The 115,343-nt window shown below is 62.5% G+C and carries 102 protein-coding genes and 4 tRNA genes (1 of these 106 only partly in view); 60 read left to right on the top strand and 46 right to left on the bottom strand.

Features of this window, described 5'->3' with window-relative positions:
* Together CPA56_RS08710 and CPA56_RS08705 are read left to right on the top strand one after the other, a co-directional pair.
* Positions 1-1,087 carry the 3' portion of an L-serine ammonia-lyase gene (locus tag CPA56_RS08710; RefSeq protein WP_182041612.1) on the top strand. It extends 290 nt beyond the left edge of the window, so the window shows 1,087 of its 1,377 coding nt (coding positions 291-1,377); its start codon lies beyond the left edge, outside the window; the stop codon is at positions 1,085-1,087.
* Positions 1,088-1,172: 85 nt separating this feature from the next.
* On the top strand, positions 1,173-1,856 hold the full coding sequence (locus CPA56_RS08705) for a hypothetical protein (RefSeq protein WP_182041611.1): 684 nt from the start codon (positions 1,173-1,175) through the stop codon (positions 1,854-1,856).
* Between the two features lie 6 nt (positions 1,857-1,862).
* Here CPA56_RS08705 and alkB read toward each other — a convergent pair whose 3' ends face one another.
* Entirely contained in the window at positions 1,863-2,501 is a 639-nt protein-coding gene (gene alkB, locus CPA56_RS08700) for a DNA oxidative demethylase AlkB (RefSeq protein ID WP_182041610.1), read from the bottom strand.
* Positions 2,502-2,507: 6 nt separating this feature from the next.
* A complete protein-coding gene (locus CPA56_RS08695; protein ID WP_182041609.1) occupies positions 2,508-2,816 on the bottom strand; it encodes a putative quinol monooxygenase in 309 nt (102 codons plus the stop codon).
* A gap of 207 nt (positions 2,817-3,023) precedes the next feature.
* Here CPA56_RS08695 and CPA56_RS08690 point away from each other — a divergent pair, with 207 nt between their 5' ends.
* From CPA56_RS08690 to CPA56_RS08665, 6 genes are all read left to right on the top strand, one after another.
* On the top strand, positions 3,024-3,506 hold the full coding sequence (locus CPA56_RS08690) for an aminoacyl-tRNA deacylase (protein ID WP_182041608.1): 483 nt from the start codon (positions 3,024-3,026) through the stop codon (positions 3,504-3,506).
* A 113-nt stretch (positions 3,507-3,619) separates the two neighbouring features.
* Complete coding sequence (locus CPA56_RS08685; RefSeq protein WP_182041607.1) at positions 3,620-4,102, top strand: hypothetical protein; 483 nt, start codon at positions 3,620-3,622, stop codon at positions 4,100-4,102.
* Between the two features lie 158 nt (positions 4,103-4,260).
* On the top strand, positions 4,261-7,575 hold the full coding sequence (locus tag CPA56_RS08680; RefSeq protein ID WP_182041606.1) for an efflux RND transporter permease subunit: 3,315 nt from the start codon (positions 4,261-4,263) through the stop codon (positions 7,573-7,575).
* Between the two features lie 97 nt (positions 7,576-7,672).
* The gene (petA, locus tag CPA56_RS08675) at positions 7,673-8,347 is read left to right on the top strand and encodes a ubiquinol-cytochrome c reductase iron-sulfur subunit (protein WP_182041605.1); all 675 of its coding nucleotides are present in this window, start codon (positions 7,673-7,675) and stop codon (positions 8,345-8,347) included.
* A gap of 11 nt (positions 8,348-8,358) precedes the next feature.
* Positions 8,359-9,555, top strand: a complete 1,197-nt coding sequence (locus tag CPA56_RS08670) for a cytochrome b (RefSeq protein ID WP_182041604.1) — start codon at positions 8,359-8,361, stop codon at positions 9,553-9,555.
* Entirely contained in the window at positions 9,552-10,271 is a 720-nt protein-coding gene (locus CPA56_RS08665) for a cytochrome c1 (protein WP_182041603.1), read from the top strand. Before CPA56_RS08670 ends, CPA56_RS08665 begins: the two co-directional genes overlap by 4 nt.
* A gap of 59 nt (positions 10,272-10,330) precedes the next feature.
* On the opposite strand, the gene CPA56_RS08660 is transcribed toward CPA56_RS08665, so the two are convergent.
* Positions 10,331-11,380 carry an NADP(H)-dependent aldo-keto reductase gene (locus tag CPA56_RS08660; RefSeq protein ID WP_182041640.1) on the bottom strand — a complete coding sequence of 350 codons (1,050 nt, stop codon included), beginning with the start codon at positions 11,378-11,380 and terminating at the stop codon, positions 10,331-10,333.
* A gap of 164 nt (positions 11,381-11,544) precedes the next feature.
* Between CPA56_RS08660 and CPA56_RS08655 the strand changes: the two genes are divergently transcribed.
* The 4 genes from CPA56_RS08655 to CPA56_RS08640 all read left to right on the top strand — a co-directional run bounded on the left by CPA56_RS08655 (position 11,545) and on the right by CPA56_RS08640 (position 14,999).
* Positions 11,545-12,231, top strand: coding sequence for a response regulator transcription factor (locus CPA56_RS08655; RefSeq protein WP_182041602.1), 687 nt, complete (start codon positions 11,545-11,547; stop codon positions 12,229-12,231).
* A 24-nt stretch (positions 12,232-12,255) separates the two neighbouring features.
* Complete coding sequence (locus tag CPA56_RS08650; RefSeq protein ID WP_182041601.1) at positions 12,256-13,770, top strand: sensor histidine kinase; 1,515 nt, start codon at positions 12,256-12,258, stop codon at positions 13,768-13,770.
* 78 nt (positions 13,771-13,848) lie between these two features.
* Positions 13,849-14,196: a hypothetical protein gene (locus CPA56_RS08645; protein ID WP_182041600.1), complete on the top strand. Its 348-nt coding sequence runs from the start codon at positions 13,849-13,851 to the stop codon at positions 14,194-14,196.
* The gene (locus CPA56_RS08640; protein WP_182041599.1) at positions 14,193-14,999 is read left to right on the top strand and encodes an SIMPL domain-containing protein; all 807 of its coding nucleotides are present in this window, start codon (positions 14,193-14,195) and stop codon (positions 14,997-14,999) included. The genes CPA56_RS08645 and CPA56_RS08640 overlap by 4 nt, the downstream gene beginning before the upstream one ends.
* Positions 15,000-15,007: 8 nt before the next feature.
* Here the strand turns inward: CPA56_RS08640 and CPA56_RS08635 are convergent, their stop codons facing one another.
* On the bottom strand, positions 15,008-16,279 hold the full coding sequence (locus tag CPA56_RS08635) for a S1C family serine protease (RefSeq protein ID WP_229707564.1): 1,272 nt from the start codon (positions 16,277-16,279) through the stop codon (positions 15,008-15,010).
* A gap of 358 nt (positions 16,280-16,637) precedes the next feature.
* Here CPA56_RS08635 and CPA56_RS08630 point away from each other — a divergent pair, with 358 nt between their 5' ends.
* The gene (locus CPA56_RS08630) at positions 16,638-17,705 is read left to right on the top strand and encodes a glycosyltransferase family 32 protein (protein ID WP_182041597.1); all 1,068 of its coding nucleotides are present in this window, start codon (positions 16,638-16,640) and stop codon (positions 17,703-17,705) included.
* A 48-nt stretch (positions 17,706-17,753) separates the two neighbouring features.
* On the opposite strand, the gene hrpB is transcribed toward CPA56_RS08630, so the two are convergent.
* The 5 genes from hrpB to CPA56_RS08605 all read right to left on the bottom strand — a co-directional run bounded on the left by hrpB (position 17,754) and on the right by CPA56_RS08605 (position 23,436).
* Positions 17,754-20,240, bottom strand: coding sequence for an ATP-dependent helicase HrpB (gene hrpB, locus CPA56_RS08625; protein ID WP_182041639.1), 2,487 nt, complete (start codon positions 20,238-20,240; stop codon positions 17,754-17,756).
* A gap of 30 nt (positions 20,241-20,270) precedes the next feature.
* Positions 20,271-20,810 carry an adenine phosphoribosyltransferase gene (locus tag CPA56_RS08620; RefSeq protein ID WP_182041596.1) on the bottom strand — a complete coding sequence of 180 codons (540 nt, stop codon included), beginning with the start codon at positions 20,808-20,810 and terminating at the stop codon, positions 20,271-20,273.
* Between the two features lie 95 nt (positions 20,811-20,905).
* Entirely contained in the window at positions 20,906-22,168 is a 1,263-nt protein-coding gene (locus CPA56_RS08615) for a multidrug effflux MFS transporter (protein WP_182041595.1), read from the bottom strand.
* Positions 22,169-22,174: 6 nt separating this feature from the next.
* A complete protein-coding gene (locus CPA56_RS08610; RefSeq protein ID WP_182041594.1) occupies positions 22,175-22,714 on the bottom strand; it encodes a TVP38/TMEM64 family protein in 540 nt (179 codons plus the stop codon).
* A gap of 146 nt (positions 22,715-22,860) precedes the next feature.
* The gene (locus tag CPA56_RS08605) at positions 22,861-23,436 is read right to left on the bottom strand and encodes an NUDIX domain-containing protein (protein ID WP_182041593.1); all 576 of its coding nucleotides are present in this window, start codon (positions 23,434-23,436) and stop codon (positions 22,861-22,863) included.
* Between the two features lie 275 nt (positions 23,437-23,711).
* Here CPA56_RS08605 and CPA56_RS08600 point away from each other — a divergent pair, with 275 nt between their 5' ends.
* Complete coding sequence (locus CPA56_RS08600) at positions 23,712-24,953, top strand: MFS transporter (protein ID WP_182041592.1); 1,242 nt, start codon at positions 23,712-23,714, stop codon at positions 24,951-24,953.
* 118 nt (positions 24,954-25,071) lie between these two features.
* The gene (locus CPA56_RS08595) at positions 25,072-25,626 is read left to right on the top strand and encodes an LOG family protein (RefSeq protein ID WP_182041591.1); all 555 of its coding nucleotides are present in this window, start codon (positions 25,072-25,074) and stop codon (positions 25,624-25,626) included.
* On the opposite strand, the gene murA is transcribed toward CPA56_RS08595, so the two are convergent.
* The 7 genes from murA to CPA56_RS08560 form a co-directional block, all read right to left on the bottom strand.
* Positions 25,595-26,866 carry a UDP-N-acetylglucosamine 1-carboxyvinyltransferase gene (murA, locus tag CPA56_RS08590; protein ID WP_182041590.1) on the bottom strand — a complete coding sequence of 424 codons (1,272 nt, stop codon included), beginning with the start codon at positions 26,864-26,866 and terminating at the stop codon, positions 25,595-25,597. The genes CPA56_RS08595 and murA overlap by 32 nt on opposite strands.
* Positions 26,867-26,937: 71 nt before the next feature.
* A complete protein-coding gene (dcd, locus tag CPA56_RS08585) occupies positions 26,938-27,489 on the bottom strand; it encodes a dCTP deaminase (RefSeq protein WP_182041589.1) in 552 nt (183 codons plus the stop codon).
* Positions 27,431-27,598, bottom strand: coding sequence for a hypothetical protein (locus CPA56_RS08580; protein ID WP_182041588.1), 168 nt, complete (start codon positions 27,596-27,598; stop codon positions 27,431-27,433). The genes dcd and CPA56_RS08580 overlap by 59 nt, the downstream gene beginning before the upstream one ends.
* 29 nt (positions 27,599-27,627) lie before the next feature.
* Entirely contained in the window at positions 27,628-28,617 is a 990-nt protein-coding gene (locus CPA56_RS08575) for a DMT family transporter (RefSeq protein ID WP_326831321.1), read from the bottom strand.
* A complete protein-coding gene (locus CPA56_RS08570; RefSeq protein ID WP_182041587.1) occupies positions 28,618-28,797 on the bottom strand; it encodes a hypothetical protein in 180 nt (59 codons plus the stop codon). It lies immediately after the preceding gene.
* A complete protein-coding gene (locus CPA56_RS08565) occupies positions 28,794-29,996 on the bottom strand; it encodes a glycosyltransferase family 4 protein (RefSeq protein ID WP_182041586.1) in 1,203 nt (400 codons plus the stop codon). The genes CPA56_RS08570 and CPA56_RS08565 overlap by 4 nt, the downstream gene beginning before the upstream one ends.
* Before the next feature lie 40 nt (positions 29,997-30,036).
* On the bottom strand, positions 30,037-31,062 hold the full coding sequence (locus CPA56_RS08560; protein WP_407645675.1) for a hypothetical protein: 1,026 nt from the start codon (positions 31,060-31,062) through the stop codon (positions 30,037-30,039).
* A 475-nt stretch (positions 31,063-31,537) separates the two neighbouring features.
* Here CPA56_RS08560 and dnaK point away from each other — a divergent pair, with 475 nt between their 5' ends.
* The 10 genes from dnaK (at position 31,538) to CPA56_RS08510 (ending at position 42,140) form a co-directional block, all read left to right on the top strand.
* Positions 31,538-33,436 carry a molecular chaperone DnaK gene (gene dnaK, locus CPA56_RS08555; protein ID WP_182041585.1) on the top strand — a complete coding sequence of 633 codons (1,899 nt, stop codon included), beginning with the start codon at positions 31,538-31,540 and terminating at the stop codon, positions 33,434-33,436.
* A 191-nt stretch (positions 33,437-33,627) separates the two neighbouring features.
* Positions 33,628-34,770, top strand: a complete 1,143-nt coding sequence (gene dnaJ, locus CPA56_RS08550) for a molecular chaperone DnaJ (RefSeq protein WP_182041584.1) — start codon at positions 33,628-33,630, stop codon at positions 34,768-34,770.
* A 12-nt stretch (positions 34,771-34,782) separates the two neighbouring features.
* Positions 34,783-35,535: a 4-hydroxy-tetrahydrodipicolinate reductase gene (dapB, locus tag CPA56_RS08545; protein ID WP_182041583.1), complete on the top strand. Its 753-nt coding sequence runs from the start codon at positions 34,783-34,785 to the stop codon at positions 35,533-35,535.
* Between the two features lie 247 nt (positions 35,536-35,782).
* On the top strand, positions 35,783-36,967 hold the full coding sequence (gene metK, locus CPA56_RS08540; RefSeq protein WP_182041582.1) for a methionine adenosyltransferase: 1,185 nt from the start codon (positions 35,783-35,785) through the stop codon (positions 36,965-36,967).
* Positions 36,968-37,086: 119 nt separating this feature from the next.
* The gene (trmB, locus tag CPA56_RS08535) at positions 37,087-37,782 is read left to right on the top strand and encodes a tRNA (guanine(46)-N(7))-methyltransferase TrmB (protein WP_182041581.1); all 696 of its coding nucleotides are present in this window, start codon (positions 37,087-37,089) and stop codon (positions 37,780-37,782) included.
* A 48-nt stretch (positions 37,783-37,830) separates the two neighbouring features.
* Positions 37,831-39,480: an electron transfer flavoprotein-ubiquinone oxidoreductase gene (locus CPA56_RS08530; RefSeq protein WP_229707561.1), complete on the top strand. Its 1,650-nt coding sequence runs from the start codon at positions 37,831-37,833 to the stop codon at positions 39,478-39,480.
* 69 nt (positions 39,481-39,549) lie between these two features.
* Positions 39,550-40,299 carry an electron transfer flavoprotein subunit beta/FixA family protein gene (locus CPA56_RS08525; protein ID WP_182041580.1) on the top strand — a complete coding sequence of 250 codons (750 nt, stop codon included), beginning with the start codon at positions 39,550-39,552 and terminating at the stop codon, positions 40,297-40,299.
* Positions 40,299-41,213, top strand: coding sequence for an FAD-binding protein (locus tag CPA56_RS08520; RefSeq protein ID WP_182041579.1), 915 nt, complete (start codon positions 40,299-40,301; stop codon positions 41,211-41,213). The genes CPA56_RS08525 and CPA56_RS08520 overlap by 1 nt, the downstream gene beginning before the upstream one ends.
* A gap of 160 nt (positions 41,214-41,373) precedes the next feature.
* Positions 41,374-41,450, top strand: a tRNA-Pro gene (locus tag CPA56_RS08515).
* A gap of 324 nt (positions 41,451-41,774) precedes the next feature.
* A complete protein-coding gene (locus CPA56_RS08510; RefSeq protein WP_182041635.1) occupies positions 41,775-42,140 on the top strand; it encodes a hypothetical protein in 366 nt (121 codons plus the stop codon).
* An 86-nt stretch (positions 42,141-42,226) separates the two neighbouring features.
* Here the strand turns inward: CPA56_RS08510 and hemH are convergent, their stop codons facing one another.
* The 3 genes from hemH to CPA56_RS08495 all read right to left on the bottom strand — a co-directional run bounded on the left by hemH (position 42,227) and on the right by CPA56_RS08495 (position 45,170).
* The gene (gene hemH, locus CPA56_RS08505) at positions 42,227-43,258 is read right to left on the bottom strand and encodes a ferrochelatase (protein WP_182041578.1); all 1,032 of its coding nucleotides are present in this window, start codon (positions 43,256-43,258) and stop codon (positions 42,227-42,229) included.
* A gap of 124 nt (positions 43,259-43,382) precedes the next feature.
* Entirely contained in the window at positions 43,383-44,447 is a 1,065-nt protein-coding gene (locus tag CPA56_RS08500; RefSeq protein WP_182041577.1) for an aspartate-semialdehyde dehydrogenase, read from the bottom strand.
* A gap of 84 nt (positions 44,448-44,531) precedes the next feature.
* On the bottom strand, positions 44,532-45,170 hold the full coding sequence (locus CPA56_RS08495) for a 2OG-Fe(II) oxygenase (protein ID WP_182041576.1): 639 nt from the start codon (positions 45,168-45,170) through the stop codon (positions 44,532-44,534).
* A 141-nt stretch (positions 45,171-45,311) separates the two neighbouring features.
* Between CPA56_RS08495 and CPA56_RS08490 the strand changes: the two genes are divergently transcribed.
* From CPA56_RS08490 to trpA, 3 genes are read left to right on the top strand one after another with little or no spacing between them, the layout of a single operon-like run.
* Complete coding sequence (locus tag CPA56_RS08490; RefSeq protein WP_182041575.1) at positions 45,312-48,014, top strand: 2-oxoglutarate dehydrogenase E1 component; 2,703 nt, start codon at positions 45,312-45,314, stop codon at positions 48,012-48,014.
* A 30-nt stretch (positions 48,015-48,044) separates the two neighbouring features.
* Positions 48,045-49,277: a tryptophan synthase subunit beta gene (gene trpB, locus CPA56_RS08485; RefSeq protein ID WP_182041574.1), complete on the top strand. Its 1,233-nt coding sequence runs from the start codon at positions 48,045-48,047 to the stop codon at positions 49,275-49,277.
* A gap of 11 nt (positions 49,278-49,288) precedes the next feature.
* Entirely contained in the window at positions 49,289-50,104 is an 816-nt protein-coding gene (gene trpA, locus CPA56_RS08480) for a tryptophan synthase subunit alpha (RefSeq protein ID WP_182041573.1), read from the top strand.
* An 87-nt stretch (positions 50,105-50,191) separates the two neighbouring features.
* Here the strand turns inward: trpA and CPA56_RS08475 are convergent, their stop codons facing one another.
* On the bottom strand, positions 50,192-50,551 hold the full coding sequence (locus CPA56_RS08475) for a hypothetical protein (protein ID WP_182041572.1): 360 nt from the start codon (positions 50,549-50,551) through the stop codon (positions 50,192-50,194).
* 277 nt (positions 50,552-50,828) lie between these two features.
* Here CPA56_RS08475 and CPA56_RS08470 point away from each other — a divergent pair, with 277 nt between their 5' ends.
* The gene (locus CPA56_RS08470; RefSeq protein ID WP_182041571.1) at positions 50,829-53,303 is read left to right on the top strand and encodes a heavy metal translocating P-type ATPase; all 2,475 of its coding nucleotides are present in this window, start codon (positions 50,829-50,831) and stop codon (positions 53,301-53,303) included.
* Between the two features lie 53 nt (positions 53,304-53,356).
* Here the strand turns inward: CPA56_RS08470 and CPA56_RS08465 are convergent, their stop codons facing one another.
* Positions 53,357-54,559 carry an amino acid aminotransferase gene (locus CPA56_RS08465; RefSeq protein WP_182041570.1) on the bottom strand — a complete coding sequence of 401 codons (1,203 nt, stop codon included), beginning with the start codon at positions 54,557-54,559 and terminating at the stop codon, positions 53,357-53,359.
* Between the two features lie 8 nt (positions 54,560-54,567).
* Positions 54,568-56,259: an alpha-keto acid decarboxylase family protein gene (locus CPA56_RS08460; RefSeq protein ID WP_182041569.1), complete on the bottom strand. Its 1,692-nt coding sequence runs from the start codon at positions 56,257-56,259 to the stop codon at positions 54,568-54,570.
* Between the two features lie 173 nt (positions 56,260-56,432).
* Between CPA56_RS08460 and CPA56_RS08455 the strand changes: the two genes are divergently transcribed.
* The 4 genes from CPA56_RS08455 to CPA56_RS08440 all read left to right on the top strand — a co-directional run bounded on the left by CPA56_RS08455 (position 56,433) and on the right by CPA56_RS08440 (position 61,120).
* Positions 56,433-56,894: an Lrp/AsnC family transcriptional regulator gene (locus CPA56_RS08455; RefSeq protein ID WP_182041568.1), complete on the top strand. Its 462-nt coding sequence runs from the start codon at positions 56,433-56,435 to the stop codon at positions 56,892-56,894.
* 170 nt (positions 56,895-57,064) lie between these two features.
* A complete protein-coding gene (gene accD / locus CPA56_RS08450; protein ID WP_182041634.1) occupies positions 57,065-57,952 on the top strand; it encodes an acetyl-CoA carboxylase, carboxyltransferase subunit beta in 888 nt (295 codons plus the stop codon).
* A 92-nt stretch (positions 57,953-58,044) separates the two neighbouring features.
* Positions 58,045-59,382, top strand: coding sequence for a bifunctional folylpolyglutamate synthase/dihydrofolate synthase (locus CPA56_RS08445; RefSeq protein ID WP_182041567.1), 1,338 nt, complete (start codon positions 58,045-58,047; stop codon positions 59,380-59,382).
* Between the two features lie 109 nt (positions 59,383-59,491).
* Positions 59,492-61,120: a replicative DNA helicase gene (locus CPA56_RS08440; protein ID WP_182041566.1), complete on the top strand. Its 1,629-nt coding sequence runs from the start codon at positions 59,492-59,494 to the stop codon at positions 61,118-61,120.
* Positions 61,121-61,129: 9 nt separating this feature from the next.
* On the opposite strand, the gene CPA56_RS08435 is transcribed toward CPA56_RS08440, so the two are convergent.
* The 8 genes from CPA56_RS08435 to CPA56_RS08400 form a co-directional block, all read right to left on the bottom strand.
* A complete protein-coding gene (locus CPA56_RS08435) occupies positions 61,130-62,107 on the bottom strand; it encodes a DMT family transporter (RefSeq protein WP_182041565.1) in 978 nt (325 codons plus the stop codon).
* A gap of 118 nt (positions 62,108-62,225) precedes the next feature.
* Positions 62,226-64,364, bottom strand: a complete 2,139-nt coding sequence (locus CPA56_RS08430; protein ID WP_229707576.1) for a TonB-dependent receptor — start codon at positions 64,362-64,364, stop codon at positions 62,226-62,228.
* Between the two features lie 246 nt (positions 64,365-64,610).
* Positions 64,611-65,375, bottom strand: a complete 765-nt coding sequence (locus CPA56_RS08425; RefSeq protein ID WP_182041564.1) for a sulfite exporter TauE/SafE family protein — start codon at positions 65,373-65,375, stop codon at positions 64,611-64,613.
* Positions 65,376-65,520: 145 nt separating this feature from the next.
* The gene (gene cysC / locus CPA56_RS08420) at positions 65,521-67,392 is read right to left on the bottom strand and encodes an adenylyl-sulfate kinase (RefSeq protein WP_182041563.1); all 1,872 of its coding nucleotides are present in this window, start codon (positions 67,390-67,392) and stop codon (positions 65,521-65,523) included.
* Positions 67,393-67,405: 13 nt separating this feature from the next.
* Positions 67,406-68,200, bottom strand: a complete 795-nt coding sequence (cysD, locus tag CPA56_RS08415; RefSeq protein ID WP_182041632.1) for a sulfate adenylyltransferase subunit CysD — start codon at positions 68,198-68,200, stop codon at positions 67,406-67,408.
* Positions 68,201-68,265: 65 nt separating this feature from the next.
* Entirely contained in the window at positions 68,266-69,039 is a 774-nt protein-coding gene (locus CPA56_RS08410) for a phosphoadenylyl-sulfate reductase (RefSeq protein ID WP_182041562.1), read from the bottom strand.
* A gap of 224 nt (positions 69,040-69,263) precedes the next feature.
* The gene (locus CPA56_RS08405; protein WP_182041561.1) at positions 69,264-70,979 is read right to left on the bottom strand and encodes an alginate export family protein; all 1,716 of its coding nucleotides are present in this window, start codon (positions 70,977-70,979) and stop codon (positions 69,264-69,266) included.
* Between the two features lie 306 nt (positions 70,980-71,285).
* A complete protein-coding gene (locus tag CPA56_RS08400) occupies positions 71,286-71,531 on the bottom strand; it encodes a hypothetical protein (protein WP_182041560.1) in 246 nt (81 codons plus the stop codon).
* Positions 71,532-71,655: 124 nt separating this feature from the next.
* Here CPA56_RS08400 and repC point away from each other — a divergent pair, with 124 nt between their 5' ends.
* Both repC and CPA56_RS08390 read left to right on the top strand, forming a co-directional pair.
* Positions 71,656-72,048, top strand: coding sequence for a replication initiation protein RepC (gene repC / locus CPA56_RS08395; protein ID WP_229707559.1), 393 nt, complete (start codon positions 71,656-71,658; stop codon positions 72,046-72,048).
* Positions 72,045-72,791 (top strand): hypothetical protein, encoded by a 747-nt coding sequence (locus tag CPA56_RS08390; protein WP_182041558.1) that lies wholly within the window; start codon positions 72,045-72,047, stop codon positions 72,789-72,791. The genes repC and CPA56_RS08390 overlap by 4 nt, the downstream gene beginning before the upstream one ends.
* A 350-nt stretch (positions 72,792-73,141) precedes the next feature.
* On the opposite strand, the gene CPA56_RS08385 is transcribed toward CPA56_RS08390, so the two are convergent.
* The 3 genes from CPA56_RS08385 to rph form a co-directional block, all read right to left on the bottom strand.
* On the bottom strand, positions 73,142-73,585 hold the full coding sequence (locus CPA56_RS08385) for a type I restriction-modification system subunit M N-terminal domain-containing protein (RefSeq protein ID WP_326831320.1): 444 nt from the start codon (positions 73,583-73,585) through the stop codon (positions 73,142-73,144).
* Between the two features lie 199 nt (positions 73,586-73,784).
* Positions 73,785-74,405 carry an RdgB/HAM1 family non-canonical purine NTP pyrophosphatase gene (gene rdgB / locus CPA56_RS08380; RefSeq protein WP_182041631.1) on the bottom strand — a complete coding sequence of 207 codons (621 nt, stop codon included), beginning with the start codon at positions 74,403-74,405 and terminating at the stop codon, positions 73,785-73,787.
* The gene (rph, locus tag CPA56_RS08375) at positions 74,405-75,127 is read right to left on the bottom strand and encodes a ribonuclease PH (RefSeq protein ID WP_182041557.1); all 723 of its coding nucleotides are present in this window, start codon (positions 75,125-75,127) and stop codon (positions 74,405-74,407) included. The genes rdgB and rph overlap by 1 nt, the downstream gene beginning before the upstream one ends.
* 174 nt (positions 75,128-75,301) lie before the next feature.
* On the opposite strand from rph, the gene CPA56_RS08370 reads away from it, so the two are divergent.
* From CPA56_RS08370 to CPA56_RS08335, 8 genes are all read left to right on the top strand, one after another.
* Positions 75,302-77,830 (top strand): penicillin-binding protein 1A, encoded by a 2,529-nt coding sequence (locus CPA56_RS08370; protein WP_182041556.1) that lies wholly within the window; start codon positions 75,302-75,304, stop codon positions 77,828-77,830.
* Positions 77,831-77,870: 40 nt separating this feature from the next.
* A protein-coding gene (gene prfB / locus CPA56_RS08365; RefSeq protein ID WP_182041555.1) for a peptide chain release factor 2 occupies positions 77,871-79,002 on the top strand; the annotation gives its coding sequence in 2 pieces (ribosomal slippage) (positions 77,871-77,939 and positions 77,941-79,002; 1,131 coding nt in all).
* 597 nt (positions 79,003-79,599) lie between these two features.
* Complete coding sequence (locus CPA56_RS08360) at positions 79,600-80,286, top strand: energy transducer TonB (RefSeq protein WP_182041554.1); 687 nt, start codon at positions 79,600-79,602, stop codon at positions 80,284-80,286.
* Between the two features lie 197 nt (positions 80,287-80,483).
* Positions 80,484-81,506 (top strand): MotA/TolQ/ExbB proton channel family protein, encoded by a 1,023-nt coding sequence (locus CPA56_RS08355; RefSeq protein ID WP_182041553.1) that lies wholly within the window; start codon positions 80,484-80,486, stop codon positions 81,504-81,506.
* Positions 81,507-81,510: 4 nt separating this feature from the next.
* Positions 81,511-81,933: an ExbD/TolR family protein gene (locus CPA56_RS08350; RefSeq protein ID WP_182041552.1), complete on the top strand. Its 423-nt coding sequence runs from the start codon at positions 81,511-81,513 to the stop codon at positions 81,931-81,933.
* 101 nt (positions 81,934-82,034) lie between these two features.
* Positions 82,035-82,475, top strand: coding sequence for an ExbD/TolR family protein (locus CPA56_RS08345; RefSeq protein WP_182041551.1), 441 nt, complete (start codon positions 82,035-82,037; stop codon positions 82,473-82,475).
* A 3-nt stretch (positions 82,476-82,478) separates the two neighbouring features.
* Positions 82,479-83,759, top strand: coding sequence for an outer membrane protein assembly factor BamD (locus CPA56_RS08340; RefSeq protein WP_182041550.1), 1,281 nt, complete (start codon positions 82,479-82,481; stop codon positions 83,757-83,759).
* A gap of 265 nt (positions 83,760-84,024) precedes the next feature.
* Positions 84,025-86,448, top strand: a complete 2,424-nt coding sequence (locus tag CPA56_RS08335; protein WP_182041549.1) for a mechanosensitive ion channel family protein — start codon at positions 84,025-84,027, stop codon at positions 86,446-86,448.
* 111 nt (positions 86,449-86,559) lie between these two features.
* Here CPA56_RS08335 and CPA56_RS08330 read toward each other — a convergent pair whose 3' ends face one another.
* Positions 86,560-86,724 carry a YqaE/Pmp3 family membrane protein gene (locus CPA56_RS08330; protein WP_182041630.1) on the bottom strand — a complete coding sequence of 55 codons (165 nt, stop codon included), beginning with the start codon at positions 86,722-86,724 and terminating at the stop codon, positions 86,560-86,562.
* 200 nt (positions 86,725-86,924) lie between these two features.
* Between CPA56_RS08330 and CPA56_RS08325 the strand changes: the two genes are divergently transcribed.
* The 6 genes from CPA56_RS08325 to CPA56_RS08300 all read left to right on the top strand — a co-directional run bounded on the left by CPA56_RS08325 (position 86,925) and on the right by CPA56_RS08300 (position 92,156).
* Positions 86,925-87,212: a YciI family protein gene (locus CPA56_RS08325; protein ID WP_182041548.1), complete on the top strand. Its 288-nt coding sequence runs from the start codon at positions 86,925-86,927 to the stop codon at positions 87,210-87,212.
* Between the two features lie 405 nt (positions 87,213-87,617).
* Complete coding sequence (locus tag CPA56_RS08320) at positions 87,618-88,490, top strand: 3-hydroxyacyl-CoA dehydrogenase family protein (RefSeq protein WP_182041547.1); 873 nt, start codon at positions 87,618-87,620, stop codon at positions 88,488-88,490.
* The gene (locus tag CPA56_RS08315) at positions 88,487-89,374 is read left to right on the top strand and encodes a hypothetical protein (RefSeq protein WP_182041546.1); all 888 of its coding nucleotides are present in this window, start codon (positions 88,487-88,489) and stop codon (positions 89,372-89,374) included. Before CPA56_RS08320 ends, CPA56_RS08315 begins: the two co-directional genes overlap by 4 nt.
* 322 nt (positions 89,375-89,696) lie before the next feature.
* Entirely contained in the window at positions 89,697-90,491 is a 795-nt protein-coding gene (locus CPA56_RS08310; protein WP_229707557.1) for a MetQ/NlpA family ABC transporter substrate-binding protein, read from the top strand.
* The gene (locus CPA56_RS08305) at positions 90,488-91,525 is read left to right on the top strand and encodes a methionine ABC transporter ATP-binding protein (protein ID WP_182041544.1); all 1,038 of its coding nucleotides are present in this window, start codon (positions 90,488-90,490) and stop codon (positions 91,523-91,525) included. The genes CPA56_RS08310 and CPA56_RS08305 overlap by 4 nt, the downstream gene beginning before the upstream one ends.
* Positions 91,506-92,156 (top strand): methionine ABC transporter permease, encoded by a 651-nt coding sequence (locus CPA56_RS08300; protein WP_182041543.1) that lies wholly within the window; start codon positions 91,506-91,508, stop codon positions 92,154-92,156. Before CPA56_RS08305 ends, CPA56_RS08300 begins: the two co-directional genes overlap by 20 nt.
* Positions 92,157-92,243: 87 nt before the next feature.
* On the opposite strand, the gene CPA56_RS08295 is transcribed toward CPA56_RS08300, so the two are convergent.
* The 9 genes from CPA56_RS08295 to gyrA all read right to left on the bottom strand — a co-directional run bounded on the left by CPA56_RS08295 (position 92,244) and on the right by gyrA (position 101,923).
* The gene (locus CPA56_RS08295) at positions 92,244-93,527 is read right to left on the bottom strand and encodes a cystathionine gamma-synthase family protein (RefSeq protein ID WP_182041542.1); all 1,284 of its coding nucleotides are present in this window, start codon (positions 93,525-93,527) and stop codon (positions 92,244-92,246) included.
* 255 nt (positions 93,528-93,782) lie between these two features.
* The gene (locus CPA56_RS08290) at positions 93,783-94,367 is read right to left on the bottom strand and encodes a cytochrome b (protein WP_182041541.1); all 585 of its coding nucleotides are present in this window, start codon (positions 94,365-94,367) and stop codon (positions 93,783-93,785) included.
* A 114-nt stretch (positions 94,368-94,481) separates the two neighbouring features.
* Positions 94,482-94,925, bottom strand: a complete 444-nt coding sequence (locus tag CPA56_RS08285) for a pseudoazurin (protein WP_195805142.1) — start codon at positions 94,923-94,925, stop codon at positions 94,482-94,484.
* Between the two features lie 85 nt (positions 94,926-95,010).
* The gene (gene katG, locus CPA56_RS08280; protein WP_182041539.1) at positions 95,011-97,251 is read right to left on the bottom strand and encodes a catalase/peroxidase HPI; all 2,241 of its coding nucleotides are present in this window, start codon (positions 97,249-97,251) and stop codon (positions 95,011-95,013) included.
* 478 nt (positions 97,252-97,729) lie between these two features.
* Positions 97,730-97,816 (bottom strand) — tRNA-Leu (locus CPA56_RS08275).
* A 17-nt stretch (positions 97,817-97,833) separates the two neighbouring features.
* Positions 97,834-97,909, bottom strand: a tRNA-Lys gene (locus CPA56_RS08270).
* Positions 97,910-98,050: 141 nt separating this feature from the next.
* Complete coding sequence (locus CPA56_RS08265) at positions 98,051-98,530, bottom strand: peptidylprolyl isomerase (RefSeq protein ID WP_086441575.1); 480 nt, start codon at positions 98,528-98,530, stop codon at positions 98,051-98,053.
* 116 nt (positions 98,531-98,646) lie between these two features.
* Positions 98,647-99,153 (bottom strand): pantetheine-phosphate adenylyltransferase, encoded by a 507-nt coding sequence (gene coaD, locus CPA56_RS08260; protein WP_373364577.1) that lies wholly within the window; start codon positions 99,151-99,153, stop codon positions 98,647-98,649.
* Positions 99,146-101,923, bottom strand: coding sequence for a DNA gyrase subunit A (gene gyrA / locus CPA56_RS08255; RefSeq protein WP_229707572.1), 2,778 nt, complete (start codon positions 101,921-101,923; stop codon positions 99,146-99,148). Before gyrA ends, coaD begins: the two co-directional genes overlap by 8 nt.
* A gap of 184 nt (positions 101,924-102,107) precedes the next feature.
* On the opposite strand from gyrA, the gene CPA56_RS08250 reads away from it, so the two are divergent.
* The 3 genes from CPA56_RS08250 to CPA56_RS08240 are packed head-to-tail and all read left to right on the top strand — an operon-like array spanning position 102,108 to position 106,482.
* Positions 102,108-103,460 carry an anthranilate synthase component I family protein gene (locus CPA56_RS08250; RefSeq protein WP_182041537.1) on the top strand — a complete coding sequence of 451 codons (1,353 nt, stop codon included), beginning with the start codon at positions 102,108-102,110 and terminating at the stop codon, positions 103,458-103,460.
* Positions 103,461-103,463: 3 nt separating this feature from the next.
* The gene (locus tag CPA56_RS08245) at positions 103,464-104,288 is read left to right on the top strand and encodes an aminotransferase class IV (RefSeq protein WP_182041536.1); all 825 of its coding nucleotides are present in this window, start codon (positions 103,464-103,466) and stop codon (positions 104,286-104,288) included.
* A 52-nt stretch (positions 104,289-104,340) separates the two neighbouring features.
* The gene (locus CPA56_RS08240; protein ID WP_182041535.1) at positions 104,341-106,482 is read left to right on the top strand and encodes a S9 family peptidase; all 2,142 of its coding nucleotides are present in this window, start codon (positions 104,341-104,343) and stop codon (positions 106,480-106,482) included.
* 66 nt (positions 106,483-106,548) lie between these two features.
* On the opposite strand, the gene CPA56_RS08235 is transcribed toward CPA56_RS08240, so the two are convergent.
* The gene (locus CPA56_RS08235) at positions 106,549-107,010 is read right to left on the bottom strand and encodes a hypothetical protein (RefSeq protein ID WP_182041534.1); all 462 of its coding nucleotides are present in this window, start codon (positions 107,008-107,010) and stop codon (positions 106,549-106,551) included.
* Positions 107,011-107,196: 186 nt separating this feature from the next.
* Here CPA56_RS08235 and ykgO point away from each other — a divergent pair, with 186 nt between their 5' ends.
* Both ykgO and CPA56_RS08225 read left to right on the top strand, forming a co-directional pair.
* A complete protein-coding gene (gene ykgO, locus CPA56_RS08230; RefSeq protein ID WP_043561915.1) occupies positions 107,197-107,322 on the top strand; it encodes a type B 50S ribosomal protein L36 in 126 nt (41 codons plus the stop codon).
* 27 nt (positions 107,323-107,349) lie between these two features.
* A complete protein-coding gene (locus tag CPA56_RS08225; protein ID WP_182041533.1) occupies positions 107,350-108,090 on the top strand; it encodes a tetratricopeptide repeat protein in 741 nt (246 codons plus the stop codon).
* Positions 108,091-108,100: 10 nt separating this feature from the next.
* On the opposite strand, the gene CPA56_RS08220 is transcribed toward CPA56_RS08225, so the two are convergent.
* On the bottom strand, positions 108,101-110,350 hold the full coding sequence (locus CPA56_RS08220; RefSeq protein WP_182041532.1) for a primosomal protein N': 2,250 nt from the start codon (positions 110,348-110,350) through the stop codon (positions 108,101-108,103).
* Between the two features lie 34 nt (positions 110,351-110,384).
* Between CPA56_RS08220 and CPA56_RS08215 the strand changes: the two genes are divergently transcribed.
* The 6 genes from CPA56_RS08215 to CPA56_RS08190 all read left to right on the top strand — a co-directional run bounded on the left by CPA56_RS08215 (position 110,385) and on the right by CPA56_RS08190 (position 114,678).
* Positions 110,385-111,389, top strand: a complete 1,005-nt coding sequence (locus CPA56_RS08215) for a tyrosine recombinase XerC (RefSeq protein ID WP_229707556.1) — start codon at positions 110,385-110,387, stop codon at positions 111,387-111,389.
* A 64-nt stretch (positions 111,390-111,453) separates the two neighbouring features.
* Complete coding sequence (locus tag CPA56_RS08210) at positions 111,454-112,404, top strand: retroviral-like aspartic protease family protein (RefSeq protein WP_182041531.1); 951 nt, start codon at positions 111,454-111,456, stop codon at positions 112,402-112,404.
* A gap of 121 nt (positions 112,405-112,525) precedes the next feature.
* Positions 112,526-112,602, top strand: a tRNA-Asp gene (locus tag CPA56_RS08205).
* A gap of 107 nt (positions 112,603-112,709) precedes the next feature.
* A complete protein-coding gene (gene queE, locus CPA56_RS08200; RefSeq protein WP_182041530.1) occupies positions 112,710-113,387 on the top strand; it encodes a 7-carboxy-7-deazaguanine synthase in 678 nt (225 codons plus the stop codon).
* Positions 113,387-114,127 (top strand): 7-cyano-7-deazaguanine synthase QueC, encoded by a 741-nt coding sequence (gene queC, locus CPA56_RS08195; protein ID WP_182041529.1) that lies wholly within the window; start codon positions 113,387-113,389, stop codon positions 114,125-114,127. Before queE ends, queC begins: the two co-directional genes overlap by 1 nt.
* Complete coding sequence (locus tag CPA56_RS08190; protein WP_182041528.1) at positions 114,124-114,678, top strand: 6-pyruvoyl trahydropterin synthase family protein; 555 nt, start codon at positions 114,124-114,126, stop codon at positions 114,676-114,678. The genes queC and CPA56_RS08190 overlap by 4 nt, the downstream gene beginning before the upstream one ends.
* A 20-nt stretch (positions 114,679-114,698) precedes the next feature.
* Here the strand turns inward: CPA56_RS08190 and folE are convergent, their stop codons facing one another.
* Positions 114,699-115,340, bottom strand: coding sequence for a GTP cyclohydrolase I FolE (gene folE, locus CPA56_RS08185; RefSeq protein WP_182041527.1), 642 nt, complete (start codon positions 115,338-115,340; stop codon positions 114,699-114,701).
* Between the last annotated feature and the right edge of the window lie 3 nt (positions 115,341-115,343).

Here is a 115,343-nt window from a genome sequence, read left to right as displayed (position 1 = left end):
CCTGCTGAACCTCAACGGGACGAGCTTCTCCTTCGACCATCAGAACGACATCTGCCTGGACACGGCCACGATCCCCCCCATCCACCCCAACACCATGCAGTTCGAGGCCTTCGGGCGGGATGGAACCCTCATCACACGCCAGCGTTTCTGCTCCGTGGGCGGCGGCTTCATCACGCCGGAGGAACAGGCCCGGACGATGTCCTATTCCCTGCCCGATGTTCCTTTCCCCTTCCGCAGCGGAGAAGAACTTCTGGCCCATACGAAACGGCAGAACACGGACATCGCCTCCATCATGATGGCCAACGAGACGGCTACACGCCCCCTCTGGGACGTGGAGCGGGGCATGGACCGCATTGCCGACACGATGCTGGCCTGCATCGAGGCCGGACTGCGCAATACGGACACCCTCCCCGGCCCTCTGAAGGTGCAGAGACGGGCCGCCAAGCTCCATGCCCGCCTTCAGGCCAAGACCAATGCCGCCCCGTCCCCTCACGGGGTGATGAACTGGATCAGCCTCTTCGCCATCGCCGTGAATGAAGAAAATGCCGCAGGCGGGCGGGTCGTGACCGCCCCGACGAACGGAGCCGCAGGCGTCATTCCTGCCGTCATGCGCTATTACCGGGATTTCTGCCCCGAATACACGAAGGACGGCCTGCGCACCTTTCTGCTGACGGCTGCCGCCATTGGCGGGCTGTTCAAGCTCAATGCGTCCATTTCCGGGGCCGAGGTGGGATGCCAGGGAGAGGTGGGCGTGGCGTCCTCCATGGCCGCTGCCGGGCTGACCGCCGCACTGGGCGGCACGCCGGAACAGTGCGAACATGCCGCAGAAATCGCCATGGAGCACCATCTTGGCATGACCTGCGACCCCGTCGCCGGTCTCGTGCAGATTCCCTGCATCGAACGGAACGCCTTCGGGGCGGTCAAGGCCATCAACGCCTCATCCCTGGCGATGAGCGATGACAGCGGGGCGCATTACGTCTCGCTGGACCATGTCATCAAGACGATGGCCGAAACCGGACGGGACATGAACCACCGTTACAAGGAAACCGCCCTGGGCGGACTCGCCGTCAACGTCCCCGCCTGCTGATGGGGACAGGCTTGCCTGCCATCACGTGACGGTCCATACGACATTGTGAGTCCGTTTCCACATCACGCTGCGATAGTCTCGCTCCATGACCTTTCCTCATCTGCCCGCCCTGCTGCTTGCCCTGCCCATGCTGGCCATGATGCCCGGCTCCGCCCGGGCGGAGCCGGGAGACCCCCTGCCAACCTCGGAGCGTCCCCCTGCACCGGAGCTGCTCGTCCCCACCCTGCCCTGCCAGAAACTGGCCGGAGCACCCCTCACCTACGCCTCGACAGGCAGTGACGACTCGCTGCATGTCCGGGTGAAATGTTCGATGGAAAAGGGGCAGGACGGGCTGTGGCGGGCACAGTCCTGCACATATGATTCCAGATGGAATGGCCTCTACATGCCACGCCCTCACAGGGCCCGCCCCTACAGGGAAGCCGTGGAACAGTACATGACCCATGCCTGCTTCACGGACGGGCAGCTCACGCCCTATTTCTCCGATGAGCAGACGGACCAGCCGGATGCCGTCTCCCGTGAGGATGCCTGGTCGGCCCGGCTCATCACACCGTGGCGGGAGACCCAGCTGGCCCACGGCATCAGCCCGGCGCAGGATGGAACGGTCGGCAACGTCTTCCTGCACAACCGGACCGCCCATGTGACGCTCAGCTTCACCCACCAGCCTCCCGTCACGGCGGAAGAGACTGATCTGGACAGGGCCGCCCACTCCAGCCGCCGCTTCCAGCCCGCACCCAGCCTCATCAATCTGGATGCCGTCTCCGCCCCCTGAGGCGGGTCAGTCCACGGCCCGGAAGGTCAGGTTATAACGGCAGTCCAGCCCTTCCACCGGCGGAGCCGGCCTGACGGGCAGGACTCCATGAAAGCGGCACCGGCTGGACCCACCCCATACCACCACATCCCCATGATGCAGCGGCACCCTGAGACAGCTGTCACGCCGGTCCATCCCGCCCCACAGGAACAGGGCTGACAGGCCCAGCGACACCGAAACGACCGGTGCCTCCATGTTGCGCTCGTCACGATCCTGATGAAGCCCCATGCCAGCCCCCGGCATGTAACGATTGATCAGCCCGCACTGGGGCACGAACCTTCCATGCCCGGCGGCCTGCGCCGCCCGCCCCGCCAGTGCGACGAAGGCGTCAGGCAGTTCAGGCCAGGGACGGCCCGTCAGCGGGTCGATCCGCACGTAACGGTAACCGTGCCTGTCGCTTACCCAGCCATAGGGGCCGCAGGCCGTCATGCCAGCAGCCATCACGCCGCCGCCCGCCGTTCCATACTGACGGAACGGAGCCTGCCGCACCACGTCCTCCACGGCACGCAGAAGCGTCTGGGCCTCGGCCTTGGCAAAGCCGCCCAGAAGGACGGCACCGGACGCCAGCACCAGCCGTTCCCGGGTCTCCGGGAAGAGATCATCCATCAGATGTCAGCCATCCACCTGCTGCCGATGGAAAAAACGTATCTGTCTCGTGACGATGCCCAGCTCCTCCAGTGCCCGGGAGAACTCGGCAAAATGTGGAGCCGCCTCATGGGCCTGGAAGGCGGCCCGGTCCCTGTAGACCTCATGCAGCACCACGAGGGTGGGAGTCTCCTCACCACACTGGATGGTGAATTCCAGACAGCCCGGCTCATCCGCTTTCGAGCGGAGGGCATCCTGATGGCAGGCCTCGAGAAAAGCCTCCACCGTTTCTTCTCTGGCTTCAAACTCCGCCAGCACGACAAGTGGACCAGACATGGGACGGTCTCCTTCCATGACGGACTCCGGCGGCAACATGCCGCCGCTCCCCGTCCTGGGAGGATGGCCTCTGGGGAAGGTGGATGCAACCGGGCCGCAATGCCTCCCTGTCGGGAGAGGGCTGTGCCTGCCGCACTTGCCAGACTCCGGCGGCCACGGTTTCATGGAGCCTGTCTCCCCCCTTCACGAAGAGAGGACCCCCGCCCGATGACCCACCAGCCCGAAACCGCCGCCACCATCTTTCTGGACGGAACCGGCGTCCCCTACGAGACACGCCGGTATGACTATGCCCCCCGGAAGGGTCATATCGGTGAGCAGGCCGCCAGTGCCATCGGTGCGGCACCTTCCGCCGTCTTCAAGACGCTGGCCGTCAAGATCGACCGGAAACGGGCCGCCTTTGCCGTCATTCCGGTGGACAGGCGTGTCAACTTCAGGGCACTGGCCGTCGCCCTCGGCGGCAGAAACGCCAAGATGATGCAGCCGGACGAAGCCCACGAACGCACCGGTTTCGTCTCCGGTGGGACGACGCCCTTCGGCTCCCGCGAGGTGCTGCCGACCGTGATCGACCTCAGTGCGCAGGACCACGACGCCATGTGGATCAACGCCGGAGAGCGGGGGCTGCTGGCCCGCCTCACCCCGCAGGACGTGCGGGACGTGACAGGGGGCATCTTTGCCAGCATTGCCGAATGACGGTGCCGCCATACCGGAACATGGCCGTTTCGTGACGTTAATTTCACTAACATTTTACCTTCCCGCCCCCTATATCCTGTCGCCACGGTACCACCACATTGGGGAAACGGACCGTGCCTGATGATGCAGGAACAAGGGAGAACAAGATGATCCATGTCCCCACGATGCTGAAACGGATGACCTTCGGTGCGAGCCTAGCCGTTCTGGCCTGCGGGCTAGCCGCAGCTCCGGCGGAAGCGCATCACCATCACAGTTTTGGCCACAGCTTCGCCCGGGGGCTGGGTTATGGCGTCGGGACCGGTGTCGGTTACAACGTGGTCGACCGTGTGTTCAATGGCGCATTCGGTGACGGCGGCTACCGTGGCGGCTATGCGACGCCGTATGTGGTCCAGAGCTATGCGCCGCCGCCGCCCCCTCCAAGCACGAACGTCGTCGTCATCCAGCAGCCTGCGGCTCCTCCGCCTGTTCCGGGTTATCCCTATCCCATCCCCGGCTACACCCATTACCAACCCGGACAGGGCTACGTGGCCCAGACGACCACCTACGTCCAGGGGTATGGTTACGTGCCCGCACAGCCCCAGTCCATCGTGCCCTGACCGGCGTGATGCCGGGGCTGTTCCCCCTGCGGCCCCCTCCCCTCCAGAGGCCGGCCAAACTGAACAGCCAGTAAAAACAGGTTGATTCAGGGCGGGAAATATCTTTATGGAGGCACAGGTTTTTTAATAACACGACAAGAAAGAGTTGATAGTCAGGGATGGTCTTCTGTCGTCTTTTCATCGACCGCCCCGTAGCAACGACGCTGCTGGCTCTCGCCATTTTCCTGTCCGGGCTGATCGCCCTGCCCTTCCTGCCCATCGCCACCATGCCGGACATGACGGCGACCTCCATCATGGTGGTCGCCAACCAGCCCGGGGCGGACCCCCAGCAGATGGCCACCTCCGTCTCCACACCGCTGGAGCGGCGTCTCGCCTCCATCGCTGACATACAGACGCTGGAATCCGTCACCACCAGCGGAAAGACCTCCATCTTTCTGGACTTCTCCTCCTCCCGCAACATTGACGGTGCCCTGCGGGACGTGCAGGCGGCCCTGCGTGCGGCCCGGAGCGACCTGCCGACCGGCACGCTGGATTCCGACCCGCAGGCCTTCAAGCTGGACGGGGACAGGCCGATCTATCTCCTCCATCTGACATCGGACCAGCTGCCCCGGCCCAAGCTGTATGACCTCGCCACCATCCGGGTGCGCCCCGTGCTGGCCCAGGTGCCCGGCGTGGGCCGCATCGAGATATTCGGGGCCTCGAATCCCGCCGTCCGGGTGGAGCTGAACCCCTATCCCCTGTACCGCTGGGGCCTCAACCCCGAGGACATACGCTCGGCCCTGGCCTCGGCCAATGCCTTCACCCCGAAGGGCTTCATCAGCACGGGTGACCAGCGCATCCAGCTCCAGACGAACGACCAGGCCATTGATGCCGCCCATTACAGGGACCTCATCGTGGCCTACCGTAACGGGAAGAACCCCATCTACCTGCGGGACATCGCCACCGTTCGGGACGACGTGCAGGACGTCTATCAGGGCAGCACGCTGAACGGGCAGACGGCCGTCACGATCGCCGTCATTCCGCAGCCTCATGCCAATGCGGTGGAAATCGTCGATGACATCCTGAAACGCCTCCCCCGGCTCCGGCAGGCCCTGCCCGCCAGCACCCAGCTCCGCACCGGGCTGGACCTCTCCATGACCATCCGGGCCTCCCTGGTCGATGCAAAGGAGACGCTCGTCATCTCCATCGCCCTGGTCGTGCTGGTCGTCGCCCTTTTCTTCCGCCATTTCACCAGTACGCTCATCCCGACCATCACCATCCCCGTCGCCCTCTCCGGCACGCTGACGGCCATGGCGTGGTTCAATTTCTCGCTGGACATCCTCTCCCTCATGGCCCTGACGATTGCGGTCGGGTTCGTCATCGACGACGCCATCGTGGTGCTGGAGAACATCGCCCGCCACATGGAAGACGGGATGGACCGCCATCAGGCCAGCATCATCGGCACCTCGGAGATCGCCTTCACCATCGTCTCCATCAGCCTGTCGCTCATCGCCGTTTTCATCCCGCTTCTCTACATTCCCGGCACGCTCGGCTCCGCCCTCCAGGAATTCGCACTGACGATGGCCGCCACGATCATCATTTCGATGATCCTGTCGCTGACCCTGACCCCCATGCTCTGCGCCCATTTCCTGACGATCGAGCCACCCAGCCATGCGCCAGAACAGCCGGCTCATCCCCGGCAGTCCTTCATCAGGAAGCCCCTGCCCTGGCTCTCATACGGGCTGCTGAAAACCGTCAGGAGTCTGGAGAGCGGCCTGTACCGGCTCACCTCCATCTATGAACGGTCGATACACTGGAGCCTGCGCCACCCGCTCCTCATCGGGCTGACCCTGCCGGGCAGCTTCATCCTCATGCTCGGCGGCATCGCCCTCATGCCCAAGACCGCCATACCGGACATGGACCTCGCCATCCTTCAGGGCAGCATCAACGGGGAACCGAGCCTCTCCTTCAAGGCCCTGACCCGCAGGCTCCATCAGGTGGAAAACATCGTCAAGAATGACCCCGCCGTGCAGACGGTCGTCACCTTCAACCGCAACAGCCATACGGGGCGTTTCTTCGTCACGCTGAAGGACAAGAGCGTGAGGGACGCCATTCCTGCCATCCTGGCCCGGCTGCGCAAGGCCATCCCCCAGCAGGCCGGGGCGGAGGCCTTCTTCTGGGCACTGGACAACAACCGCAAGGGCGGCGGCGACAGCAACACGACCGGCAATTACCGCTATGTCCTCCAGAGCGACAACAGCGGCCCCCTCTATGCCACCATGCCGCAGCTGCTGGCGAAACTGCGAAGCAGCGGGAAGTTCCGCAACCTCACCACCGATGCGGAGGAGCTGAGCTTTGCCGCCAATGTCGTCATCAACCGTGACCTTGAAGCCCGCTACAACATCACCCCCCAGCTGGTGCAGAACGCCCTGTTCGACGCCTACGGCCAGAGCATCGTGTCCACCATCCATCTCCCCCTGACGGAACACAGGGTCGTCATGGTGGTGGCGGAACCGTTCCGTGAATATCCCAACATGCTGCACCATCTGTGGCTTTCCACCTCGGCCGGGACGGCCGCCGGGGGCATCGCCTCCAACCTCATCCGTGTCCGCACCAATGCGACGCTCAGCTCACAGGCGTCCATCTCCCGGGATTCCGTCACGAACTCGCTGGCCAACAAGCTGTCCGGCAACAACTCCAACGGGGCGGCCGTGTCCTCCTCGCAGGAGACCATGATCCCGCTGGACAACGTGGCCGACATCGTCAACACCCCCATGCCGCTGCGCATCTCCCACCATAACGGCTATTATGCCACGACCCTTTCCTTCGACCTGACGGAAGGGGCCAGCTATGACGACGCCATCGCCCTGATCAACAATGCGCTGGCCAGCCTCCATGCCTCGGACAGCATTCACGGGGAATTCACGGGGACGACCGGGGAGACGAGCGCACTCATGGTCAATGCGCTGCTGGCCTTCCTGGCCGCCATCGCCGTCATGTACATCACCCTCGGCATCCTGTACGAAAGCCTCATCCATCCGGTCACCATCCTGTCCACCCTGCCATCGGCAGGCATCGGTGGCATTCTGGGCCTCTGGCTCACCGGCGAGAAATTCAGCCTCATCGCCATCATCGGCGTCATCCTGCTGACCGGCCTCGTGAAGAAGAACGCCATTCTGGTGATCGACTTCGCCCTGCACATTCACCACCACCACCCGGACATGACAGCGGAAGAGGCCATCCGCCATGCCTCGGTCACACGTTTCCGTCCCATCCTCATGACGACGCTGGCGGCCGCCCTGGGAGGCATCCCCCTGCTCATGAGCCGGGGCTATGGCTGCGAGCTGCGCCATCCGCTCGGCATCGCCATACTGGGCGGCATGGCCGTCAGTCAGCTGCTGACCTTCTACACCACCCCGGCCGTCTATCTGCTGATGGAAGGACTGAAACGCCGCTGCTTGAACCTTGGTGGGCGGATACGGGCAGCCCTGTAAGCCCGACAGGAAAAAACGGTCATCCTCTTCCGTCCGCCCCGATTGCACCACCCTGCCGCTGTTCCTATAAATGGGCCCCTGACGAGGAAACCCGCCCATGACCCAGAAACACGATGCCAGCGTCCCCCATCCTTCCCTCGGTGAGGAAGGGTCCCTTCTGCCCCGCCCCACACGCCGCACGGTCCTGACGGCAGGCTCGGCCGTTCTGGGGGGAGCCGGAGCCTGCACGCTGGCCGTACCGTTCCTCGACAGTCTCCGCCGCACGCAGGCCAGCTCGGCCGCCAGCACGCAGGAAGAGGCGGTCATGGACGTTTCCGTGCAGGACCTCGACCCCGGTGCCCACAAGATCGTCGTCTGGCAGGGGCTGCCTGTGGCCATCCAGCACCGCACGCCAGAGATGATCCGTGCCCTGGAGGACCCGGCCCTGCTCGCCCAGCTGGCCGACCCGCAGTCCCACACGACCCAGCAGCCCCGTGAGGCCGAAAACCCCCACCGGTCCCTCCGGGCAGAGTACGGCGTGTATGTCACCATCTGCACCCATCTGGGCTGCGTGCCGAACTACAGGAACATCCAGAGCCTGCCTGCCTCTGGCGGCTTCTTCTGCCCCTGTCATGGTTCACAGTTCGACGGGGCCGGAAGGGTCCTCCGCAACATGCCCGCCCCTTACAATCTTCCCGTTCCCCCGCTCCATTTCGTGGATGACCATACGATCCGGCTGGGAGAAAGCACGATCTCGCCCCACTACAGCATGAACAGCATCCAGCAGCTCTGAGGGACGACCGCATGACAGACGACACCTCCACCCCCGCCACGGGCTGGCTCGACACCCGCCTGCCTTTCCTGCGTCCCTTCTGTCGGCACATGGCCCGCTTCCCCATGCCGCCCGTCAATCTGTTCTGGACGCTGGGAGCCTGCCTGCTGGTCGCCTTCGGGCTGATGTTCGTCAGCGGGCTGTTCCTCTCCCTGCATTATCAGCCTGACCTTGCCCGGGCCTTCGACAGCGTGGAGGCGATAGAACGGCGTGTTCCCTCCGGCTGGCTCATCCGCAGCCTCCACACGGGCGGGGTCAGCATGCTGTTCGCCGCCCTGTACCTGCATGTCGGGCGTGGCCTCTGGTACGGGTCCTACAAGGCCCCACGGGAACTTGTCTGGCTCTCCGGCCTGTTCATGATGCTGCTGTTCATGACGACCGCCTTTGCAGGGTACGTCCTGCCATGGGGGCAGATGTCCTACTGGGGGGCCACCGTCATCACCCATGCCGTGGAGGCCATACCCGGCATCGGTCACGGGCTGCTCGTCTATCTGCTCGGAGAAGATACGCTGGGCGGCATTGCCCTGCACCGTTTCTTCATCCTCCATTTCACGCTCGGTTTCATCATCGCTGCGGTGATCGGGCTGCACGTGCTCTGCCTGCACGGTACCGGCTCCAGCAATCCCACGCTGGACGGCCCCCGCCCGGACCGCACGACCCGGCCTTTCGCCCCGTTCCATATGGTGAAGGACTGTCTGGCCGTCTGCGTGTTTCTGGCCCTCTTTGCCGTGCTGGTCTTTTTCCTGCCGGAGCTTCTGGGCGAGCTGGACAACGTCATTCCGGCCAATCCGCTCAAGACACCGGCGGACATCACGCCGGAATGGTATCTGGCCCCGTGGTTTGCCATGCTGCGGGCCATCCCGTCCCGTCTGGGGGGACTGGCCGCCGCCGCAGCCAGCTTGCTCGTCCTGTTCATCCTGCCGTGGCTGGACCGTTCTCCCTGCCACAACGCCACCTTCCGCCCGCTGGTCCGGGTCGGCATGGGGCTGTTCTTCGTCGCCTTCTTCACCCTCATCCTGGCCGGTCTGCATGGGGCCACCCCTCTCTGGGTCTGGCTCAGCAGGCTGGCCATGCTGGTCTGGTTCCTTGTCTTTCTGGTCGTCCTGCCCCTCAGTGCCTACAGGGAGCGAAAGAAAGCCGGTTCATCCTCACGGGGAGAGACACCATGAAAAAGCTGCACGCTCTCCTGACATGTACCGCCCTGATGATGGCCATGTGTCCGCCCTCCCTGGCCGACACGGACGAACCCATCACCCCCATACAGAAATCTCCTCCACCGGCCGAACCGCCACCACCCATGCGCCCGGAAGAACGGGGGCTGATGATCTTCCAGCAGGTATGCAGCTCCTGCCACAGCATGGAACGTGCCCATTACGGGGACATGATCACCCTCCAGCCATCCGTCACGGCCCTGCAGCACTGGGCACAGCAGCGTCACGCAGGGCTGGAAAGCCCCATCGCCTCCCCCTATCCCAGCGTGGCCGTGGGCAAGGCCAATAATGGCGGGGACTATCCACCTGACCTTTCCCACATTGCCCGTACCATCCGGGGCGGGCCGGATTACATCCGCCAGATGCTGGCAGGGTACCGTCCCGTACCGCCCGGCGTCACGCTGGCCCCGCATACCTACTACAATCCCGTCGCCCTGACGCATCATCACAGGTTCAAGATGCGGCCACCACTGCATGAGGGCATGATCACCTTCCCGGATGGCACGCAGGCCACCATTCCCCAGATGGCCAGCGACGTGACGGCCTTTCTCCAGTGGGCTGACGATGCCCACCGCAGCACCCGCCGCTTCATCGGTACGGCTGTCCTGCTCTATCTCGCCCTGCTGGGCGGAATGCTGATCGCCCTCTGGCGGCTGCTGAAAAAAGAAGCCTGAAACGGAAAAGCCCCGCCCCCGAAACCGGGGCGGGGCCTACCTCAAGGCAACATCCGGCCTCAGGGAGCCGGGTTGGCGTTCAGCTGGTGGATGGCGTTGATCTTCTCTTCCAGCTCCGGCGTGATCTCCACCTTGATGGAGGTCAGGGCCGTCTCCAGCTGTTCCAGCGTCGTGGCACCGATGATGTTGGACGTCACGAACGGACGTGACGTGACGAACGCAATGGCCATCTGGGCGAAATCAAGCCCGGATTCCTTCGCCAGAGCCTGATAGGCCCGGATGGCATCATCCACGCCCGGCTTTTCATAACGCTGGCCACGGTTGAACAGGGTCGTCCGTGCTCCCGGCGGGCGGGCACCATCCAGATACTTGCCGGTCAGATAGCCCTGCGCCAGAGGGGAATAGGCCAGCAGGCCGACATCTTCCCGCAGCCCCATCTCGGCCAGACCGATCTCATAGGTCCGGTTCAGCAGATTGTAGGCATTCTGGATGGAGGCGATGCGAGGCTGCTTCTCCTCCCGTGAAACACGCAGGAACTCGGACACCCCCCATGCGGTCTCGTTGGACAGGCCGACATGACGGACCTTTCCTTCCTTCACGAGTTCGCCCAGTGCCCCCAGTGTCTCGGCGATCGGCACCTCATCGGCATCGGAGAGCGTGCGGAAGGTCGTGCCGCCCTCACCAAAGATGTTCACCACACGGTCAGGCCAGTGCAGCTGGTACAGGTCCAGATAATCGGTGTTCAGCCGCTTCAGGGACCCCTCGATGGCATAGCGTATCTGTGCCGGTGTCAGGCGTGGTTTTTCACCATCGGGACGGAACCAGTCATTCTGGCTGCGCCCCACCACCTTGCTGGCAAGGATGACCTTCTCCCGGTTGCCACGGGCCTTCAGCCAGCTTCCCACGATCCGCTCGGTCGAACCCTGCGTTTCCGCCCGTGGCGGAATAGAATAAAGTTCGGCCGTGTCGATGAAATTTACGCCATGTTCAAGAGCCATGTCGAGCTGGGCATGACCCTCGGCCTCGGTATTCTGCTGGCCGAACGTCATGGTCCCAAGGCATAGTTCACTTACCTTCAGGCCTGTCCGCCCCAGTTTCCTGTACTGCATGGCCATCTCTCCCTGCCAATGATTGTCGGCTGCCAGACATTCTGACATATCTGTAATGAAAGTGAGGGCCGCCCGGCCAGGAGCACGCTTCCCTTTCACCCCGGCTTGCCGCTATCCTTCCCCACAGAATGCACCGCAGCATATCAGGAAAACAGGCAGGACCAATGCGTATTCTACTGGTTGAGGATGACCCGACCGTCCGCTCCTTTGTCCTCAAGGGGCTGAAAGAAGCCGGACATAACGTGGACCAGGCCGACAACGGCAAGGATGGCCTGTATCTGGCCATCGGGGAAAAATATGACATCATCATCCTGGACCGGATGCTGCCCGGCGGCATTGACGGACTGAACATTCTCGAGACCCTCCGTGGGCAGAAGAACAACACCCCCGTCCTCCTGCTCTCCGCCCTTTCTGAAGTCGATGACCGGGTGGACGGCCTCCGTGCCGGCGGGGATGACTATGTCACCAAGCCATTCGCCTTCTCCGAACTTCTGGCCCGGGTGGAGGCCCTGGGACGCCGAGGCCACAACGACTCCGCCCCGGAAACATCCCTGACCGTGGGAGACCTGTCGCTTGACCTCCTCTCCCGTGAGGTGCGTCGTGGAGGTCAGAAGATCGACCTCCAGCCACGGGAGTTCCGCCTTCTGGAATTCCTGGTCCGCCACGCCGGACAGGTCGTCACCCGGACGATGCTTCTGGAAAAGGTGTGGGACTACCATTTCGATCCTCAGACGAACGTGATCGACGTGCATGTTTCCCGCCTGCGCCAGAAGGTGGACAAGCCTTTCGAGACGGCCATCATTCATACCGTCCGCAATGCGGGCTACATCCTCCGCCCCACGCAGGACTGAGAAACGGGAAGTGCGGGCGCGATCATGACAGAGGACAGGAGCCTCCCACGCCGCCGCCGGTTCCGCTGGCGGCCAGGACGGCCGGGTGGAAAGCGTGGACGCTGGCCCATCCGCTCCGCCGGCATCAATTTTGCTCTCGGCTATGGTGTCCTCTTCCTCATTTCCGCCACGCTCTTCCTCTCCTTCATCTGGTGGAGCAGCACCAACCTGCTCAACCAGCATGTCCGTGCCTTCATCGAGACCGATGCCCAGGAACTCCAGAAACGCTGGACCTATGGGGGCGCACCGGCTCTCGGAGATGCCATCACGGACAGGCTGGAACAGAACATTGATGACGACGCCCTCTACCTGCTGACTGACCGCCACGGCCGCAGGCTGGCCGGGAACCTGCCGGGCTGGCCGGTGGCCATCAAGAGGATGGACCACTTCTACGAGCTGACCATCCGCCGCTACACCTTCACCACCCCGGCGGAGTTCAAGGCCTACAACCTCCCCCACGGTTTCCGGCTGATCGTCGGGCACGACATACGGGGGCGGACGCTGCTCAGCACCGTCATCACCCGCACGGTCATCTGGTGTGCCGTCATGATCGCCCTTCTGGCCGTGGGGGGGGCACTGGTGGTGCGGGACCTCTTCCGCCGGATGGTCGGTTCCATCGCCCGTACGGCCTCCGCCGTGGCCAGTGGCGACCTGAACCACCGCATAACCCTGACCGGCAGCGAGACCGACCTCGTGGCCGAGACGGTCAACACCATGCTGGACAGGATAAACCGGCTCATGGAGGGTGTCAGGCAGGTCTCCAACGCCATCGCCCATGACCTGCGGACACCGATCACCCGTGCCCGCAACCAGCTCGAGGAAGCCCTCTTCTCCGCCACCTCGCCCGACGAGCTGCGGACGGCAGTGGACAGGGCCATCGGTGATCTGGACCACATCACCGGCATCTTCGAGGCCCTTCTCCGCATCGCCCAGATCGAGGCAGGCTCCCGCCGCTCGGCCTTCACGATGGTGGACCTAAACCAGCTCCTGACCAACATGGCTGAACTGTACGAGGCCTCCGCCGAGGATGCCGGGCTGAGGCTGCATCTGGACACCAGGCCGTTGCCACCCCTGCATGGGGATGAGCGCATGCTCCAGCAGGCACTGGCCAACCTGCTGGACAATGCCATCAAGTTCTCTCCACCCGACAGCACCCTGACCCTGAAAGCCCATCCCGTTCCCTCCATCGCCCCGTCCGGGCACCCGGCCCCGGAGAATGGCCCGGCCGGCGTGGAGATCAGCGTGCGGGATCAGGGACCGGGCATGAATGATGCGGACATACTCCGTGCCCACGAGCGTTTCTTCCGGGCCGAGAGTGCCCGCAACACGCCCGGCTCCGGTCTTGGCCTCTCCCTGGTGCAGGCCGTCACCAGCCTGCATCACGGCCGCCTCACGCTCACCCAGGCCCATCCGGGCCTGAAAGTCACGCTCTTCCTTCCCCTCACGCAGGAGGCGGAGCAGGCTTCCAGAAGCGTATCCCTCACGGAAGGCTCATCATGACCGCCCCTCTTCCATCATCACCGTTACCAAATATTCATACCTTGCCCATCTTCCGGGCATGTTGGCTGTGATATCCCCATGACCATGCGCACCGTATTCTTCCTTACTGTCATCCTTCTGCTGGCCCAGATGCCGTCACGGCCAGGGCTGGCCTGGGGATCGCTGCTGCACGGTGATGAAACGCCTGCTCCCTCGCAGGACCTCGTCATCACCAGCGACAGTCAGGCCTACTGTGCCCAGCTGAGCGCACATCTGGCCGAGAAGATGCGCATGCCCCACGACGTTCCCGTCGGTGCCATGGAAGACGCACGGCATCTGCAGGAGCAGGGGCAGGAGCTGTGCCAACAGAACCACATACGGGCAGGCATTGGCCGCCTGCGGCGCGCACTCGTGTTACTGAAACATCAGGAAGAGCTTCATCAATGAGCCTACGTCACCCCCTGAACCGCCTCTGCCTGACGGCACTGGCCACCGGCTGCCTGCTGGGTGGTGCCATCATTTCCGCCGCTCCGGCCCATGCCGTGCCCGATGGTGGGGCCGTCGTTGCGTCACCACCGCCACCGCCGCACCCGCATGGTACCCTTCTGGCCTTTTCCGTCTCTGATGAGGCCCGGGCCAAGCCAGACACGCTGTCCATCCGCTTCTCCGCCAGAACGGAAGGGCCATCGCCCACCGGCACCCAGCAGCAGCTCAACCAGCTCGTCAGCAGTGCCATGGCCGTCCTGAAGGACCAGTCCGACGTGAAGAGCACGGCCGACAGCTATACCGTGGGAGAAGAATACGGCCCCCACAACAGGAAAAGCTGGGTCGCCCGCCAGAGCCTGACCCTGAGCAGCCAAAACCGTGACACCCTGCTTTCCGTCGCCGAAAAGCTCCAGAAGCTGGGGCTAGGCATTGAGGACATGCAGTGGACCCTGAACCCTGAAACACGGGAAAAGCTGGAGCAGCAGGCCCGCCTCGGTGCCCTGAAGAAACTCCGTCAGCAAGCCGAGGAAGATGCGGCAGCCCTCGGCCAGACACTCCTTGGCCTGGAGCGGGTCCGCATTGGCGGGCACGGCCCCGGTGGCGGCTTCGAGCCACACCCGCCGCTGGGTGCCCCGCCCATGCTCATGATGGCCGAAGCCCGCAGTGCCGCACCGCCACCTGAAAGCACGGCGGACATGCAGAGCGTCCGTGTGACGGTCAGCGCAATGGCCCGTCTGGCCGACCGGGATGCTCCGTCACCCTGATACGGCTGCTAGAAGTCTGCCGTCGGGCGTCTGCCCAGAGCAACCGGGAGGGTCATGACCTTGCCCTCCCGGCGTATGGTGAAATTGAAAATGGTCCCCGGATGGGCTGCCGCCACGCTGCGCAGCACCGTCCGGGCATCATGGACGGGAATCTCCCCGATCGCCAGGATGGCATCCTTTTTCCGCAGGCCACCCCGCCAGGCGGCCCCGTGCGGGTCCACATCCTCCACCCACATGGGAGAGCTGGCGTCATTGAGCGTCACACCCAGCCAGCCATGCTCCACATGCCCCGTCTTGCGGATGGACTCTACGACGGGAGCGACAATTTCTGACGGAATGCCGAACCCGATCCCCACGGACCCGTCACTGGGGGAAGCGATGGCCGCATTCATCGCCACGACCTGACCCTGAAGATTGAAGGCAGGCCCACCGGAATTGCCCGGATTGATGGGAGCATCCAGCTGCATGAAGTCGTCCAGTGCGCCACTGCCCAGATCACGTCCCACGGCAGACACGATCCCGGCCGTGACGGATGACCCGAAACCGAACGGATTTCCGGCGACGAGAATCCAGTCCCCGATTTCCACCTGCCGGCTGTCGCCCCAAGCAACACAGGGCAGCGGCGTCGCACTCTCCACCTTGATGACGGCAATATCCGTCATGGGGTCATCGCCCAGACTGTGGGCAGGCAGGGAACGTCCGTCAGACAGCGACACCATGATCCTCGTGGCATGACCGATGACGTGCCGGTTGGTCACGATGATTCCCGAGGCGTCCACAACAAAACCGGACCCCGCCCCCGTCAGCTCATCATCCGCCGGGTGCAGCACATGATGCCCCCTGTTTCCGGCATTGTGATGCCGGGTATGCCGCTTCCGTTTCGGCTGTGAGGGGGAAGATGGCTCCCTGCCGGACGCTCCGGCGGTCTCACCCTCATCATCGTCATCATCATCTGACGAAGCGGACCCGTGCGAGATCGAAATGTTGACCACGGCCGGAATAACCTGATGCACCAGCGGTGCAAAGCTGGGCAGATTCAGCGCATCCCGCACGGCTGCCGTCTCGTGGGACTGGCTGGCAGGACCGGAGGCAACCGGCAGGGCCACAGGTGGCAGCACGAGCGGGGACGACACCGGAACGGACGGCTTGTGCACCGCCCTGTACAGGCTCGTATTCCTGATAGGCTCAGGCAGCTTCTCCCCACCGGGCACCCACCACAGGCATATGCCTGCGGCCATCGTGCCCCCCACAGCTGCCGGCAGCAGGACAGACCATATCAAGTGCCTCATAACCGGCTGCATGAACATTACGCTCCCTTCACTGTGGCACGCCTGCCGCAATGCTTCGACTTTTTTCCTCCCTACCACACTCCATCCCGTTTGAAAGCATCTTCCTGATCTCCACAATAGGACGGCCGTCTATTCTACCCGACAAGACACGTCCTTTCCGCCATCATGCAAAATACTTGCACAACACCATCCAGCGTGGCAGGTTACCTGCCTGCAACTCTGAGGGTAGATCATGAAACGGCCATCTTATTTACTTCAATAAATGGAGCGCACCGTGCCGAAGTGAATACATGCCTTTTCATATGGAATCAAAAAAACAATACTTCCAAGCTTCGCAGAGGACACCCTAATGCATCATTACGGCGAAAATAATACAATCAATCTGGATCACCCGATTTTCCTGACATATTTCTGCACTGTCCTCATAATCCAGAATGACGAGATCAGACATGTCGATTTCTGTGACATCAGGGAATACAGGGACTACCTTCCCACATATGAACAGCTGAATGCACGTGGCATCACGGTCCTGAATCCCCGCGACGACATTTTCCTTCTGCTGCAACATAACAGGTTCCTGTCCGCCCGCCCCGAGGGCACGTTCGGGCTGGCCACCAAGGCGAACTGGTGGGAAGAATTCAGAAGGATATCGACCGTCCCCTTCAGGTTCATCCAGGAAAAGACCTACTCACCACGCATCCCGCACATCATCCACCAGACCGACAATGCGCTCCGCCCCCAGGACTGCTATCTTGAGAACATAGACTCCCTTCGATCACTGAACGAAGGCTGGGACTACAAATATTACTCGGAGAAGGACCGTCTTGATTTCATCTATGCCTATTTTGGCTGGGATGCCCTGAGTGCCTATCTGAGACTGAACCGCCTGTATGGTGCCGCCCAGGCCGATTTTTTCCGCTATCTCTGCCTGTATCAGCATGGTGGCGTCTATCTGGACATGAAATCAGGGAGCAGCCAGCCTCTTTCATCCGTGCTGCGTGAGGATGACCACTTCGTCATCTCGCAGTGGGACTGGAGCATCCCCCAGTATTTCGAGTGGGGCAAGAAGGCTGAAATCTCCCATATCGAAGGTGGAGAATACCCCATATGGTGCCTCATCTGTGCGCCGGGACACCCGCTGATGGCCAAGGTCATCAACCAGATGATCGCCAGCATCTTTTTCTACACGCCCAACCTGCATGGCACGGGCAGCGTCGCCACGCTGAAGGTGACCGGCCCCATCATGTTCACGAGGGTCGTGTTCAACAACCTGAACAAATTCGACATCAGGCAGGAGAACATTCTGGCGAAGGGCTTCAACCCTCACATGGTGAAGAACGTCTACCGCAGGGACCAGTATCACGAACAGGTCCTGCCCCTCGTGATACAGTCCGCCCGCATCGGTGACACGGAATGACCTTTCACACACGGGGCACTCCACCCCGTCAGCCATATCGGCTCTGAATCAGGCTTCCTCGGCAGGATTTTCAGGCCATTTATGTCTGGGATATCGCCCCCTCATGTCCCGCCGCATGTCCCGCCAGCCTGACGTCCAGAACTGGGCAAGGTCCGCCGTCACGGCCTGTGGCCGTCCGGCAGGGGACAGCAGGGTGGCATGAAGCGGCACCCGTCCACCGGCCAGCTTCGGCAGGGCCGTGGTGCCATAAAAGTCCTGCGCCCGGGCAGAAAGGGACGGCACGACCGTCGTATAGTCAATACGCCTGCGCCCGACCTTTAGGGCCACGTGAGATGGAAGCTGGCGATCAAGCTCCTGCCTGTCCTCATAGGACAGACAACTGGCCAGAATAGCCGCAAGGTCCAGCTCCTGAACCTGTGTGAGCCGGTCCAGCCCCGCAAGCCACGGTTCCAGCCATTCCATGTCCTCGGCCAGAACCTCGTCAGACAGATCAGGCAGATGGGGCGCATAATGCGTCCGGGCCAAAGCGACACGGGCCTGAAACTGACGGGCCGCCGCCGACCAGTCCAGATGCCGGGCCAGATCAGACCGCACCTTCGCCAGAAGGGCCGCCATGATGTCTTCCGCCTCGGGGGGGACATTACGGTCCTTCAGCACCAGATTGCCCAGCCGCAGCCTCTGCCGGACAACAACCTTGCCCGATGTACCGTCAAGGGCCGGTTCCCGCTGCTCCTTCAGGCTGGCCTGCACGGCATCGGGCAGGGTCTCCAGCGTGACCGGAGCCGCAAGGGTCATGTCCGTCCCCTTGCGGACATGGAAGGCCGCCCCGGCCAGAAGGTCCTCCTGCACCAGCGGGTCCGTCGACCCCAGACGGGCACTGCCACCTCCTGCCAGACGGTACCGTCCATCGGCACTGGTCCGCTGGGCCAGACGGTCAGGGAACCCCGCCGCCACCAGACGCCCTGCGACGTGACCCGTCAGTCCATCGCTCACGAGGTCCGCAAGACCATCCTGCCCTGTCCCCTGCCCGGCCCGGTGCAGGAACCGCCCCGCAGCATGGCGGAGCTGCCGCAGCACATGTCTGGGGACACGGGCATCATCCTGCATGAAGAGTTTCAGGCGCAGCCGGAGATCAGCGGAGGCCTCTCCTCCCCGGCCACCATGCCCTCCCAGCGGGTCACGTTCTTCCAGAAGGGCCGCCAGACAGGCCGCCACAGCCATCTCCTCCGCCGTCCGGGCAGCGCAGAGCATCGCAGCCAGCCGTGGATGCGTGCCAAACCCGACCATCCGCTGCCCCAGAGCCGTCAGCTCCCGCTCACCATCCAGGGCCCCCAGAAACTGGAGAAGGGACTGCGCTGCGGTCAGTCCCCCCTCCGGGGCTGGCTCGATGAGCGGCAGGGCCGCCGGGGCCGTGCCCATCGCCTGCTGCCAGGCTGCCGTCACGAGGGCAAAATCACACAGGTCCGCCTCCCTTATGGCGGGGACTTCCTGCACGATCAGGCTGCGCTGGGTCATTTCAGACCAGAGACGGATGGCAATACCGGGGGCCTGACGCCCCGCACGGCCAGCCCTCTGTTCCGCCGTTGTCCGGGAAATGCGCCGTGTATGAAGGCGGGACAGGCCCGTACCGGCATCACGCTGGGGCAGACGCCGCCAGCCACCATCCACCACCACACGCACACCGGGAACCGTCACGGACGTTTCGGCAATGGATGTCGCCAGCACGATGCGCCGCCCAGACTCCGGGGCCAGCGCACGGGCCTGATCCTCCACCGACTGCTCCCCGTAAAGAGGATAGACGGGCACATGGTCCCCAAGAAGTCCCTGAAGACTGGCCTGCGCCCTGCGGATTTCTCCCACCCCGGGCAGGAATGCCAGAATGGAGCCTTCTTCCTCCCGCCAGGCCTGTGCCACGGCCTGGGCACAGCTCTCCGGCAGATCACGCAGATGGGCAATGTCCCGCCGGTAGCGAACCTCCACCGGGTGCTGCCGTCCGTCACTCTCGATCAGCGGAGCCTGGAGGGCGGTCGTGAAAATGCCCGCATCCAGCGTGGCGGACATGGCCACGAGCCGCAGCTCCGGCCGCAGGCTCTGCTGCATGTCCCGGCAGAACCCCAGAGCCGTGTCGCCATCCAGAGACCGCTCATGCACTTCATCAAACAGGACGGCAGATACGCCATCCAGCAGGGGGTCTGCCAGCAGGCGGCGGACCAGCAGACCCTCCGTGACGACCTCAATACGGGTCCGGGCCGAAACGGCACTGTCGATGCGGGTGCGATAGCCGATCACCCCGCCGGGGACTTCACCCCGCAGGGCCGCCATGCGCTGAGCCGCTCCCCGCACGGCCACACGCCGTGGCTCCACAAGCAGGATACGGCCATCCCCCAGCCAGTCAGGCGCAGCCTCCAGCAGAAAAGGCGGCACGGCCGTGGTCTTCCCGGCACCCGGCGGGGCCACAAGCACGGCATTGGAGCCAGAAGCCAGTGCCTCCAGCAAAGCCGGCAGGACCGCCGTCACGGGCAGGGAATCCGACATCATGCTGCCTCCTGTAGGCCCTGTCCCGGCTCAGTCCTCGTATGTCAGAAGGGACGTGACCGGCACGTCAACCTTTCCACGGCCTCCCAGAGCCAGCAGCTCGATCATCACGGAGGCACCGACAACCTCGGCCCCAGCCTTGCGCAGAAGGTCGATGGAAGCGGCCAGCGTGCCGCCGGTTGCCAGAAGATCATCCAGCACCACCACACGCTGGCCGGGACGGACAGCATCCGCCTGGATGTGCAGCTCATCCTCGCCATATTCGAGGCTGTATCTGTGGGAAATGGTCCTGCCCGGCAGCTTGCCCGGCTTGCGCAGCATGGTGAAGCCACAGCCGAGACGGGTTGCCAGTGGAGCTGCCGTGAGGAAGCCACGGCTCTCGATCCCCGCCAGAAGGTCCGGCTGGAAACGGGCCACCGTCTGCGCCAGACGCCCCGTGGCCACCTGCCACGCTTCCGGATTCCGGATCAGGGTGGAAATGTCATAGAACAGGATGCCCGGCTTCGGAAAATCCGGAACCTCACGGATGTACTGTTTCAAATCCAGCGGAGCGGGGTCTTCAAAGGACATGGCGGGCCTTCACGTTACAGGTCACGATATGCACGAAGCCCCCCTTATAGGCCCTTGTGCCGTCCTTTTGAAAGGGACGGCTCTCCTTCCTGCCATCAGGGGGCCATGCGGGCGAACAGGGCCATGACGAGGAATCCCACCAGAAGCATCCCCCCCATCGGGATGGCCGTGCCCACCGGCAGCCATGAGAACATGACGCTGGCCAGAATGCCGAACACATACTGCCCCGTCCCTGCCAGGGCGGTGGCCACGCCAGCATTGCGCCCCTGCGTCAGCAGGGCACCGGCCATGGCATTGGGGCCGATGCAGCCCCCCGGCCCCAGCGCACAGAGCATCGCCCCGAACAGCGGCCAGAGATAGACGTGCCTGAGATGCCCTGCCGCATCGACATCCAGTGCGGACCAGATGGCCAGCCCCAGCAGCACGGCCGCCCCGACACAGCTGATGGCAAGCCCGGCCCGGAGCAGGGTCCGGCTGTGATAGTAGTTCAGCAGCCAGGCATTGATCTGGGACGAACCGATCATGCACACCGCCATCACGCCAAACAGCACGCCATACTGGAACGGCGTGAACGCATACACGCTCTCGAAGAGGAACGGGGCCGCCGTCAGATAGGTGAACACGACAAACCCCTGCACCATCCAGATCAGCGCATTGAAACGATAGTTCCTGTCCCTCAGGGTCTGACCATACCGGGTGATGATGGCCAGAAGTCGCATGGGGTGGCGACTTTCCTGATCCAGCGTTTCCGGCAGGAAAAGGAAGACGGCCAGCAGCCCCACCACACCATAAAGCGACGTCGCCCAGAAAATGTCCCGCCAGTCGATGAACTGGAGAGCAAACCCGCCCAGGGCCGGTGCCAGGATGGGAACCACACCCTGTATGAGGATGAGGCGGGACATCATCTTGGCCGTGGCGTCACCGACCGTCAGGTCCCTGACGCAGGCATTGGGCACCACGAGGCTGGCAGCCCCCATCAGGGCAGCAAAAGCCCTGAAGAAACAGAGCATGGGCATGGAAGTCGAGAGGGCGCAGCCTGCTGCGGCCAGGGCATAGAACAGGGTGCCCACGAGCAGCGGACGACGGCGGCCGAAACGGTCCGTCACCGGCCCGACGATGATCTGCCCGATGGCCAGCCCCGCCACCCAGGCCGCCATGGTCAGGCTGCCCGTCCCCGGGGCGGACCCAAGCTGATGCTCCATCTCCGGCAGGGCTGGCAGATAGATGTCCGTCGATACCGGGCCGACGGCCGTCAGCGTTCCCAGCAGGAGCGGCAGCCAGAAAGGCATCTTCCCCCCCTTGATCACCGGTTTTCCGATCAGGGCATGTTCAAAAAAACCAGACCGTGACGTCTTCATGCTCCGCTACCCCGCCTTTCTCATCTCTCTGTGAAACCCCCGCAGCACCCAACATCCCAGCCCCGCCGAGACGAGCACCAGCATGGCGGCCGCCACGAGGGCCCATCCGTGGCGCAGTTCTACACCGCTACCGGCCAGAAGAAAAACCAGATTCTGGGGCAGTCCCCCCAGCATTGTGGCCAGTGCAAACCGCCCTGCGGCCAGACCGGCCATCCCCGATGACACCGACACCAGAAGGGCGGACCCGACAGGCAGAAGCCGGGCAGAGAGCACCGTACGGAACGGTGCCCGCCGTCCGGCCCGTATGAACCACGACAGGGGCCCGTCCCTGAAGGTCCGCCCCCGCCACCAGAACCGGCCCCAGCCATAGCCCAGCAGGGCACCGGCCCCATAGGCAAGGCTGGCCTCCACCAGGCCGGTCCCGACGCCGAACCCGGCTCCCAGCACGAAACAGAGAGCCTGCCGGGGCAGGCCGAACGCACAGTACAGGACGGCCAGCGGCAACACATGCAGGGCGGCATGAGGCCGCCCGGCCCAGTCCCGCATCAGGCCCAGCCCGTGCTGGATGGCCGGAACCTGCCAGAGCAGCAGCGGGCCACCCGCCAGACACAGGATCAGGATGGCAGGACGCAGCAGGTCACGGGCCCGGAAAGGCGTCAGCCCCTCCGGTCCGTCAGTCCGGTCGGAAAAGGTCAGATCAGACCCCGTGCCCGTATCTGGGCATAGGCCGCCAGGGTGACCATGCAGGTCATCTCTCCATCGGCAATCATGCGGTCGAACTCGGCGAGCGGCACATCCTTCACCTTCATGTCCGCTTCCGTCGCTTCCCGCTCGGCATCACCACGGACGAGATTCCGGGCAAGAAAGACATGCCCCATCTGCGTGGAATAACCGGCCCCCTGATACAGCGTGCCCGCATGGATCAGCTCCCCGGCACGCAGGCCGGTCTCTTCCCGCAGCTCACCCAGGGCCAGCTCCTCGGCATCGGCGTCGGGGCGTGTCTCCCACATCCCCATCGGGAACTCCCAGAGACGCCTGCCCACCGGATAGCGGAACTGCTGGACCAGCGTGACACGTCCGTCGGCATGCATGGGCATGATGACGGCAAACGGCCCCCGCTCCACGACGCCATACAGGCCCTTCCGGCCACCGGGATGGATGATCCGGTCTTCACGCACGGCTGTCCAAGGATTCTCATATACCATCTCGGAAGAGAGAATCTGATAGCCCGCTTCCTCGCAGGCTTTCCTGATCTCGTCGTCAGTCATCACACAGGCCCCCATACTAGTTGGCTGGGTCGGTCATCATGGTTGTCTCCGCCCTCTATCATGAAGGCTGGACGAAAGGGAAATGCTTTACGCCCGCCTACTGCCCGCCCGAGCAGCAGACCACTGCATGGCAGCCATTCACTACTATGCAAGCTGAGCAAACCATTGCCTCGTGACGGAAGGAGCTTTCTCACCTATGGTTGATTTCTAGGAAAGGCTGTGCCGGTTACAGACATAAGTGGGCACGGCTGCGGAACACTTCAAAGGGGACGCTCATGTCTGATGAAGACGCAACCTACACGTGCTCGCCAACCATGCGGGTCATGCCTGTAGTCCTATTCAACCTACTCGTCTATTTCGTCATCGGACTGCCCAATGCCATCATCGGGGCCCAGTTCGTACACAACACGCTGGGTTTCACGACGGCCGTCGCAGCCAGCACCATCTCCCTGCAATATATCGGCACGGCCATGGGCCGCATGATCGTCGGTCACCGCATTGACGTCTACGGCCCCAAGACCGTCCTGAGATACGGTCTCATCTTCTGTGCCATTTCCGGCCTGCTCGTCTGTCTTGCAGCCCTGATCCCCGGCCTCATGGGGCTGAATGACACATCCCGTTACATCGCCCTCGGCATCGCCCTCATCAGCCGTCTGTTCATCGGCTGGTCGGAGAGCTGCACCTCCACATCCGTCACGGCATGGAACCTGCGCCGTGTCGGCCCGGCCCATTCTTCCGTGGCCATTTCCTGGAACGGTGTCACCTCCTATGGCGGGATCGCCGTCGGCGTGACCGTCGGGCAGTTCCTCAGCACTCTCCTGCCGACCATCCAGCTTCTGCCGGTCGGCATGGTGGAAGTGGCCCTGGGTGTCGGCGGCTTCATCCTGCTGACCTTCTACAAGGCCATCAAGCCGCTGGCTGGCAAAGGCAAGCCGATGTCCTTCGGTCTCGCCGTCAAGAAAGTCCTGCCCTACGGTGCCGCCCTGGCTGCCGGTTCTGTCGGCTTTGGCACGGTGAACAGCTTCCTTGCCCTGTATTACACGGAAAACCACTGGACCGGTCTGGGCGTCGCCTTTGGCGTCTTCGCTGCCTGCTTCATCTTCATGCGTATCTTCGTCTCCGGCCAGATCGACAAGCATGGCGGCGTGCCGATCGCCTACATGTCCCTGGTGACGGAAGCCGTGGCCATGGCCGTCTTCTGTCTGGTGCACAACCCCACGGGTGGCCTGATCGGTGCTGCACTGACGGGTGCGGGCTTCTCCCTGCTCTTCCCCGCCATGGGCACCATGGCCGTCAAGACCGACGGGCCGGAATATAACGGCATCCTGATTGCCGCCTATTCCATCTTCACGGACCTGACCATCGTGGTCTCCAGCTGGTTCATGGGTGGCCTGCGTGACCACATGGGCTGGGGTACCATGTTCGCCGTGGCCGGCGTCCTCTGCGTCAGCGGCATTGCCTTCAGTGCGGCCTTCTCCCGCATCCCGGGCTGCGGCGTGCCGAAGAGCACCACCTGACAGCTCCTCCATTGAGGCGGGACGCCACTCCGGTTTCCCGTCTCGGAGCTATCATCATACTGGAATGCCGGGCATGGTTTCTGCCCGGCATTTTTCTGTTCAGAGGAGACCCGCCACCATGACCATCCGCTGCTGTTCCGTTTTCTGCGGCTCCCGGACGGGACATGATCCAGCCTACATGCAGGCCGCCCGTGCCCTGGGCACGGCCCTGGGAAACGCCGGAATCACACTGGTCTATGGTGGTGGCAAGGCAGGCCTCATGGGGGCCGTGGCCGATGCCACCCTGCAGGCTGGCGGCACCGTGAAAGGCGTCATTCCCCGCTTTCTGGAAGCCCGGGAAATCCTGCATGAAGGTGTCACAGACCTCGAAATTACCGAGGACATGCCCGCCCGCAAGGCCAGACTGTTCGACATGGCCGATGCCTACATCGTACTGCCCGGTGGCTTCGGCACCTTTGACGAATTCTCGGAAGTTCTCGTGAACCGCCAGCTCGGGCTGAGCCGACGGCCCATCATCATCCTGAACACCCGTGGCTGGGCCGACCCGCTCATCGCCCTGCTGGACGCCACACGCCAACAGGGCTTTGCCGATGAGGGAGCACAGACCCTCTACGAAGTCGTGGATGATGTAGCCGGTGTCATCAGGCGTCTGCAGGAACCTTCACACGCCTGATCCTGGCCCCACAGGCGGAGAGCTTCTTCTCCACATGTTCATAGCCACGGTCCAGATGATAGACCCGGCTGAGTTCAGTCTCACCCTCGGCCACCAGCCCTGCCAGAATGAGGGAAAAAGACGCCCTGAGATCCGTGGCCATGACCTTGGCACCGGAAAGCCGCTCCACACCACGGATCACGGCTGACCGCCCCTGGATGGTGATGTTGGCCCCCATGCGGTTCAGCTCCGGCACATGCATGAAACGGTTCTCGAAGATCGTCTCCGTGATCATGGACGCCCCCTCGGCCACGGACAGCATGGCCATGAACTGCGCCTGCATGTCGGTGGGGAAACCGGGATAAGGCTCCGTCGTCAGGTCCAGTCCCCGCAGTCTGCCGTCACTCCGGACCCGCAGGCCGTCCGCCTCTTCCACGACCGCCACGCCAGCCTGCTGGAGGGCATAGACGACGGCCTCCTGGTCAGCCATGCGGCCACCTTCCAGAAGAACGTCACCACCGGTCATGCCCACGGCACAGGCATAGGTGCCACACTCGATGCGGTCCGGCATGACGGAATAACGGGCACCATGAAGCTGGTCCACGCCCTCCACCGTGATGGTGCCAGACTGCGCCCCGGTGATCCGTGCCCCCATCGCATTGAGACAGTTGGCAAGGTCGAGGATCTCCGGCTCACGGGCCGCATTGACGATCTCGGTCGTACCACGGGCCAGCGTGGCTGCCATCAGGACATTCTCCGTGGCTCCCACGCTGGGGAAAGGCAGGACCACACGTCCACCCTTCAGGCCACCGGGGGCACGGGCATTGATGTAGCCCCCCTCCAGCCGGATCTCCGCCCCGAGAGCTTCCAGCCCCCTGAGATGCAGGTCCACCGGGCGGGTTCCGATGGCGCATCCTCCGGGCAGGGACACCCGGGCTTCTCCCATACGGGCCAGCAGCGGCCCCAGCACCAGAATGGAGGCCCGCATCCGGGACACGATGTCATAGGGAGCCTCCAGAGACCGGATGGTCCCGCCCAGGCTGAGCGTCCGGGCCCCGTCCACCTCCGTCACGTCATAGCCCAGCTGCCCCAGCAGGAGCCGCATGGTGCGGATGTCCGCAATATCCGGCACATTGGACAGGATGAGGGGACCTTCGGAAAGCAGGGCGGCCACCATCAGCTTCAGGCCGGAATTCTTGGCACCGCCAACGGGAATGCGCCCCTCAAGACGGCGGCCTCCCTCAATCAGGAAATAATCCATCTGCCTCTCTCCTTGCATCATCCTGTCGCACGGCCGTGGGCGGCCAGACAGGGCCTCGTTTTTTTGCAGAATTACAGCCGTGGGGGCGTCACGCCGGACTGGCGCATGTATTTCCCGGCACGGTCGGCATAGCTGACCTCACAGGGGCTGTCTCCCCTGAAGAAAAGAAACTGGCAGATGCCCTCATTCGCATAGATGCGGGCTGGCAACGGCGTGGTGTTGCTGATCTCGATGGTCACCTGCCCTTCCCATTCCGGTTCCAGCGGCGTGACATTGACGATGATCCCACAGCGGGCATAGGTGGACTTGCCAAGACACACGACCAGCGTGTCACGGGGAATGCGGAAATACTCCACCGTATGGGCCAGGGCGAAACTGTTGGGCGGGATGGTGATGTTGCCACGGCGGGTCACGAAGCTGTCGGCCGAGAAATTCTTCGGGTCCACCACCGCACTGTCCACATCCGTGAAGATGTGAAACTCGTCAGCCACACGGGCATCATACCCGTAAGAGGACAGGCCGTAGGAAATGACCTTCTCACGCTTCTGCGCCTCGACAAACGGCTCAATCATGCCGTGTTCCTGCGCCATGCGGCGTATCCAGTGATCGGGCATGATGGACATGGCCGTTCTCCCCAATGGATGATGGTCTTTTCCGACCGGATGACGGGCCTGCTGCGGGCAGGGCCACCCGCAGAGGAAGCCCGACCTGCCGCCGGGCCTGCCCTGTCATATCATCTGTCCGCCCTGGCCGGAAGGCTGTCAGTCATCCATGGAGTTGCGGATGACCAGATCGGACATGCTGGGGCGACGGCGACGCTTCCGCTCCGCCGGTGTCTCACGCACCGCACCACCACGCAGCGTCCGGCGGAACCGGGGCCACCGGGGCTTGACCTCACTGGCCAGCACCCCGGCAACAATGAAGCCCGCCCCGACCAAGGTGGTCATCGTCAGGACATCACCCGTGAACCAGCCTACCAGCCCGCCCCAGATCGGTTCACTGGAATAGATGATGGTCGCCTTGGTCGGCGAGACCGTCTTCTGTGCCCAGTTGAGCACCAGCTGGGTGGCCGCACTCACGATGCCCATCACCAGGGCACAGCCGAGCCACCCCCAGCTGAAGGGCGGAACATGCTCCCCCATCACCGGCATGGCGCAGAAGGCGAACAGCCCCCCCGCCACCAGCTGCACGAAGGCCATGCGGCGGCTGTCCGTCTGGAGGGCGAAAAGCCCGACGCAGATGATCTCGAAAGCGTAGGAGAACGTCCCCAGCAGGGTCAGGCCGTCACCCGTGCTCATGGTCAGGCCGGTCTTCCACGGTTCGGCCAGCAGGATGAGACCGATGAAGGCGAGGAAGATACCGGCAATGCCACTCCTGCTGGGAGCCTTTCGCAGGATGATCCATTGCAGCAGCGGCACCAGCGGCACGTAAAGGGCCGTCAGGAAGGCGGACCGGCTGCTGGTGATGGTCATGAGCCCCACCGTCTGGCAGATGTAGCCGAAGGCCAGTACCACGCCGATCAGCCCGCCACGCCATATCTCGGAGCGCGGAATGCCCTGCATGATGTGCCTGCGCCCGACAAAGCAGATGACGAACAGGGCGGCAATGAGAAAACGGACACCGATGAAGAACAGCGGACCACTCGTCTTCAGTGCCATCTGGATGATGTAATAGGTGCCGCCCCACAGAATCGTGATGATTCCCAGGGCGATCTCCTGCCGTGATGGCAAAGGCAGACGTAACTCGCTCACTCAGCATTCCCCCTGGCTGACGGAAGAGCCGGCACGCCCGGACACAGCAGCCGGACGGCTCCTCTGCTGCTGCTTGCGCCGCAGAAGATTAGCCCGCAGGGCCTGCGCCTCCCGCATCTGGCGTTCCTCCCGTGCCGTCATGGCCGTTCCACCGGTCTTCCTGTTCTGGTCAGGCTTCATGAACCCGCATCCTTCTGTTCCTCATGAAAGCGTGCAAACCCTTCCTTCAGCCCGAGGGAAAGCAGCTCGTCATACACGCCAAGCGTCGCCTGCTGCATGTGCTGCTTGGTGTAGCGGGCAAGGGCATGGGCACGGATTTCGTCCTGCCGCTCTGCCATAAGTTCCGGGGGCACGTCCAGCACTTCCCTCAGGGCACCGGCCAGTGCCCGGTAATCCCCTGCCGGGACGAGCGTGCCGCTCTCACCATGCTGGATGGTTTCCTTCAGCCCTCCACGGGCCGAGCCGATCACCCAGCAGCCCATCATCTGTGCCTCCACCGGCACACGCCCGAAAGGTTCCGGCCTCAGGGACGGTACCGTCACGACATGGGCCAGTCTGTAGGCGGCCGCCATGTCCTTGCAGGGACCGGCAAAACGCAGGCGAGTCGCTATGCCCCGCTCCTCGGCCATCTTGTTCAGCATCTGGGTGTAGCTGTTGTCCTCCCCAGGGCCGACCATCACGCAGACCCAGTCCTGTTCCGGATGACGGGTGGCCAGATAGCCCAGAGCCTCGATCAGACATTCCTGCCCCTTCCAGCGGGTCATCCGCCCGGGCATGAGGATGATGCGGCTTTCCTCCCCGATGCGCCAGCGTTCCAGAAGCCCCTGCATCTGGATGCCCCGCACGGCATCGGGAGAAAAAACCTCGGGGTCGCTGCCACGGGGGATGATGCGCAGGCGGTCATCCCCGACCCTATATTCCTGACGCAGCCGTGCCCCGATATGTTCGGAGACGGCAATGACACGCTGCCCCCGCACCAGGCCAGAATTGTAGAATTTCTTGGGCCAGAAACGGGTCTGATGGTCCCCGTGCCATGTCGTCACCAGCGGCACCCTCTCCCTCCGGCAGGCCACGGAAGCGACAAGGGCCGGATAACGGGACCGGGCATGGACGAGGCTGACCCCTTCCCGCCGGATCAACTCCCGCAGGGCACGCACCCGGCTGAGGAAATAGAGCGGGGAAGCCCGTTTGCGGAACTCCATCTCCACGAACTCGCCACCGACATAACGCAGACGGGCCACGAGGGCCCCGGTCCCTGCCGCCACGAGGGCACGCCCACCCGCCTGGCTGATGGCCTCGGCCATGTCGATCGCTCCACGCTCCAGCCCGCCAACACCAAGGGCCGGTAGAACCTGAAGAATGACCGGTTTCTGCTTCATTACCATTTTTCCGCTATGCCCATACCCACTCAGCTCCCGGTCAACCCGCCGGAATCGTTACGACAGCCCCACCACTGTGACTGGTCGCCGCAAGAGTGCTGAGCACCTGCACCATGGTGAATGCTTCCTTACTGCGGAAATCCGTGTCAGAAATCCAGTACCAGCATTTCTTGTAGAAAACAGAGACATAGTTCTCCTGCGGCACATCCTTGCCAGAATGGATGGCAACTTCAGGACGGCTCTCGATGCCGACCTGCCCGATGGTCGGCGGGGTCCTGCCGGACCGGACATCCTTCTCCGGCACTTCCATCTCGTAGGAGAGCTGGGTCAGCATGGCGAGCATGGACCTCGTGAGAATAGCGATCTGCCCCTGCTTCTTGGGATATGGCCCATAGACGATCTCCGCCTCGGCCGTGTTGGGGTCCAGATGCAGCAGGCGGCGCACCTCCCCCTGGATGGCCTGGAGGTTGCTGTCCGCCGTCGTGGTCAGGACCAGATAGATGTGCTCTGCGGAGCCGCCCGAACCGCCACTGCCCCCGGTGCCACCACTACCCTGACTCCCCCCGGCATTTCCCTGCCTGCCCGCCTTCCCTGCGGAGGGTGAGGCGGACGACGCAGGATCATCCGTGGAGATGCGCACCGTCATGGCCCCGGCCAGCTGAAGCTGACGGAGATCATGCAGCAGAAGATAGAACCGGACCGACCCGCCCCCGAACGGCCCGACACCCCGCACGTTGGACAGGCCGTCGATGGACTGGGCCGTCAGCCGGAGCAGGGTGTCGATCGCCATGCCACCAAGGCTGAGGGGCATGATGGCTGTGGGCGAAATGGGGCGGACCACATTCTCCGCATACTGCTCACCCGTCAGCGGCTGATAGGTGATGGTGGGGTTTTCCGCCTGGGACAGGGTGCCACTGCCGAACAGATAGTTGCTCACGGCGGAGGCCGGATAGCCGTAATAGCCGCCGGAAAAACTGCGGGAAAAATTGTAGCCCGCAATGACCTGCGTCGTGTCGAGAAAGGCCGGTGGCTCGCCATAACGCAGCCGCACGATGTTGAGCAGCATCTCCCGTTTCTGCACCTCTCCCAGCGCACGGGAATAGGCCAGCTGGTCATGCTGGAGATGCGCCGGACCGATGGGCTGGCAGCCTCCCAGCAGCAGGATCATGACGGACAGGAAAAACCGGCACCGCCCCGCACGCCCGGCCGCATGGACAGGCAACAGGAAACGGCCCGGTTCGTGAAACAGGGAGAACAGGCAGGACAGAAGATGGACTCCCATGAAAACAGCCGGTTGCAGAACGTTCCGGAAACATTACCTTAAACGGAAGGCTTCTCCAAAGGGAAACTCCATCCGCTCCCGGGGGAAAATCATGAATCTTTTCCTTTCCCTACCTCTTGAAACCATAATTCTCCCTCCCCAGATCGGAAAACGAGGGTACCGCAGGCCACGCCTGCCCCAGACCTGATAACGTCACAATAGGGTTTCCTCCCGATGCCTTGAGGGGTCGTGGGAAGCCGCTGAAAAGGGACAGATATCCATGGGTAAGATTATTGGTATTGACCTCGGGACGACCAACTCCTGCGTTTCCGTCCGCGAGGGTAACGAGAACAAGGTGATCGAGAACAGCGAGGGTGCCCGCACCACGCCGTCCGTCGTCGCCTTCACCGACAGCGGCGAACGTTTGGTCGGCCAGGCCGCCAAGCGTCAGGCCGTCACCAACCCGACGAACACGCTCTATGCCGTCAAGCGTCTGATCGGCCGCCGCTTCGATGATCCGACCGTCGCCAAGGACCAGAAGACCGTCCCCTACGAGATCGTGAAGGGTGACAACGGCGATGCCTGGGTGCGTGCCCGTGGCGAGAACTACGCCCCCTCCCAGATTTCCGCCTTCGTCCTCGGCAAGATGAAAGAGACGGCAGAGGCCTATCTGGGCGAGAAGGTGACCGAGGCCGTCATCACCGTTCCGGCCTACTTCAACGACGCACAGCGTCAGGCCACCCGTGACGCCGGCCGCATCGCCGGTCTGGACGTCAAGCGCATCATCAACGAGCCGACCGCCGCCGCCCTCGCCTACGGGCTTGAGAAGGGTGATTCCGGCAACGTGGCCGTGTATGACCTTGGTGGTGGTACGTTCGACATCTCCATCCTCGAAATCTCCGACGGCGTGATCGAGGTGAAGTCCACCAACGGTGACACCTTCCTCGGTGGTGAGGACTTCGACAACAAGCTGATCGACTATCTGGCTGACGAGTTCAAGCGTGAGCAGGGTCTGGACCTGCGCACGGACAAGATGGCTCTCCAGCGTCTGAAGGAAGCCGCCGAGAAGGCCAAGATCGAGCTGTCCTCCGCCAAGGAGACGGAAGTCAACCTGCCCTTCATCACGGCTGACGCCTCCGGTCCGAAGCATCTGGTCGTCAAGGTGACCCGTGCGAAGCTGGAAAGCCTCGTTGACGACCTCATCAAGCGGTCTCTGGAACCGTGCCGCAAGGCCCTGAAGGATGCCGACCTGACACCGGCCGACATCAAGGAGGTCATCCTTGTCGGTGGCCAGACCCGCATGCCGAAGGTCGTGGAAAGCGTGAAGGAGTTCTTCGGCAAGGAACCCGCCCGCAACGTGAACCCGGACGAGGTGGTCGCCATCGGTGCCGCCGTGCAGGGTGGCGTGCTCCAGGGTGACGTGAAGGACGTGCTGCTGCTGGACGTGACCCCGCTGTCCCTCGGCATCGAGACGCTGGGTGGTGTCTTCACCCGTCTGATCGACCGCAACACGACGATCCCGACCAAGAAGAGCCAGACCTTCTCCACGGCCGAGGACAACCAGCCTGCCGTGACCATCAAGGTCTTCCAGGGTGAGCGCGAGATGGCTGCGGACAACAAGCTGCTCGGCAACTTCGACCTGACGGGCATCGCTCCGGCTCCCCGTGGCGTGCCGCAGATTGAGGTGACCTTCGACATCGACGCCAACGGCATCGTGAACGTCTCCGCCAAGGACAAGGCCACCGGCAAGGAACAGAACATCTCCATCAAGAGCGATGGTGGCCTCTCCGATGCCGACATCGACCGCATGGTCAAGGAAGCTGAAGAGAACGCCTCTGCCGACAAGGCCCGCCGTGAGCTGGTGGACCTGCGCAACAGCACCGAGGCCATGATCCATCAGACGGAGAAGACCCTCTCCGAAAATGGTGACAAGGTTCCGGCCGCTGACAAGACCGAGGCCGAGGACGCCATCAGGAAGGCCCGTGAGGCTCTGGGTGGCGAGGATGCCGAGGCCATCAAGAAGGCCAGCGAGCATCTGACACAGGTTGCCATGAAGGTCGGTCAGGCCGTCCATCAGGCTGGTGCCTCCGCCGGTGAGGACCATCAGGCCGGTGGCAAGGCTGACGAAGATGTCGTCGACGCCGAGTTCGAAGACGTTGACGACAAGAAAAAGAAATAATCGCTGAAATGGAACGGAGTCCGGCATCCCCATGCCGGACATCCTTCCTGCGGTTGGCGTCTTGTTTCCCTCTCTCTGCGGGGAACAGACGCCCTTTTTACATTGAGGGCCCTGCACCTGCCCCCTGCGCCGGGATACGTCCCGCCTGCCCTGCCCGGGTGTCCGCTCTCCTGCGTGACTGAGGATCACTAATGGCTACACAGATGGATTATTACGAGACACTCAGTGTCTCCCGCTCCGCAAGCGGTGAAGAGATCAAGAAGGCCTACCGCAAGCTGGCCATGCGCTATCATCCCGACCGCAATCCGGATGATGAGGAAGCCGAAAGGAAGTTCAAGGAAGTTAACGCCGCCTATGAGGTGCTGAAGGACGACCAGAAACGGGCCGCCTATGACCGCTTCGGCCATGAGGCCTTCCAGAACGGCATGGGCGGCGGCGGAGGTCCCGGTGGCTTCGGTGGTGGTTTTGGCGGTTTTGATGCTGGCGGTCTGGGCGACATTTTCGAGCAGATGTTCAACATGGGCGGGCGTCGTGGCCGCCAGCAGCGTCAGGCCGAGGACGTGCAGGTCCAGGTCGACATTTCCCTGACGGAAGCCTTCTCCGGCATCAGCAAGGATGTCGAGATCGCCACACGCAAGAGCTGCTCCAGCTGTCAGGGGTCAGGCTCGGCCGACCCCAACGGCAGCAGACAGACCTGCCAGACCTGTCACGGACAGGGGGCCGTGCGGGTGCAGCAGGGCTTCTTCGTGGTGGAGCGGCCCTGCCCGACCTGTAACGGGGCCGGACAGACCGTCAGCAACCCCTGTCGCAGCTGCCACGGCAGCGGCACTGAAGCCGCCAGGGAGACCGTCAGGATCGACATTCCGGCCGGTATTGACGATGGCACCCGCATCCGTGTCCCGGGCAAGGGAGAGGCCGGTGGTGAGGGCGTCCAGCCCGGTGACCTCTACGTTCTGGTCACGGTGGACAGCCACAGCCTCTTCGAACGTGAAGGAGCCAACATCCACTGCCGCGTGCCCCTGCGCATGACACAGGCTGCCCTGGGTGACGAGATTGAGGTCCCGCTGATCGACGGCGGCCGGACGATGGTGAAAATCCCCGCCGGAACGCAGACGGGCGACAATTTCCGCCTGCGTGGCAAGGGATTCTCCGTCCTGCACTCCAAGGCACGGGGCGACATGTACATCCGCATCACCGTGGAGACCCCCAGCCATCTGACCAAACGCCAGCGTGAACTGCTGGAAGAGTTCGAGGCGGAGAACAGCGACCACAGCAAGGGCAGCCCGGAACATGACGGCTTCTTTGCCCGTGTCAAAAAGTTCCTTGATCGATAAAGGACACCGGACATGAGCAGCACATCTCCCCGCATCGGCATCGCCGGAATCACGGGCCGTCTTGGCCGTCTCTGTGCCGAGGAGGCCGGGCCTCTTCTGGCCGGGGGCCTGTCCCGCACGGCGGACCCGGCCCGCAGCATTGTCACCGACGCCGCCGAGCTGGCCGGTCAGTGCGATGTCATCATTGACGTCAGCCATGCCAGCCTCGTTCCCGCCCATGCCCAGGCCTTCGCCGAAGCAGGCTGCGCCTGGGTCCTGGGCACGACGGGACTGGACGGGGAAGCCCAGCAGGCCGTGGAGGAAGCCGCCGGACGGATCGCCGTTCTTCAGGCCGCCAACTTCTCCCCCGCCCTGACCATGCTGCTCTCTCTGGCCCGCCAGCTCGGAGCCGCCCTGCCGGACTACGATGCCGAAATTCTGGAGGTCCACCACCGCCAGAAGCTGGATGCACCTTCCGGCACGGCCCTGGCCATCGGTCGGGCCGTGGCCGCAGGGCGGGATGATGACTTTGAGACCGTCAGACGGCTGGACCAGAACGGGAAGCGGCCCGATGGTACCATCGGCTTTGCCTCCCTGCGGGGCGGGCAGGTTGTCGGGGAACATGACCTGCGCTTCTTCGCCGCCGATGAAGAAATTTCCCTCTCCCACCGTGCGCTGGACCGCCGTGTCTTCGCCCGCGGTGCCCTGAAAGCCGCCCTGTGGCTGGCCGATGACCGCCGCACTCCCGGCCTTTACGGGATGCAGGATGTGCTGGCCACACCCTGACAGATTCAGGACCTGATACGGAGCCTCGGGGGCGGGACAGGAATGGCTGTTCCGCCCTTCTGCATGAGGGCCAACCATGCCGTTTTCCTGCTCCGTCACCCCCGGTCCGGACCATGCCCGGAAGCAGCTTGCTCTTGACCTGAGAGGCATTTTCAGTCAAGCGATAGAACTCTTATTCCTGTCACTTGTGCCTTTCGGGGGGCAGGGGCAGCCTCTTTTCACCACTCATTCCCTGCGAGGTCCCTGAGTGCGCAATCACGGCGATTTTCTTTTCACTTCTGAATCCGTTTCCGAAGGTCATCCCGACAAGGTGGCGGACCGTATCTCCGATACCGTCCTTGATGCTTACCTTGAGGCCGACCCAGAAGCCCGTGTAGCCTGTGAAACGCTGGTTACCACCAACCGTGTCATCCTTGCCGGTGAAGTCCGTGGCCCCAAGGCCGTGGAGGACACCCTGATCGACCGTGCCCGCCAGGCCATCAAGGACATCGGCTACGATCAGGAAGGCTTCTCCTGGAAAAAGGCCGAGATCACCTCCTTCCTCCATGCCCAGTCCGCTGACATTGCCGTCGGCGTGGACAGCGCAGGCGACAAGGATGAAGGAGCCGGTGACCAGGGCATCATGTTCGGTTTCGCTACACGTGAAACAGAAGAGCTGATGCCTGCTCCCCTGTTCTATGCCCAGAACATCCTCGAACGCATCCGGGACTACCGCAAGCAGGGTGATGCCCGTGGTGTCGGCCTGCTGCCGGATGCCAAGAGCCAGGTCACACTGCGCTATGTGGATGGCAAGCCGGTCGGTGCGACCTCCGTCGTCGTCTCCACGCAGCATGTCGAAGGAATGCGCCAGAACACCATCCGCGAGATGGTGCGTGAGACCGTCCGTGAGGTCCTGCCAGAAGGCTGGATGTGCCCGGAACATGAATTCTACGTCAATCCGACGGGCAACTTCGTCATCGGCGGACCGGACGGTGATGCCGGTCTGACGGGCCGCAAGATCATCGTGGACACCTATGGCGGTGCCGCTCCTCACGGTGGCGGGGCTTTCTCCGGCAAGGACCCCACCAAGGTGGACCGGTCCGCCGCCTATGCCGCCCGCTACCTCGCCAAGAACGTGGTGGCTGCCGGTCTGGCCGACCGCTGCACCATCCAGCTCAGCTACGCCATCGGCGTCTCCCGCCCGCTGTCCGTCTATGTCGATCTCGACGGCTCCGGCAAGGATGTGGATGAGGTGCGCCTCGGCTCCCTGCTGAACGAGATGGTGGACCTCTCCCCCCGTGGTATCCGTGAACGCCTGCGTCTGAACCGGCCCATCTACGCCAAGACGTCCGCCTACGGGCATTTCGGCCGTGTTCCGGACCCCGCCCTGGACAACTTCACATGGGAGAACACCGACCTGGCCGAGCAGCTCAAGAGTGCGCTCAACCGCTGAGTCTGTCTCCACGGAGGGGGCTGCCCCCCCTCCACCCTTCAGGCCCCTTCTCCCGACCCGCATGAGATCATGCGTTGAGGGTAGGGGCTTTTTGCCATTTTCAGACTGTGTATCGACCGTTGCCTGACGACATCAAACCCCAGCCCGAACGTCTCTATGGCCGCCAGCGTGGCCATCCTCTCCGCCCACGCCAGCAGCGTCTGCTGGATGAGGCCCTGCCCCGTGTGCATTTCCGCAACATGGCCGACCCGCTGAAGGGCTTCGGAAAGCCGGTTTCAAGGCTCTTTCTGGAAATCGGATTCGGTGGCGGTGAACATGCGTTCGATCAGGCGGCCCGGAACCCCGAGACGGGCTACATCGCCTCGGAGGTGTTCGACAACGGCGTCTGCTCCCTCCTCTCCCGCATCATCCCGGAAGGCGAGGAAGCCACGGCCACCGGTCCCGACAACCTGCGCCTCTGGGCGGAAGATGGCCGCCAGCTGCTGAAGGGCCTGCCTGATGGCTGCCTGGACCGTGCCTATCTCATGTTCCCGGACCCGTGGCCCAAGGCACGTCATGCCAAACGGCGTTTCATCCATCCCGAGAACATCCGGCAGATGGCCCGACTCCTCAGGCCCGGTGCCCACTGGCGTGTGGCCAGCGACCATCCCGTCTATCAGGAGTGGGTCACGGAAGTGATGGGCCAGCAGGACCTCTTCGAGGCTCCGGCCCCCGCACTGGAACGGCCTGAAGGCTGGTCCCCTACCCGCTATGAGGCCAAGGCCTTCCGTGAGGGACGGCAGCCTTTTTACTGGACCTTCACACGGAAAGGGTGAGATACGTCCCCCCAGCTTCATGTTTCAGGCAGCCAGCAGGAGTACGCCATGACGCAGCCACAGAGCGATAACACCGCCATTGAACGGGAAGAAATGGCCTTTGATGTTGTCATCGTGGGTGGAGGGCCTGCCGGACTGACCGCCGCCATCAGGCTGAAACAGAAAAACCCGGACCTCTCCGTCTGCCTGCTGGAAAAGGGAAGCGAGGTCGGTGCCCACATCGTGTCCGGTGCCGTGCTGGAACCCACGACGCTGGCCGAACTCTTCCCGGACTGGAAAGAACGGGGTGCCCCGCTGGACACGCCGGTGAGCAGCGAGAAGCTGCTCTTCCTGACCGAAAAGGCCGCCCTTCCCGTCCCGGCCCTGCATCTGCTCATGCCGCAGATGGACAACCGGGGAAATTACGTCATCTCTCTGGGAGCCTTCTGCCGCTGGCTGGGCGAGCAGGCCGAGGCTCTGGGGGTCGAGATCTATCCCGGTTTCGCCGGGGCCGATCTCTTCATAGAGGATGGCCGGGTCTGCGGTGTCATCACCGGGGACATGGGCGTGAACCGGAAGGGAGAAGAGAAGCCGGACTACATGCCGGGCATGATCCTGCGGGCCAGCCAGACCATTCTGGCCGAAGGTGCCCGTGGCTCCCTGAGCAAGAAGGCCATGAACACCTTCGACCTCCGCAAGGGGGCCGACCCGCAGACCTTCGGCCTCGGCATCAAGGAAGTCTGGGAAATTCCGGCAGAAAAGCACCGCCCCGGCTTCGTGCAGCACAGCTTCGGCTGGCCGCTGGACACACACACCTATGGCGGGGCCTTCCTCTACCATTTCGGGAAGAATCTCGTCTCCTACGGCTTCATCACGGCACTGGATTACCGTAACCCGTGGCTGTCACCGTTCGAGGAAATGCAGCGCACCAAGCAGCACCCGGCCTTCCGGGAGCATTTCGAGGGCGGGCGGCGCATCATCTACGGGGCACGGGCTATCTCCGAAGGGGGCGTGCAGTCCCTGCCCCATCCGGTCTTCCCCGGAGGTGTGCTGACGGGCGACTGCGCCGGCTTCCTCAACATGCCCAAGATCAAGGGCATCCACACCTCCATGAAATCCGGCATCATCGCTGCCGAGGCAGTGATGGAAGCCATCCAGACTGAACAGGCCGAAGCGTCCTCCTACATGGAACGCCTCAAGAGCTCGTGGCTGTGGAAGGAGCTGCACGCCGCCCGCAACATCCGTCCGGCCTTCTCGCACTGGGGGATGCTGGGCGGTGCCCTCTATAGCGGGATCGACAGCATGATCTTCCGTGGGCAGGCCCCGTGGACGCTGCGCCATCGCCATGCCGACAACGAGACGCTGATCCCGGCCGAAAAGGCCCCCAGGATCAGCTACCCCAAAGCGGACGGGAAACTGACCTTCAACCGGGCCGAGTCCGTCTTCCTCAGCAACCTGAGCCATGACGAGGACCAGCCCGTCCATCTCAAGGTGCAGGACATGGCCACATGGAAGAACACCAACCTGGCCCGCTTCGCCGCCCCGGAGAGCCGCTACTGCCCGGCCGGTGTCTATGAGACCAGCGAGACGGATGAGCTTGTCATCAACGCCCAGAACTGCGTGCACTGCAAGAGCTGTGACATCAAGGACCCGGACCAGAACATCAACTGGTGCACACCGGAAGGCAGTAGCGGCCCCAACTATCCTTCCGGGATGTGACTTTTAGGACAAAAGCGGATAGTCTGACTCCTGTTTTACTTTGAGCCGCGACAGCAACAAAGGATGACCATGAAGGTTCTTGTCCCCGTCAAGAGGGTTGTTGATTACAACATCAAGCCGCGTGTCGCGGCTGATGGTAGTGGTGTCGAAACGCAGGGCGTGAAAATGTCCATGAATCCGTTCGACGAGATTGCACTGGAAGAAGCCCTCCGCCTTCGTGAGAAAGGCCAGGCTGACGAGGTGGTTGCTGTCACCATCGGGCCGCAGGTCGCCCAGGATGTGCTGCGCACGGCCATGGCCATGGGTGCCGACCGGGCCATCCTCATCCAGACCGATGCCGAGGTCGAACCCCGTGCCGTCTCCAGCCTTCTCAAGGCCGTCGTGGAGAAGGAGCAGCCCGGCCTTGTCTCCATGGGCAAACAGGCCATTGACGATGACATGAACGCCACCGGCCAGATGCTGGCGGCCCGTCTGGGCTGGCCGCAGGGGACCTTCGCCAGCAGGGTGGAGATTGCCGATGGCAGGGTCGAGGTCGCCCGTGAGGTCGATGGCGGAACGGAGACCGTCTCCCTGAGCCTGCCCGCCGTCATCACGGCGGACCTGCGTCTCAACGAGCCACGCTATGCCTCCCTGCCCAATATCATGAAGGCCCGCAAGAAACCGCTGGAGACGATCGAGGCCGGTTCCCTCGGCGTGGACCTGACGCCTCACCTGAAGATCGTCAGCGTGGCGGAACCGCCGGAACGCAAGGCCGGTATCATTGTGGAAACGGTGGAAGAGCTGGTCCAGAAGCTCAAGACGGAAGCGAAGGTGATCTGATGACCGCACTTGTTCTGATCGAAGTCGAGAACGGCAGGGTCCGTCAGGCCTCCCGTTCTGCCATTGCCGCAGCCTCGCACTTTGGCGACGTTGATGTCCTGCTTCTGGGCGAGGCCCCTGCCGAGGCGGCCAGCAGACTCTCCGGCATTCGCCGGGCGCTGCACGCCCCGAGCCTGAAGCACGCCCTGGCCGAGCAGGCCGCTGCCCTGCTGGCAGGGCTGGCAGGTTCCTACAGCCACATCCTGTCCGCTGCCTCCTCCACGGGCAAGAACATCCTGCCCCGTCTGGCCGGTCTGCTGGATGTGCAGCCGATCTCCGACGTCGTGGCCATCAAGGATGAGTCCACCTTCGTGCGGCCCATCTATGCCGGGAATGCGCTGGCCACCGTGCAGTCCAGCGACAGCGTCAAGATCATGACCATCCGTTCTTCCAGCTTCGACCCCGTGAGTGAGGACGGCAACGAGGCTGCCATCGAGACGCTGGAAACCCCGGCTGACGACGGGAAGAGCCGCTTCGTGAAGCTGGAGCAGAGCCAGTCCGATCGTCCGGAGCTGGAAGTGGCCCGTGTGGTCATCTCCGGTGGCAAGGGCCTCAAGGATGCCAGCAACTTCCACACCCTGCTGGAGCCGGTCGCCGACAGGCTGGGAGCGGCCATCGGAGCCTCCCGTGCCGCCGTCGACTCAGGCTTCGCTCCGAACGAGATGCAGGTCGGCCAGACCGGCAAGGTCGTGGCACCCGAACTCTACATTGCCACCGGTCTCTCAGGAGCCATCCAGCATCTCGCCGGGATGAAGGACAGCCGCGTGATCGTCGCCATCAACATCGACCCTGAAGCCCCGATCTTCAAGGTGGCCGACTATGGCATGGTGGGTGATCTCTTCGAGATCCTTCCGGCTCTGGCCAAGGCCCTCTGACGGATTCAGCCCCAGCGGAAGACCCGTCCCTGCGTCCCGGGGACGGGTTTTTCCATGCCCGGGGGATGGAGCGTAAAAGAAGGCTTCATTTTTCTGTAAAAACAGGCCGATTGCCCCTTGCGCCTTTCCCTCAGTAAGGGTAGGAATGGCCCCAGAAAGTCGGAGTGTAGCTCAGCCTGGTAGAGCACTGTGTTCGGGACGCAGGGGCCGGAGGTTCGAATCCTCTCACTCCGACCATCTTCCCCAGAAAAAGCCGTCACCTTTCAAGGATCGCTCTTCTGAATCCTGACAGACCGTCATGTCCCATGCTCAGGCCCGACAGTGACCCGCTTCATGAAAAGTCCAGTTCCTTCACGAATGATGTGACCCCACGGTTAAAACAAGACTTAATCTTTCATGGGGATAACATCCATCTTCTCATACCCCATCTCACGGGAGACGCTGGACGTTCTCCCCGTCATGGGGGATAGACAGGCCATGCCTTTTGCCATGATGCCAGACATCATGGCGTCTCATGAAGGCATGACCGGTTTTCAGCTTCTCTTCTGCAAGGATCATATCATGACCCGCACGTTCTACTCTCTCATCGCAGCCGCCATGCTGGTCGGTACAGCTGCTCCTGCCGTAGCAGAACCGGGTGGCTGCCTGAAATACGGGGCAGCCGGTGCCGTTGCTGGCCATGTGGCCAACAAGCACGGTGTGATCGGTGCCATCGGTGGCTGTGCCGTCGGCATGTACCAGCGTCACAAATACCGCAAGAGCATCGCCGAGAAGGCCGCCCTGTGGGACAAGGAACACCCCATGCAGGGCAAGCAGAATGCTGGCTCCAGCTGGTGGAACAACCATTCCTCCGCCGCCAACAGCCAGAAGGCCCAGTGGTACGATGCCGAGCATCCGAACGACGGCAGTGCCCCGGCTGCCCACTGACGCCTGACCGCTCCTTCGTGAACAGGAAAACCCGGCCAGAAATGGCCGGGTTTTTTCATGCCAGAAGGAAAGGTTCCCTCAACCTGTCAGAACTGGAACCCTTTCATGGCCTGCCGGGACAGGGTCTCCAGCAGCGTGACGGCCTCCGGCGCATCATTCAGGCAGGGAATGAAGGCGAATTCCTCACCACCCGCTTCCATGAACTCCTCACGCACCTCACGGCCAATTTCATCCAGCGTTTCGATGCAGTCCGCCATGAAACCGGGCATGATGACGGCAATCTTCGTGATCCCCTGTTTCGGCAGGGCCGAGATGTAAGGGGCCGTATAGGGCTGCAACCATTCCATGGGGCCGAAGCGTGACTGAAAGGTCAGCGGAACCTCCTCCTCACTCAGACCCAGAGCCGCCGCCAGAGCTTTCGTCGTACGGACACATTCATCCCGGTAGGAGTCGCCCTTCTCCACGAACTCTTTCGGCAGGCCATGATAGGAGGCCACCAGACGCTGCGGCGCGAAAGACAGTCCCTCATAAACCCGGTTCACGGAAGCCACCAGGGCCTCGATGAACTGTGGATGATCCGGGAAGGAAGGAACCGTCAGCACGGAAGGCTGACGCCGCAGGCGCATCAGGGCACGGAACAGCTGGTCATTGGCCGTTGCGGTCGTCGTGGCGGAATATTGCGGATAGAGCGGAATGCTGACGATACGGTCACAGCCCTGGTCCATCAGCTCCGCCACGGCCTGCTTCACGGAGGGCTGGCCATAGCGCATCCCCCAGGCCACCGGGATTCCATCCGGGGCCAGACGCTCGGCCAGCCCTTCCGCCTGCCTGCGGGTGAAGACACGCAGAGGGGAGGCATTCTCCTCCCTGTCCCAGATGCGGGCATAATTGGCCCCGCTGGACGAAGGCCGACGGGCCAGCACCAGCGTGTTCAGGATCGGCTGCCAGATGAGAGGATGGGCCTCAATCACCCGCCTGTCTGAAAGAAACTCCCTCAGATAGCGGCGGACGGAAAAATACCCCGTATCATCCGGCGTGCCGAGATTGACGAGAAGAACACCAACCCGCCCCCCGGAGGGAACAGGCGTGCGAGGAGGCGTGTAAGTGAAATAAGACATAGCTCATCCACTATGGAGACAGCACCACCTTTTGGGAAGAGGATTTCACTTACACTCTTTTACAGGCCCCACTTATGGAAAGGCTCCGCCAAAAAGGCAGAACCTTTCCAGGAAGTAACGCCTTTTACGCCGGCTCTTCCGGGCGGGCAACCGGCTGCCAGAGCGGCGAGTCCTTGCCGATCAGATGCTGCTCATGCAGGCTCTCGGCGATCTGCACGGCATTGAGGGCCGCCCCCTTGCGGAGATTGTCCGACACGCACCAGAAGGCCAGACCGTTCTCCACGGTCGGGTCGATGCGCAGACGGGACACATAGGTGTCATCCTCACCCACACATTCGATCGGGGTAACGTAACCGCCATCCTCCCGCTCATCCCGCAGCACGACGCCCGGAGCCTTCCGCAGGGCGGCACGGGCCTTTTCCAGATCGACCGGCTTCTCACACTCGATGCTGATGGCCTCGGAATGACCGATGAAGACCGGCACACGCACACAGGTGGCCAGAACCTTGATATCCGGGTCCAGAATCTTACGGGTCTCGACCGCCATCTTCCATTCTTCCTTGGTGGAACCATCCTCCATGAAGCGGTCGATATGCGGGATCAGGTTGAAGGCGATCTGCTTGGTGAACTGGGCAATGGTCGGTGCATCGTTCACGAAGCTGCCCTTCGTCTGGCTGAACAGCTCATCCATGCCGGACTTCCCGGCTCCCGACACGGCCTGATAGGTGGACACCACTACACGCCTGACACGGAACAGGTCATGCAGCGGCTTCAGGGCCACCATCATCTGGGCGGTGGAGCAGTTGGGGTTGGCGATGATGCCCTTGCGGGCCTTCTTCAGGGCGGCGGCATTCACCTCCGGCACCACGAGCGGCACGCCCGGTTCCATGCGGAAATGGGACGTGTTGTCCACGACCAAACACTTCGCTGCCGCAGCCTTGGGAGCGTACTTTGCAGATACCGCCCCACCGGGGGAAAACAGGGCGATGTCCCAGCCCGTGAAATCGAACGTCTCCAGATTCTGGACCTTCAGGACCTTCTTCTCGCCAAAGGACACCTCACGCCCGGCAGACCGGGCGGAGGCCAGTGCCACGATGTCATCCACCGGGAACTGACGTTCCGCCAGCGTCTTCAGAATCTCACGTCCGACAGCCCCTGTCGCTCCAACGACGGCAACCCTGTAACCCATTCTCTCATTCTCCCTCGGGCAGGGTCCAACCCCGCCCCCGTTTCATTCAGAAACCCATCCGGGCCTCATCATAAGGACTGTTCTCTACCCGAAAAAGGGCAGCCTCTTGCAGAAGGCGGACACATGATGGCGCACCAGCTCATACCGGGCACGGCCATCCTGCGCCATGTAGTTGAGCTGGACCGTGTGGCGTGCCCCCACATAGGGGCGGTGACCATGCCATGTGTCCGGCCCGTTCGGAAAAATGACCAGCGTGCCACCAACAGGCGAAATCTCGCTGGCATAGTCCTCCACATCGTCAGGCCCGTTGAGAAAACGCAGGCACCCCCCCTTGTGATCCCAGTCCTTTTCCGGATCATTGAGATAGAGCAGGATGGTCACACGCTTGGAGGCACTGTCCCTGTGTATGCGGCCATCCCTGGCCCGTGTCTGGCCCCGCATGGTCACCATGCTGGGCGCGGAACGGACATCCAGCCCGAATTTTTCAGAGACGATCTCCTTCAGCCGAGGCCCGGCGAAATCCTCCATCATGGCCTTCAGCTCGGGATGGAGCTTCAGCGCACCGATGGGGAAAGACCCGCCCGCCCGTATCTCCGGCAGCAGGGACACGGCCCGGGCCAGCGACGGCCCCGCAAGGAAATCCGGCACCACAATGTGCGGACACGGCACCCGGCTGACCACGGCCTGCCTGACGGCCTCGTAATTGATGGAAATCGTACTCATGGTGGCCGTCACGCTACCCCCCTCCGGCAGGGCAGGCAAGCCGTCCCGGCCCGTCTGACGACAAGGTGAGGGAAGATTTTGCCTTCCCGGCACGATCGGTTAAAAATACGCCCCCAGCGAGGAAGAAGGAAAGATGCCATCATGACAGGCTCACCGAACCACCAGAATGCGATCAATGGCGAGAACATCGCCTATCTCGGTGAGCTGTACACCCAGTGGCTGGAGGACCCGGCCTCCGTCCCTTCCGACTATGACACGCTGTTCGCCACCATGGGCGACCCGGCCAGACATGAGACAGACCCACATGCCACGGTCCCGGACGTCAGCCTGCGGGATGAACGGCTGAAGGAGGCCTTCCGCCTCTGCGGGCATCTCCAGGCGGAGCTGGACCCGCTGGGCCTGCGCCCTGCCCGCCAGATCGACGCCCTCACCCCCGACAGCCGGACGGACCCCGCCCTGCTGGCCCGCCTGAAACGGGCCTATTGCGGACCGATCGGGGCGGAGTTCATGCATCTTCAGGACAGCCAGCAGCGGCAGTGGTGGATCGACCGTCTGGAAGAAAAACCGGCCACCGCCCTGCCCCTTTCGCAGGAGCGCATCCTGAGCCTGCTCACCCGTGCCGAAGGCTTCGAGACCTTCTGCCAGCAGCGTTTCACCGGGATGCGCCGTTTCGGCCTTGAAGGCGGGGAGAGCCTCATCGTCGCCCTTCAGGCCCTGCTGAATGAGGCGGCACGGGACGGCGTGCGCTCCATCTCGCTCGGGATGCCCCATCGGGGGCGGCTGAACGTCATGGCCAACATCCTGCGCAAGCCTTATGCCGCCATCTTCAGCGAATTCGCAGGCAAGGCCTTCTACCCGGAAGGCATCCGGGTCTCCGGGGACGTGAAGTACCATCTGGGCACCACGACCACCATCCGGCAGGGCCGCCACGAAATCCGCATCTCCCTCCTCCCCAACCCGTCCCATCTGGAGGCGGTGGACCCGGTCGTGCTGGGCCGTGTCCGGGCCGACCAGGACAGGGACAGGGATGAGGACCGCCAGAAACATCTGGGAATTCTCGTCCACGGAGACGCCGCTTTCGCCGGGCAGGGCGTGGTGTATGAGACGCTCCAGCTGTCCCGGCTGGAAGGATACCGTACCGGCGGCACGGTGCATCTCATCATCAACAATCAGGTGGGCTTCACCACCAGCCCGGACTCGGCCCATTCCGGCATCTGGAACACCGACATCGCCAAGACCGTGCAGGCCCCCATCCTGCACGTGAATGGCGACAACCCCGAGGCCGTGGCCCGCTGTGCCGCCCTTGCCCATGAATGGCGGAAGACCTTTGCCAGCGACATCGTGGTGGACATCATCAGCTACCGCCGCCACGGCCATAACGAGACGGACGACCCCGCCTTCACGCAGCCTGCGATGGTGCAGACCATCAGCCAGCACCCGACACTCCGCCGCCTCTATGCCGAGAAGGTCCTGGCCGAGACGGACATCCACCCTGCCGAGGTGGACGCCCTGTGGGATGATGTGCAGGCCCAGCTCCATCAGGCCTTCGAGGACGCCGACACCTACCAGCCGGACCCGACCGACTGGCTGGATTACAGCCCGCAGGACCCCACCCGCCTGCTGGACACGCCCGAACGCATCCAGCCCATGACGGGCGTGCCCCTACCCCGGCTCCAGCAGGTTGGGGAAGCGATGACGGCCATTCCGGCAGATTTCACCGTCCATCCCCGTCTGGCCCGGCAGCTTCGGGCAAAGCAGGCCACGCTGGCCGCAGGCGGCCCGGTGGACTGGGCCACGGCGGAGGCCCTCGCCTTTGGCACGCTGGCCCTTGATGGCCACGCCATACGCCTCTCCGGGCAGGATTGCGGCCGGGGAACCTTCAGCCAGCGTCATGCCGTGCTGACGGACCAGCATACGGGTCATCACTACACACCACTGGCCCACATCGCCCCCCGGCAGGCCCCCGTGAACGTGTGGAACTCTCCCCTCTCCGAATATGGCGTGATGGGGTTCGAGTATGGCTATTCTCTGGGCAACCCGGATGCGCTGGTGCTGTGGGAAGGCCAGTTTGGCGACTTCGCCAACGGGGCGCAGATCATCATCGACCAGTTCCTTGCAGCCGGAGAGACGAAATGGCTGCGGACATCCGGCCTGACCCTGCTCCTGCCCCACGGCTATGAGGGAGCCGGGCCGGAACATTCCTCTGCCCGGCCGGAACGCTTCCTTCAACTCTGTGCCGAGAACAACATGAGGGTCTGCATGCCCTCCAGCCCGGCGAGCTTCTTCCATCTGCTCCGGCGGCAGATCGCCCGCCGCTGCCGCAAGCCGCTGGTCGTCTTCAGCCCCAAATCTCTCCTGCGGCACAAGCAGGCCGTCTCCCTGCTCAGCGAGATGGGACCGCAGACACGCTTTGCGCCCGTCATTGCCGATGCCACCTGCGCCGGTGGCGCAAGACGGGTCATCCTGTGCAGTGGCAAGGTCTATTACGACCTCCTCCAGCAGAGGGAAGACGCCGGACTGAAACACTGCGCCATCATCCGGCTGGAGCAGCTCTACCCCTTCCCCCATCATGCCCTGGCCGAAGAGCTGGGTCATCACCCCCAGGCAGAAGACGTCATCTGGTGTCAGGAAGAGCCGGAAAATGGCGGGGCCTGGCAGTTCGTGGACCGGCGCATCGAAGCCTGCCTGCGGGAGATCGGCCATGCCTGCACCCGCCCGCATTATGCCGGGCGCAAGGCCTCCGCCTCACCCGCCACCGGGCTGCCCGGCATCCACCAGGCCGAGCAGGAAACGCTCGTCCGGCAGGCCCTGGGTCTGGAAGCCGCCTCCCCATCCATCGACTGATCCTTCATTCAAGACGTAAAGACACACATCATGCCAGTAAACAAACCCATCACCAGCCAGCTCAATTCCCTTCGCACCGGACCGGATGAACGGGGGCATTTCGGAATCCACGGCGGGCGTTTCGTGGCCGAAACCCTCATGCCCCTGATGCTGGAACTGGAAAAAGCCTACAACCACGTCAAGACTGACCCGCAGTTTCAGGAAGAGCTGGATTATTACCTCCGCCACTATGTGGGCCGCCCCAGCCCGCTCTGGCACGCCAGACGGCTGAGCGAGACGCTCGGCGGGGCGCAGATCTACCTCAAGCGGGAAGAGCTGAACCACACGGGCTCCCACAAGCTGAACAACGTGATGGGCCAGATTCTTCTGGCCCGCCGCATGGGCAAGACCCGCATCGTGGCCGAGACCGGGGCCGGACAGCACGGCGTGGCCACGGCCACCGTCTGTGCCCTCTTCGGGCTGGACTGCGAAATCTACATGGGGGCCACCGATGTGGAGCGGCAGAAGCCCAACGTCTTCCGCATGCACCTGCTGGGGGCCAAGGTCCATCCCGTCACGGCGGGAGCCGGCACACTGAAGGATGCCATGAACGAGGCCATGCGGGACTGGGTGGCCAATGTGGAGAACACCTACTTCCTTGTCGGCACGGTGGCGGGGCCACATCCTTACCCAGCCATGGTGCGGGACTTCCAGTCCGTCATCGGGACGGAAGCCCGTGAGCAGATACAGGAACAGACAGGCCGCCTGCCGGATGCCGTCATCGCCGCCATCGGGGGCGGGTCCAACGCCATGGGGATTTTTCATCCCTTCCTTGATGATGCCGATGTGCCTCTTTACGGCGTCGAGGCCGCCGGGCTGGGGCTGGACAGCGGCAAGACGGCAGCGTCCATCGCCCGTGGCAGGCCCGGCGTCCTGCATGGCAACCGCACCTACCTGCTACAGGACGAACACGGACAGATCACGGAGGCCCACTCCATCAGTGCGGGGCTGGACTATCCCGGCATCGGGCCGGAACATTCATGGCTCAAGGATATTGGCCGGGTGAACTACGTCAGCGCCACGGACGATCAGGCCCTCGACGCCTTCCAGACCCTCACGAGGCTGGAGGGCATCATCCCGGCACTCGAAAGTGCCCATGCCGTGGCCCATGCCATCGTCATGGCCTCGACCATGACCAGAGACCAGACCATCATCGTCAACCTGTCCGGCCGGGGTGACAAGGACGTGCCCACCGTTGCGGCCCATCTGGGCGTGAAACTGTAAGGAGAGCCACCATGAGCCGCATCAAGACCTGTTTCGACCGCCTGAAAAAAGAGGGCCGGGGTGCCCTGCTGCCCTATCTGGAAGCCTTCGACCCGGACCGGGAGACATCCCTGGCCCTGCTGCGCCAGATGCCCGAAGCCGGGGCCGATCTCATCGAGGTCGGCGTGCCCTTCTCCGACCCCTCCGCCGATGGCCCGACCATCCAGCTTGCCGCCCGGCGTGGCCTGAAAGCCGGGGCCACCCTGAAGGGAACGCTGGAACTCATCCAGGACTTCCGCAGGGAAAATGACCATACGCCGATCATCCTGATGGGCTATTACAACCCGATCGACAGCTACGGTGTGGAGCGATTCTGCAAGGATGCCCGCTCCGCCGGTGTAGACGGGCTGATCGTGGTGGACCTGCCACCTGAGGAATCCGAGGAGCTGGCCCCCCACGCCAGAGCGGAAGGGCTGGACATGATCACCCTGACCGCCCCCACAACCCCGGATGACCGGCTGAAGACCATCCTCAGGAAGGCCAGCGGATTCGTCTATCATGTGAGCATCACGGGCATCACGGGCACACGCAGTGCCACGGAAGAGCAGCTGAAAGCCGCCATGACCCGCCTGCGGGCCGCCACGGACCTTCCCGTCGTGGCCGGTTTTGGCATCAGCACGCCGGAGCAGGCCCGCACGGCCTCCCGCATCAGCGACGGGGCCGTCGTGGCATCTGCCATCATCAAGGAGATGGCCGCCACCTATGATGAACACGGCCACGCCACGGCCAGAAGCATCCCCACGGCACTGGAGAAAATCCGCTCCCTTGCCAGGGCGGTGCGAAGCTGAAACCGGGCAAAAGAAAACCCCCGGCCCTGTGGCCGGGGGTTCTCACCCGATTACCTATCCCTCTACGGGGACCGTGCCGATGAAGGCTTACTTCTTCAGCCAGCGGCCGATGGCGCAGAGACCAGCAAGGGCAGCCACGATGACGCCGCCCCACAGCAGGGTCTGGCCGACACACTGGCAGCGGCTCTTGGAGTTCAGCCCCTTGCCGATGGAATCGACGGCTGACTGAGCGTGCTTGGCGCACTGACCAGCCTTCTCCTTCAGCTCGTCCGTGTTGACGTACTTCTCAGCCTTGGCCTTCAGTTCATCCGTGTTGAGGACACTCTCAGCCTTGGCTTTCAGCCCGTCGGTATCGACGAACTTCTCGGCCTTTGCTTTCAGCTCGTCCGGGTTGATGGCCTCTTCAGCCTTGGACTTGAGCTTATCAATGTTGACAGCGTCTGCCATGATATCCTCCCTAGACCTGCCCGCCGCCGTCATTTCAATTAAGACAGTCAGTCCGGCAGGCCGAATCTTGTGTTTCCATCAGAAAAATACTGACTGACGGTAAACATAACACTGATTATTTGGCCGATCAGCAAATTTCCTTCATGGGAGAGTCCCTTTCTCTGCATATGTCGGCCCTTTTTATAGTCCCGGAGCACAGTTTTCTGTCTCCGTAACCTCGGCGGGATGCTATTTTCTTCCTGCATCACGTTACAGACACCACCATGGAAAGACGACCATGCCTGCCACGCCATCATCCCAGACCTTCCCCATTGACGGGATGAGCTGCGCCTCCTGCTCCGCCCGGGTGGAAAAAGCCCTGCTGGCCGTCCCGGGGGTGGAGACGGCCAGCGTCAGTCTGGCCACCGGCACGGCCCATGTCACAGGAACGGCATCCCATGCCGCCCTCGTCACCGCCGTGGAGCAGACAGGCTTCAGCGTTCTCCCGTCTCCCGTCCAGCTCCGCATTGACGGGATGAGCTGCGCCTCCTGCTCCACCCGGGTGGAAAAGACCCTTCAGGACGTCATGGGCGTCAGGACCGCCAGCGTCAGTCTGGCAACCGGCACGGCCCACGTCACGGGCACGGCCGCCCATCAGACCCTCATCGAGGCCATTGAACGGATCGGCTTTGCGGCAACCCTGCTGGAGCAGGAGAACGGGCCGGAGGCCATGCGGGACCGTCAGGAGCGTCTCAGGCAGAGCATGAGCCTCCAGTGGCGTGACCTGAAAATCGCCGCCCTGCTCTGGTTCATCATCATGCTGATGACAATGGGACACGGGCTTGGCCTTGTTCCTCCCCGGCTACAGCCCTTCATCCAGTGGGGCTGCGCCAGCGTGGCCCTCCTGGGGCCGGGACGCCGCTTCTTCCGGAACGGGATTCCGACCCTGCTGCGTAGTGCCCCCAACATGAATTCCCTCGTCGCCCTCGGTACCGGGGCGGCCTATCTCTATTCCAGCCTCGCCGTCTTTTTCCCCTCCCTGCTGCCTGAAGGCACACGGAACCTCTATTTCGACACGGTTCTGGGCATCCTCACGCTGGTCCTTCTGGGCCGCCTGATGGAAGCCCGGGCGAAGGGACGGACCTCCACGGCACTGGAAAAGCTGGTCCATCTACAGCCCCAGAAGGCGCATCTCCTCACCGGAGACGGAGACCGGATCGTGCCGGTTTCTGACGTGAAGCCAGGGGACACCCTGCTCGTCCGCCCCGGCGAGCGGGTTCCTCTGGATGGCCTGATCCTGGAAGGGGAAAGCCATCTGGATGAATCCCTGCTGACAGGCGAACCCCTGCCCGTCCGGCGCATGACAGGCGATACGGTCATCGGTGGCACAATCAATCAGGAAGGTGTGCTGACCATCCGGGCCACGGCCACCGGGGCCGACACCATGCTGGCCCGCATCGTCAGCATGGTGGCCCAGGCCCAGGGCAGCAAGCTGCCCATCCAGTCCCTCGTGGACAGGGTGACGCTCTGGTTCGTTCCCACCATCATCCTGCTGGCCGTGCTGACCTTCATCCTCTGGCTGTGGCTGGGACCGGCCCCCTCACTGGGCCACGCGGTCGTCAATGCCATTGCGGTGCTGATCGCCGCCTGCCCCTGTGCCATGGGCCTCGCCACGCCGACGGCCATCATGGTCGGCACCGGCACGGCCGCTGAAATGGGCCTGCTCTTCCGCCGGGGGGAGGTGCTCCAGACACTGGAAAAGACACGCCTTGTCGCCTTCGACAAGACGGGCACCATGACCTGTGGCCAGCCCCGCCTGACGGATTTCTTCCTGCTGGACGGCACGACCTGTCCCGACCCTGACATGGCCGAGAACCACCTGCTGGCCCTTGCCGCCGCCACGGAGAGACAGTCCGACCATCCCGTCGCCCGGGCCATCATCAGAGCTGCGGAAGACCGGGACCTGCCAGCCGTCCGGACAGGCCATGCCCGCATCATTGCCGGGCTGGGCATCGAGGCGCAGGATGATGAAGGACACGACATCAACATCGGCAGCCACGCCTACATGAAGACGCTGGGCCTGTACAATGCGGAAGCCAACCGGCTGGCCGGGGCCTTCAGCCAGAAAGGCACCTCTCCACTTTTCATGGCCCACAGAGGGAAGCTCGTGGCCCTCATGGGCATTGCCGACCCCATCCGTCCGTCCGCCGTCAGGGCCGTTGCCGCCCTTAGGGCACAGAACATCCATACGGCCATGATTACCGGTGACATCGAGACCACGGCACGCCACATCGCCAACCTGGCAGGCATTGAAAAGGTCATCGCCCACGTCATGCCGCATGAGAAAAGCCAGGCCGTGGAGACCCTGCGGGAGGAGCACGGCTCCGTGGCCTTCGTCGGGGACGGCATCAACGACGCTCCGGCCCTGGCCCGGGCCGACACGGGGCTGGCCGTCAGCCACGGCACGGACATCGCCATAGAGGCGGCCGATCTCGTCCTGACGGGAGAGAACCTGATGGGCGTACCCAATGCCATCGCCCTCTCCCGGGCCACCATGACCATCATCCGGCAGAACCTCTTCTGGGCCTTCGCCTACAACATCGTGCTGATCCCGGTGGCGGCCGGCCTGCTCTATCCCTTCACGGGGACACTGCTGTCTCCCGCACTGGCCGCAGGGGCCATGGCCCTCTCCAGCGTCTTCGTGCTGAGCAATACCCTCAGGCTGCGGCGGCTCCGGAACGTCGTGGAAACGGAGACGGCCACGGCCTCATAACATCCAGCCGGAGGAGGCAGGCCGGTCCTGCCCCTTCTCCGGCTGGAAGGCACTCACGAGCTGGCCAGAACGGCGGCCAGAGCCTCCACGACGGGCGGAAGGTTACGCTCGTTCAATCCCGCCATGCAGACACGGCCACTGCGGAGAACATAGACCCCATGTTCCTCCCGCAGGCGGTCTACTTGGGCTGGTGACAGCTTCATCATGCTGAACATGCCACGCTGCTTCAGCAGGTAGTGGAAATCCTGCCCCGGCAGGCGGGCGGAAAGCTGCTCATGCAGCTTCTGACGCATCTCCCGGATACGTGCCCCCATGCCTGCCACTTCCTCCCGCCAGAGCTGCGACAGGGCCTCATCCCCCAGAACGGCATCCACAAGCTGCGCCCCACGGACCGGCGGACTGGAATAGTTCCGCCGCACCGTGACCTTGAGCTGGCTCAGCACCCGCCCTGCCGTGTCGCCATCCCGGCAGACGACCGACAGGGCCCCGATGCGGTCCCCATACAGGGAAAATATCTTGGAGAACGAATTGCTGAGCAGGAACTCCAGCCCCGCCTCCACCATGGCCCGCACGGCATACACGTCCGCCTCCAGCCCATGACCCAGCCCCTGATAGGCAAGGTCCAGAAACGGGATCAGCTTCCGTTCCTTCAGGACAGGGATCAGCTCATCCCACTGCTCATCCGTCAGGTCGGCCCCTGTAGGATTATGGCAGCAGGGATGAAGCAGGACGACATGATGTTCCGGAATCTGGCGGATGCAGGCCATCATGGCCTCAAAATTCACACCGCCCGTTTCCGGGTCAAAATAGGGATAGGCCCGTGTCCTGAAACCGGCCCCGGAAAAGATGGATACATGGTTTTCCCATGTCGGGTCACTGACCCACAGCTCGGCCTGTGGGAAGTGACGGTGCAGGAAATCCGCCCCGACCTTCAGCGCACCGGACCCGCCAAGACTCTGGACCGTGGCGATGCGGCCGGTCCGCACCAGCTCGCTGCCACGGCCAAACAGCAGATGCTGGACGGCCTGCCTGTAGGAGGCCAGACCTTCCATCGGCAGGTAGAGGTCCGGCCTGTCCTGCTGGCTGGCCAGCCTTTCATGTGCCCTGCGGATGCAGGCCAGCTGCGGGACATGGCCTGCCTCGTCATAATACAGGCCAATGCTGAGATTGACCTTCTTCGCCCGGTCATCCCGCTTGAAGTCCTCCACCAGAGACAGGATGGGGTCTCCCGGAGACAGTTCAACAGACTGGAACATGGACCGCTTCATCCTTTTTTCGTGCTGGCGTTACGTGGACCCTGCGGACCGTAATCATAATCCGCCACGACCATGCCAAATCTCTTCAGGGCGTCCGGTGCATCCATCTCCGGCAGAAGGACCTCGATGAACACGACCCAGTCGGCCTGCTCCGCCTGTTTCAGGGCCTGCTCCAGATCGCCGACCGTTTCCACCACGAGGGACAGTGCCCTGTCCTTACGGTCGAACGCCTTTGGCAGGTCAGCATAACGCCAGTTGGCAATGTCGTTGTACCGGGAGCGTTCCCCCAGAATCAGACGCTCGATCGTATAGCCCCGGTTGTTGAGCAGGAAGATGATGGGCTTCTGGTCATGCCGCAGGATGGTGGAGAGTTCCTGCGCCGTCAGCTGGAAGGAGCCATCACCGATGAAGAGCAGGTGACGCCGGTCCGGGCTGCCAAGCTGGGAGCCGAACAGGGCGGGCAGGGTATAGCCGATGGCCCCCCAGATGGGCTGGGAAATGTAATGGCTGTTCCGGGGGAAAGGCGTGCCCAGCAGGGCGGTGTTGCTTGTCCCCGCCTCACCGACCACGACATCCCCTTCCTTCAGGAAACGGGCCACACGGGGCCAGAGGGTCGCATGGGTCAGCCGGTCAGCCGCCCCACCGGGCAGGGATGCGGCAGAGGCCGCCGGACGGGCAGGCAGCGTACGGGAAGACGGCGTCACCTGCGCCAGCAGGGCTTCCAGCACGGCCCCGACAGGGGCAGCCGGAATGGACCGGCCTGCAAGACTCACATCATGGGCCTGAAGATTGATGAACGCCTCCGGCCGGATCTCATGCGTGAAGAATCCCGTATTGATCTCCGTGAAGCGCAGGCCGACCCCGATCACGCAGTCTGACTGGCTGACCAGCTCCCTGATGTCCGGGCGGCTGGCCCCACCCACATAACCACCCAGATAATAAGGGGCCGTCTCATCCAGCACGGCCTTGGCCGGAGCCGCCGCCACGCAGGGGATCGCACAGCGTTCCGCCAGTGCGGCGATCTGCCCGGCCACGCCGAAGCGGTCGGCATCGGAATCGAGAATCATCACCGGCAAGCGGGCCGCAGCCAGACGTGTGGCGATGTGCCCGGCCGCCAGGGCCACCTGTTCCACATCACCCTGCGGCAGGGCAAAGCGGAACGGCTCTTCCGGCACCTCGATGTTCAGATGGGTGATGTCGGATGGCAGCTGGAGATGGACCGGCCGCCGCTCCCGCCAGCAGGCCTGGAGGACACGGTCGATTTCTTCCACGGCATTTTCCGGCGTCAGGCGGGCCTGGGCCACCGTATATTCCGCCATGCACCGCCCGATGTTGCCGTATCCGCCATCACCCAGCGTATGATGCAGCAGGGCACGCCCCTCGACCGCATGAAGCGGTGGAATCCCGGTGATGTGCACGAACGGAACACGCTCGGCATAGGCTCCGGCAATGCCACTGATGGCCCCGAGGTCACCCACGCCAAAGGTCGTCACCAGCCCGCACAGACCGGAAGTACGGGCATAGCCATCGGCGGCATAGGCGGCATTCAGCTCGTTGCAGTTCCCCACGAAGGTCAGGGACGCATCAGCCTCCACCTGCTCCAGAAAAGAAAGGTTGAAATCCCCCGGAACACCGAAAAGATGGCTGATTCCTGCCTCGACGAGGCGGCGGGCCAGATAGGCCCCGATCTGCATGCGCATGGGCAAAGTCCTAAAACATGTGAAGAGGATGTGCTCCGGTACAGGCAGGGCTGCCTGACGACCCGAAATCCCTTTTCAGTCTCCGAGCATACTGCAACATGCATGCGGCCTGTGTGCAAATATGGTCTAACATGGCCCTTTCTCCGCACGGATCACGCATGGATGCGCACATCATGGATCAATTTGACTGGAAACTCCTTTCCGCCCTGCACCGCAACGGGCGTCTGACCAACCGGGAGCTGGGCGAGGCCGTCGGCCTCTCACCGTCCCAGTGTTCCCGCCGCCGACTCCTGCTGGAGAAGGCAGGTGTCATCCGGGGTTATGGTGTCACGCTGGATCAGCAGGCCATGGGGCTGGGCGTGATGGCCTTCGTCCAGGTCATCATGAAGGGCCATGCTGCCGGGGCCTTCGAACGCTTCCAGGCCCTCATAAACGGTACTCCCATGATTCAGGAGGCGCACGCCGTCAGCGGGGATGCCGATTACATCCTCAAGGTCGTGACGAAAGACCTGCCGAGCCTCTCCACCTTCGTCACCGAGCAGCTTCTGGCCCATGACACGATCGGCCATGTCAAGTCCTACATCGCCCTCCGCCCCCTGAAGACGGAAAGCCCCCTGCCACTGCGGATGCCCTGAAAAAGCTGGCATCTTCAGGCAAGCCCGGATAAAGTCCCCCCACCTGTGATACCCTTCCGGTTCCCGTGCCACGGTACCCCCTTCTCTGGAGGTTCCATATTCCCCATGACGGACCGGCAGGCATGGGACCACCTGATGATGCACCACTGCTGGAGAGTAAACAGAACACCATGAGCTGGCTGACGAAACATGTCCGTCCCAAATTACGGAGCCTGCTACAGAGGGATGTGCCGGATAACCTCTGGACCAACTGTGAATCCTGCTCGCAGATGATGCTCACCAAGGAACTGACCCGCAAGAAGAAAGTCTGCCCCCATTGCGGCCATCACATGCGGGCCTCGGCCCATGAGCGCATGCAGTGGACCTTTGATGACGGCCAGTACACCACCATCGACCTCCCCACGGCACCGGCAGACCCGCTCCATTTCCGGGATTCCAAGCGTTATACGGACCGTCTGAAGGCTGCCCGCTCCAAGTCCAGCCTTGATGACTCCCTGCTGGTCGCCCACGGCAGGATTGGCGGCAGAAATGCCGTCGTGGCCGTCATGGCCTTCGAGTTCATGGCCGGAACGATGGGCGGTGCCCTTGGCGAGGCCTTCCTGGCCGCCTGTCAGGAAGCCATCCGCCAGAAGGCCCCGCTCATCATCTTCACCGCCTCCGGTGGTGCCCGGATGCAGGAAGGTGTCGTCAGCCTGATGCAGATGCCCCGCACGACCATCGGCGTGGAAATGCTGCGTGAGGCCGGACTGCCCTATCTCGTGGTCCTCACCAACCCGACGACGGGTGGCGTGTCCGCTTCCTTCGCCATGCTGGGTGACATCCACATTGCCGAACCCAACGCCCTGATCGCCTTCGCAGGCCCCCGTGTCATCCGGGATACCGTGCGTGAGGAACTTCCCGAAGGCTTCCAGCGTTCCGAATACCTGAAGGAGCACGGCATGGTGGACCTCATCGCCACCCGTGACGAACTCCCCTCCCTGCTGGGCCGTCTCATCGGCATGCTGGCCCCTGCCGCCAGCAAGGATGCAGCCCCGGCTGAAGCCGCCCCCGCCTCCTGAGTCCCGCCAGCCCCTGTCCCCGTCCCGAGGGCGGTGGACAGGGCGGCCCGGCTCACCCTGTTTCCTCCTCTGAAACGACCGGATACACGATCATGGCAACAGGCCAGCAGACCAGTACCCCGCAGGGTGAATTCCACGGGCGGACGGGCGAGGTGGTGCGCCGCCTGCAGGAACTGCACCCCAGACTGATCGACCTCTCCCTGGACCGGCTGGAAGTCCTGCTGGCCTGCCTCGGCCATCCGGAGCGTGCCCTGCCCCCGACCATCCATGTCGCCGGAACCAACGGCAAGGGCAGCACCTGCGCCAACCTGCGGGCCATCGCAGAGGCGGCTGGTCTGAAAGTCCATGTCATGACCAGCCCTCACCTGCTGGACGTGACGGAACGCTTCCGTCTGGCCGGTCAGCTCGTCAGCGAGGAACGGCTCGTCTCCACCCTTGAGGAAATCGAGCGGATCAATGACGGGGCACCCATCACCGTCTTCGAGGTGCTGACAGCCGCCGGGTTCCTTCTCTTTTCCCGTGTTCCGGCCGACCTGCTGGTTCTGGAGGTCGGGCTTGGCGGCCGGTTCGATGCCACGAACGTGATCCCCACCGCCCGGGCCTGCATCATCACCTCCATCAGCCTGGACCATCAGGGCTTTCTGGGGGATGATCTGGCAGGCATCGCCCGGGAAAAGGCCGGTATCATCAAGCAGGGCGTGCCGGTCTTCGTGGCTCCCCAGCCGGATGATGTCATGGCGGCCATCAGGAGCGTTGCCGAAGCCCAAGAGGCCCCGCTTTACCGGCTGGATCATGAATTCACCATGACGCCACGGCAGGGCGGCCTGCTCTATCAGGACGAGGCCGGAAGCCTGACACTGCCCGCTCCGGCCCTGCATGGTCCCCATCAGGCACAGAATTCGGCCCTGGCCGTGGCGGCCCTCCGCCATGCCGGGCTGGACCTGCCAGACACGGCCTTTGCCGGTATTGCCAGCACATGCTGGCCTGCCCGCCTCCAGACGCTGCACGGCACCCTCACCAGGGACATGCCCGCAGGCTGGGAACTGCTGCTGGATGGTGGTCACAATCCCGGTGCCGGTACCGTTCTGGCCGACGTCCTCAGGACATGGCAGGACAGGCCCCTGCATCTCATCGTCGGGCTGAAGGACAGCAAGGACGTGCAGGGCTTCCTCCGCCCCCTGATCCCCTATGCCACCACCATACAGGCCGTGGCGGAAGACGGACAGCATCTGGCCATGCCTGTCCAGATCATTCTGGAAGCCGCCGCAGCGGCAGGCGGCACGGCCCTGCCCGGGCCGGACATCCGCACCGCCCTGAAACGCCTGCGTGACGACGCCAGCCCCACGGCCAGCCCAGCCCGAATCCTGATCTGCGGCAGCCTCTATCTGGCAGGCTGCGCTCTGGCACTGGATGGTGCCTCACCCCGCTGACATCCCCGGTCAGCGGCATGATGAACGTGACGGGCCGCCTCCATGTCCGGCCTGATGCCTGCACCCCGTGCCGGCACATACATACCCATAACGGAGCAGGACAGACATCATGACCGACCAGACACCCCCCGCCTCCCCGGCCACCGGCACGGAAACCGGACCCCTGCAGGAATTTCTGCAGCGTACGCCCCCGGCCAACCTTCAGGCCGAACAGGCCCTGCTGGGAGCCATCCTGACGAACAACAAGGCCTTTGAAAGCGTCTCGGACTTCCTCCACTCCTCGCATTTTGCCGATGCCGTCAATGCCCATATTTACGACCTGATCTCCCGGCGTGTCGAGCGGAACGGAGGAAAGGGTGCCATCGACATCATCACCATGCGGGGTGATTTTGAGAGCAGCCCCGTGCTGGCTGCCGCCGGAGGCACGGAGTATATCGCCAGCCTGCTCAATGCCATGGTGGGCATCGTCAATGCCCGTGACTATGGCAGGGTCATCCATGACTGCTGGGTGCGCCGCCAGCTGATCGGCATTGGCACGGACATCGTCAACAATGCCCACGGTGCCCGTCCTGATCTGGACGGACCGGAACAGATTTCCGCCTCGGAAGAGGCCCTCTTCAAGCTGGCCACGGACAAGGGACAGGAAGGCGGCTTCCTCGTCTTCTCCAAGGCCCTGAAGAAGGCTCTCGACATTGCCGACCAGGCCTATCAGCATACGGGCGACATTGTCGGCCTGACCTCCGGCCTGCGGGATTTTGACAAGAAAACCGGTGGCCTGCACCCTTCGGACCTGCTGATCCTCGCCGGTCGTCCCGCCATGGGGAAAACGGCCCTCGCCACGAAAATCGCCTTCTCCGCCGCCCAGGCCCTCATGAGGGAAGCGGAGGAAGAAGGCAGCAGCAAACCCAAGGGCAGCGTGGCCATCTTCTCACTGGAAATGTCCGCCGAACAGCTCGCCACCCGTATCCTCTCCGAACAGGCCGAGGTCTCCGGCGAGCGCATCCGCCGGGGTGATGTCGGCCCGAAGGAATTCGACCGGTTCGTCCGTGTCGCCACGGAGCTGCAACGCCTGCCGCTACATATTGACGACACGCCAGCCATCTCCCTCTCCGCCATGCGGACACGCTGCCGCCGCTTGGCCCGCACGCAGGGGCTGAGCCTCGTGGTGGTGGACTATCTCCAGCTCATGCGTCCTGCCGTCGGTACGAGGCCGGACAGCCGCGTGCTGGAAATCTCGATGATCACGCAAGGTCTCAAGGCCATCGCCAAGGAGCTGGAAGTGCCCGTCATCGCCCTGTCCCAGCTCTCCCGTCAGGTCGAATCCCGTGACGACAAACGCCCGATGCTCTCCGACCTGCGTGAATCCGGGTCCATCGAGCAGGATGCCGATGCCGTCATGTTCGTCTATCGTGACGAATATTATCTGCAGCAGCGCAAACCCAAGGAAGCCTCCTTCCCCAGCCCGGACAAATACCAGATCGCCCTTGAGGAATGGCAGCGGAAGATGTCTCTCGTCCACAACAAGGCCGAGCTGATCCTGGAAAAGCAGCGTCACGGGCCGACCGGGACCGTCCACCTCTACTTTGAGGGCGAATTCACCCGCTTCGGCGATCTAGATCTTTATCACGATGATTACCAACACAATCACAGCAGCCCGCAAGCACTCTCACATCAACTGAATCCCCCTTCGCAACCAGCTGTCATCACAAAACAGAAACGCCCAACAATTCCTAGGTAACCCCCCCCCTCACTCGTGCGGTTTATCCTCGAGCGGCGGGGTGATGACGGCGGCAGGGGTGGCAGCGATGACCTCCGGCGTGGGCTTGCGCCGCCACCACCAGCCACGATGCAGCATCTTCTCGAAACGGATCTTCTGCCGCAGCCAGTTCAGCATCCCGGAGAGGGTGACGACGGCAATCCCTATGCCGTCCCACATGTCCACGGGCTGGTTGAAGATGAAATAGCTGAACGCCACGATCCAGACCATCTGGCTGTATTGCGGCAGGGCCACACGGTTTGCCGGGGCGATAGAGGCGGCCAGCATGAGCAGAAGCTGCCCTGCAGCCGCCAGAAACCCGTACCCGAACAGCAGCAGCCAGTCATTCAGCCCGTGGGGAAGGACAAAATGCTGCGCCATGAGAATTCCGTCACCCACCAGCGGCCCGCACAGGCTGGAGCCGTACAGCGTCAGGCGGGATGTCTCCTTGCCTGCAAACCGGTAGGCGATCACGCTCACGGCGGAGGCCATCGCCACCACGATGGCACAGAGATGCCCGAACTGGAGAGCCTTCACGCCGGGACGCAGGACGATCATCACACCGGCAAAGCCCATCAGGACAGACAGCCAGGCCCAGCCCGTCACCTGCTCCTTGAGGAACAGCACGGACACGATGGTGACGAAAAACGGCATCAGGAACATCAGGGACAGGGCCTCCGGCATGGGCAGAAGCATGAAGGCTTCCACACTCCCCGCCGTCGCCACGAACACCGCCGCCGCCCGCACGATCCAGAGCCACGGATGGCTGGAAAGCACCAGCATCCTGTACGATTCATTCGGACGTTTCAGCAGCGGGACGATCAGCAGCCCGAATACGCCCCCGAAAAAGGCGACCTCGAAGGGGTCCAGCCGCCCGGCCAGCCCCTTGGAACAGGCATCACTGATGGAAAAGAACGCATACCCTATGAGGGCCAGCACAATGCCCGACGTAAAAAGTATCTTCCTCATGTAGTACCGGTCCCCGATGCCTTGCCATTATTGCGCTGCGCCAAGGGTAAGGGGTAATCCACCAAAAAGAAACCATCCAATCCCGTCAGGATGGCGGGCCTGCGGTGTCAGGCCGCCATCACAGGGACAGGGCCACGCCTCCCATCACGCTGCGCCGCAGGCCATATTGCGGGGCACCCACCCCTATCCCGCTGCCGTCACGCAGCATGTACCGCCTGTCGAACAGATTGATGACATCCAGCCGCAGCTGCATGGTGTACCCACCCAGCCACGCCATGTGCTTCAGGGTCTGCACCAGCCCCAGATTGAAAGTGACGTACTGCGGAACATGCGTACCGTTGGGGATGGAACCATCTTCCAGCTCCCTGTCCTTCCGCAGGCCACTACCATAGATCATCGTGCCCGAAAGCTGAAGGGGGTGGACCGTCCGATGAAAGAACGCATAGGCCCCGCCCGCAGAGGCCGTGATCAGCTGGTCATGGTCGAGATGGACCCAGTGGCTGCGCATGTACTGGAGGTCCTCCACATCAAAATTCCACTGGGCCGAGTTTATGTCCTTACCCATCGCCCGTGACACGGCCAGATTGCCATACAGGGTCAGCGGTCCCGCACTGTAATCGGTCGTCAGCTCCACGCCACGCACACGTCCCCGATGATAATTATAGGCCGTCAGGATGACGGGTGCGCCGAACTGCCCTTCATCAATCAGGTTCTTCGCCTGCTTCCAGTAGGCATCCAGCCCGACATGCCAGTGCGGGGTGATCTGCTGCATGAAACCGACATCATAGTAATTGTCCCGCTCCGCCTTCACACGGTCATTCTGGTAGTTGGCCGGAGCTGCGGAAGTATCCGCAAAACGGTCCAGCGATGTCGTGCCGATCGTCTCGAAGGGCGGAGGCGTCAGATAGCGGGCATAGCCCACATGAAACCGCCCGCCATGCCACGGTGTCCAGACCAGTGAGACACGGGGGCTGAACTGATGTGCATGGACGTACTCCTCCACGCCATCAAACCGCACGCCACCATTGAGGACCAGAGACCGGGTCAGATGCCATTCATCCTGAAGATAGGCCCCATACAACGCTCCCGTCTTCCCCGATGAATCATGCACCGTCACGGTGCGGGGACTGATGGCACCCTCCTCATCAACCGGATAGACCAGTGAACTGCTCTTGCTCACGGCCCGCTCGCCATAGGCCTGCACGCCCCCCCGCACGGTATGCGACCGGCTGATGCGCCACGTCACGTCGCTCTGCACGCCGCTGGAAAACACCGACCGGGCCGCCTGCTGGGCAATGCCGTTATAGACGAGATCACCCAGCCAGTCGGGCGAGTAGCGCATGGAGCTGTAGCGCAGGATGGCCGAGGTCTGGGCACTGATCTTCTCGTGGTCCTCCTGCCAGGAGAGGATGGCAAAATCCGTGATCTGCTGCTGATGCTCGTCCAGATGGCTGCTGTCTGGCGCATCCTCCTGCACCGGCCTGTCATCCGCCCTGAAAAGCGGCGTGGCGAACTGATGCTGCTGCCCCGGATTGTTGGGCAGCTGATACCACGCATTGGACACACCCGCCGTCAGGCTGAAGCGTGTCTCCGGCCGGAGCGTGTACCGCAGATGCCCCAGCACATGATACTGGTTCGAGAGATCATGAATGGCATTGTAACTGGACGTGGTATTCTCGATGCCCACCCGGTCATGCACGGCATCCGCCGTGATGAAGCCATCCCACTGCCCCCAGTGCCCCCCATACTGGATGGAAGGCTGCACATAGTCCCGCACGCCACCATAACCGGCGAGCGTTCCCCCCTCATCAGCCACGCCATTCCTGGTCTGGATGTCGATCACGCCCGCCTGCCGAAATCCGTATTCCGCTGGCAGGACGCCCGTCGTCAGGCTCATGGAATGGGCAAAACGGGTCATCAGGGCCTGCCCGAACACGTTCACCCCTTCCGGCAGGGCCACACCATCCAGCCTGAACTGGACGTTGTTATGGTCTCCCCGAATGTGAATCTGCCCATAACTGTCCTGCGTCACGCCGGGAGCCTGCAACAAGATGCTGTTCAGCGGCGCATTGTCGGCACCGGGATTGGCCTCGATGGCCTTGCGGGAAAAATTCGTCTGGGTGGCCCCGATGGCAGGCTGGAGAGCCGCCCGGGCCTGATCCAGCCGCCGTGCCGTGACATGGATGTATTCTTCCCGATGGTCCTCGTGACGGACAGGCTCGTCACCACCACTCTGGTCCCGGTTTTCAGCCGCCATGACCGGCTGCTGCCGTCGGTCCCCTGCCCCATCGTCAGCCCGTGCCGTCTGAAACAGTCCCCCGGAGGCCACCATCAGAAACACATAAACGGCTCCACCCCGCCCCTTCACCGCCATGCTGATCGTCATCCCTCTTAGGCTGTTCATTCTGATGCTGCTCAATATGTTATGTTATAATATAACATATGAGAAGGACCTTTTCTTCCACTGCCCACAAAAAAGGCCGGGGAATATCCCGGCCCTTTTTCAGATCATCTTCAGCCCGATCATCAGGAGCAGGCTGCCCAGAACAAGCCGCTGCCAGCGTTCCGGGCATCGCCCGGCGCAATGGGTACCAAGCCAGATGCCCGGCAGGGAACCACTCAACAAAAGCAGCAGGGTGGGCACCATGACGTCCCCTTCCACCCAGTGACCTACCCCGGCAATCAGTGTCAGGGGGATGGCATGGGCAATGTCGATGGCCACGAGTTCACGCAAAGGAAGGGTCGGATACAGCATCACAAGCACGGCCATGCCGATCGCCCCGGCCCCGACGGAGGACAGGCTGACCATGCAGCCCAGCACGAAACCCAGCACGACCGTCAGCACCCGTGACTGCACCGGTCCGCCCACCTGATGCCGCAGCACCCAGGCCTTGAGTGTCGGGCGGAACAGGATGGCCGGAGCCGTCACCAGCAGGCAGATGCCCAGCGACAGGCGGATGACATGCGCCATCTCCTGTGGCGACCCCAGATGCCGCAGCCAGAGCAGGGCCACTGCCACACCGGGGAGACTGCCTGCCATCATCCACAGCACGATGGACCAGCGTACCGGCCCGCACCGCCTGTGCAGGACGGTCCCGAACAGCTTTGTCACGGCGGCATAGACGAGGTCCGTCCCCACGGCGGCCTTGGGGTGGATACCACACAGCAGGATGAGCAGCGGCGTCATCAGCGATCCGCCACCCACGCCCGTCATGCCGACCAGAAACCCGACCAGTGCGCCGGAGATGACATAAGCCAGATGCCCCATCACCTTATCCCCACTTTCAGGACAGACCTCCCCTGCCGGTTTCTCCAGACCGGAAAAACCGGAGGACTGTCCCCTGTTCCATAATCATCCAGACACGAGGCCCGCCGGGTCTCACCTCATGGAGGGAAAACCCGGCCTGCCAGCCTCAGCGCACGGCCCTGTAAACGGCCTCCGTCAGATGCCGTACGCTGCGGGCCACGTCGCCGTCACCGGGCACCACCACATCCGGCCGGGCGGGCGGTTCATAGGCCGAGGACACACCGGTGAACTCGGCGATCCGGCCCTCTTCCGCCTGAGCGTACAGCCCTTTCGGGTCACGCTGGCGGCACAGCTCGGGGGCCGTATCCACAAAGACCTCATGCCAGTCATCCCCGATGATGGCTTTGGCCATCGCACGGTCCCTGACCAGCGGCGACACCAGAGCCACCAGCACGATCTGCCCGGCATCTGCCAGAATGCGGGCCACATGGGCCACACGGCGGATATTCTCCCGCCGGTCTTCCGGGGAGAAACCAAGATCGCTGCACAGGCCGGACCGGACCGTATCGCCATCCAGCACGGTGACATGCAGCCCCTCACGGCTGAGGGCCTCCTCGGCATGACGGGCGATGGTGCTCTTTCCGGCACCGGGCAGACCGGTCATCCAGAACACGGCCCGACCATGCCCACGCAGGCCAGCCCGGACAGCATCGCTCACGCCGCTGGCTGTCGGATGGATGGCATTGGCTCCCTCAGGCAGGGCCGCCGGACCGATCAGCGGGGCACCGCCAACGATCTTCTGATGACGGTCCACCAGCACGCCACGCCCGTCCGGCATTCCCGGCGCAAAGGGATCGAAGAGGATGTTGCGGGCCACGGCGAGGGTGATCTCGGCAAAGCCATCCGGTGGCACCTCATCCGCCGGACTCAGGCTGAGATCATCAAGGTCCACCACGGCATCAATGGAAGCCACGGTGACATCATGTTCTGCCGTGGCCAGACGCAGCCGGAAACTCTCCCCCACACGCAGCGGCTCACCACGCAGCCAGAACAGCCGTGTCCTGAGACGGGCGGCCTTCAGCGGGGCTGCGGCTTCATCACCGGCAGGGAACAGCAGGTCCCCACGATCCGGTACCAGATCAGGCTCCAGACGCAGGGCGATGGATTCACCAGCCCCAGCCACAGGATGATGCGGAGCATGCCAGCGACAGACCTCGGCCACGGTGGCTTCCTGCCCCTGCCCGCCTATTTCCAGCCGGTCTCCTTCCCGCACCGTGCCACGCTCGATGCGTCCCGCCACATAGCGGATGCCCTCGAAACGGTACACGTCCTGCACCGGCATACGGAATGGCAGGGCATGACGGGATGCCGGGGGCTGGATGAGAGCCAGAGCCTCCAGCAGGGTCGGCCCCCTGTACCAGTCGGCCTTTTCAGAACGTGTGGCGATATTGTCGCCATCCCGTGCCGAGGCCGGAATGACCTGGTTGACGTTGATCTCCAGCCGCCCCAGCAGCTGGCGGATGTCACCTTCCACCTGCTTCAGTCTGGCTTCATCAAACCCGATGCTGTCGGCCTTGTTCAGCAGGACGATCACATGATTGATGCCGATGAGCCGCAGCAGCATGGCGTGGCGGCGTGTCTGCTCCCGCACACCCTCGGAGGCATCCACCACCAGCACGGCGGCCTCGGCGTCGGCAGCACCGGTAATCATGTTGCGCAGGAACTGCCGATGGCCCGGCGCATCCACGATGACGAAATCCCGGCCATCCAGCTGGAACGGAATGCGGGTGGAATCCACCGTCACACCCTGATCCCGCTCGATCTGGAGGGAATCGAGCAGGAAGCTCCACTCCACGGCCAGACCACGCTTCCGGCTGCTTTCCACGATCTGGACGAGGCGGCCATCCGGCAGGCTGTCCGTATCATACAGGAGGCGGCCAATCAGGGTGGATTTGCCGTGATCCACATGGCCTACGATCACGATCGGCGTGCTGACACCGTGACGGACCTGCGATGATGGTGAATGAGTCTGTGTCATCGAAAAAGTCCCCTCACAGATAACCGGCAACACGGAGACGCTCGAAGGCATCTTCCGACTCATGATCCATGGCACGGCCCGCACGCTCGGAGGTACGGCTCGTCTCCAGCTCGGCAATCACTTCCGCCACGGTGGAGGCATTGCTCTCGATCGGGCTGGTGATGTCCTGATCGCCCAATGAGCGATAACGCCTGCCATCCTTTGCAAAATAGAGGTCCACGAGCGGAATCTTCTCACGCTCGATGTACCGCCAGATGTCCAGCTCTCGCCACGCCAGCAGCGGATGGACACGGACATGCATCCCCTCCTCGTAAGGCGTGGCGTACTGGTCCCAGAATTCCGGTGGCTGGTTGCGAACATCCCACTGGTGACCGGCACCACGGGGGCTGAAGACACGCTCCTTGGCACGGGTGGCCTGCTCATCACGCCGGATGCCCGCAACGACACCCCGGAACTTGTGCTGGTCGATCAGGTTTGCCAGACCAGCCGTCTTGCGGGCCGCAGACCGGGCCGCCGGTGGCAGGGAGGGGTCCATGTCCTCGACCGGGGGACACTCCCCGAGAACAAGGTCCAGATTCCACTTTCTGACGTACTCATCCCGGAAGGCATACATCTCCGGGAATTTCTTGCCCGTATCCACATGCATGACAGGAAAAGGCACATGCCCCATGAAGGCCTTGCGGGCCAGCCAGACCATCACGTTGCTGTCCTTGCCCAGTGACCAGAGCAGGGCCAGGGGCTTCAGCTTGCGGTAAGCCTCCCGCAGGATGAAGATGCTCTGGGCCTCAAGCTGGTCCAGACCATCCATGATATGTGCGTCTTCCAGAGCCATGACTGCTCCCTTTCCTTCCTGATGGGCCATGCGGCCCGGTCTCATCGTGCGGGCCGCTCTGCAATCAGGGCAGCGGCTGAGATTTCTTCCACATTGGCGTCAGGCGATGTGGAAACGGGCCGGTGCAGGCCACATTCCGTCTTGGCCAGCCCGGCCCAACGTCCGGCACGGCTGTCCTCTCCCGCTCCCACGGGCCTCGTACAGGGTTCACAACCGATGGAACGGTAACCCTGCGCCACCAGCGGATGCGGCGGGAGGGCCTTCTCCTCCATGAAACGGGCGATCTGGGCCTCGCTCCAGCCAGCCAGAGGATTCAGTTTCACGCTGCCATCCTCCTGCCGTTCCGCCACGGGCAGGGCCGCCCGGGTGGCCGCCTGCATCCGCTTGCGGCCTGTCACCCAGATGTCGAACTCCGGCAGAACCACCTCCAGCGGTTCCACCTTCCGCAAAGCGCAGCAGGCATCGGGGTCGAAAGCCACAAGCTGGCCCTCCGGGTCACGATACTCCACCTCGGCACGGGCAGGGCGCAGGGTGCGGACATCCTCCAGCCCCAGATGGCGGGTCAGCTCGTCCCGATAGGCCAGCGTTTCCGGGAAATGCCGCTCCGTATCGAGGAAAAAGACAGGCACGGCTTTGTCCTGTGCCGCCACCTGCGCCAGCAGCACGGCAGACTCAGCACCGAAGGAAGAAATCACCGCCACACGGCCCGGAAAGCGGGCCAGAACGGAGGACAGCACACGGCCCGTCTCCTCCTCCGAGGCAGCCACATCTTCCTGCCGGGGCAGGGCCTGGAACTCAGCGTCCGATATTGCCATGTGATCTGCTCCCTGCGGAAAATACGATAAGAAAGAAACTAATTACATATTTAACGGGCTTCAATGATGATTTTTGATAAATCATCAATTTTTCAGGATATAAGAATGTCATTATGAGCTTTCCAGAGAATCAGGAAGCCTGACCTCCGGCAGGAAACGGCGGAAAATCGCCTCTGATACCGCCCTTCATTTTTCACAATATTAAATCGTAGTTATCAGCAGACTCAGAAACGCAGCGTGAGGGTCGAAAGCATGTAGGTCCCGTTCTTCCCCCCGGCCTGCCTCATGCGATGTGTCAGCAGAATCGCTCCCCCATCAATCTGCCAGTTGACGTGCTGCTGAAGCTGGAACTGCACCTGCCCCTGTGGCTGCAACCCCACGGCCCGCCCGGCCTGCCGCAGCTTCGGCCCCGAAAGGAAAGAAAAGGGCGATGATGAATTATACAGCCCGTCATTCATGCTCTCCCTCCAGAGGTAAGGCACCCGGATACGGATGTTCATGAAAGGCCGGGGTGCGATGCTGGCCAGCGGGCCGGCACTCACGATGTTGGCCCTCGCAATGGTGCGTGTCAGGTCGAACGTTCCATTACGGGGTGAGAACGGGGCCGAGAACGTGCCCACGGTTCCCTCTTTCCGGCGGTTGTCTCCTCCGCTGTAGGCCTCCGCCTGCACACCCAGAAAGGGATGCAGAAAGGATGAGGAATGACGCCAGCCCAGCACGCCCCGCACGGCCCAGGCACTCACGGGACGGCTGGCAATGGATGACGTGCCGGGATGGAACCGTCCCCCCTGATACACGCCCCCCAGCTCATACTCGAAGGACGGTGCCGAACCATACCAGCGGAAGCCACCATTCTGTCGTGTCTGCGTTCCCGCCTCCGACCCTTTGTAACGGGCCACGGCTGCCGTTTTCCCCTCATCACGGAAACCCATCCAGAAGAGGTCCAGAAAGGAATGGACCAGCTCCCCCCCAATGGAAAAGGGCCGCAGGGCGATCCCGACATTCCCCCCGTAAAGGCGGGTGCCATCATCAAACCCGCCCCCCATGATGGTATCCCTCGTCACCTGTGTAGCGACAAAATTGTAAAGGTCCAGCCTGATCCGGTTCCACAGCGCATAGCCACGGACACCATTCCACGAAAGCGGGACGTTGGGAGTTTCCCGCATGTAGACAAGCCATGAAGGGGCATCGAGAAACTGCTGCCGCCCGACCATCACGCCGGTCTTTGCACTGAACAGTTTACGCTCATACCCGACGAAGAGCTGCTGCACCCCCAGCCTGCGCCGCCATGTCGCATTGTAGCCGTAATAGTTCCATCCGGCCGCCTCACCATTGTTCAGCTGCCCGAATATCCGCCAGTGCGGACCAAGATGAAGGTCCGCCCCCAGCAGGTTGCGTACCGTAAACCGGCCGGAATGACGCCTGTTCACCGTCCCCAGCATGGGGTTCGACTCATACCAGTTGCGTATCCGGGATTCACCGGAAAGCGACAGCCAGATGCTGCCCGACTCATTGAGGCGGATGGCCTTCAGGGGGTCAAGAAAATCCGTGTAATTCCTGGGGTCCTTCTTGCTGCTCCAGTCCTCGGCCCAGGGGGCGACCCCATAGACACCAACCGGCCCGAACCCGGCAAATTCACCATTTCCCCAGTTGAAGGCTCCCCAGTCTCCCTGATGCCGCTTGCGGGACCGGTTCTCCTCCAGCGTGACACGGCGTGGCTGGCCGATCACCCCGGCTCCCGGCATGGTCTCCACGGCAGGCGGAACCTTTTCGGTGATCTGCGCTTCCGCCTGTCCCAGCCCTGCAGCAACGGACAGTACGGCAAGAACTACCGGGGACCGCAACAACCTGCCCGTCCGCCCCAACAGACTGACACACCTCAGAGACAGGTCCGGTCTTTCCTGCATCGTCACCCGCCACGATGGCCTGCCTGTCTGCATGAGCGGCTCACTTATTACTTTAAATAATAGTTATTTGTATTAAATCCCATTTTATTGCCCATGTGAAGACGTGAATTAACTTTTCTCTCTCCATCACGTTTCCCATGGCCCATTTTTTCTTGCCACAGGAGAGCTGCATTCTGATTTAGCCCCCGGCACCGTCTTCCTCAGGTTTGGCCAACAGATCGAGGATGAAGATGGACAGAACACACCCGGCGGCACAACGCCGGATCACCGGGAGAATGCTGGAGGCCCAACGGGCGGCCAAGGCCCTCCTCATGACAGGCGCCAGCCGCAGCGAAATAATTACTGCCCTGCACTAGGCACGGCGGAAGGGACACCGTCTCCATTATTCAGATCACGGCCCTGCCACGCCGCATCTACGACCTCACCCGGACAGGTCTGGAGATGGGCATGGATCCAAACGAGGCTGAGAGTATTGGCCAGCAGGCCCATGCCATCACCCTCCAGCGTGGCGAGGACCGGGACCCGGCTCAGCTTCCCCCCCTGTGCGACCAGCTCACTGATCTCCTGGAGGCCGCAGAAATCCATCTGTCAGCTCTTCAGGCTGTGGAAAGTGACCCCATGGGGTCACCTGAGTGCCCCCCTCTATACCGATACAAACTCAGATAATATCATTTCTGTAAAAAAGGCGGCTCGCTCCGCTCGCCAAGCCATGAAGAAAACAGGTAGTCGGGATGAACCGGCCCTCCCACGGGCGGCATCATCCCCGCTCCGGGGGTCTAAGGCTGGTACGGACTTTGCCCTTGGGATTGCGCCTTCATTCCGGCAGTACGTCTCCAGCTACAGGCCCCGGGAGGATGAGATCATGGCGGCCGCCCTCTATGCAAACCATGACCTGGGCATTTCCCGCCACGCATGGGCACAGGCCAGCAACGTTCTGGGCCAGTATGAGGCGGCCGTGGCCATCGCCGTGATCTCCGCCCGCCAGGCCGAAGGCAGGATCAGGTCTCCCGGCGGCTACCTGCGTGCCATGATTGACCGCCAGTTGAGGGGAGAGCTAAATCTCGACCGTACGCTGTATGGGATGAGGGGAGCAGAAGCGTGATAACGGAAGGCACGGTACATGGCATGATACTGTCATGCTCCACCCCGGCCGCTCATGGGGCGATTGCGACATGGCTCAAGGATTTTGGCCCCATAATCTGTTCTGTTGCGAGTTTTTGGCTGGCCTACCGTGTTTCACGCATTACCAGAGAACAGAAGGAGATCAATAAAAGCGCATATAACTTGAATTTGTTCAAGGAGAGGTTTGCTATTTATGGAAAATTTAAGACGTTATCTGATGATAAAAATATAATATATGATAATATTCCATACAATTATTTAAAAGAAGCTACCGTGAAAGAGGCTGTTGAATATTTAAAAAAACTTTATAGGAACATAGATGAAATATTCATTCTATTTAAAGATTGTGAAGCTATCAATACATATTTGCACGATAGGAAAGATAATTTCCTAAAATTGGCAACTTCCCTTCAAAAAAGGAAGAAAATTGAATATTTTCTTCCAGAGATAGATAATATTAGAACAAAAACAAAATTAATAAGATCTTCCATGAGAGAAGGATATTCTAAATATGAATCTTATCATTATATTTATTCACATATAAATACGATAATAAAAATTATTTCAAAAAATGATGTTGAAGATTTCTATATTAAAGATAATTATACTTTTTTATTAGAACTTTCTGAAAAAATGGCTATTATTGATACTAGAGTTTACGATTTATTTATTTCAGGAGAAGATCAAGTACCTAAAAAAAATAAGTTATCTCACAGAAAATGAAAATAAAAATTTAATAATTATTAGTGAAAATATTGATAATCTCGTCTTAATATTAGATTATATTTATGATTTCTTTTCAAGAATACATTATAGTAATGATTATTACATTAAGAGATTTCCTATAAGTAAGGATTTTTTTTGATATTTTAATTAAATTAATGTAAAAAAAGTCTTATCATTTTACAACCTAGGAATGAAACACTACTCCAAAAAATAGAAAAGAAGATCAGGAAATAAATGTCATAATCAAGTTGAATTTCAAAGGGAAGATCACCTGTACTCTACAGGCTCAGGGGCGGCCATCCACCATGGCGGAGCCACCCCTCTCCTGCCGCTTTTAACCTGGGTTCCTAACAAGGTGCGGTTCGTGGCTGGAAAACCCCGTTGCTCATCACCCGATCCGGCACCGCGTCCAGGTGCAGGTCGATCTTGGCAAAGTTCTGGCAAATCTTGTAAAGCAAGCCCACTTTCTCCAGCCGGATCACCGTATTGCCAAACCCGAATTCCTCGAAGATAGCGCGGGCATTATCCGAAAATAGGGCGATGTAGTCTTCCAGATTGCGGCGCGTCCTGGTGCTACCCAAGGTGCCAAGGGAGTATTCAGAGGTGTTGTAGAAAGGGTATTCAGCAGTTGAGCGCAGAATGGTATCCAGCTCAACATCGGCATTTTTGAAAGCGTCATGCGCTTCCCTCACCGCCTCACGAGTCGGCTCCAGCGCACACTCTAGGCGGCGCAGCAAGGTAAACGACAAAATGATCTTGCCAAAGTCCGTATGCTTGAAGTCCTCCCCCACAGGCCTTCCGCATTCTTCCAAATAAAGTCAGCCTGTAAATTCGTTCATTTTTGCCTCCAACCATACTGTTCACAAAATGGGATGGATTTCAATTCTCAGCTAAATCTGCGAGCCTGCCTCAGAGTGAAAATAGCCAAAAAAAAGATGGGCACAGCCACCAATGGTACCGTACCCATCCCCTACACAGCCACTATTACAATCAGGCTACGCACTCTTTCAGAAACTGCTGCATCGCCTGCCCACGATGGCTGAAGCGGTTTTTCTCCGTTTCGACCATCTCGGCAAAGGTACGACTTTCTCCCTCAGGAATGAACATCGGGTCATAGCCATGACCATGCTTCCCCCTCGGTGGCCATGAGACCTGCCCCCGACACTCCCCCTTCACGAAATGATGTACCCCGTCCGGCCATGCCAGACACAATACCACCACAAACGACGCCGTTCTGTCATCTGAACCACTGGCCTGCATCTCCTCATGCACACGGTTCATCGCCAGTGTCATGTCCCGCTGCGGGCCTGCCCAGCGGGCAGAATAGACACCCGGTCTGCCATCCAATGCCGCCACGCAGAAGCCGGAATCATCGGCCAGTGCAGGCAGGCCCGTCGCCCTGGCAGCGGCTTCCGCCTTGATGAGCGCATTGCCCTCGAAGTCGGCAGCTGTCTCCTCAGGCTCCGACAGATTCAGTTCGGCAGCAGAGCGGACCGTGATGCCGCTCTCTGCCAGCAGAAGAGAGAATTCCCGCAGCTTGCCTTCATTGTGGCTTGCCAGAACGATCTCGCTGCCACGCTCCAGACGGCGGGCAGAATCCTGTCCGCTCATCATGCACTTTCCTTCCTGCGGGCCAGAGCCTCTTTCTGCACGGCAAACAGCTCCTTCGTCCCTTTCTGGGCCAGACCAAACAGGATCTGGAACTCTTCAGGCCGGAAGGGACGTTCTTCTGCCGTGCCCTGAATTTCCACGATGCCGCCATCAGCGGTCAGAACGAAATTGGTATCAGCCTGTGCCTTGCTGTCTTCCGCATAATCGAGATCCAGCACCGGCCCGGCATCCGTCAGCCCGCAGGACACGGCAGCCACCTGTCCCGTCAGGGCCTTCGACTTGCCCAGGCCTTCCAGAGCGATGGCCAGAGCCACCCATGCCCCGGTGATGGAGGCACAGCGTGTGCCACCATCGGCATTCAGCACGTCACAGTCCAGCGTGATCATGCACTCGCCCAGAGCCTTGAGGTCCACGCAGGCCCGCAGGGAACGGCCGATGAGCCGCTGGATCTCCTGCGTGCGGCCGGACTGCTTGCCACGGGCGGCCTCACGGGAGCCACGGGTGTGGGTGGCACGGGGCAGCATCCCATATTCCGCCGTGACCCAGCCCTGGCCCTGGCCCCGCAGGAACGGCGGCACCCGTGTCTCGACGGAAGCGGTGCAGAGCACCTCCGTCCCGCCGACACGGATCAGGGCGGACCCTTCCGCATGAGTGGAAAAACCGGTCTCGATGGTGACCGGGCGAAGGGCGTCGTCAGGACGGCCGGAGGGACGTTCGAACATGAAACAGCTTCCTCGAATCTCTTCAGAAAATCCACATGGGCGGGACTGGACCAGCCACCCCATGACAGGGCACCACCATAGGCAGCCCCTGCCCTTCCGGCCATACCCGCCAGCAAAAAACAGACGACATGCTGCTTCTTCCCGTTCTTTTGCAGGCCATGTTATAAGGGCGGCATGAAGCGTTCCTCCATGCTGCCAGACAGCCCGCCCTCACCATCCCAGAAACCCCGTTTCCGCCGCTGGCGGTTTCTGATGGGAGCCGCCCTTGGCCTCGGCACACTTGCCATCTCCGGGACCATCCTTACGGGGATGGGCCTGTATGCACACCTCAGTGCCAACCTGCCCAGCGTGGACGCTCTCCAGCATTACAAGCCCCCCGTGGTCAGCCGTCTCTATACGTCGGATGACCAGCTCATGGCCGAGCTGTCCCATGAGCGGCGCATCTATGTCCCCATCCGGGCCATTCCTCCCCTTGTCCGCAACGCCTTCATTGCGGCGGAGGACCAGAACTTCTATTCCCACGGCGGCGTGGACCCGCTGGCCATGCTGCGGGCAGGCGTGACGGACATCATCAGCATCCTGACCCATCAGGGCAGACGGCCGCTGGGGGCCTCGACCATCACCCAGCAGGTGGCCAAGGTCATGCTGCTGAACAACAACAGCCTGACCATCGAACGGAAGGTGCGGGAAGCCCTGCTCGCCATGCGGATCGAGCACACGCTCTCCAAGGACCGCATTCTGGAAATCTACCTGAACGGCATCTATCTGGGGAACGGAGCCTACGGGGTCGAGGCGGCGGCGCAGACCTACTTCAACAAGACACTGGACCAGCTGAGCGATGCCGAGGCGGCAATGCTCGCCAGCATGCCCAAATCCCCCAGCAACTATAACCCGTTCCTCCACCCCAAGGCGGCCATGTGGCGGCGCAACTGGGTGCTGGACCGCATGGGCGAGACCCACGCCATCCCCGCCGACGAGGCCCAGAAGGCCAAGCAGGATCCGCTCGTGCCACAGGGACAGGTGCGCTTCGGGCCACTCGCCAATTCCGAATGGTTCGCTGCGGAAGTCCGCCGCCAGCTGACATCCCTCTACAGCGAGGAACAGACGACGGAAGGCGGGCTGGACGTCCATACCAGTCTTGACCCGCACCTCCAGCAGGTCAGCACGAAACTGCTGCGGGAAGGACTGATGGCCTATGCCCGCACCCATGAGGGCTGGCATGGTGCTGTCGGCCATCTGGACGACGCCACCATGTCGGACTGGCAGACCGGGCTGGCGCAGCAGAAAAACCCGGCCGGGATGCTCCCGGCCTGGCGTCTGGCCGTCGTCCTGTCGTCGGAGCCTTCCGTGCGTGTGGGCTGGGTGAAAAACCACGATGCCCACACGGCCACGCTCCGCAAGGCTGATGAGACCTGGAGCCACCGCACCCACCCCCTCCGGACGAGCGACCTCGTGATGGTCGAGCCGCAGGATGACGGTTCCGCCGCACTGGAACAGATTCCACTGGTGGAAGGGGCGACCGTCACGCTGGATGCCCATACGGGGCGTGTCCTGGCACTCGTGGGGGGCTGGTCCTTCCAGCAGAGCCAGTTCAACCGTGTCACGCAGGCGCAGCGTCAGCCGGGGTCCTCCTTCAAGCCGCTGGTCTATCTGGCCGCCATGGAGCGGGACATCTCCCCTTCCGAAACGTTCGAGGATTCACCCATCAGTTTCGGGGACTGGAAGCCGCAGAACTATGAGCATGACAACTGGGGCCCCACCACCCTGCATGATGCCCTGCGGGAAAGCCGCAACCTCGTGACCATCCGTGTGGCGGCCCATCTGGGCATGAAGGCCGTCAGCGACATGGCCGTGCGGTCCGGCATGGTGGACACCATGCCACCCTACCTGCCCGCCGCCCTCGGGGCCGTGGAGACCACCGTCCTGCGGGAGGCCGGAGCCTATGCGGCCATCGCCAATGGTGGCCACAGCATCACCCCCAGCCTGATCGACTACATCCAGAATCCGGATGGCACCATCATCTGGCGCAACCAGGCCAACCAGCGCACGGTGACGACCGAAAACGGGATGCCCGTCATCCATGATGGCCGCCCGGTCCTGGCCTCGCCGCAGAGTGCCTTCCAGATCACCACCATGATGCGGGATGTCATCGCCCGGGGTACGGGCGTGCGGGCTGGCGTGGGCATCGACCGCCCCATCGCCGGGAAGACCGGCACCAGTCAGGACTATCATGACGCTTGGTTCGCCGGGTTCTCTCCCGATACCGTAACAGTGGTGTGGATCGGCTATGATGCGCCCCGCAGCTTGGGCAAGAACGAGACGGGCGGCCATCTGGCCGGACCGATCTGGAACGGCATCATGAAGGCCGTCTTCGCCACCCGCCCCCGGCTGGAATTCCCCGCACCGGCAGGAATCACGCTGGCGGAGTACGATACCGGGCGCATCCGGGCCATCGACGCCTTCAAGCCGGACCAGATTCCGGGGGCATCCGTGCCGCTGCATGGCTTCGGGGCCGGAACGCAGGCCCTCACCGCCGCCGATACCGGTGCGGACATGATTCCTGATTCCGAGACTGACATGCCCAGCTCCGCCGATGGAACGGCCAGCCAGACCGGTGCCGGTCCAGCCCCGTCCGGCTCCACCCCTCAGGGCAGGTCCGGACCGCCGGAAGGAGGTGACATTGGCGTCGGTGGTCTGTACTAAGGCAGCAACATCAACCTGAAGGAAACAGGAGAACGCCTGAATGTCGGCCGAGACCGAAGCCCTCTCCGAACAGATCAAGCAGTCGGTGGCACTGCTGAGGAGGCATCTTTGACTGGGATGTCGCCAAAACACGCCTTGCCGAACTGAACCATCTCTCCGAAGACCCGGACCTCTGGAACAACCCGGATGCCGCCCAGAAGCTGATGCGTGAGCGCACCATGCTCGCCAACCAGATCGAGGGGGTCGAGGCCCTGGAGGCCGACGTGCAGGACACGCTGGACCTCGTCGAGCTGGCCGAGATGGAGAATGACGACGCCGTGGTGCAGGAGGGCCTCGCCACCCTGCGCAGCCTCGCCACCCAGGCCCAGCAGCGTGAGACGGAAAGCCTCCTCTCTGGCGAGGCCGACAGCAATGACTGCTATCTCGAGGTCAATGCCGGTGCCGGTGGCACGGAGGCGCAGGACTGGGCCGAAATGCTGCTGCGCATGTATACCCGCTGGTCTGAGAAACATGGTTACAAGGTGACCATGATGGAAAGCAGCGAAGGGGAACAGGCCGGGCTGAAATCCGCCACGATCCTCGTCAGCGGCCCCAACGCCTATGGCTGGCTGAAGACGGAGGCCGGGGTGCACCGCCTCGTGCGCATCTCCCCCTTCGACTCCGCCGCACGGCGGCAGACCTCCTTTGCCTCCATCTACATCTCGCCTGTCGTGGATGATTCAATCGAGATCGAGATCATCGATTCCGACCTGCGCGTGGACACGTTCCGGGCCTCCGGAGCTGGTGGGCAGCACGTCAACAAGACGGACTCCGCCATCCGCATCACCCACATCCCGACGGGCATCGTCGTGGCCTGCCAGACGGACCGGTCCCAGCACCGCAACCGGGCCACGGCCATGGAAATGCTGAAGGCCCGCCTCTATGAGGCCGAACTTCAGAAGCGGGAAGCCGAGGCCTCCGCCGCCGAGGCCGCCAAGACGGACATCGGCTGGGGGCATCAGATACGGTCCTACGTTCTGGCTCCCTACCAGCTTGTCAAGGACCTGCGCACCAACATCGAGAAGGGCAATCCCGACGCCGTTCTTGACGGTGATCTGGACGAGTTCATGGCAGCGTCTCTGGCACAGCGTGTCAGTGCCACGAGGTCGGAGGCCAGTGCCACGGCCCAGTGAGGCCGTCACGGATCGGACGGACAGGAAAGGGCATGGTCCTGCAACAGGGATCATGCCCTTTTTCAGTTTTCCGGAGACTGATTCCCGCAGGTTTCACGACTTCAGTGCGTTACTTCCTGACAGATCCGGCTATTTGACCAGAACGATCTGTTATTTTTACAGGGTGGGCCGGTCAAAATAATTCACAGTTCCGTCCTCATCCCTAGCCTTGCCTCCTCACGAAAAACACGGGAAATCCGCCATCCTTGAGACGGTCACGAAAAATATCCACATAAGCACCCTGTTTTATCCACAGAATGACATGCGAAAGAGTCGCATAACACTACTTGCATCAGGGAGGCAGCTTAGGCCATTGGTAAAAGAACCGATACGGGAGCCATCCCGTGCGGGTTCGCCGGTCCTCTCCCAGGAGACATCCCCCCGTGAGAGCTAGGTCGGCACGCACCCGACAGCCGTACATGCAGGCAGAGGGTCTTTTTCCCTCCCGGGCTGGGCATGGGCCTGCCATGTGGAGGAACCGGTCATGCTGGCAGGGCAGCCCTGCCGAAAAGAAACGCCAGACCACACGGTGTGGGAAAAGGGTAAGAAGGTTTTGGAATGAGAAGCTACGCCGTCCAGCAACGCAAGCCGACAGACTATATCGTCGCCGTTGTCGTGGCCTTTCTGGCCATCGGTCTGGTGGTCTACGCCCTGACGCTCACAAGGGCGGAGAAGCCCGCACCCGTGCATCCTCCGATCCAGACACGGGTCATTGCGGAAGCACCGCCGCCTCCGCCGCCTCCGCCACCGCCCCAGCCGGTGATGGTCCAGCCGCCACCGCCCTATGTTCCCCCGCCCAGGATACAGGTGGCACCACCGCCAAAACCACCGATCCAGCACAGCCACCAGAAGTCTCCCAAGCCGAAGGCCGCTGCTCCCCAGCCTGCGCCTGCCGCTCCGGCGCAGTCTTCCTCGGCGGCTCCTGCGGCAAGCTCCAGCAGCTCGTCCGAGAATGACCATTCGGCAGGGGCTTCCCCCATCAACAACGTGCGCCCGGAATATCCGGAGGAGGCACAGGAGGAAAACCGTGAAGGCTCCGTGACGGCCTCCTGCGACATCCTCACCAACGGCAAGCCTGCGCACTGCAAGCTGCTGAGTGTCAAGGGCGGGCATGACTTTGCCGAGAGTGCGCTCGACTTCCTCGAACATTCGGCAGTCCGGTACCAGCCGGCCGTGGTGGGTGGACAGCCGGTCGTGGAACACAACCACGTCCTGCATGTGGACTTCACCATGGGTGACGAGTGAGGGTCCTCCGGCCTGAGATGAGCCAGTTTCACGCTGCCCCGCCTCCTTCCACCAGGCACGCCTTTGCGGAAGGTCGGGCAGCAGACCGTTTTCACACTGTTCCGCCCCGGCAGGGACGGCAGGAAGACCGACACGGGAGGTTACTCCCACCGGTGCACCTTCAGACAGGTGCTTTTTTAGACAAGGATATGGGATTCATGACCAGACTGTTCCGCCTCCCCGTAACTGTTGCTGCGCCGGGTGCGCGCGCTGTCTATGGCACGGCCCTGGCCCTGACTCTGGCGGCCACGCCACTGGCCTCCGCTGCCTTTGCACAGGAAGCCACGCCTGCCGCTCCTCCGGCCGGTGCCACAATGACTGCCCAGCCTCCCGCAGGCACCACACCGGCAGCACCGCCCGCTGGCGTCACGCCCGCCGCTCCTCCGGCCGGTGCCGAAGGCGGCACGCCCGTCACCGCCACGCCGGTGAGCGACAAGCCAGCAGAGGAAGCCCCCAAGGAAAACCCCTACGGTCTGGGTGCACTCTGGAAGAATGGTGACATCATCGCCCGTGGCGTGCTGCTCATCATGGCCATCATGTCCCTGGGAACATGGATCATCATGATCAGCAAGTTCCTCGAACAGTCCCGCCTCTTCCGGGCCTCCAAGGCCGTCAACCAGAGTTTCTGGACACAGAAGACCGTCCAGGACGGGGCACAGACCCTGAAGGCCGATTCCCCGTTCCGCTACATCGCCGAGACAGGCATTGTCGCCGCCCGTCATCATGAAGGCTCCATGCGGGATTCCATCGACCTCCACTCATGGACGGCCATGTCCATCCAGCGTGCCCTGGAAACCATCAACACACGCCTCCAGGGCGGGCTGGCCTTCCTTGGTACGGTAGGCTCCACCTCCCCCTTCATCGGCCTGTTCGGTACGGTCTGGGGCATCTATCACGCCCTGACGGCCATCGGCATTGCCGGTCAGGCCTCCATCGACAAGGTGGCAGGCCCGGTGGGTGAATCCCTCATCATGACGGCCATCGGTCTGGCCACCGCCGTGCCGGCCGTGCTGGGCTACAACCTGCTCGTCCGCCGTAACAAGGGTGCCATGGACCGGGTCCGCAATTTCGGGTCCGACCTGCACTCCGTTCTGATCGGCGGCTACCGCCATGAGGCGGGCTTCGCCGAAGGAACGAAGGACAGCAGCCCGACCACCACAACAGCCAGCGAACGGGTCTGAGATCATGGCATTCAACACCGGAGACATTGGCGATGATGGAGAGGTGGTGTCAGCCATCAACACGACACCACTCGTCGACGTCATGCTGGTGCTGCTCATCATCTTCCTCATCACCATTCCGGTGGCCACGCACACCGTGAAGGTCAAGCTGCCGGTGGACCGCAACCAGCCGACCCAGACGAAGCCGGGCAACATCGTGCTGGCCGTGACGGCTGACGGGCAGACCTACTGGAACACCCTGCCCGTCAGCGACCACAAGGACCTGGTCAACCGTCTGGTGGAGGCGGCACGCCTGCGCCCGCAGCCACAGATACAGATCCGTGGTGACGGCTCGGCCCAGTACATGCCGGTCGGCAAGATCGTGGCCGCCTGTCAGGAAGCGGGCATCCAGCATGTGGATTTCATCACGGAACAGCCACACGACTGACCTGTCATCCCCTGCTCCCGTCCCTCTGACGGAAGCGGGGGAGTTTTCATCCCTCTTTCCCGGTTCCTGATCCGGGGGAGGCAGTTTCTGGAGAATTCCTCATGGCCATGAATGTTGGCACAGAAACCACCCATGAAGATGAAGCCATCGTCGACATCAACACCACGCCGCTGATCGACGTGATGCTGGTGCTGCTGATCATGCTCATCATCACCATCCCGCTCCAGACCCATTCCGTGTCCATCGACCTGCCGCAGGGGGATCCGCCGCCCTCCACCATACAGCCACAGGTCGTCACCATCGGCATCAACTACGACAACACGCTGAGCTGGAATGACACGCCCATCTCCTCCGAGGATGACCTCCAGGCCCGCCTGAACGGGGCCGTGCATCCTGCAACGGGAGAGCAGCCGGAAGTCCATATCCGGCCCGACCGCCTTGCCACCTACAGGACCGTTGCCCATGTCATGGCCGATGCCCAGCGTCTTGGCGTGACCAAGCTCGGCATCATCGGTCTGGACCAGTATGTAGAAGGACAGTAAGTCATGAGCCTGCCACATCTGAAACACCCGCACGGATGGCTCGTGGCCGGAATGCTCGGCCTCTCCGCCATCGCCTGCACGCCCATCTCCGGCCTTTCCCCTGCCCGGCTGCTGGCCAGCACGGCGCAGGCGGATGACCAGCTGGGACAGGATGTCGGCAGGCAGCTCCAGCAGGCCCAGGCCGCCCTGGCCAGCCACCACGCCGCCAAGGCCCTGGACTTCGTCAATGCCGCCGATGCCGTGGCAGGCAAGAGCGACTATGAGAGCTACGTCATTGCCCAGATGCGGGCGGCGGCGGCCAGTCAGGCAGGCAACGTCCCCGTGGCCCTGAAAGCCTATGAGACACTCATCAGGAACAGCCGCACAACCCCGGCCACCCGTCAGCAGCTGCTCATGGCACAGGCCAGCCTGGCTTACGGGGCACGGGACTACGACGCTGCGGCGCAGGCCGCCCGCCGTTACCTTCAGGAAGCCGGCCCCAGCCAGCAGATGCAGACCCTGCTGCTCCAGTGCCATTACCTCCAGAAGGACTGGAAAGGCGTGGTGGAGGCAGGCCATGCCATCCTTGCCGCAGACCAGAAGGCAGGCCAGATTCCGGCAGAAAACCAGCTCCAGATGCTCGCCACGGCCTATGACCAGCTGCATGACAGCTCTGGCAAGACGGGCACCTACGTCAAGCTGGTGAAGTATCACGCACGCCCTCAATACTGGCAGATGCTGATTCATGACCTGACGGCCGACCGTTCCCTCACCCCCCGCATGGTCTTCAACCTGCAACGGCTGCGCCTGAACACCGGCCTGCTGACCAGCCCGGCCGAGTTCCAGGACATGGCCGAACGGGCCGTGCAGATGGGCCTGCCCCAGCTGGCCCTGAACCTTCTTGACGAAGGCTATGCCCGCCATCTTCTGGGCACGGGGACGGAAGCGGCCGCACAGGCCCGTTTCCGGGCCTTCGTGGCCCAGCGTGCCACCGAGACCCGCACCGCCCTGCCCGCAGCCGTGGAACAGGCCAAATCGTCATCCGAGGCGGGGCCGTCCCTGACGGCAGGGTACAATCTCGTCCTGAACGGGCAGGTCGACCAGGGGATCGCCCTGATGCAGCAGGGCCTGACGAAACACCCCCACCAGCCCGACCTGGCCCGTCTCACGCTCGGCATGGCCCTGATGGATGGCGGCCATTCCGCCGAGGCCATAAAGCTCCTCAGCAGCATGGATGGAGATGGCACGGCCAACAATCTGGCCCAGCTCTGGGCCGTGCAGCTCTCCTCCCACTCGACACGCTGAACACGGACCAATCAGGACCGGTACCGGCGGCCCCGTCATGTTCACGGCGCATCCGGTACCGTCAACCAGGACTCAGGGAAGCCCGGCCGACCGGGCTTCCCTCCCCATGAAATGAAATCCTTTTCATGAAACTCTGTCTTAAAATCGCACGGATGTTTTGAGAGAAGGGCGGCAGAACATTTCATTTCCATTCCCTTTGGAGCGACACATCCACATGACCGACAAGACACCGTATCCCGGGAGGGATACCGTCCCACACCGGCATTTGACCGGCCTTTTCCTGCACCGTCTGATTCCGGCCCTGCTGCTGGCCTGCCTGGCCCTGCTCGCCCCCTCATCCGCCCGGGCGGAACCGCAGGCGGCCCCGGCAGCGGCCAGCAGCTCTGGAAATGTCGGCCTCTCTGCGGATCAGGCCCATCAGCTCATTACCGTCCTGAGTGACGACGCCCAGCGTCAGCAGTTTCTGACGACACTGAAAAATCTGACACAGGCGCAGCAGGACACCCATCATACCTCCGTCATCGACCTGGCCCGGGACAACCTCGCCGCTTTCGGGGAGCGTGCCCTCCAGCAGATGCGCATTCTGCACCAGAGCATCATCGACTTCGGGGCCATCGCTCCGTGGGTCCATGCCCTCATCCATGATTCCGCCCTTCAGGCCAGCATCGCCCGGACCCTGCTACGTGTGGTCATCATGCTGGTGTGCAGCTATCTGCTGTTCTTCGGTGCCCGGATCATCCTGCGTCCCCTTTACAAACGCATCAGCAACATGGCCCGGAAGCACGATCACAAGGTCTTCCAGCATGAGGCCGAAAAGCTGCGCCGTGCCCGTGCCGAGGTGACGGAAGCCACGGAAAGCACCATCCGGGAATCAGCCCCCTCCCATGCTGCCAGCACGAGGGACGAGACCGCCAACGCACAGGCCAGCATCGAGGAAAGCCTCCGCCATCAGGGTGCCCTGACGCAGCTCATGCTCTGTCTGCGCCGTGCCCCCTACACGCTGGCCTGCGCCGTACTGGAACTCATCACCATCTGCACCTTTCCGCTGGTCGCCCTGCTGATGGGACTGCTGGACCCCGCTCCCTCTCCGGAAGCCTCCCATGCCATCTGGAGCATCTCCTGGCTGATCGGCATTGGACTGGGCGTGTGGACCCTGCTCCTGCGCATCTTCCTGGCCCCGCAGGCTCCGTGGCTGCGCCTCAGCATCCTACGTGACAGCTCCTCCGCCTTCATCTTCCACTATTTCCGGCAGATCGGTGTCATTCTGGCCTGGGGCTTCTCCTTCCTGGCCATGCTCCACGCCATGCAGCTGCCTGTCCCAGTTTCCAGCGGACTGCAGAAACTCCTCCTGCTGGCCGTCCACATCTTCCTTGCCGTCATGATCATCCGGTCCCGCAAGCGGGTGCAGCATGCCTGCCAGCATATCGGGGCCAACAACCGCCGCCTCCAGTCCATCATGGCTCTGGTGTCCGGCAGCTGGTGGATCGTCGCCCTGTTCTTCGACTTCGCCCTCTGGCTGGTCTGGGCGGCCGACATTGACGGAGGATACCAGCTCATCCTCCAGATATTCATCCGCACGCTGGTGGCTCTCGTCGTCGTCCGCATCGTCAGCATCCTGGCCTATGGCGGGCTGGAACGCTTCATGCGTGCACTGGATGGCTGGAACCTCAACGAGGAGACGCTGCTCCGCATCCGCCGTTACTACCCGGCGGCAACGGCGGTGATCCGCCTCTTCATCGTGGCCCTGACCATCCTGGCCCTTGCCCTGGCCTGGGGTGCTCCCGTGCATCTCCTCTTCGGCCATGACACGCTGGGACCACGCATCATCCAGGCGGCCGTGACCATCCTGGTGGCCCTGTTCATCGGGGTGCTCGCCTGGGAAGTGGCCAACGTGACCATCGAGCATCACATCCGCCGCCTTGGCCTTCAGGATGGCCGGGATGTCCAGATCCGCATCGCCCGCCTCCAGACACTGACGCCAATGTTCCGCATCCTGTTCCTGCTGGTGCTGGCGGTCATCATCGGGCTGACCGTCCTTTCCCAGCTGGGCATCGACACCGGCCCGCTGATCGCCAGTGCCTCCATTTTCGGGGTGGCTCTCGGTTTCGGTTCCCAGAAGCTGGTGCAGGACTTCATCAGCGGCATCTTCCTGCTGCTGGAGAATGCCCTGACCGTCGGGGACTCCGTGACGCTGAACGGCACCTATGGTGTGATCGAGCGTCTGTCCCTGCGGTCTGTCCATGTCCGGGCCAATGACGGCTCCATGAACATCTTCTCCTTCAGCTCGCTGACGCAGGTGACCAACTACAACCGTGACTTCTCCCGTGCGATGATTCTTGCCACGGTGGACATTGACAGCGACACGGACCAGGTCGCCGCCATCCTGGTGGAGATCGGCAAGGAAATGCGGAACGAAGCTCCCTACAAGGACCTCATCCTTGCGGACTTCGACCTCTGGGGTGTCTCTGCCATCGGTGAGTCGTCCGTCTCCGTGAAGGGCGTCTATCCCACGACGAATGCCGGCCGTTGGACCGTCGAATGGGAATTCAACCGCCGCATGAAGAAACGGTTCGAGAAGGCTGGCATCCAGTATCCCCGTGAGGTCGTGGACATTCAGGGAACTGCGCTGGAGAAGCTCATCGGCAGCACGGCTTCTGCCAGACCGTCCGGTGAACAGGGCAGGGACTGACCGCTCCCCTGCCATCCACCTTCCTCTCCCCGGCTGTCCGGGGGGAGGAGCAGACATGAAAAAACCCCCTGCCCGTGAGGACAGGGGGTTTTTTCGTGCCAGACTGAAGGATCAGTGACCTTCATCATAGGAGCGCAGTGCCAGCAACGCCCAGATGGCAGCCGGAACCCAGCCCAGAATGGTGATCTGGAGCAGCAGGCAGATGATGCCGGCAATCGGACGACCGATGGTGAAAAAGGTCAGCCAGGGAACAAAAAAAGCGATCAGGATACGGATCATGACTATTTCCTCCATGCAATCGGGGATGACTGCAAAACAGCGTCCCTCCAGACCGGAAGGACGCACCCCTACATCCTTAAAAAAAATGCCAATATTATGAAAGCGTTATTCTGCCTGTCTCAGGCCCGGCTATGTCTTCCGGAAAGAGGCTGCTAGGACAGAATCTCCATATCTGACAGGAAGAAAGAGTATCCCGCATGATCATCGCCGAAGTTTCCTACCTCGCCTCCCCGGAAGATGTTCAGGCCCAGCGGCCTGCCCACAGGGCCTTCCTTGCCACACTTTTCGAGAAACGCATCCTGCTGGCCTCCGGCCCCAAACTGTCCGGTGACGGCGGCGTCCTCATCGCCAGGGATGGCGTCACGCAGCAGGAGCTGGAAGCCCTTCTGGCCCAGGACCCCTTCATCACCTCCGGCGTGGGGCAGTACCGGTTCACCGAATTCAGGACCGCACAGCTCGCACCGGAACTGACGGAAGAACGCTGATCCACCACCCCCAGCACACCCGGCCCTGCGTCAGCCATCCCCTTGTCGCAGGGCTGACGGTCGGGGGCAGGACCATTCTGCCGGACTGAGACCCTGACCGGGCGGAAGCCATGCCCCGGCGACAGACCACTCCGCAAGGCCCATCATATGACCATCCAGAAAACATGAAGGCTTCTTCTGCCGACGCATGAAATAAAAGGAGACCCAGAACAGCCCCAGCATGGGATTTTCTGAAGAACAGCTTTTCCGAAATATGGCCTGTCGATTGTCATTTTTTATGAACCGTAACCCCATTTAAAAGTTTTTTATTTTACAGAAACCCTTGATTATCCGTTTTTTATTTCCTTCTTTCTAAGAAGAATACTGGGTTCGGACTCCTCCGACCCTGTTATGAGGTAAAGTATCATGGCAGATTTTCTGAACACGAAAGCATCGAAACAGCCCGCCGTGGTCCTCGGTGCCGGTACACTGGGATCCCGGATTGCCCTGATGCTGGCAACACGTGGCGGCGAGGTCCGCATCTTCGACAAACAGGAACAGGCCACGGAGAAGGCCCTCGCCTTCATCGAAAAACATCTGCCGGAAGTCGTCTCATCCATCGAGGGTGGCAAGGCCGGGCATGTGACCGCCGCCAGAACGATGGAAGAGGCCGTGGCCGACGCCTGGCTCGTCATCGAGGCCCTGCCCGAGAAGCTGGACCTCAAGACGGAAATCTTCGGTCAGCTGGACCAGCTGACATCCGAAGAGACCATTCTGGCCACGAACTCCTCATCCTTCCCGTCCAGCCAGATCGTCGGCGGGGTGAAGCACAGGAACCGTGTGCTCAACACACATTTCATGATGCCCCCCGAAAAGCGGGTCGTGGAACTCATGTCCTGTGGTTCCACCGACCAGGCGATCATTGAGGACCTGGCCCACTATTTCAGGGAAGTCGGCCTCTCCCCCTACATCGCCAGAAAGGAGAGCGTGGGCTTCATCGAGAACCGCATCTGGGCGGCCATCAAGCGGGAATCCCTCTGCGTCGCCGCCGAGGGCATTGCCGACCCGGAAACGATCGACCGCATCTACTGTGAGACACAGGGCACCCCTGCCGGGCCGTTCAGGCTCATGGACCAGGTCGGCCTCGACATCGTCCTCCAGATCGAGGAGCATTACGCCCAGGTCTTCCCGCACCTCCCTGAGGCCCCCCGCACGCTGCTCCGCAGGATGATCTCCGAAAACCGGCTCGGCGTGAAAAGCGGCCGGGGTTTCTACGACTATGATGAAGAAAAATCATGAGCCACAAGACAGTTCTCTACTCCCTCGAGATCGACCCCGCCCGCATTACGGCCCTTTCCATCGGGGAAGGCCGTGCCCTGTCCCATGTCGAGATCGGCTGGGGCACACCGGATGGCCTGTGGATTGATGAGGCCGAAGGCCGCATCTACTGGACCAACATGGGCCGGGAAGACGGCTCCGCCGATGGCACCATAGAATCGGCCCTTCTGGACGGCAGCGACCACAGGCTCCTCGTCGGTCACGGGCTGGTCGTCACTCCCAAGCAGCTGACATCCTCACCGGGACTCGAGCATCTCTACTGGTGCGACCGTGAGGGCATGCGCATCATGCGGTGCCGCCGGGATGGCAGCGAGCTGGAGGTCCTGCTCCAGACCGGCGTCTACCCGGAAGACATGAAGAACGTACCTCTCCAGTGCGTCGGCATCGCCCTGGACACCCAGAACGGGCACATCTACTGGTCACAGAAAGGCCCGTCCAAAGGTGGAGTCGGCCGCATCTTCCGTATGCCGCTGGACCTGCCGGAAGGCATGGACCCTGCCAAACGGACGGACGTGGAACTGCTCGCCGATCACCTGCCGGAACCGATCGACCTGCATGTGTCACCCACTCTGGGCAAACTCTGGTGGACGGACCGTGGTGCTCCCCCGGACGGCAACAGCCTGAACGTGGCCCATGTGGACGGCCGGGGCCTCCACAGCCATCAGGTCATCCTGCGCGGGCTGGACGAGGCCATCGGGCTGGCCGTCGACCCCAAGGGGACGCTGGCCTTCGTCAGTGATCTGGGTGGCTCCATCCGGGAAGTCATTCTCGAAAGCGGACAGGCCCGCCTCATCACCAGACAGGCACCGACGACGGGTCTCTGCCTGTTCGCGTCCGGAGACTGATCACCCCTCACGAAGATCACGGCCGCTCAATACCGGACAGGCTCCAGTAGAGCGGCCATCATGGACCCGGCCTATATTCATCAGGCTTTATATTCCTTTATCATTAACTGTTCATGTGATCATCTCTTTACCTTGACAGAACAGAGTGACCCGCTAAAAACACTTCCCACGCACGGCCATCCCCCTGCCGGGATGGTGCGCTGCATACCCGGCGGTGCTTTCCTACGGCTGTAGAAGCGTTTATGATACCGTACTGATTCACTCCTGAATGTTGAAAGGTACAACCATGTCCCGGTCCCTCTCCCTTTCCCGGCGTCGTTTCATGAGCCTTTCAACAGGGCTGGCCGGTGCCGCCACCTTCGGGCTGACCCGCCCCGGCATTGCACAGGCTGACACCCGCACGCTGAAAATCGGCATCATGTCCGGCGAGGATGAGGACATCTGGCGTACCGTCAGCCAGAACGCCGCCCAGCGTGGCCTGACACTGAAGATCATCCCCTTCTCCGACTACAACACGCCCAACGAGGCCCTGTCGGAGCATGACGTGGATGCGAACGCCTTCCAGCACCGTCCGTTCCTTGACGCCCAGATCAAGGCCCACGGCTACAAGATCGTCCCGGTTGGCGACACGTACTTCCAGCCGATCGGCCTCTATTCCCGCAAATGGCATTCCGTGAACGACATCCCGCCGAATGCCCGCATCGGGATTCCCAACGACCCCAGCAACGAGGGCCGTGCCCTGCACGTTCTCGAGACCCTGGGGCTGATCCGTCTGCCATCGGATTCCGGCCTGTTCCCCACGGCACTGGACATCACCGACAACCCCCGCAACCTCTCCATCGAGGAGCTGGATGCTGGTGTGGTCGGGCGGTCCCTGCCTGATCTGGACGCCGCCGTCGTCAACATGGACTGGGCACGCAAGGCAGGCATCACCGAACAGGAACGCATTGGCGTCGAAGGGTTGCAGCACAACCCGTACGTCAACTTCATCTCCGTCAATGAGAGTGACGCCGGAGCCGACTGGGTCAAGCCGCTGGTGGAAAGCTACCATCAGCCGAATGTCCGTCAGGTCATTCTGGACATCTATCACGGTACCGTCACACCTGCGTGGTCATGAACCCCATCCTTGACATCCAGCATGTGACGCACAGTTTCGGGCAGCACACGGCTCTTCAGGACATTTCCTTCTCCGTGAAACAGGGTGAGGTCGTCGGGCTGATCGGCCGTTCCGGGGCCGGGAAGTCCACCCTGCTCCGCTGCCTCTGTGCGCTGGAACGCCCCCAGCAGGGCCACATCCTGCTGGATGGCGTGGACCTGACCACCCAGCCAGAGCGGCAGCTTGTCCGCATCCGCCGCAAGATCGGTCTGGTCTTCCAGCACTTCAACCTGCTGACCTCCCGCACCGTGGCCGGAAACATCGCCCTGCCTCTCCAGATCGCCGGGTGCCCCCGCAGGGAGCAGGCCGACCGCATTGCGGAACTGCTGGAGCTTGTCGGGCTGAAGGGCTTTGAAAAGAAATATCCCTCCCAGCTTTCCGGCGGGCAGAAACAGCGTGTCGGCATTGCCCGTGCCCTGGCAGCCAACCCGACGCTGCTCCTCTGCGATGAGGCCACCTCTGCGCTGGACCCGGAATCCACCAGCTCCATCCTCAGCCTGCTGGCCGACATCAACAGGAAACTAGGGCTGACCATCGTCCTCATCACCCATGAGATGGATGTGGTCCGCCGCTTTGCCCAGCGTATCCTGGTCCTCGATCATGGCCGCCTCGTCGAGGATGGAACCCTGCTGGACTTCCTCCGGGATGGACAGAACAACCGGACACTCCAGACCCTTCTGGCCGACATCCGTCCCTCCCTCCCTGCGTTTCTGGCACGGACGATGGCCGCCACACCGTCGGCAGGCCCACACAGGGCCATCGTGCGGCTTGTCCTCAGCGGGACTGATGCCAGCGAGCCGCTCTTCAGTGCGCTGCATGAACGGTTCGGCGTGCAGACGGCCCTGCTGCAGGGCGGCGTGACCACCGTCGGGGACCATCTGAGTGGCGACATGATCCTCAGCCTTGAGGGCGACAGGACGGAACAGGCTCTGGGCCACCTGAGGACGGCAGCGCAGAACATGGAGGTCCTGGGATATGTCCCCTCTCATTCTTAAGCTGATCCTCCATTCCACATGGCAGACGCTGGAGATGGTCGTGGCCTCCACGGCCCTTTCCGTCCTGCTCGGGCTGCCGCTGGCCCTGTTCATGATCGCCACCGGCCCGCAGGGACTGTACCGCCTGCCTTTTGCCGCCCGGCTGATGGGCATGGTGGTGGATGCCGTCCGGGCCGTGCCGTTCATCATCCTGCTGGTGCTGCTCATCCCTGTCACGCGCTTCATCGCCGGGACGTCCCTGGGAACGGAGGCCGCCATCGTGCCGCTCTCCATCGCCGGAATTCCCTATTTCGCCCGCATCGCCGAAATGGCCCTGCGGGAGGTTGATTCCGGCCTCGTGGATGCCGTCCGGGCCATGGGTGGCACACGCATGACCATCATCCGCTCCGTCCTGATTGCCGAGGCCCTGCCGGGACTTGTCACCGGCGTGACGGTCACGCTCATCACCATGGTCGGGGCTTCCGCCATGGCGGGCGTCATCGGGGCGGGGGGCCTGGGAGACCTTGCCATCCGTTACGGGTATCAGCGTTTCAATACCACCGTCATGTTCGGGGTGGTTGTGGTCCTCATCATCATGGTCAGCCTGATGCAGGTCATCGGCAACAGCCTGGCCCGCTGGCTGAAACACTGAAGCCTCCGCTTCCTTCTACCGCCATCAAAAAAAGCCCGCCCCCTCAGAGGGGCGGGCTTTTCAGCATCAGGGCTGATGCCGTAATCTTCAGGCAGCGTCCAGAGCCTGCTTCACATCCACCAGAAGGTCATCGACATGCTCCACACCGATGGAGAGCCGTACGGTGGATGACGTGACACCAATGCGTTCCCGAACCTCTTTCGGCACGCCGGAATGTGTCATTGTCGCCGGATGGCTGGCCAGAGACTCCGTCCCTCCCAGGCTGACGGCCAGCTTCATGACCTTCAGGGCATTGAGGAAGCGGAAGGCGGCAGCCTCGCCCCCTTCAATATCGAAGGAGAAGGTCGAACCGGCACCACTGCACTGACGGGCATAGACTTTCCCCTCCGCAGAATCAGCCTCATAGAATGGCGGGAAATGCACCTTGCCCACCTTGGCATGATCCCGCAGCAGCTCCGCCACACGATGGGCATTGAGGGTGGCACGCTCCATGCGCAGCCCCAGCGTCTCCAGAGAGCGGCCCAGCATCCAGCAGCTATGCGGGTCCAGATGGGTTCCAATGGCCCCACGGAGCTGACGCACCGGGCGTGTCATGACATCACTGCCCAGAACGGCCCCGGCCACGAGATCGGAATGGCCGCCGACATATTTTGTCAGGGAATACAGTGACAGATCGGCCCCATGCTTCAGCGGATGCTGATAAAGCGGCCCGAGCAGCGTGTTGTCACAGACGATGATGGGACGGCTGCCCTGTCCGGCCTCGATCTCCTCGGCAATGCGGCGCACCAGCTTCAGGTCCACCAGACCATTGGTCGGGTTGGCCGGTGTCTCGATCAGGATCAGGGAGACACGCCCTTCTGCGATGGCCTTTTCAGCAGCCTCACGCATGATGGTCTCATCCACCCCACAGCTTCCCAGCCCCACGGACCTGATTCCTAAGGAAGCCATAGTCTTGGTCAGCAGGGTTTCCGTCCCACCATAGAGCGGCTGGGAGTGGAGGATCACATCACCAGGGCGGGCATAGGCCAGCAGCGTGGTCGCAATGGCCGACATGCCGGAAGAGAACAGGACGCCCCGCTCGGTATCCTCATAGATCGCCAGACGGTCTTCCACGATCTCGCTGTTCGGGTGGTTGAAGCGGGAATAGACCAGCCCCTGCCCCTTGCCTTCCGGCGGCTCCTTCCGGCCAGAAACATAGTCGAAAAAGTCCCGGCCATCTTCTGCCGTGGGGAAGACGAATGTTGATGTCAGGAACACGGGCGGCTTCACGGCCCCTTCCGAAAGGGCAGGGTCAAAGCCGTAATTGAGCATCTGTGTGTCGGGATGCAGCTTATGGCTGCCGATATGGGTCTTCTTGTGATCTGACGCCATTGGGAGTTTCCTTCAGCGGGTACCTAGCCTGATATGTGATCCACCACCCAGCTTCATGACTGCCAGATGGGGCTTCCCATCCAGCACCGCAGCAACCGGTCTGGAAAGCAGGATGAAGATATGCTGTTACCCTTATATCCTGCTCATTTTCGCTGATTGATACCACATCCCCCTGACGGGATAAAGGCATATGAACGGCCCGCCTCGGACCGGCGGAGGCACCCTCATCCCATCGATGAGGGTGCGTACCGGATTTCAGTGTCTGGAACCATGATGTGGCAGGATGCGGTCCACCACCTGATCCTTCCGGATGAAGCGGTGATGGAGGGCTGCCAGCACGTGCAGAGCAATGAACCCGCCAAAGGACCAGGCCAGCCAGTTATGGACATCCGGCATGATCTCAGCCAGATAGCCGCTGTCCATCACGCTCTGCGGAAGCGGGATCAGCGGCCATGACACCAGACCGAACAGGACGATCGGCATGGCCATGGCGGACACCATCAGCCAGCCTGTCACCGGCAGGAAAATCTGGAAGAGATAGAGCAGTCCCTCCATCCCTCCGGCCACCACGCGCTGCGCTGTCGGCATGTCCTTCGGCAGGGCGGGTGCCCTGTGCGTCAGACGCCAGATGATGCGCACCACGATCAGCAGCATGGTCACGATGCCGACAGACTTGTGAAGCTGATGCAGGGGCGTCGGATCGCTAACGGGGATGTGGTCCATGTACAGGCCAAGGCCGATCATGAAGATGAGCAGCAGCGCAATCACCCAGTGCAGGATGATGGCCACCGGACCATAACGTTCCGGTCTGCCGGTTCCTGTTTCCACTTTCTCTGACACTCGTTGTCTCCATAAGATCATGGAATAAAAAAATCGGCCCCTCCGTCTCCATGAGACGGAACAGAGGGGCCGACCCGACAATAGGCAGTCTCCGGTCTTCAGGCCAGACCTCCCTTACTTGCCGTTCTTGCTGTCCACATCCTGGAACAGCTCATTGAAACGCCGCTTGGCAGCCCCGTAGAGCGGCGCCTTGCGAGCCTGGGCCTCATTGTTGGCGTTGTCGACAACGATCAGCCCCACCATGCCCAGGGCAAAATGCGGCAGGCACTTGTACCCGTACAGGCCGGGCTTGGTAAACTGGACAGTCTTTTCCTGACTGAAAGGAACGTTGATGGGCGCAGCCCCATCAGGCGTCATGCCCGGAATGGACTGGGCATTGTGGCCCGGGTCCGTCGGGACGAAACGCACGCTGTCGCCAGAATGGATATAAACGACAGCCGGCTCGAAAGAATAACCGTGTGTGCCATGGCTCAGCATTTTCACGTCAACCGTGGCCGCCGTGGCGGACAGGGCTGTTGCCATGAACAGGGCGAATGCACCACCAGCAAATTTCAACATACTATCCTCCACTTCTTACCAAACCGCCGGGGACAGGCCCCGGCGGAATGTTCAGTCCGATTTTTCCATCAGGGAAAAAACGATCTTACCGCTGCAGGTCGAAACGGTCGAGGTTCATCACCTTCGTCCAGGCCTTCACGAAGTCATTATAGAACTTCGCCTTGGAGTCGTCAGAGGCATAAACCTCGGCAACGGCACGCAGTTCCGGGTTGGCACCGAAGACCAGGTCCACATCCGTGGCCGTCCACAGCTTCTGTCCGGTGGCACGGTCAAAGCCCTCATAGAGGTCTTCCTGACCGGCAACCTTCTGCCAGCGCGTGTCCATCGTCAGCACGTTGGTGAAGAAGTCCGTGCTCAGCACGCCCGGGTTCTTCGTCAGCACGCCGTTGGCGGAGTGACCCGTGTTGATGTCCAGAGTACGCAGACCGCCCAGCAGGACCGTCATCTCAGGGATGGTCAGACCCAGCGTGTCAGCCTTGTCCACCAGAGCGTTCAGAGGCGGCGTGTTGTCCGCATCCGCACGGTAGTAGTTGCGGAAGGCATCAGCCGTCGGCTCCAGCAGGTTGAAGGCGTTGACGTCCGTCTGGTCCTGTGTGGCATCGCCACGGCCCGGAGCGAACGGCACCTGGATCTTCACGCCAGCCTTTCTGGCAGCATCCTCGATACCGACGCTACCGCCGAGAACGATGATGTCAGCCAGAGCAACCTTGCGTGCGCTGTGAGCGTTGAACTTGTCGCGGACCTGCTCCAACTTCGGCAGGATGGTCTTCAGCTCTTCCGGATCGTTCACGGCCCAGCCGTTCTGCGGCATCAGGGCCAGACGGCCACCGTTGGCACCGCCACGGTGATCAGTCACGCGGTGGGAAGAGGCAGCAGCCCATGCCGTCTTGATCAGCTCACGGTCGGACAGACCGGTTGCGGCGATCAGCTTGCGCAGCTCACGGACGTCAGCCTGGTTGATCGGCTTGGCCGGCATGTTGACCGGATCCTGCCACACGAAGGTTTCCTTCGGAACTTCGCTGCCGAAGTAGCGGCTCTTCGGACCCATGTCACGAACGACCAGCTTGAACCATGCACGGGCGAAGGCATCGGCGAACTCGTTCGGATGCTCGGCCCAGCGGGCAAGGATCTTGTGGTAGGCCGGATCGGTCTTCAGGGCGATGTCCGTGGTGAACATCATGATCGGACGCATCTTGGACGGATCGTTCGGGTTTGCCGGATCCGGAGCAATCTTGTCATCCGTCTTGGTGTGCCACTGGTGAGCACCGGTCGGGCTTGTGCCCAGCACCCAGTCATTGTTCAGCAGGTTGTCAATGTACTGCGTGGTGAAGTGGATCGGATCGGCAGACCAGGAGCCTTCCAGACCGCTGGTGGACGCATCGTCAGCCGTCTGCTTGCCCTTGATGCAGTGGTCGGCCCAGCCCAGACCCTGATGTTCCACACCGTTTGCAACCGGCGGGCCGCTCAGGCAGGAGTTCGGATGGGCACCATGAGCCTTGCCGAAGGTATGACCACCGGCGATCAGGGCCACGGTCTCTTCGTCGTTCATGGCCATGCGGCCGAATGCCAGACGGATCATGGCAGCGGACTTGACCGGATCAGGATCGCCGTTCGGCCCTTCCGGGTTCACGTAGATCAGGCCCATGTGCGTGGCAGCCAGCGGGTGCTTCAGGGTGCCGTTCTGGCCGACCTGGAAGGAGCTCTTGTTCGGGAAGAACGTCGTGCCCGGACCCCAGTAGATCAGCTCGGACTGCCAGTCATCCGGACGGCCACCGACGAAGCCGAGGGTCTTGAAGCCCATCTGGTTCAGGGCGACGTCACCAGTCAGGACGATAAGGTCACCCCAAGAGAGCTTCTCACCATACTTCTTCTTGACGGGCCACAGGAGACGCTTGGCCTTGTCGAGGCTGGCGTTGTCCGGCCAGTCGTTCAGCTGGGCGAAACGCTGCTGGGCACCCTCTTCACCACCACGGCCGTCGATGGCACGGTACGTACCGGCATTGTGCCAGGCCATACGGATGAAGAACGGACCATAGTTGCCGTAGTCAGCCGGCCACCAGGGCTGGGAGGTCAGCATGACCTTCTCGATGTCCTTGCGGACTTCCTGGAGGTTCAGCTGCTCGAACTTCTTGTGATAGCTCGTGTAGTAGTCTGAACCGTAAGGATCAGACTCTGAATCGTGGGCACGCAGCTTGGCCAGATTCATGCCCTTCGGCCAGTAGTACTGGTTCGGGCTCGGAACATCGGCTGCCAGGGCAGCAGAGGCGAAAGATGTCAGGGTCGTGCTGGCAATCAGCAGGGCTGCCCCGAAATTTTTCAGTTTCATCCTGATCAGTTCCCCATTCATGGATAAGATCTCGACAGATTGCGTAGCATCAATGCGCCAGGCACGATCTGATCAGAACCATACCAGACGCTACTACTACACATCGCAGGATTTATATTATCGATGGGGGTCAGAACAAGTAAATCGTTATTTTTAATAACTCTTATAAGCCATCTCTTTTTTTGGAAAACTCTTCTTTATATGCGAAGGTTAATGTCTGTACAAGGAAAATTAGTACATGACGCTCCCGGAAAGGCCATATTCCTCTCCAACGGCCATTTCCCGCCACATTCCGGCCCTTCAGTCCACCCTGCGACGGACGTCCTGTCCCGGACAGGTCAGCAGACACAGACAGTTGGCCCGAATAAAAACGGGCATTCCATAACCATCCATTAAATATTACCCGTCACGAAATGATACCGTGAAGTAACGATATCCTTTCCTGAAGTCAAACATTCATTTTTCTGGAAAGAAGTGCTGGTGCCCAGAAGAAGACTCGAACTTCCACGTCCTTGCGGACACAGGCACCTGAAGCCTGCGCGTCTACCAATTCCGCCATCTGGGCACACTCTCTTGCGAGCATGGTGAACCGGCTGGGACTCGAACCCAGGACCATTCGATTAAAAGTCGAATGCTCTACCAACTGAGCTACCGGTTCACTTGAGGAGGCTATCTACCTGCTCCCCCGGGGAGCGTCAACCCCGGGGGCCGCAGAAAACACCACCCTCACGATTTTCTTCATCCGCACGGACGGCAGCCTTCCTGCGGACGAAGAATCATCAGGTTTCAGACAGTTATGTCAGTTCTCGATGTAAGCCTTGATGATGTGATCCGGATTCTGGACCATGCCGGAAGCACCGGAGCCACGCTTGATCTTGTCCACATGCTCCATGCCCTCGATCACCTGACCGGCAATGGTGTACTGGCCATCCAGGGACGGCACACGGTCGAACATAATGAAGAACTGGCTGTTGGCGGAATTCGGGTCCATCGTGCGGGCCATGCCCAGCGTGCCACGGTCGAAGGTGGCCGTCTGGCTGAACTCGGCCGGCAGGTCAGGATAGGAGCTGCCGCCCGTCCCCGTGCCCGTCGGGTCACCACTCTGTGCCATGAAGCCCTCGATCACGCGATGGAACTTCACGCCGTTATAGAAACCCTCATTGGCCAGCGTCTCCAGACGCTCGACAGCCTTGGGGGCCAGATCGGGACGCAGGGCGATGACCACCTTGCCATCCTTCAGCTCCAGAACCAGCTTCTTGCCTGTTGTCGTACCTGTCATTGTCGTGCTCTCCCTGAGCTGATCATTACCATCCTGATCACCGGCCCGTGCCTGTGTCAGGGTTCCACCGGTCAGGGCAGAGACTGCCGCAAGACCGGCCATGAAATGTCGCCGTCTCATGTCTGTTCTCCTGTCAGTTTTGCCCGCACGAGGCGGGCGGTCATGGGGCTGACAAATGGGGAAATATCCCCCCCAAGACGGGCAATTTCCTTCACGATCCGGCTCGCCGTCGTACGGTGGCTCTCGGATGCCAGAAGAAAAACCGTTTCGATCTCCGGGGCCAGACGCCGCAGCGCACCGGAAAGCTGGGTCTCGAAATCGAAATCCCCGGCAGAACGCAGACCACGGATCACCGTGCCCGCCCCAGCCTGCCTCACGGCATCCACCAGAAGCGTGTCAAACCCAGTGACGGAAATGCGGTCCTTATGCGGCAGGGCGGCCACTTCCTGCTCCAGCAGCTCCCGCCGTTCCTCGAAACCCAGAAGAGGCCCCTTGGCATCATTGATCGCCACACCGACCACGACATGGTCGAACAGGGCCGCCGCCCGGTCGATCACGTCCAGATGACCGAACGTGACCGGGTCGAACGTGCCGGGATAGAAGCCGATGCGCCGGTCAGTCATCCGTCCCACCGGCATCAGCCGCCGGGGCAGCCCCGGTGTCTCCACCTTCCGCACCGTCAGCCTCGGTCTCACCCTCGGCGGCATCGTCCGCATCATCTTCCATCACGGGGAAAACGCTGATGATGCGCTCGTCACCATCCACACGGAAGAGCGTCACCCCCCCTGCCTGACGGGACATCACACGCACCTGCTCGACCGGCAGACGGATGAGGCGGCCCGTATCCGTCACCATCATCACATCCGTGCCATCCAGCGTCACGAGCGTGCCCACGACCTCACGCCCACGGCGGGCGTTGGAGAAGGTCATGTTGTTGATGCCCTGCCCGCCACGGCCGGAGACACGATAGTCATAGGCCGAGGACCGCCGCCCGAAGCCCGTGTCCGTCACGGTGAGCAGTATCTGTTCCTGCGCCTCAAGCTCGGCATAACGGTCTTCGCTCAACGGGCTGTCGGCCAGAATCCCTTCAAGCCCTTCCTCATCGGAAGCCAGCTCGCTGCTGTCCTCGATCTCTTCCTCCAGTCCTTCATCCCCGGACTGGGCCGCCAGCACACGGCGATGGGCATTGGCGGCCCGGAGGTAGGCCGCCCGTTCCTCCACGCTGGCCTCGACATGGTTCAGCACGGCTAGGGAAACGACCCGGTCACCATCAGCAAGGCGGATGCCCCGCACACCGGTGCTGCCACGGCCAGCGAAAACACGCAGCACGTCATCCGTGATCTGGAAGCGGATGGCCCGGGCATTGCGGGTGGCGAGGAACACGTCCTGCCCCTCCCGGCATGTTGCCACCCCGATCAGCTGGTCATTCTCATCCAGCTTCATGGCGATCAGACCGGAAGAACGGATGTTGCGGAAGTCGCTCAGGCGGTTGCGCCGCACGTTCCCGCTCGCCGTGGCGAAGACGAGGTGCAGGTCATCCCACAGCTCCTCATCCTGCGGCAGAGGCAGCACGGCCGTGATGGTATCCTCACCCAGCTCCGGCAGCAGGTTGACCAGTGCCCGCCCCTTGGCTGTCGGGGCCGCCTCCGGCAGGTGCCAGACCTTCATGCGGTAGGCCTTCCCGCCCGAGGAGAAGAACAGCACCCACTGGTGGGTGTGGGCATTGAAGCTGCGGATGACGATGTCATCACCACGCCGCCCTGCCGCCGTGCGGCCACGGCCACCACGGTTCTGCGAACGGAACAGCTCCAGCGGCGTCCGCTTGATGAAACCGTCCCGTGTGATGGTCACCACCATCTGCCCCGGCTCGATCAGGCTCTCGTCGGACTGATCCCCCAGCGCATCAGAGATTTCCGTGCAGCGTGGGTCAGCCAAGGCGGCACGGGCGGCCTGAAGCTCGTCCCGCATGACCTCCATGCGGCGCACATGGCTGCCGATGATCTCCAGAAGCTCCGTGATGCGGGCACTGACCTCTGCCAGCTCCGCCTGAATCTTCTCACGCTCCAGACCGGTCAGACGCTGGAGGCGCAGCTCCAGAATCCCACGGGCCTGCGCTTCTGTCAGATGGACACGGCCATCGACGATCACGTTGCCTTCATCATGGATCAGCTCCAGCAGCGGCTCCACGTCGGCGGCAGGCCATGTGCGTGTCATGAGCTGCTCACGGGCCGTAGCGGCATCCGGGGCGGAACGGATGAGGGCGATCACCTCGTCAATGTTGGCCACGGCCAGCACCAGACCGACCAGCAGATGCCCCCGATCCCTCGCCTTGTTCAGGTCGAAACGGGCACGGCGGAGAATCACATCCTCACGGAAGCGGATGAAGGCCTCCAGCACGTCCCGCAGCCCCATGGTGCGGGGGCGGCCCTCATCCAGTGCCAGCATGTTGACGCTGAAGCTCGTCTGAAGCTGGGTGAAACGGTAAAGCTGGTTCAGCACCACTTCCGGCGTGGCGTCACGCTTCAGCTCGATCACCACCCGCATGCCGGAACGGTCACTTTCATCCCGGATGTCGGAAATGCCCTCAATGTCCTTGGAGCGGACGAGATCGGCAATCTTCTCCTGCAGTGTGGCCTTGTTGACCTGATATGGAATCTCCGTCACCACGATGGCGAAGCGGTCCTTGCGGATCTCCTCGATCTCGGCACGGGCACGGACAGGGATGGAGCCACGGCCCGTCTCATAGGCCTGCCGGATGCCCCGACGGCCCATGATGATCCCGCCGGTCGGGAAATCCGGCCCCGGGACGATCTGCATCAGCTCTTCCAGCGTCATGTCCGGGTTGGCGATCAGGGCCAGAACGGCATCAATCACCTCGCCCGGATTGTGGGGCGGGATGTTGGTGGCCATGCCCACCGCAATGCCGGACGCCCCATTGACCAGAAGATTCGGGAAGGCAGCCGGAAGAACCTGCGGCTCCTGCTCGCTCTCGTCATAGTTGGGCTGGAAGGCGACCGTATCCCGGTCAATGTCATCCAGCAGGAAGGAGGCAGATTTGGCCAGCCGGGCCTCAGTGTAGCGCATGGCCGCCGGACTGTCGCCATCGACAGACCCGAAATTGCCCTGCCCATCCACCAGCCGCACACGCATGGACCAGGACTGCGCCATGCGCACCATGGCGTCGTAAATGGAACTGTCACCATGCGGGTGATATTTACCCATCACGTCACCGACCGCACGGGCCGACTTGCGGTAGGGCTTGTCCGCCGTGAAACCACTCTCCCGCATGGCGTACAGGATACGCCGGTGCACGGGCTTGAGGCCGTCACGCACATCTGGCAGCGCACGGGAAACAATCACCGACATCGCATAGGCCAGATAGGAGGAACGCATTTCCTCCTCAATCGTCACCGGGAGGCGGTCGGAAGGCAAAATATCGTGCGGCTCGCTCAAGACAGGTCCACCCGTTTTCTGTAAATGGTCGGTATTCCAGCATAACCTATTCTGCCTCAGGTGCCTAGTTTGTTCCTCCCCACCACACCTGCCGCAACGTGACCGGATGACACGCCCCGCCGCCATGCCTTCTTCTGCCTCCTCCCTTCCTGCCCCCCATGTCACGGAACTGCCGTGGTGCCCCCCGGAACGGCTCTTCCCCCTCTGCCGGGAGGCGGAAACGTCCGTCTTTCTCGACAGCGGCGGCCCGGCGGAACAGGAACGGCATCGCTGGAGCTTCCTCTGTCCCCGCCCGGCCGGACGACTCACCCTGCCCCTGGCGGAGATGCACCTTGTTCCGCAGCGTCTGCGGGCCTTTCTGGCCGCCCACGCACCGGCAGGCCGCCCTTCCCCTCCTCTTCCGCCGGAGCTGCCCTTCACCGGCGGCGTGATCGGCCTGCTCAGCTATGAGGCCGGCATGGCCCGGGAAGGTCTCACCTCCCGCCATGTCACGGACTGCCCCACCTTCACCGCACTGGCCTGCCGGGACCTGTTCATTTTCGACAGGCTGGAGCAAAGGCTCTGGTGGGCCAGTGCAGACGGTGCCCCACCACCGGACCAGCCCGCCACCACGGCCAGACCGGACAGCCCGGGACCGTCCCTCATCCCCGTACCCGAACAGGATGCCGCCACGTGGCAGGCTGCCGTCCGGAGCGTGCAGGAATACATTGCAGCCGGAGACATCTTTCAGGCCAACCTGACGATGCGTTGGGTCGCCCCCCGCCCGAAGACGCTCGACCTGCACGCCCTCTACGATCAGCTTCGCACACGCTGCCCGGCCCCGTTCGGGGCCTGGTTCCACACGCCGGAATTCACGCTGCTCAGTGCCTCAGTCGAACGGTTTCTTTCACTGGACCGTCAGAGGCGCATCGAGACACGGCCCATCAAGGGCACCTGCCCCGTCAGTGACGATCCCCGACAGAATGACGCCCTGAAGGAGGCCCTCCGCCGGGATGAGAAGGAACTGGCCGAGAACCTGATGATCACCGACCTGATGCGCCACGACATCGGCAGGGTCTGCCAGCTTGGCAGCGTGGATGTTCCACACCTGTTCACCGTGGAACGGTTCGCCCATGTTCACCATCTCGTGTCCAGCGTGACGGGGCGGCTCCAAAAAGGCCATGACGCCGCCGACCTTCTGGCGGCCACGATTCCCCCCGGCTCCATCACCGGAGCCCCGAAATACCGGGCCATGCAGATCATTGATGAGGTCGAGTCTTCTGCCAGAGGGGCCTATTGCGGCACGCTCTTCCGGCTGGGCTGGGATGGTGCGCTGGACAGTTCCGTCGTCATCCGCAGCATCAGCGCAACGGAAGACCATCTGAAGGTGGGGGCCGGTGGCGGTATCACCTATCCTTCCCATCCAGAAAGAGAATATAAAGAAATGCGCCTCAAGGCCATGCCGCTTCTGAAGCTACTTCATGACCACGGACATTAAATCATGACATCATCTTCGCCCCGTCCTTTCCTCTGGCTCAACAACGACCTGCTCCCGGCAGACGGTCCGGCCCTTACCGCACAGGATCGTGGCGTTCTGCTGGGTGACGGTCTTTTTGAAACCATGCAGCTCCGCAACCGTCAGGTTCCACTGCTGGAGGCCCATCTCGCTCGGATGGAAGAAGGCTGCCGCATCCTGCGCCTTCCCGCTCCCAACCGGGAGACCGTCCAGGCCGCACTGGACAGGCTGATCGCCGCCAACAACCTGACGGATGGCTCCGTCCGGATGACCCTATCCCGAGGCACCGGCCCACGAGGGCTGACCCCTCCCGCAAAACCCCACACCACACTGCTCATCACGACAGCCCCGCCGTCAGAACAGTCCGCCACCCCCGTCCGGCTGCATGTCAGCACGCAGCGGCGGGACCGGCAGGCCGTGCTGAACCGGGTGAAGTCCATCAGTGCCCTGCCCGCCATTCTTGCCCGCATGGAGGCACGGGAAAAAGGAGCCGATGACGCCCTCTGGCTCACCCACGAAGGCGAGATTGCCGAAGCCACGGCCGCCAGCTTTCTGGCCCTGCTGGACGGGCAGATCGTCACTCCTCCCCTCTCCGCCGGAATCCTGCCCGGAATTTCCCGTGGCCGCCTGCTCTCTGCCGGACTCTGCAAGGAACGCAGCCTGACGGAAGCCGACATTCCCAAGCTCCAGGGGGCCTGGCTGGTCACGGCCCTGAGCCTGACCCCGGTCGCCGCCATAGGGACACAGGAGCTGCCGCTCCAGCCGGAGCAGACGAGCCGGCTGCGGCATTTTCTGCATGATGGCCAGTGAGACACCACCGGTGCCATTGAATCGCCCGTGACCAACAGCCACATCTTCCCCCATGACTGCTGACAAACACACCGCCCCCGCCCTGCCCAAGGCCCCCGTGGCCCGGCGCAATCCCGTCGTGCTGGAACAGCTCGGCCGCACCCGTACGGATTCCTACGCATGGATGAAGGACGAAAACTGGCAGAAGGTCCTGCGGGACCCGTCCGTCCTGCGGGATGACATACGCACCCACCTGAAGCAGGAAAATGCCTATGCGGAGGCCGTCCTCGCCGGGACGAAACCGCTTCAGGAAGACCTCTTCAGGGAGATGGTCGGCCGCATTCCTCCGGCAGAAGAGTCCGTGCCGCTACCTGACGGCCCGTGGCTGTATGGCCTGCGCTTCGGAAAGGATGCCCAGTACCCGCTCCATGTCCGCCGCCCCCGCAGGGCCGGAACCAGCGAGGCCGACGGACCGGAAGAAATCCTGCTGGACGTGAACGAACTAGCCGCCCGGCACAGCTTCTACAGCCTCGCCCAGGCCGCCCACACGGAAGACCACCGCTATTACGTCTATGCCGAGGACGTGCAGGGGTCGGAAGTCTACCGGATTCAGGTGAAGGACCTTGCCACGGGTGAACTCTGCGCCCCTGCCGTGGAGAGCAGCACGGGCAGCTTCACCCTCTCCCCGGACAGCCAGCATCTCTTCTGGATCTACCGGGACGACAATGGCCGCCCCTCACGCATCTATCGCCGCCCGCTTCTGGGTGGTGAGGACACGCTCATCTTTGACGAGACCGATCCCGGCTTCTTCCTCAGCATCGGTGTCAGTGCCTCCCGGAAATGGATCGCCATTGAAAGGGGTGACCATGACACGAACGAGACCCTGCTCATCCCCGCCTCAGACCCGACGGCCATGCCCAAAGTCGCTGCACCGCTGGTGCGGGGAGAACGCTACAGCCTGACCCACTGGCAGGACCGCTTCATCATCCTGACCAACGCAGGCGGGGCGGTTGACTTCAAGCTGATGACGGCCCCGGAAGCCACGCCGGACCGTGACCACTGGCAGGAGTTCCTGCCCCATGAGGAAGGCCATTTCCTCCTCGGTGTCAGTGCCGGGAAGGACCATCTGGCCTGGCTGGAGCGGCGCAACGGCAATACGGAAATCTTCACCCTCAGCCGTGAAGACGCCGACAGAGGCGACATCCGCCGCCATGCCCGCCACATCAGCATGGACGAACCCGCCTACACGTTCAGCCTGCTGGGCGTGCTGGAATATGACCAGCCCTTCCTGCGCTACATCTACCAGTCCCCCACGACCCCGGCGCACTGGTATGATTATGACATGCGGACAGGGGAGAAAAATCTCCGCAAAGTACGGGAGGTTCCCTCAGGCCACCACCCCGCCGCCTATGAGACACGCCGCCTTTTCGCCCGGGCCGATGATGGCGCCATGGTGCCCGTCACCCTCCTGATGAAGAAGGGGACGAAGCTGGACGGACAGAATCCCATGCTGCTGTACGGCTATGGCTCCTACGGCATCTCCATGGAGGCCAGCTTCTCCACCACCGCCCTCAGCCTCGTGGACCGTGGCATGATCCATGCCACGGCCCATGTGCGGGGTGGCAGTGAAAAGGGCTGGAACTGGTTCCTTGAAGGACGGGCAACCAAGAAAACCAACAGCTTCACCGACTTCATCAGCTGTGCCCGACACCTGATTGCCGAAGGCTACACCGCCCCCCACCGCATCGTGGCGCATGGTGGCTCGGCTGGCGGACTGCTGATGGGGGCCATTACCAACATGGCACCGGAGCTGTTTGCCGGTATCGCCGCCCAGGTGCCGTTCGTGGACATGCTGAACACCATGTCGGACATCTCCCTGCCGCTCACGCCGCCGGAATGGCCGGAATGGGGAAACCCGCTGACGGACCCGGAGGCTTACGACCTCATCGCCAGCTATTCTCCCTATGACAACATCCGCCCCGTCTCCTACCCGGCCATCCTGGCTCTCGGGGGGCTGTCCGACCCACGGGTGACCTACTGGGAGCCTGCCAAATGGATCGCCCGCCTGCGGGAAGAGGCACGGGGCGGTCCCTTCCTCTGCCAGATCAACATGGAGGCGGGACACGGCGGTTCCTCAGGCCGTTTTGCCCGCCTGAAGGAAGTGGCCCTCGTGCAGGCCTTCGCCCTCTGGAGCCTGAAACAGGCAGAAAACTGACTTGCTGAAAGAAAAGCCCCTGCTCCTTTCATGGAACAGGGGCTTTTTCCTGGCAGTCCCACCCGTTTACTGGAGATCATCGCCCTGATCTTCCGAATCGAGTTCGAAGAGCTGGGAGCATATCCTGCCCAGCCGTGCATTCTGGCCAGCAGCCCCACCCTCGCATGAGGTGCGGGCATCCCGGCCACAGCTGGCAATCACGCTCTCCATGTCCGATTCCAGCACATCCCGCAGAAGGCCGACATCAAAGCTGCGCTGGGCCGTTTCCTCGTCATCCAGCTGCTTCTGCACCTTGTGCATCTCGTCCAGGGTCTTCAGGCACTGCCTGCCTGCCGAATTCGGACTGACCCGCAGGACGGCAAGGATATTGTTCACCACGACACCCTTGGCATTCACGGCCGGGTCGTCATCATCCGTACGGGCCGCACCACCAGCCCAGGCCGGGCTGGCAAGACAGAAGGCTCCGAGAAGCAGGACTGACAGGAGTCTGCAACGATACGGAAAGGAAAAGGAAGAAAACTGGCTCATGTCGGCCAGCATAATCCGAAAGGGATCAGGGGGAAATGGGCGTTCTGCTCCACGCAACCTTGACTCACCCCCATCTTACAGGGTAAGCGGACGCCAAGTTTCGCGGGCGTCTCAGCCCTGCATTATGAGAGCCGCTGCCCGGCAGGGCAGACTGGCCTGTCTTTTCTGTCGGGGAGCCTGAACATCATGAAGATCCGTAACAGCCTGAAGTCCGCCAAGGTTCGTGACAAGAACTGCCGTGTCGTGCGTCGTCGTGGCCGCGTGTATGTCATCAACAAGCAGAACCCGCGCATGAAGGCCCGTCAGGGCTGAGCTGACAGACGGATGGGACGGTGCGGCATGTCCACGGCTCCGCTGCGCCACCCTGTCTTTCATGCTCTGAAGCGTGAAGCCTCCTCCGGGGGGCTGAAGCCTCCCGCTTTTCGGCCGGGGGCTTTTTTTGTGGCTGCGGCCAGCATGGCCTTTCTCCTGATGGCCACCACCACTATTCCGGCACACGGGCAGACACAGCCCCATGCCACGCCGGGGCCTGCCCACAAGGACGGGACCAGTCACGACCAGCCGGTGTCGCCCCCCGGAAAACCGCACACCCCGAGCCTCAAGGAAAAGCTGGAACAGACCGAGCAGGCCATCGCCAGCGAGCAGGACGACCAGAAGGCCCAGGGCCTGATGAAAAAGGCCGAGACCCTGCGCCTCTACAGCGTGAAGAACAGCGGCCGCATCCTGCTCAGCGAGGCACAGGATGAACTCAAGCAGGGTCATGCCAGCGAGGCGGAGAAGGACATGTCCGCCGCCCTGACCCTCCAGCCCGACAACGCCTTCCTCCGCCGCCAGCGGGCTGCCGTCCGCTTTCTCGGCAATGACCTGACGGGAGCCGTGCAGGACCTTCAGGTTGCGCTGGTCCATGACCCCGGCGATGCCCAGAGCTGGGACCTGCTGGCCCACACGCAGGAACATCTCCATCACCCCCATCAGGCCCTCCATGCCTATACCGAGGCCCTGACACACGCCCCTCTGCTCCCGGACGGACAGAAACGCTACAGACAGCTGGAACAGCAGGCCAACGGCATCCCGGACTGACCCTTTCCGGTCACATGAAGGACACAGGGTCCACGTCCACGTCGATGCGGGCATCATTCTTGCGGGGCGCACCGTCCAGCCACCGCCTCAGCAGGGGCTGAAGGGCGATGTCCCGCCGGGTCCGCAGGAGAAGACGGTACCGGTAGCGGTCCCGCAACAGGGCCAGAGGGGCCGGGGCCGGTCCCAGAACCTGAATCCCCTCACCCCGTGGGGCGTGCATGGCCAGCAGGCGGGCCAGCTCCTCCGCCTGCCGCTCCTTCGGCGCACTGACGATCACGGCAGCCAGACGCCCGTAAGGAGGCCAGAATCCCGGACGACGCTGGGCGGCCTCCTGCTCCATGAAGCTGATGAAGTCATTGGCCAGCAGGGCCTTCATCACCGGGTGATCGCCCGCATAACTTTGCAGCATCACCTGCCCCGGCTTCGTGCCACGCCCCGCACGCCCTGCCACCTGATGAAGAAGCTGCATGGTCCGTTCCGCTGCCCGCAGGTCACCTCCACCCAGCCCGAGGTCCGCATCCACCACCCCAACCAGCGTCAGGTCCGGGAAGTGCCAGCCCTTGGCCACGACCTGCGTGCCGATGATGAGGTCCACCTCCCGGCTGGCGATTTTCCGCACGGCCTCTTCCATGGCCGTGGGTGAGGTCAGCGTGTCGGACGCCATGCTCAGCAGCCGGGCATCTGGGAAGCGGGCCTGCGCCTCCTCATGGATGCGCTCCACCCCCGGACCGATCGGCACGAGACTGTCCTGCGCCCCGCAGGACGAGCAGGCACTGATGAGCGGCTGGGTATATTCACAATGATGGCAGGCCAGAATCCGGCGTCGCCTGTGCTCCACCATCCACGCCGAACAGTGAGGGCATTGCAGGCGGTGCCCACAGGCCCGGCACAGCGTCATCGGTGCATAGCCACGCCGGTTCAGGAACAGCATGCTCTGCTCCCCGGCCTTCATGCGTGCCTCTATGCTCTCACAGAGCAGGGGAGAAAGGAACTGCCCCCGCTCCGGGCCATGTTCCTTCATGTCGATCAGGCTGATCTCCGGCATCCGGGCCGTTCCGTGCCGGGCCTCCAGCACCTCATGACGGAAGCGGCCCTTCTGCACGTTGACGAGCGTCTCCATGGACGGCGTGGCGGAGACAAGAATGACCGCTCCCTGCACCAGCCTCGCCCGCACGATGGCCATGTCCCGCCCGTGATAGAGAACGCCTTCCTCCTGCTTGTAGGTGTTCTCGTGCTCCTCATCGACCACCACAAGCCCGAGACGGGCAAAGGGCAGGAACAGGGCAGAACGTGCCCCCACGACAACCTGCTGCCGCCCCTCGGCAATGGCGCACCATGTCTCCCGCCGTGTCTTCTGCCCCAGCTCGGAATGCCAGACGGCAGGCCGGATGCCGAAACGCCGCTCAAAACGGTCCGTCCACTGGGCCGTCAGGACGATCTCCGGCAGCAGCACCAGCACCTGCCTGCCCTGCCTCAGGCACGCCGCCACGGCCTCGAAATAGACCTCCGTCTTGCCGGACCCCGTCACCCCCTCCAGCAGCGTGACATTGAAGGCCCGCTCCTCCACGCCGGCCACCAGGGCCCCCGCCGCCTCGGCCTGCTCTGCGGAAAGGGTCGGCGGGGCATGGTCCGGGTCCGCCTGCCCGGCAGAGGATGATGCCTCCATGAGGCACTCTTCCAGCACCCCTGCATTGGCCAGCCCCCGGATCACCGCCGCACTGGCCCCGCTCTGCGCCGCCAGCATCGCCGTGGTGCCGGGACCACCCTGCTCCAGAGCCTCCAGAACGGCCCTGCGGGCCGGGGTCAGGCGCAGCGTGTCCGGCAGGGGGCCGGGTTTCCGCACCCAGCCCATGAGGGGTTTCATGCTGCCCGCCTGCGCCGGAACCCGCAGGGCGATGGCCAGCACCATGCCCGGCGCACTCAGGCCATAAGCCGCCACCCAGTCGATGAACTGGCGGAGGTCATCCGGCAGGGGCGGTACATGCTCCAGCACGGCCGTGATGGGACGCAGTTTCGCAAAGGCGAACGTCTTCCCCCGGGAAGCCGGGCGGAAATCGGCAGGAAGATGGGCTGGCTCGCTGTCCCAGACACAGCCTGTCAGCTCCTGTCGCCCCAGCGGCACGCGCACCAGCGTCCCTGGTGCCAGGGGCCTGTCGGACCGGTAATCCAACGGGCCGTCGAAAGGACGGGGCACCAGAACGGAAAGACGATGACCGGCTTCCATTCTCCTGCTATGGGGGGGAAGGCTGTTTTCTGCCATGTCTTCATCCTAACCTCTCCGGCAGGGAAATACCATGAGCCTTCCATCCGGAAGCCCCCCCAGCAGGTCCATGACGGTGCACGCCGCCCATGAGGCCCTCACGGCCTGGCAGGACTGGCTGACCTACGAGAAACGGGCCAGCAAGGCCACACGGACAGCCTACCTGCACGATGTCTCCTTGGCCCTCGGTTTCTTCAGCCGCCATTTCGGCGGGGACCTTCCTCTGGAGGCACTGGGCGACCTGAAGCTGGCCGATTTCCGCTCATGGCTGGCCCATGAGACAAACCGGGCCGAGAAGGCCGCACGCCTCCACCCCGGGAGCCGCCACACGCAGGACGGCCACGCCCGCAGCCGTGCCCGCCGCATCTCCGCCCTGCGGGCCTTTTACCGCTATCTGGAAAAAGAACACCGCATCACCAATCCAGCCCTGGCCCTTCTCCGCAATCCCCGGATGAAAACCCGCCTCCCACGCCCCCTGACACCGGAGGCCGCCCGGATGGCCCCGGATGGCATCGCCGACCAGACCATAAACAACGGTTTCGCCCTGCGGGATGCCGCCCTGTTCACTCTGCTGTATGGGGCCGGGCTACGCATCAGCGAAGGGCTGGCCCTGAATGTCGGTGACATAGAGCGGATCAGTGACGACATCCTGTTCGTCACGGGCAAGGGCGGGAAAGAACGGGCCGTCCCCGTCCTGCCTCAGGTCCGGCAGGCTCTGGAACGCTGGCTGGCCGTCCATCCGGCCCCCCATGCCGGTGCCCCCCTCTTCTGCGGCGTACGGGGCGGACGTCTCAACCCGGGCGTGGCCCAGCGGGCCATGCGGCAGTGGCGCATGTCCGAAGGGCTGCCCGATTCCGCCACCCCTCATGCCCTGCGTCATGCCTTCGCCTCCCATCTGCTCCAGAACGGGGCGGACCTGCGGACGATCCAGGAGCTTCTGGGCCATGCCAGCCTGTCCAGCACGCAGATATACACGCTGGCAGACGAGCATCACCTCATGGAGGTCTGGCAGAAGGCCCATCCCCGGGCCGACCGATGACAGCCCCCTCCTGAACCAGACAGACCTTTTCATTTCCGGCCTCTTCGGACAGACCCATCATCCCATGACGACGCACGCTTCCCGTTTCCTCCCTTTCCTCGCCAGTCTCATTCTGGCGGTCGGCAGTTCCTTCATGGCGTCTCCTGCGGCTCTGGCCTCCAGCCCCGGACAGGCCTGCCGCCAGACCCACATCACCACGCTGCCCCTCAAGGAAACGGGCTATTACCTGACGACCGTGGCACAGATTCATGGCCGCTCCCTCTCCATGATCGTGGACACGGGGTCCGAGGGCAGCCTGCTGACACCGGACGCCCTTGGCCGACTGCACCTCACCCCCAATGAGGAAGACGCCACCATCATCTCCGGGCCGGACGGGCGAGGGCATGTCGTGCCGACCATCCAGCTGGCGGCCATCACGCTCGGGCAGCTCACCTATCACCACCCTGTCCTGCCCATGGGGGACCTGCCGGGATTCCCCTCCATGCAGCCCCCCGTCCTGGGGCTGATCGGCATGGACCTGCTCGGCCATTATGATCTGGACCTCGACCTGCCCCATCACCGGCTCAGCCTGTGGGACATCCATGCCGGGTCCATCCTCTGCCGCCAGCCGCCCTTCTGGCCCACGCCGGGTCAGCAGCTTGCCGCCCGGCGCATCCGCAACCGGTTCTTCATCCCCTTCACGCTGGATGGCCAGAAAGGCCTTGCACTGATCGACAGCGGTGCCCGCTCCCACATCATCAGCCGGGATTTCGTTCACAGGCTCGGCATCACGAAGGAGGAGCTGGACCGGGACCCGGGCGGAACCAGCGCAGGCATCGGCGACAGGGAACACCGCTATCACTGGCACCGCTTCGGCCGTCTCACCCTTGGCGGGCAGACCCAGCTTCACCCGGTCCTCACCGTCACCTCCCTGCATGAACAGGCCGACATGCTCCTCGGGGCCGACTGGCTGATCCATCACCAGCTCTGGCTCTCGGCAGGGCCGGAGGGAGCCGTTTTCATACAGAAGCCCTGAAGGGTGGCCTCCATGAAGAAAAACGTAAAAAAGTGATATTTCTCTATTGCCAACAAAACCGTATCCCGCTAGATAAACGCCATCCCAAGGGAACGATGCTTTTCCAGAAAAGCTGAAGACTGCGGGTGTAGCTCAGTTGGTTAGAGCGCCGGCCTGTCACGCCGGAGGTCGCGGGTTCGAGCCCCGTCACTCGCGCCACTCCTTTCCAGAAGGGTGGCGTTTTTTTATTCCCTTCTCCCTCCCGACATCACAAGCCGCCTTCTGCTGCGGAAAAATCGTTTCGGCTCCTTCGGGCAAGAAAATCCTTGCATCCTGAACGCAGCTGCCCGACATCTCTGCCCATGCCTTATATCGTCAAGGAACTATTCGCCACATTGCAGGGTGAGGGTGCCCATTCCGGGCGTGCGGCCATATTCTGCCGATTCACCGGCTGCAATCTCTGGTCCGGCCGGGAAGAGGACCGCCACAAGGCCCAGTGCACCTTCTGCGACACGGACTTCCTCGGGACGGACGGCCCCGGCGGAGGCCGCTTTGCCACGGCCGAAGCTCTAGCCGCTGCGCTGGATGACTGCTGGCAGGCCCATACTGCGGACAGGACCCGGCGTTATGTCGTCTTCACCGGTGGGGAGCCCCTACTCCAGCTTGATGCAGCCCTGATCGCCGCCACGAAGGCCCGTGGTTTCACCATCGCCGTGGAAACCAATGGCAGTCTTTCCGCTCCTGAAGGAATCGACTGGGTCTGCGTCAGCCCCAAACCCGGCCAGCCGCTGAAACAGACGCATGGCCATGAGCTGAAGCTCGTCTATCCACAGGACACCCTGACGCCGGAACAGTTTGCGGCGTGCGACTTCCAGCATTTCTGGCTACAGCCCATGGATGGACCGGACCGCCCTGCCAATACGGAAAAGGCCGTGCGCTACTGCCAGACCCACCCGCAATGGCGGCTGAGCCTGCAAACCCACAAACTGATCGGAATCCCCTGATGACGACACCCGCCTCCCCCTTCGCCAGCCATCAGGCCGCCCGGAACCGCCGTGCGCTCGTCCTCTTCTCCGGCGGGCAGGATTCCGCCACCTGTCTGGCCTGGGCCCTGCATCATTTCGATCATGTGGAGACGGTCGGCTTCGCCTACGGGCAGCGTCACGCCGTGGAACTGGAGTGCCGCACCACCCTGCGGCAGGGCATCAGTGCCCGGAATCCCGCATGGGCAGAAAAGCTGGGAGAGGACCACACGATCGACCTTGCCAGCCTTGGTGCCCTCTCCGACACCGCCCTGACACGGGATGCCGAGATCAGCATGGGGGAGAACGGGCTGCCCAACACCTTCGTTCCGGGCCGGAACCTGATCTTCCTGACCTTCGCCGCTGCCCTCGCCTTCCGCCGCAGCATACGCCACATCATCACCGGCGTGTGCGAGACGGACTATTCCGGCTATCCCGACTGCCGGGATGACACCATCAAGGCCCTTCAGGTTGCCCTCAATCTGGGCATGGAGCAGCGTTTCGTCCTCCACACGCCGCTCATGTGGATCAACAAGGCACAGACATGGCAGCTCTGCCACGATCTGGGCGGAGCTGACCTGACAGAAACCATCCGCCATGAGAGCCATTCCTGCTATAAGGGAGACCGTACCCATGAGCATGCATGGGGATTCGGCTGCGGAGACTGCCCCGCCTGTGCCCTGCGTGCCGAAGGGTGGCGGCAGTATCAGGAGGGGGCATGAGCGACATCACCCGGACAGAACTGGTTTTCACACGGCGTTTCTGCATGGGGCACCGGCTCATCTCGGGCAGCAGCGAGCGTTGTGCCATCCCGCACGGGCATAACGAATATGTCACCGTCACGCTGGTGCCCGGCCCCAACGCTCCGCAGGACCGGCGGCTGGATGGGCACGGCAACATGCTGCTGCCCTTTGCCGAGGCCAAGGGCCGCTGGCACCGTTTCATTGACGAGCGGATGGACCACAGTTTCCAGCTCTCCGAGTCCGACCCGCTTCTGGGCTGGTTTGCCGAGCATGAACCCCAGCGGCTGGACCGCCTTGTCATCACGCCCGGCGACCCGACAACGGAACTGCTCGCCGCCCTGCTGATGAGCAAACTTCAGGCGTTCCTGACCGCCCAGGGCGGGCTGCTGTCCCCCGCCTCGCTCGAGATCAAGGAGACGCCCACCAACACGGTGCGCCTGCATGGCGATCCGTCCCTCTATCTCCCGCTGGTGGACCGCCCGGCAGACCGATGCTGGTGGCACCGGGCCGACGACACCACACGGGACTGACACCACCTCACAAAGCGGCCTCAGTCCCTCATCAGGGCCATGACTTCCTGCCGGGCCTGAGCATCATCGGCCCAAAGACCATAAAAGCCTGTCGTCACGGTCGTGGCACCGGGGCTGCGGACGCCCCGCAGGCTCATGCACATGTGCTCGGCCTCCACCACGACCAGAACGGCTTTCGGCTTCAGCACCTCCACCATCGCCTGCACGATCTGGTCCGTCAGACGTTCCTGAAGCTGCGGGCGGCGGGCATAGCCCTCCACGACACGGGCCAGCTTGCTCAGCCCCGTCAGGCGGCCACCTTCCGGCAGATAGGCCACATGGGCACGCCCCAGAACCGGCAGGAGATGATGCTCGCAGGTGGACTGGAAGCGTATGTCCTTCACCAGCACCATGCCGCCATGCTGGTCGGCACTGAACTGCTTTTTCAGGTGGTCCCGCGGGTCCTCATACAGGCCAGAGAAAATCTCCAGATACATCTTGGCCACACGGTCCGGCGTATCCCGCAGCCCTTCACGGGAGGGGTCTTCCCCTATGGCCAGCAGAAGCTCCCGCACGCCTCCGGCAATGCGGCTGATGGCGTCCTCCGGCCGGGTGATCGCTCCGGCGGCACCCTCCGGTGTCGGGGCCTGTTTCCCCGGAATCCCTGTTTCATTGGCTGACATTCA

The organism is Bombella mellum (genome assembly GCF_014048465.1).
In the GTDB taxonomy this organism is placed as follows: domain Bacteria; phylum Pseudomonadota; class Alphaproteobacteria; order Acetobacterales; family Acetobacteraceae; genus Bombella; species Bombella mellum.
Note: the sequence above shows the minus strand (reverse complement) of the source record. Positions and strands in the feature narration are given on the sequence as shown.

Bases quoted from the DNA above. Each gene is read 5' to 3' on its own strand.
- CPA56_RS08705 (WP_182041611.1), top strand. From the start codon at position 1,173: ATGACCTTTCCTCATCTGCCCGCCCTGCTGCTTGCCCTGCCCATGCTG.
- alkB (WP_182041610.1), bottom strand. From the start codon at position 2,501: ATGGATGATCTCTTCCCGGAGACCCGGGAACGGCTGGTGCTGGCGTCC.
- CPA56_RS08695 (WP_182041609.1), bottom strand. From the start codon at position 2,816: ATGTCTGGTCCACTTGTCGTGCTGGCGGAGTTTGAAGCCAGAGAAGAA.
- CPA56_RS08690 (WP_182041608.1), top strand. From the start codon at position 3,024: ATGACCCACCAGCCCGAAACCGCCGCCACCATCTTTCTGGACGGAACC.
- CPA56_RS08680 (WP_182041606.1), top strand. From the start codon at position 4,261: ATGGTCTTCTGTCGTCTTTTCATCGACCGCCCCGTAGCAACGACGCTG.
- petA (WP_182041605.1), top strand. From the start codon at position 7,673: ATGACCCAGAAACACGATGCCAGCGTCCCCCATCCTTCCCTCGGTGAG.
- CPA56_RS08670 (WP_182041604.1), top strand. From the start codon at position 8,359: ATGACAGACGACACCTCCACCCCCGCCACGGGCTGGCTCGACACCCGC.
- CPA56_RS08665 (WP_182041603.1), top strand. From the start codon at position 9,552: ATGAAAAAGCTGCACGCTCTCCTGACATGTACCGCCCTGATGATGGCC.
- CPA56_RS08660 (WP_182041640.1), bottom strand. From the start codon at position 11,380: ATGCAGTACAGGAAACTGGGGCGGACAGGCCTGAAGGTAAGTGAACTA.
- CPA56_RS08655 (WP_182041602.1), top strand. From the start codon at position 11,545: ATGCGTATTCTACTGGTTGAGGATGACCCGACCGTCCGCTCCTTTGTC.
- CPA56_RS08650 (WP_182041601.1), top strand. From the start codon at position 12,256: ATGACAGAGGACAGGAGCCTCCCACGCCGCCGCCGGTTCCGCTGGCGG.
- CPA56_RS08645 (WP_182041600.1), top strand. From the start codon at position 13,849: ATGACCATGCGCACCGTATTCTTCCTTACTGTCATCCTTCTGCTGGCC.
- CPA56_RS08640 (WP_182041599.1), top strand. From the start codon at position 14,193: ATGAGCCTACGTCACCCCCTGAACCGCCTCTGCCTGACGGCACTGGCC.
- CPA56_RS08630 (WP_182041597.1), top strand. From the start codon at position 16,638: ATGCATCATTACGGCGAAAATAATACAATCAATCTGGATCACCCGATT.
- hrpB (WP_182041639.1), bottom strand. From the start codon at position 20,240: ATGTCGGATTCCCTGCCCGTGACGGCGGTCCTGCCGGCTTTGCTGGAG.
- CPA56_RS08620 (WP_182041596.1), bottom strand. From the start codon at position 20,810: ATGTCCTTTGAAGACCCCGCTCCGCTGGATTTGAAACAGTACATCCGT.
- CPA56_RS08615 (WP_182041595.1), bottom strand. From the start codon at position 22,168: ATGAAGACGTCACGGTCTGGTTTTTTTGAACATGCCCTGATCGGAAAA.
- CPA56_RS08610 (WP_182041594.1), bottom strand. From the start codon at position 22,714: ATGCGGGACTGGGCCGGGCGGCCTCATGCCGCCCTGCATGTGTTGCCG.
- CPA56_RS08605 (WP_182041593.1), bottom strand. From the start codon at position 23,436: ATGACTGACGACGAGATCAGGAAAGCCTGCGAGGAAGCGGGCTATCAG.
- CPA56_RS08600 (WP_182041592.1), top strand. From the start codon at position 23,712: ATGTCTGATGAAGACGCAACCTACACGTGCTCGCCAACCATGCGGGTC.
- CPA56_RS08595 (WP_182041591.1), top strand. From the start codon at position 25,072: ATGACCATCCGCTGCTGTTCCGTTTTCTGCGGCTCCCGGACGGGACAT.
- murA (WP_182041590.1), bottom strand. From the start codon at position 26,866: ATGGATTATTTCCTGATTGAGGGAGGCCGCCGTCTTGAGGGGCGCATT.
- dcd (WP_182041589.1), bottom strand. From the start codon at position 27,489: ATGTCCATCATGCCCGATCACTGGATACGCCGCATGGCGCAGGAACAC.
- CPA56_RS08580 (WP_182041588.1), bottom strand. From the start codon at position 27,598: ATGACAGGGCAGGCCCGGCGGCAGGTCGGGCTTCCTCTGCGGGTGGCC.
- CPA56_RS08570 (WP_182041587.1), bottom strand. From the start codon at position 28,797: ATGAAGCCTGACCAGAACAGGAAGACCGGTGGAACGGCCATGACGGCA.
- CPA56_RS08565 (WP_182041586.1), bottom strand. From the start codon at position 29,996: ATGAAGCAGAAACCGGTCATTCTTCAGGTTCTACCGGCCCTTGGTGTT.
- CPA56_RS08560 (WP_407645675.1), bottom strand. From the start codon at position 31,062: ATGCTGCTCAACATCGTGCGGCTGCGTTATGGCGAGCCACCGGCCTTT.
- dnaK (WP_182041585.1), top strand. From the start codon at position 31,538: ATGGGTAAGATTATTGGTATTGACCTCGGGACGACCAACTCCTGCGTT.
- dnaJ (WP_182041584.1), top strand. From the start codon at position 33,628: ATGGCTACACAGATGGATTATTACGAGACACTCAGTGTCTCCCGCTCC.
- dapB (WP_182041583.1), top strand. From the start codon at position 34,783: ATGAGCAGCACATCTCCCCGCATCGGCATCGCCGGAATCACGGGCCGT.
- CPA56_RS08530 (WP_229707561.1), top strand. From the start codon at position 37,831: ATGACGCAGCCACAGAGCGATAACACCGCCATTGAACGGGAAGAAATG.
- CPA56_RS08525 (WP_182041580.1), top strand. From the start codon at position 39,550: ATGAAGGTTCTTGTCCCCGTCAAGAGGGTTGTTGATTACAACATCAAG.
- CPA56_RS08520 (WP_182041579.1), top strand. From the start codon at position 40,299: ATGACCGCACTTGTTCTGATCGAAGTCGAGAACGGCAGGGTCCGTCAG.
- CPA56_RS08510 (WP_182041635.1), top strand. From the start codon at position 41,775: ATGACCCGCACGTTCTACTCTCTCATCGCAGCCGCCATGCTGGTCGGT.
- hemH (WP_182041578.1), bottom strand. From the start codon at position 43,258: ATGTCTTATTTCACTTACACGCCTCCTCGCACGCCTGTTCCCTCCGGG.
- CPA56_RS08500 (WP_182041577.1), bottom strand. From the start codon at position 44,447: ATGGGTTACAGGGTTGCCGTCGTTGGAGCGACAGGGGCTGTCGGACGT.
- CPA56_RS08495 (WP_182041576.1), bottom strand. From the start codon at position 45,170: ATGAGTACGATTTCCATCAATTACGAGGCCGTCAGGCAGGCCGTGGTC.
- CPA56_RS08490 (WP_182041575.1), top strand. From the start codon at position 45,312: ATGACAGGCTCACCGAACCACCAGAATGCGATCAATGGCGAGAACATC.
- trpB (WP_182041574.1), top strand. From the start codon at position 48,045: ATGCCAGTAAACAAACCCATCACCAGCCAGCTCAATTCCCTTCGCACC.
- trpA (WP_182041573.1), top strand. From the start codon at position 49,289: ATGAGCCGCATCAAGACCTGTTTCGACCGCCTGAAAAAAGAGGGCCGG.
- CPA56_RS08475 (WP_182041572.1), bottom strand. From the start codon at position 50,551: ATGGCAGACGCTGTCAACATTGATAAGCTCAAGTCCAAGGCTGAAGAG.
- CPA56_RS08470 (WP_182041571.1), top strand. From the start codon at position 50,829: ATGCCTGCCACGCCATCATCCCAGACCTTCCCCATTGACGGGATGAGC.
- CPA56_RS08465 (WP_182041570.1), bottom strand. From the start codon at position 54,559: ATGTTCCAGTCTGTTGAACTGTCTCCGGGAGACCCCATCCTGTCTCTG.
- CPA56_RS08460 (WP_182041569.1), bottom strand. From the start codon at position 56,259: ATGCGCATGCAGATCGGGGCCTATCTGGCCCGCCGCCTCGTCGAGGCA.
- CPA56_RS08455 (WP_182041568.1), top strand. From the start codon at position 56,433: ATGGATCAATTTGACTGGAAACTCCTTTCCGCCCTGCACCGCAACGGG.
- accD (WP_182041634.1), top strand. From the start codon at position 57,065: ATGAGCTGGCTGACGAAACATGTCCGTCCCAAATTACGGAGCCTGCTA.
- CPA56_RS08445 (WP_182041567.1), top strand. From the start codon at position 58,045: ATGGCAACAGGCCAGCAGACCAGTACCCCGCAGGGTGAATTCCACGGG.
- CPA56_RS08440 (WP_182041566.1), top strand. From the start codon at position 59,492: ATGACCGACCAGACACCCCCCGCCTCCCCGGCCACCGGCACGGAAACC.
- CPA56_RS08435 (WP_182041565.1), bottom strand. From the start codon at position 62,107: ATGAGGAAGATACTTTTTACGTCGGGCATTGTGCTGGCCCTCATAGGG.
- CPA56_RS08430 (WP_229707576.1), bottom strand. From the start codon at position 64,364: ATGGCGGCTGAAAACCGGGACCAGAGTGGTGGTGACGAGCCTGTCCGT.
- CPA56_RS08425 (WP_182041564.1), bottom strand. From the start codon at position 65,375: ATGGGGCATCTGGCTTATGTCATCTCCGGCGCACTGGTCGGGTTTCTG.
- cysC (WP_182041563.1), bottom strand. From the start codon at position 67,392: ATGACACAGACTCATTCACCATCATCGCAGGTCCGTCACGGTGTCAGC.
- cysD (WP_182041632.1), bottom strand. From the start codon at position 68,200: ATGGATGGTCTGGACCAGCTTGAGGCCCAGAGCATCTTCATCCTGCGG.
- CPA56_RS08410 (WP_182041562.1), bottom strand. From the start codon at position 69,039: ATGGCAATATCGGACGCTGAGTTCCAGGCCCTGCCCCGGCAGGAAGAT.
- CPA56_RS08405 (WP_182041561.1), bottom strand. From the start codon at position 70,979: ATGCAGACAGGCAGGCCATCGTGGCGGGTGACGATGCAGGAAAGACCG.
- CPA56_RS08400 (WP_182041560.1), bottom strand. From the start codon at position 71,531: ATGGATTTCTGCGGCCTCCAGGAGATCAGTGAGCTGGTCGCACAGGGG.
- repC (WP_229707559.1), top strand. From the start codon at position 71,656: ATGAAGAAAACAGGTAGTCGGGATGAACCGGCCCTCCCACGGGCGGCA.
- rdgB (WP_182041631.1), bottom strand. From the start codon at position 74,405: ATGAGCGGACAGGATTCTGCCCGCCGTCTGGAGCGTGGCAGCGAGATC.
- rph (WP_182041557.1), bottom strand. From the start codon at position 75,127: ATGTTCGAACGTCCCTCCGGCCGTCCTGACGACGCCCTTCGCCCGGTC.
- CPA56_RS08370 (WP_182041556.1), top strand. From the start codon at position 75,302: ATGAAGCGTTCCTCCATGCTGCCAGACAGCCCGCCCTCACCATCCCAG.
- CPA56_RS08360 (WP_182041554.1), top strand. From the start codon at position 79,600: ATGAGAAGCTACGCCGTCCAGCAACGCAAGCCGACAGACTATATCGTC.
- CPA56_RS08355 (WP_182041553.1), top strand. From the start codon at position 80,484: ATGACCAGACTGTTCCGCCTCCCCGTAACTGTTGCTGCGCCGGGTGCG.
- CPA56_RS08350 (WP_182041552.1), top strand. From the start codon at position 81,511: ATGGCATTCAACACCGGAGACATTGGCGATGATGGAGAGGTGGTGTCA.
- CPA56_RS08345 (WP_182041551.1), top strand. From the start codon at position 82,035: ATGGCCATGAATGTTGGCACAGAAACCACCCATGAAGATGAAGCCATC.
- CPA56_RS08340 (WP_182041550.1), top strand. From the start codon at position 82,479: ATGAGCCTGCCACATCTGAAACACCCGCACGGATGGCTCGTGGCCGGA.
- CPA56_RS08325 (WP_182041548.1), top strand. From the start codon at position 86,925: ATGATCATCGCCGAAGTTTCCTACCTCGCCTCCCCGGAAGATGTTCAG.
- CPA56_RS08320 (WP_182041547.1), top strand. From the start codon at position 87,618: ATGGCAGATTTTCTGAACACGAAAGCATCGAAACAGCCCGCCGTGGTC.
- CPA56_RS08315 (WP_182041546.1), top strand. From the start codon at position 88,487: ATGAGCCACAAGACAGTTCTCTACTCCCTCGAGATCGACCCCGCCCGC.
- CPA56_RS08310 (WP_229707557.1), top strand. From the start codon at position 89,697: ATGAGCCTTTCAACAGGGCTGGCCGGTGCCGCCACCTTCGGGCTGACC.
- CPA56_RS08305 (WP_182041544.1), top strand. From the start codon at position 90,488: ATGAACCCCATCCTTGACATCCAGCATGTGACGCACAGTTTCGGGCAG.
- CPA56_RS08300 (WP_182041543.1), top strand. From the start codon at position 91,506: ATGTCCCCTCTCATTCTTAAGCTGATCCTCCATTCCACATGGCAGACG.
- CPA56_RS08295 (WP_182041542.1), bottom strand. From the start codon at position 93,527: ATGGCGTCAGATCACAAGAAGACCCATATCGGCAGCCATAAGCTGCAT.
- CPA56_RS08285 (WP_195805142.1), bottom strand. From the start codon at position 94,925: ATGTTGAAATTTGCTGGTGGTGCATTCGCCCTGTTCATGGCAACAGCC.
- katG (WP_182041539.1), bottom strand. From the start codon at position 97,251: ATGAAACTGAAAAATTTCGGGGCAGCCCTGCTGATTGCCAGCACGACC.
- CPA56_RS08265 (WP_086441575.1), bottom strand. From the start codon at position 98,530: ATGACAGGTACGACAACAGGCAAGAAGCTGGTTCTGGAGCTGAAGGAT.
- coaD (WP_373364577.1), bottom strand. From the start codon at position 99,153: ATGACTGACCGGCGCATCGGCTTCTATCCCGGCACGTTCGACCCGGTC.
- gyrA (WP_229707572.1), bottom strand. From the start codon at position 101,923: ATGCGTTCCTCCTATCTGGCCTATGCGATGTCGGTGATTGTTTCCCGT.
- CPA56_RS08250 (WP_182041537.1), top strand. From the start codon at position 102,108: ATGCCTTCTTCTGCCTCCTCCCTTCCTGCCCCCCATGTCACGGAACTG.
- CPA56_RS08245 (WP_182041536.1), top strand. From the start codon at position 103,464: ATGACATCATCTTCGCCCCGTCCTTTCCTCTGGCTCAACAACGACCTG.
- CPA56_RS08240 (WP_182041535.1), top strand. From the start codon at position 104,341: ATGACTGCTGACAAACACACCGCCCCCGCCCTGCCCAAGGCCCCCGTG.
- CPA56_RS08235 (WP_182041534.1), bottom strand. From the start codon at position 107,010: ATGAGCCAGTTTTCTTCCTTTTCCTTTCCGTATCGTTGCAGACTCCTG.
- ykgO (WP_043561915.1), top strand. From the start codon at position 107,197: ATGAAGATCCGTAACAGCCTGAAGTCCGCCAAGGTTCGTGACAAGAAC.
- CPA56_RS08225 (WP_182041533.1), top strand. From the start codon at position 107,350: ATGTCCACGGCTCCGCTGCGCCACCCTGTCTTTCATGCTCTGAAGCGT.
- CPA56_RS08220 (WP_182041532.1), bottom strand. From the start codon at position 110,350: ATGGCAGAAAACAGCCTTCCCCCCCATAGCAGGAGAATGGAAGCCGGT.
- CPA56_RS08215 (WP_229707556.1), top strand. From the start codon at position 110,385: ATGAGCCTTCCATCCGGAAGCCCCCCCAGCAGGTCCATGACGGTGCAC.
- CPA56_RS08210 (WP_182041531.1), top strand. From the start codon at position 111,454: ATGACGACGCACGCTTCCCGTTTCCTCCCTTTCCTCGCCAGTCTCATT.
- queC (WP_182041529.1), top strand. From the start codon at position 113,387: ATGACGACACCCGCCTCCCCCTTCGCCAGCCATCAGGCCGCCCGGAAC.
- CPA56_RS08190 (WP_182041528.1), top strand. From the start codon at position 114,124: ATGAGCGACATCACCCGGACAGAACTGGTTTTCACACGGCGTTTCTGC.
- folE (WP_182041527.1), bottom strand. From the start codon at position 115,340: ATGTCAGCCAATGAAACAGGGATTCCGGGGAAACAGGCCCCGACACCG.